100 protein-coding genes and 2 pseudogenes (2 of these 102 running past the window's edge) are annotated in these 112,199 nt (G+C 67.5%); 47 read left to right on the forward strand and 55 right to left on the reverse strand.

Annotated elements, in window-relative coordinates; all coding sequences use genetic code 11:
- The 5 genes in view from phnX to ACGLHS_RS17435 are tightly spaced (at most 49 nt apart) and all read right to left on the reverse strand, a layout consistent with a single transcriptional unit that may run on beyond the window.
- On the reverse strand, positions 1-764 hold the 5' portion of the coding sequence (phnX, locus tag ACGLHS_RS17415; protein ID WP_394481670.1) for a phosphonoacetaldehyde hydrolase. It extends 67 nt beyond the left edge of the window; only the first 764 of its 831 coding nucleotides appear in the window; it begins with the start codon at positions 762-764; the stop codon falls past the left edge of the window.
- Positions 765-813: 49 nt separating this feature from the next.
- Positions 814-1,947 carry a TIGR03364 family FAD-dependent oxidoreductase gene (locus ACGLHS_RS17420; RefSeq protein ID WP_394481672.1) on the reverse strand — a complete coding sequence of 378 codons (1,134 nt, stop codon included), beginning with the start codon at positions 1,945-1,947 and terminating at the stop codon, positions 814-816.
- On the reverse strand, positions 1,947-3,662 hold the full coding sequence (locus tag ACGLHS_RS17425; RefSeq protein ID WP_394481674.1) for a putative 2-aminoethylphosphonate ABC transporter permease subunit: 1,716 nt from the start codon (positions 3,660-3,662) through the stop codon (positions 1,947-1,949). Before ACGLHS_RS17425 ends, ACGLHS_RS17420 begins: the two co-directional genes overlap by 1 nt.
- Complete coding sequence (locus ACGLHS_RS17430) at positions 3,659-4,738, reverse strand: ABC transporter ATP-binding protein (protein WP_093245265.1); 1,080 nt, start codon at positions 4,736-4,738, stop codon at positions 3,659-3,661. The genes ACGLHS_RS17425 and ACGLHS_RS17430 overlap by 4 nt, the downstream gene beginning before the upstream one ends.
- Positions 4,739-4,766: 28 nt before the next feature.
- Entirely contained in the window at positions 4,767-5,801 is a 1,035-nt protein-coding gene (locus ACGLHS_RS17435) for a putative 2-aminoethylphosphonate ABC transporter substrate-binding protein (protein WP_394481676.1), read from the reverse strand.
- A 285-nt stretch (positions 5,802-6,086) separates the two neighbouring features.
- Between ACGLHS_RS17435 and ACGLHS_RS17440 the strand changes: the two genes are divergently transcribed.
- Positions 6,087-6,647, forward strand: a complete 561-nt coding sequence (locus ACGLHS_RS17440; protein ID WP_093245259.1) for a phosphonate degradation HD-domain oxygenase — start codon at positions 6,087-6,089, stop codon at positions 6,645-6,647.
- Between the two features lie 145 nt (positions 6,648-6,792).
- On the forward strand, positions 6,793-8,586 hold the full coding sequence (locus tag ACGLHS_RS17445; protein ID WP_394481679.1) for an ABC transporter ATP-binding protein/permease: 1,794 nt from the start codon (positions 6,793-6,795) through the stop codon (positions 8,584-8,586).
- On the opposite strand, the gene queC is transcribed toward ACGLHS_RS17445, so the two are convergent.
- The gene (gene queC / locus ACGLHS_RS17450; RefSeq protein WP_093245555.1) at positions 8,568-9,272 is read right to left on the reverse strand and encodes a 7-cyano-7-deazaguanine synthase QueC; all 705 of its coding nucleotides are present in this window, start codon (positions 9,270-9,272) and stop codon (positions 8,568-8,570) included. The genes ACGLHS_RS17445 and queC overlap by 19 nt on opposite strands.
- 80 nt (positions 9,273-9,352) lie before the next feature.
- On the opposite strand from queC, the gene ACGLHS_RS17455 reads away from it, so the two are divergent.
- From ACGLHS_RS17455 to ACGLHS_RS17470, 4 genes are all read left to right on the forward strand, one after another.
- On the forward strand, positions 9,353-9,763 hold the full coding sequence (locus tag ACGLHS_RS17455; protein WP_394481681.1) for a DUF2177 family protein: 411 nt from the start codon (positions 9,353-9,355) through the stop codon (positions 9,761-9,763).
- Positions 9,764-9,993: 230 nt separating this feature from the next.
- The gene (locus tag ACGLHS_RS17460; RefSeq protein ID WP_394481683.1) at positions 9,994-11,469 is read left to right on the forward strand and encodes an alkaline phosphatase; all 1,476 of its coding nucleotides are present in this window, start codon (positions 9,994-9,996) and stop codon (positions 11,467-11,469) included.
- A gap of 32 nt (positions 11,470-11,501) precedes the next feature.
- Positions 11,502-13,034: an alkaline phosphatase gene (locus tag ACGLHS_RS17465; RefSeq protein WP_394481685.1), complete on the forward strand. Its 1,533-nt coding sequence runs from the start codon at positions 11,502-11,504 to the stop codon at positions 13,032-13,034.
- Entirely contained in the window at positions 13,031-13,741 is a 711-nt protein-coding gene (locus ACGLHS_RS17470) for a hypothetical protein (RefSeq protein WP_394481687.1), read from the forward strand. The genes ACGLHS_RS17465 and ACGLHS_RS17470 overlap by 4 nt, the downstream gene beginning before the upstream one ends.
- Before the next feature lie 89 nt (positions 13,742-13,830).
- Here ACGLHS_RS17470 and ACGLHS_RS17475 read toward each other — a convergent pair whose 3' ends face one another.
- Entirely contained in the window at positions 13,831-14,322 is a 492-nt protein-coding gene (locus tag ACGLHS_RS17475) for a DUF1854 domain-containing protein (RefSeq protein WP_394481689.1), read from the reverse strand.
- Positions 14,319-16,610 carry an ABC transporter ATP-binding protein gene (locus ACGLHS_RS17480; protein WP_394481691.1) on the reverse strand — a complete coding sequence of 764 codons (2,292 nt, stop codon included), beginning with the start codon at positions 16,608-16,610 and terminating at the stop codon, positions 14,319-14,321. Before ACGLHS_RS17480 ends, ACGLHS_RS17475 begins: the two co-directional genes overlap by 4 nt.
- Before the next feature lie 85 nt (positions 16,611-16,695).
- Here ACGLHS_RS17480 and cphA (ACGLHS_RS17485) point away from each other — a divergent pair, with 85 nt between their 5' ends.
- The 5 genes from cphA (ACGLHS_RS17485) (at position 16,696) to ACGLHS_RS17505 (ending at position 23,141) form a co-directional block, all read left to right on the forward strand.
- Positions 16,696-19,002, forward strand: coding sequence for a cyanophycin synthetase (gene cphA, locus ACGLHS_RS17485; protein WP_394481693.1), 2,307 nt, complete (start codon positions 16,696-16,698; stop codon positions 19,000-19,002).
- A gap of 66 nt (positions 19,003-19,068) precedes the next feature.
- Positions 19,069-21,636 carry a cyanophycin synthetase gene (gene cphA, locus ACGLHS_RS17490; protein ID WP_394481695.1) on the forward strand — a complete coding sequence of 856 codons (2,568 nt, stop codon included), beginning with the start codon at positions 19,069-19,071 and terminating at the stop codon, positions 21,634-21,636.
- Between the two features lie 169 nt (positions 21,637-21,805).
- Positions 21,806-22,213 (forward strand): hypothetical protein, encoded by a 408-nt coding sequence (locus tag ACGLHS_RS17495; RefSeq protein WP_093245233.1) that lies wholly within the window; start codon positions 21,806-21,808, stop codon positions 22,211-22,213.
- A 72-nt stretch (positions 22,214-22,285) separates the two neighbouring features.
- Positions 22,286-22,711, forward strand: coding sequence for a hypothetical protein (locus ACGLHS_RS17500; protein ID WP_093245230.1), 426 nt, complete (start codon positions 22,286-22,288; stop codon positions 22,709-22,711).
- Between the two features lie 175 nt (positions 22,712-22,886).
- Complete coding sequence (locus ACGLHS_RS17505) at positions 22,887-23,141, forward strand: hypothetical protein (RefSeq protein WP_093245227.1); 255 nt, start codon at positions 22,887-22,889, stop codon at positions 23,139-23,141.
- Between the two features lie 26 nt (positions 23,142-23,167).
- Here ACGLHS_RS17505 and ACGLHS_RS17510 read toward each other — a convergent pair whose 3' ends face one another.
- Positions 23,168-23,947 carry an SDR family NAD(P)-dependent oxidoreductase gene (locus tag ACGLHS_RS17510; RefSeq protein WP_394481699.1) on the reverse strand — a complete coding sequence of 260 codons (780 nt, stop codon included), beginning with the start codon at positions 23,945-23,947 and terminating at the stop codon, positions 23,168-23,170.
- A gap of 135 nt (positions 23,948-24,082) precedes the next feature.
- Here ACGLHS_RS17510 and ACGLHS_RS17515 point away from each other — a divergent pair.
- Positions 24,083-24,946, forward strand: a pseudogene (locus tag ACGLHS_RS17515) (LysR family transcriptional regulator); the annotation flags it as partial.
- A gap of 49 nt (positions 24,947-24,995) precedes the next feature.
- Here ACGLHS_RS17515 and ACGLHS_RS17520 read toward each other — a convergent pair.
- The 10 genes from ACGLHS_RS17520 to ACGLHS_RS17565 all read right to left on the reverse strand — a co-directional run bounded on the left by ACGLHS_RS17520 (position 24,996) and on the right by ACGLHS_RS17565 (position 37,820).
- The gene (locus ACGLHS_RS17520; protein WP_394481701.1) at positions 24,996-25,913 is read right to left on the reverse strand and encodes a dihydrodipicolinate synthase family protein; all 918 of its coding nucleotides are present in this window, start codon (positions 25,911-25,913) and stop codon (positions 24,996-24,998) included.
- A gap of 19 nt (positions 25,914-25,932) precedes the next feature.
- Positions 25,933-27,681: an IlvD/Edd family dehydratase gene (locus ACGLHS_RS17525; protein ID WP_394481703.1), complete on the reverse strand. Its 1,749-nt coding sequence runs from the start codon at positions 27,679-27,681 to the stop codon at positions 25,933-25,935.
- Positions 27,682-27,711: 30 nt separating this feature from the next.
- Entirely contained in the window at positions 27,712-28,740 is a 1,029-nt protein-coding gene (yjfF, locus tag ACGLHS_RS17530; RefSeq protein ID WP_394481705.1) for a galactofuranose ABC transporter, permease protein YjfF, read from the reverse strand.
- Positions 28,737-29,771 carry an ABC transporter permease gene (locus tag ACGLHS_RS17535; protein ID WP_394481707.1) on the reverse strand — a complete coding sequence of 345 codons (1,035 nt, stop codon included), beginning with the start codon at positions 29,769-29,771 and terminating at the stop codon, positions 28,737-28,739. Before ACGLHS_RS17535 ends, yjfF begins: the two co-directional genes overlap by 4 nt.
- Before the next feature lie 145 nt (positions 29,772-29,916).
- Complete coding sequence (locus tag ACGLHS_RS17540) at positions 29,917-31,437, reverse strand: sugar ABC transporter ATP-binding protein (protein ID WP_394481709.1); 1,521 nt, start codon at positions 31,435-31,437, stop codon at positions 29,917-29,919.
- Positions 31,438-31,449: 12 nt separating this feature from the next.
- Positions 31,450-32,661, reverse strand: a complete 1,212-nt coding sequence (gene mmsB, locus ACGLHS_RS17545) for a multiple monosaccharide ABC transporter permease (protein ID WP_394481711.1) — start codon at positions 32,659-32,661, stop codon at positions 31,450-31,452.
- Positions 32,648-34,243, reverse strand: a complete 1,596-nt coding sequence (mmsA, locus tag ACGLHS_RS17550) for a multiple monosaccharide ABC transporter ATP-binding protein (RefSeq protein WP_394482484.1) — start codon at positions 34,241-34,243, stop codon at positions 32,648-32,650. Before mmsA ends, mmsB begins: the two co-directional genes overlap by 14 nt.
- An 8-nt stretch (positions 34,244-34,251) precedes the next feature.
- Positions 34,252-35,322 (reverse strand): multiple monosaccharide ABC transporter substrate-binding protein, encoded by a 1,071-nt coding sequence (gene chvE / locus ACGLHS_RS17555; RefSeq protein ID WP_093245202.1) that lies wholly within the window; start codon positions 35,320-35,322, stop codon positions 34,252-34,254.
- A 12-nt stretch (positions 35,323-35,334) separates the two neighbouring features.
- Positions 35,335-36,300, reverse strand: a complete 966-nt coding sequence (locus ACGLHS_RS17560; RefSeq protein ID WP_093245199.1) for an ABC transporter substrate-binding protein — start codon at positions 36,298-36,300, stop codon at positions 35,335-35,337.
- 65 nt (positions 36,301-36,365) lie between these two features.
- Positions 36,366-37,820: an aldehyde dehydrogenase family protein gene (locus tag ACGLHS_RS17565; RefSeq protein ID WP_394481714.1), complete on the reverse strand. Its 1,455-nt coding sequence runs from the start codon at positions 37,818-37,820 to the stop codon at positions 36,366-36,368.
- Positions 37,821-37,972: 152 nt separating this feature from the next.
- Here ACGLHS_RS17565 and ACGLHS_RS17570 point away from each other — a divergent pair, with 152 nt between their 5' ends.
- On the forward strand, positions 37,973-38,932 hold the full coding sequence (locus tag ACGLHS_RS17570) for a LysR family transcriptional regulator (protein ID WP_394481716.1): 960 nt from the start codon (positions 37,973-37,975) through the stop codon (positions 38,930-38,932).
- 19 nt (positions 38,933-38,951) lie between these two features.
- Here ACGLHS_RS17570 and ACGLHS_RS17575 read toward each other — a convergent pair whose 3' ends face one another.
- On the reverse strand, positions 38,952-39,725 hold the full coding sequence (locus ACGLHS_RS17575) for an SDR family NAD(P)-dependent oxidoreductase (RefSeq protein ID WP_394481718.1): 774 nt from the start codon (positions 39,723-39,725) through the stop codon (positions 38,952-38,954).
- A 136-nt stretch (positions 39,726-39,861) separates the two neighbouring features.
- Between ACGLHS_RS17575 and ACGLHS_RS17580 the strand changes: the two genes are divergently transcribed.
- Positions 39,862-40,806 carry an SMP-30/gluconolactonase/LRE family protein gene (locus ACGLHS_RS17580; RefSeq protein ID WP_394481720.1) on the forward strand — a complete coding sequence of 315 codons (945 nt, stop codon included), beginning with the start codon at positions 39,862-39,864 and terminating at the stop codon, positions 40,804-40,806.
- Positions 40,807-40,827: 21 nt separating this feature from the next.
- On the opposite strand, the gene ACGLHS_RS17585 is transcribed toward ACGLHS_RS17580, so the two are convergent.
- From ACGLHS_RS17585 to ACGLHS_RS17605, 5 genes are all read right to left on the reverse strand, one after another.
- Positions 40,828-41,913, reverse strand: a complete 1,086-nt coding sequence (locus tag ACGLHS_RS17585) for an aldose epimerase family protein (RefSeq protein ID WP_394481722.1) — start codon at positions 41,911-41,913, stop codon at positions 40,828-40,830.
- The gene (locus tag ACGLHS_RS17590; RefSeq protein ID WP_394481724.1) at positions 41,910-42,869 is read right to left on the reverse strand and encodes an alpha/beta hydrolase family protein; all 960 of its coding nucleotides are present in this window, start codon (positions 42,867-42,869) and stop codon (positions 41,910-41,912) included. The genes ACGLHS_RS17585 and ACGLHS_RS17590 overlap by 4 nt, the downstream gene beginning before the upstream one ends.
- A complete protein-coding gene (locus tag ACGLHS_RS17595; RefSeq protein ID WP_394481726.1) occupies positions 42,866-47,662 on the reverse strand; it encodes a CapA family protein in 4,797 nt (1,598 codons plus the stop codon). Before ACGLHS_RS17595 ends, ACGLHS_RS17590 begins: the two co-directional genes overlap by 4 nt.
- Before the next feature lie 66 nt (positions 47,663-47,728).
- On the reverse strand, positions 47,729-48,769 hold the full coding sequence (locus ACGLHS_RS17600) for an OmpA family protein (RefSeq protein ID WP_394481728.1): 1,041 nt from the start codon (positions 48,767-48,769) through the stop codon (positions 47,729-47,731).
- 214 nt (positions 48,770-48,983) lie between these two features.
- The gene (locus ACGLHS_RS17605; protein ID WP_093245173.1) at positions 48,984-49,862 is read right to left on the reverse strand and encodes a LysR family transcriptional regulator; all 879 of its coding nucleotides are present in this window, start codon (positions 49,860-49,862) and stop codon (positions 48,984-48,986) included.
- 141 nt (positions 49,863-50,003) lie between these two features.
- On the opposite strand from ACGLHS_RS17605, the gene ACGLHS_RS17610 reads away from it, so the two are divergent.
- Both ACGLHS_RS17610 and ACGLHS_RS17615 read left to right on the forward strand, forming a co-directional pair.
- Complete coding sequence (locus ACGLHS_RS17610; RefSeq protein ID WP_394481731.1) at positions 50,004-50,978, forward strand: DMT family transporter; 975 nt, start codon at positions 50,004-50,006, stop codon at positions 50,976-50,978.
- The gene (locus tag ACGLHS_RS17615) at positions 50,975-52,099 is read left to right on the forward strand and encodes an NADH:flavin oxidoreductase/NADH oxidase (RefSeq protein WP_394481733.1); all 1,125 of its coding nucleotides are present in this window, start codon (positions 50,975-50,977) and stop codon (positions 52,097-52,099) included. The genes ACGLHS_RS17610 and ACGLHS_RS17615 overlap by 4 nt, the downstream gene beginning before the upstream one ends.
- Positions 52,100-52,147: 48 nt before the next feature.
- Here the strand turns inward: ACGLHS_RS17615 and ACGLHS_RS17620 are convergent, their stop codons facing one another.
- From ACGLHS_RS17620 to ACGLHS_RS17640, 5 genes are all read right to left on the reverse strand, one after another.
- Positions 52,148-52,630: a DUF2147 domain-containing protein gene (locus tag ACGLHS_RS17620; protein WP_394481735.1), complete on the reverse strand. Its 483-nt coding sequence runs from the start codon at positions 52,628-52,630 to the stop codon at positions 52,148-52,150.
- A gap of 139 nt (positions 52,631-52,769) precedes the next feature.
- Entirely contained in the window at positions 52,770-53,561 is a 792-nt protein-coding gene (locus ACGLHS_RS17625; protein ID WP_394481737.1) for a class I SAM-dependent methyltransferase, read from the reverse strand.
- Positions 53,558-54,130: a GNAT family N-acetyltransferase gene (locus ACGLHS_RS17630; protein ID WP_093245165.1), complete on the reverse strand. Its 573-nt coding sequence runs from the start codon at positions 54,128-54,130 to the stop codon at positions 53,558-53,560. Before ACGLHS_RS17630 ends, ACGLHS_RS17625 begins: the two co-directional genes overlap by 4 nt.
- A gap of 2 nt (positions 54,131-54,132) precedes the next feature.
- Complete coding sequence (locus tag ACGLHS_RS17635) at positions 54,133-54,732, reverse strand: helix-turn-helix domain-containing protein (RefSeq protein WP_394481740.1); 600 nt, start codon at positions 54,730-54,732, stop codon at positions 54,133-54,135.
- A gap of 68 nt (positions 54,733-54,800) precedes the next feature.
- Positions 54,801-55,946: a hypothetical protein gene (locus ACGLHS_RS17640; RefSeq protein ID WP_394481742.1), complete on the reverse strand. Its 1,146-nt coding sequence runs from the start codon at positions 55,944-55,946 to the stop codon at positions 54,801-54,803.
- A gap of 182 nt (positions 55,947-56,128) precedes the next feature.
- On the opposite strand from ACGLHS_RS17640, the gene putA reads away from it, so the two are divergent.
- Entirely contained in the window at positions 56,129-59,872 is a 3,744-nt protein-coding gene (putA, locus tag ACGLHS_RS17645; RefSeq protein ID WP_394481744.1) for a trifunctional transcriptional regulator/proline dehydrogenase/L-glutamate gamma-semialdehyde dehydrogenase, read from the forward strand.
- 27 nt (positions 59,873-59,899) lie between these two features.
- Here the strand turns inward: putA and ACGLHS_RS17650 are convergent, their stop codons facing one another.
- Both ACGLHS_RS17650 and ACGLHS_RS17655 read right to left on the reverse strand, forming a co-directional pair.
- Entirely contained in the window at positions 59,900-60,292 is a 393-nt protein-coding gene (locus tag ACGLHS_RS17650; protein ID WP_394481746.1) for a carboxymuconolactone decarboxylase family protein, read from the reverse strand.
- Positions 60,293-60,348: 56 nt separating this feature from the next.
- The gene (locus tag ACGLHS_RS17655) at positions 60,349-61,299 is read right to left on the reverse strand and encodes a LysR substrate-binding domain-containing protein (protein WP_394481748.1); all 951 of its coding nucleotides are present in this window, start codon (positions 61,297-61,299) and stop codon (positions 60,349-60,351) included.
- 183 nt (positions 61,300-61,482) lie between these two features.
- Here ACGLHS_RS17655 and ACGLHS_RS17660 point away from each other — a divergent pair, with 183 nt between their 5' ends.
- The 6 genes and pseudogenes from ACGLHS_RS17660 (at position 61,483) to ACGLHS_RS17685 (ending at position 65,379) form a co-directional block, all read left to right on the forward strand.
- Positions 61,483-62,832, forward strand: a complete 1,350-nt coding sequence (locus tag ACGLHS_RS17660) for an MFS transporter (protein ID WP_394481750.1) — start codon at positions 61,483-61,485, stop codon at positions 62,830-62,832.
- 43 nt (positions 62,833-62,875) lie between these two features.
- A complete protein-coding gene (gene uraD / locus ACGLHS_RS17665; RefSeq protein WP_394481752.1) occupies positions 62,876-63,403 on the forward strand; it encodes a 2-oxo-4-hydroxy-4-carboxy-5-ureidoimidazoline decarboxylase in 528 nt (175 codons plus the stop codon).
- A 124-nt stretch (positions 63,404-63,527) separates the two neighbouring features.
- A pseudogene (locus ACGLHS_RS17670) lies at positions 63,528-64,051 on the forward strand (hydroxyisourate hydrolase).
- A gap of 57 nt (positions 64,052-64,108) precedes the next feature.
- Positions 64,109-64,444, forward strand: a complete 336-nt coding sequence (uraH, locus tag ACGLHS_RS17675) for a hydroxyisourate hydrolase (protein ID WP_394481754.1) — start codon at positions 64,109-64,111, stop codon at positions 64,442-64,444.
- 21 nt (positions 64,445-64,465) lie between these two features.
- Positions 64,466-64,945: a nucleoside deaminase gene (locus ACGLHS_RS17680; RefSeq protein WP_093245137.1), complete on the forward strand. Its 480-nt coding sequence runs from the start codon at positions 64,466-64,468 to the stop codon at positions 64,943-64,945.
- A gap of 128 nt (positions 64,946-65,073) precedes the next feature.
- A complete protein-coding gene (locus ACGLHS_RS17685; protein WP_394481757.1) occupies positions 65,074-65,379 on the forward strand; it encodes an I78 family peptidase inhibitor in 306 nt (101 codons plus the stop codon).
- 33 nt (positions 65,380-65,412) lie between these two features.
- Here ACGLHS_RS17685 and ACGLHS_RS17690 read toward each other — a convergent pair whose 3' ends face one another.
- Positions 65,413-67,125: a CocE/NonD family hydrolase gene (locus ACGLHS_RS17690; RefSeq protein ID WP_394481759.1), complete on the reverse strand. Its 1,713-nt coding sequence runs from the start codon at positions 67,123-67,125 to the stop codon at positions 65,413-65,415.
- A gap of 127 nt (positions 67,126-67,252) precedes the next feature.
- Between ACGLHS_RS17690 and ACGLHS_RS17695 the strand changes: the two genes are divergently transcribed.
- The gene (locus ACGLHS_RS17695; protein ID WP_394481761.1) at positions 67,253-67,861 is read left to right on the forward strand and encodes a TetR/AcrR family transcriptional regulator; all 609 of its coding nucleotides are present in this window, start codon (positions 67,253-67,255) and stop codon (positions 67,859-67,861) included.
- Positions 67,862-67,939: 78 nt separating this feature from the next.
- Here ACGLHS_RS17695 and ACGLHS_RS17700 read toward each other — a convergent pair whose 3' ends face one another.
- Positions 67,940-69,169: an MFS transporter gene (locus ACGLHS_RS17700; protein WP_394481763.1), complete on the reverse strand. Its 1,230-nt coding sequence runs from the start codon at positions 69,167-69,169 to the stop codon at positions 67,940-67,942.
- Between the two features lie 118 nt (positions 69,170-69,287).
- Between ACGLHS_RS17700 and ACGLHS_RS17705 the strand changes: the two genes are divergently transcribed.
- On the forward strand, positions 69,288-70,226 hold the full coding sequence (locus ACGLHS_RS17705; RefSeq protein WP_394481765.1) for a substrate binding domain-containing protein: 939 nt from the start codon (positions 69,288-69,290) through the stop codon (positions 70,224-70,226).
- An 87-nt stretch (positions 70,227-70,313) separates the two neighbouring features.
- On the opposite strand, the gene ACGLHS_RS17710 is transcribed toward ACGLHS_RS17705, so the two are convergent.
- Positions 70,314-70,610, reverse strand: a complete 297-nt coding sequence (locus tag ACGLHS_RS17710) for a hypothetical protein (RefSeq protein ID WP_394481767.1) — start codon at positions 70,608-70,610, stop codon at positions 70,314-70,316.
- A 107-nt stretch (positions 70,611-70,717) separates the two neighbouring features.
- On the reverse strand, positions 70,718-72,598 hold the full coding sequence (gene glmS, locus ACGLHS_RS17715) for a glutamine--fructose-6-phosphate transaminase (isomerizing) (RefSeq protein ID WP_394481769.1): 1,881 nt from the start codon (positions 72,596-72,598) through the stop codon (positions 70,718-70,720).
- Positions 72,599-72,735: 137 nt separating this feature from the next.
- Between glmS and ACGLHS_RS17720 the strand changes: the two genes are divergently transcribed.
- On the forward strand, positions 72,736-73,218 hold the full coding sequence (locus tag ACGLHS_RS17720; RefSeq protein WP_394481771.1) for an Lrp/AsnC family transcriptional regulator: 483 nt from the start codon (positions 72,736-72,738) through the stop codon (positions 73,216-73,218).
- 9 nt (positions 73,219-73,227) lie between these two features.
- On the opposite strand, the gene glmU is transcribed toward ACGLHS_RS17720, so the two are convergent.
- Positions 73,228-74,655: a bifunctional UDP-N-acetylglucosamine diphosphorylase/glucosamine-1-phosphate N-acetyltransferase GlmU gene (gene glmU, locus ACGLHS_RS17725; RefSeq protein WP_394481773.1), complete on the reverse strand. Its 1,428-nt coding sequence runs from the start codon at positions 74,653-74,655 to the stop codon at positions 73,228-73,230.
- Here glmU and ACGLHS_RS17730 point away from each other — a divergent pair.
- Positions 74,654-75,541, forward strand: a complete 888-nt coding sequence (locus tag ACGLHS_RS17730; RefSeq protein WP_394481775.1) for a DUF6279 family lipoprotein — start codon at positions 74,654-74,656, stop codon at positions 75,539-75,541. The genes glmU and ACGLHS_RS17730 overlap by 2 nt on opposite strands.
- Positions 75,542-75,573: 32 nt before the next feature.
- Here ACGLHS_RS17730 and ACGLHS_RS17735 read toward each other — a convergent pair whose 3' ends face one another.
- Positions 75,574-76,323, reverse strand: a complete 750-nt coding sequence (locus ACGLHS_RS17735) for a Crp/Fnr family transcriptional regulator (protein ID WP_394481777.1) — start codon at positions 76,321-76,323, stop codon at positions 75,574-75,576.
- A 113-nt stretch (positions 76,324-76,436) separates the two neighbouring features.
- Here ACGLHS_RS17735 and ACGLHS_RS17740 point away from each other — a divergent pair, with 113 nt between their 5' ends.
- On the forward strand, positions 76,437-76,844 hold the full coding sequence (locus ACGLHS_RS17740; RefSeq protein ID WP_394481781.1) for a BLUF domain-containing protein: 408 nt from the start codon (positions 76,437-76,439) through the stop codon (positions 76,842-76,844).
- Between the two features lie 55 nt (positions 76,845-76,899).
- On the opposite strand, the gene ACGLHS_RS17745 is transcribed toward ACGLHS_RS17740, so the two are convergent.
- The gene (locus ACGLHS_RS17745) at positions 76,900-77,220 is read right to left on the reverse strand and encodes a DUF2917 domain-containing protein (RefSeq protein WP_394481783.1); all 321 of its coding nucleotides are present in this window, start codon (positions 77,218-77,220) and stop codon (positions 76,900-76,902) included.
- A 174-nt stretch (positions 77,221-77,394) separates the two neighbouring features.
- Between ACGLHS_RS17745 and ACGLHS_RS17750 the strand changes: the two genes are divergently transcribed.
- A complete protein-coding gene (locus ACGLHS_RS17750; protein WP_093245108.1) occupies positions 77,395-78,378 on the forward strand; it encodes a LysR substrate-binding domain-containing protein in 984 nt (327 codons plus the stop codon).
- A 73-nt stretch (positions 78,379-78,451) separates the two neighbouring features.
- Here the strand turns inward: ACGLHS_RS17750 and ACGLHS_RS17755 are convergent, their stop codons facing one another.
- Positions 78,452-79,069 carry a 5-formyltetrahydrofolate cyclo-ligase gene (locus tag ACGLHS_RS17755; RefSeq protein ID WP_093245105.1) on the reverse strand — a complete coding sequence of 206 codons (618 nt, stop codon included), beginning with the start codon at positions 79,067-79,069 and terminating at the stop codon, positions 78,452-78,454.
- Between the two features lie 9 nt (positions 79,070-79,078).
- On the opposite strand from ACGLHS_RS17755, the gene ACGLHS_RS17760 reads away from it, so the two are divergent.
- On the forward strand, positions 79,079-81,109 hold the full coding sequence (locus tag ACGLHS_RS17760; RefSeq protein ID WP_093245103.1) for a lytic transglycosylase domain-containing protein: 2,031 nt from the start codon (positions 79,079-79,081) through the stop codon (positions 81,107-81,109).
- 197 nt (positions 81,110-81,306) lie between these two features.
- Positions 81,307-81,990 (forward strand): glutathione S-transferase family protein, encoded by a 684-nt coding sequence (locus ACGLHS_RS17765; protein ID WP_394481787.1) that lies wholly within the window; start codon positions 81,307-81,309, stop codon positions 81,988-81,990.
- Between the two features lie 37 nt (positions 81,991-82,027).
- On the opposite strand, the gene ACGLHS_RS17770 is transcribed toward ACGLHS_RS17765, so the two are convergent.
- The gene (locus ACGLHS_RS17770) at positions 82,028-82,753 is read right to left on the reverse strand and encodes an OmpW family protein (protein ID WP_093245098.1); all 726 of its coding nucleotides are present in this window, start codon (positions 82,751-82,753) and stop codon (positions 82,028-82,030) included.
- A 198-nt stretch (positions 82,754-82,951) separates the two neighbouring features.
- On the opposite strand from ACGLHS_RS17770, the gene ACGLHS_RS17775 reads away from it, so the two are divergent.
- From ACGLHS_RS17775 to otsA, 4 genes are all read left to right on the forward strand, one after another.
- A complete protein-coding gene (locus tag ACGLHS_RS17775) occupies positions 82,952-84,121 on the forward strand; it encodes a multifunctional CCA addition/repair protein (protein WP_394481790.1) in 1,170 nt (389 codons plus the stop codon).
- A 121-nt stretch (positions 84,122-84,242) separates the two neighbouring features.
- Positions 84,243-85,076 carry a trehalose-phosphatase gene (otsB, locus tag ACGLHS_RS17780; protein ID WP_394481792.1) on the forward strand — a complete coding sequence of 278 codons (834 nt, stop codon included), beginning with the start codon at positions 84,243-84,245 and terminating at the stop codon, positions 85,074-85,076.
- Positions 85,073-86,995: a glycoside hydrolase family 15 protein gene (locus ACGLHS_RS17785; protein WP_093245092.1), complete on the forward strand. Its 1,923-nt coding sequence runs from the start codon at positions 85,073-85,075 to the stop codon at positions 86,993-86,995. The genes otsB and ACGLHS_RS17785 overlap by 4 nt, the downstream gene beginning before the upstream one ends.
- Complete coding sequence (gene otsA, locus ACGLHS_RS17790) at positions 86,992-88,377, forward strand: alpha,alpha-trehalose-phosphate synthase (UDP-forming) (protein ID WP_093245090.1); 1,386 nt, start codon at positions 86,992-86,994, stop codon at positions 88,375-88,377. Before ACGLHS_RS17785 ends, otsA begins: the two co-directional genes overlap by 4 nt.
- A 7-nt stretch (positions 88,378-88,384) precedes the next feature.
- Here otsA and ACGLHS_RS17795 read toward each other — a convergent pair whose 3' ends face one another.
- Positions 88,385-89,296 (reverse strand): LysR family transcriptional regulator, encoded by a 912-nt coding sequence (locus tag ACGLHS_RS17795; RefSeq protein WP_394481795.1) that lies wholly within the window; start codon positions 89,294-89,296, stop codon positions 88,385-88,387.
- A 105-nt stretch (positions 89,297-89,401) separates the two neighbouring features.
- Here ACGLHS_RS17795 and ACGLHS_RS17800 point away from each other — a divergent pair, with 105 nt between their 5' ends.
- Positions 89,402-90,631: an MFS transporter gene (locus ACGLHS_RS17800; RefSeq protein ID WP_394481797.1), complete on the forward strand. Its 1,230-nt coding sequence runs from the start codon at positions 89,402-89,404 to the stop codon at positions 90,629-90,631.
- A gap of 7 nt (positions 90,632-90,638) precedes the next feature.
- On the opposite strand, the gene ACGLHS_RS17805 is transcribed toward ACGLHS_RS17800, so the two are convergent.
- The gene (locus ACGLHS_RS17805) at positions 90,639-90,977 is read right to left on the reverse strand and encodes a hypothetical protein (protein ID WP_093245085.1); all 339 of its coding nucleotides are present in this window, start codon (positions 90,975-90,977) and stop codon (positions 90,639-90,641) included.
- Positions 90,978-91,165: 188 nt separating this feature from the next.
- Between ACGLHS_RS17805 and ACGLHS_RS17810 the strand changes: the two genes are divergently transcribed.
- The gene (locus tag ACGLHS_RS17810; RefSeq protein WP_394481800.1) at positions 91,166-92,623 is read left to right on the forward strand and encodes a PLP-dependent aminotransferase family protein; all 1,458 of its coding nucleotides are present in this window, start codon (positions 91,166-91,168) and stop codon (positions 92,621-92,623) included.
- A 24-nt stretch (positions 92,624-92,647) separates the two neighbouring features.
- On the opposite strand, the gene ACGLHS_RS17815 is transcribed toward ACGLHS_RS17810, so the two are convergent.
- The 9 genes from ACGLHS_RS17815 to ACGLHS_RS17855 all read right to left on the reverse strand — a co-directional run bounded on the left by ACGLHS_RS17815 (position 92,648) and on the right by ACGLHS_RS17855 (position 100,333).
- Positions 92,648-93,094: a DUF1877 family protein gene (locus ACGLHS_RS17815; protein WP_394481802.1), complete on the reverse strand. Its 447-nt coding sequence runs from the start codon at positions 93,092-93,094 to the stop codon at positions 92,648-92,650.
- A complete protein-coding gene (locus ACGLHS_RS17820; protein WP_394481804.1) occupies positions 93,091-94,314 on the reverse strand; it encodes a tetratricopeptide repeat protein in 1,224 nt (407 codons plus the stop codon). Before ACGLHS_RS17820 ends, ACGLHS_RS17815 begins: the two co-directional genes overlap by 4 nt.
- A gap of 37 nt (positions 94,315-94,351) precedes the next feature.
- Positions 94,352-95,278 (reverse strand): ROK family protein, encoded by a 927-nt coding sequence (locus tag ACGLHS_RS17825; protein WP_093245074.1) that lies wholly within the window; start codon positions 95,276-95,278, stop codon positions 94,352-94,354.
- Between the two features lie 36 nt (positions 95,279-95,314).
- A complete protein-coding gene (locus ACGLHS_RS17830) occupies positions 95,315-95,509 on the reverse strand; it encodes a DUF2905 domain-containing protein (RefSeq protein ID WP_093245072.1) in 195 nt (64 codons plus the stop codon).
- Positions 95,510-95,519: 10 nt separating this feature from the next.
- Positions 95,520-96,296, reverse strand: coding sequence for a histidinol-phosphatase (gene hisN / locus ACGLHS_RS17835; RefSeq protein ID WP_093245069.1), 777 nt, complete (start codon positions 96,294-96,296; stop codon positions 95,520-95,522).
- Positions 96,297-96,467: 171 nt separating this feature from the next.
- Positions 96,468-97,337 carry an ABC transporter permease gene (locus ACGLHS_RS17840; RefSeq protein ID WP_394481808.1) on the reverse strand — a complete coding sequence of 290 codons (870 nt, stop codon included), beginning with the start codon at positions 97,335-97,337 and terminating at the stop codon, positions 96,468-96,470.
- A 121-nt stretch (positions 97,338-97,458) separates the two neighbouring features.
- On the reverse strand, positions 97,459-98,322 hold the full coding sequence (locus ACGLHS_RS17845) for an ABC transporter ATP-binding protein (RefSeq protein ID WP_394481810.1): 864 nt from the start codon (positions 98,320-98,322) through the stop codon (positions 97,459-97,461).
- 59 nt (positions 98,323-98,381) lie between these two features.
- Positions 98,382-99,401: an ABC transporter substrate-binding protein gene (locus tag ACGLHS_RS17850; protein WP_394481812.1), complete on the reverse strand. Its 1,020-nt coding sequence runs from the start codon at positions 99,399-99,401 to the stop codon at positions 98,382-98,384.
- A gap of 35 nt (positions 99,402-99,436) precedes the next feature.
- Positions 99,437-100,333 carry a TauD/TfdA dioxygenase family protein gene (locus tag ACGLHS_RS17855; RefSeq protein ID WP_394481814.1) on the reverse strand — a complete coding sequence of 299 codons (897 nt, stop codon included), beginning with the start codon at positions 100,331-100,333 and terminating at the stop codon, positions 99,437-99,439.
- Between the two features lie 522 nt (positions 100,334-100,855).
- Between ACGLHS_RS17855 and ACGLHS_RS17860 the strand changes: the two genes are divergently transcribed.
- Entirely contained in the window at positions 100,856-101,059 is a 204-nt protein-coding gene (locus ACGLHS_RS17860) for a hypothetical protein (protein ID WP_394481816.1), read from the forward strand.
- Between the two features lie 209 nt (positions 101,060-101,268).
- Here the strand turns inward: ACGLHS_RS17860 and ACGLHS_RS17865 are convergent, their stop codons facing one another.
- On the reverse strand, positions 101,269-102,381 hold the full coding sequence (locus ACGLHS_RS17865; RefSeq protein WP_394481818.1) for a class I SAM-dependent methyltransferase: 1,113 nt from the start codon (positions 102,379-102,381) through the stop codon (positions 101,269-101,271).
- Positions 102,382-102,405: 24 nt separating this feature from the next.
- Here ACGLHS_RS17865 and ACGLHS_RS17870 point away from each other — a divergent pair, with 24 nt between their 5' ends.
- From ACGLHS_RS17870 to ACGLHS_RS17910, 9 genes are all read left to right on the forward strand, one after another.
- Entirely contained in the window at positions 102,406-103,182 is a 777-nt protein-coding gene (locus ACGLHS_RS17870; protein ID WP_394481820.1) for an SDR family oxidoreductase, read from the forward strand.
- Positions 103,183-103,193: 11 nt separating this feature from the next.
- The gene (locus ACGLHS_RS17875; RefSeq protein WP_093245539.1) at positions 103,194-103,574 is read left to right on the forward strand and encodes a dihydroneopterin aldolase; all 381 of its coding nucleotides are present in this window, start codon (positions 103,194-103,196) and stop codon (positions 103,572-103,574) included.
- A gap of 52 nt (positions 103,575-103,626) precedes the next feature.
- Positions 103,627-104,559 (forward strand): tRNA 2-thiocytidine(32) synthetase TtcA, encoded by a 933-nt coding sequence (ttcA, locus tag ACGLHS_RS17880; RefSeq protein ID WP_093245051.1) that lies wholly within the window; start codon positions 103,627-103,629, stop codon positions 104,557-104,559.
- A 132-nt stretch (positions 104,560-104,691) separates the two neighbouring features.
- Positions 104,692-105,240: a DUF4136 domain-containing protein gene (locus tag ACGLHS_RS17885; protein ID WP_394481823.1), complete on the forward strand. Its 549-nt coding sequence runs from the start codon at positions 104,692-104,694 to the stop codon at positions 105,238-105,240.
- Between the two features lie 31 nt (positions 105,241-105,271).
- A complete protein-coding gene (locus ACGLHS_RS17890; protein WP_394481826.1) occupies positions 105,272-105,916 on the forward strand; it encodes a histidine phosphatase family protein in 645 nt (214 codons plus the stop codon).
- Between the two features lie 211 nt (positions 105,917-106,127).
- On the forward strand, positions 106,128-106,838 hold the full coding sequence (locus ACGLHS_RS17895) for a Crp/Fnr family transcriptional regulator (protein ID WP_093245043.1): 711 nt from the start codon (positions 106,128-106,130) through the stop codon (positions 106,836-106,838).
- Positions 106,839-106,911: 73 nt separating this feature from the next.
- Entirely contained in the window at positions 106,912-107,658 is a 747-nt protein-coding gene (locus ACGLHS_RS17900; protein ID WP_394481829.1) for a 2OG-Fe(II) oxygenase, read from the forward strand.
- A gap of 19 nt (positions 107,659-107,677) precedes the next feature.
- The gene (locus ACGLHS_RS17905; protein ID WP_394481831.1) at positions 107,678-108,388 is read left to right on the forward strand and encodes an AzlC family ABC transporter permease; all 711 of its coding nucleotides are present in this window, start codon (positions 107,678-107,680) and stop codon (positions 108,386-108,388) included.
- A complete protein-coding gene (locus tag ACGLHS_RS17910) occupies positions 108,385-108,660 on the forward strand; it encodes a hypothetical protein (RefSeq protein WP_093245036.1) in 276 nt (91 codons plus the stop codon). The genes ACGLHS_RS17905 and ACGLHS_RS17910 overlap by 4 nt, the downstream gene beginning before the upstream one ends.
- A gap of 84 nt (positions 108,661-108,744) precedes the next feature.
- On the opposite strand, the gene ACGLHS_RS17915 is transcribed toward ACGLHS_RS17910, so the two are convergent.
- Both ACGLHS_RS17915 and ACGLHS_RS17920 read right to left on the reverse strand, forming a co-directional pair.
- Positions 108,745-111,912: an efflux RND transporter permease subunit gene (locus tag ACGLHS_RS17915; RefSeq protein ID WP_093245033.1), complete on the reverse strand. Its 3,168-nt coding sequence runs from the start codon at positions 111,910-111,912 to the stop codon at positions 108,745-108,747.
- Positions 111,909-112,199, reverse strand: the 3' portion of a protein-coding gene (locus ACGLHS_RS17920) for an efflux RND transporter periplasmic adaptor subunit (RefSeq protein WP_394482487.1). Its footprint extends 864 nt past the window's final position; only the last 291 of its 1,155 coding nucleotides appear in the window; its start codon lies off the right edge, out of view; the stop codon is at positions 111,909-111,911. The genes ACGLHS_RS17915 and ACGLHS_RS17920 overlap by 4 nt, the downstream gene beginning before the upstream one ends.

A 112,199-nucleotide genomic window follows, 5' to 3' on the forward strand; every position in this document is an offset into this window, starting at 1 on the left:
AGGTCGGCCACGCTGTCGATCACGTAGTGCGCGCCAGCGGCTTCGAGTTCGGCGGTGGCGCGCGCACGGCGCTCCTGCTGCTGGTCGGCGTCGAGTGCCTGCCATTCGGCCAGCGTGAGGCCGTTGGCATTGCCGCTGACCGACAGGCCCACGGCCCAGGTGCCGGCGTTCAGGCCTTCCTGCAGGCCCACGCCGGTGTCGTCGACCTTCACCACGGTGTGCGGCGGCCACACGCCCAGGTCGGCGAAGCAGCGGTACATCATGAGCGGCGACGGGCGGCCTTCGGCAAGGTCGCCACCGCACACGAGGTTGTCGGGCGCGTAGCCGCCGGCCGCGGCGATGGGCACGACCACTTCCATGATCGGACGGTTGTAGCCGGTGGTCGAGCCGATCTTCAGGCCGCGCTGGCGCGCCGCGTTCACCGCATCGATCGCGCCGGGAATGAAGTCGGCATGGTCGCGTGCGCTGGCCGCGTTCATGGGCGTGAACACTTCATAGAGCTTGTCGACGTCGGCGTCGTTGAAGGCGTGGCCGTGCTTGGCCTCCCACTGCGAGGCGATGCGCGGCAGCGTGCCGAGCGCCTTGATGTGGTCCCACTTGGCCATGCCCATCGGGCCGCGCGCCTCGGCGATGGTGATGTCCACGCCGAACTGTTCGAACAGCTTCACGAAGGCGCCCATGGGCGCGCAGGAGCCGAAGTCGAGGATGGTGCCGGCCCAGTCGAAGACGACGGCCTGGAGCTGGGAGTGGTTGTGGGCGTTCATGGCTGAAAAGATGAAAGGGATCGGTCGGAGGGCGAGCGCGATGCGCTTATCACCAGGCGTTGAAGACGTCGTGCGCAATGCCGAAGCCGGTGCTGGCGCCGCTGCCGCTGGTGACCAGCACCACGCGCGTGGCGTCGTCGGGCGCATCGATCACACAGGGCGTGGTCTTGGACGACGGATAGACGCCGGTCCAGCGCTCGGTGATCTGCGCGGTTTCGAGGTTGAGCGTGCTGCGCAGGTGCCGCAGGATGAGCTGGTCGACCTCTTCCATCGCGAAGGGCTCGGGCGCATCGCCGTAGTGGTGCGAGTCGCCCACCACCAGCGAGCCGTCGGCGCTTTGCACCACGATCAGGTGAATGCCGTGTTCGAGCGAGGCGGCTTCTTCCTGCTGCAGGCGCGCGCGCAGCGCGGCGGCCTCGGGCAAGGTGCTGTAGCCCTCGTAGCGCACGAGGCTCAGGTCCATCATCACGGAGCCCGGCAGATGAAAGCCGGCCTCGGGCTTCACGCGCAGCATCTGCAGGCGGCACAGCGTGAGCTTGTGCGCGGCGATGCGGTCGGCGAACAGGCCGTGCAGGTCGGTGTTGGTGCAGACCACCACGCGTTCGCCACGAAGGATGCCGCGCGAGGTGCGCACGCGCGGCGTTTCTACCTCGTGCACGGTCTCGCCGAAGCGGAACACCACGCCGTGCACCTCGGCCAGCCACTGGGCGAGCAGGCCGATGGCCGTGCGCGATTCGACGCGCAGCTCGTGCGGGCTGAACAGCACCGAGCGGGCGTCGGCCAGGCTCAGTGCCGGCGCTTTGGCCTGCGCGTCGATGGCTTCGAGCAGTTCGCAACCCTCGCCCATCGGCGTGCGCATGAAGGCTTCGAGCACCGTGTGCGCCTCGGGGCGGTAGGCCGCGAGCCGGAGGTTGCGGTGCACGATGTCGATGCCCGCCTGCGGCGCCACCGCCTGCCACACCTCGCGCGCATGCATCGCCCGGCGCCAGGTGTCGCCGGGCGCCTGGCCGGTGATGGTGATGAAGCCGAAGTTGCGGATCGAGGCGCCGATGGCCGCGGCATCGCGCTCGACCACGCAGACCTTGAGGCCGCGCTGCGCGGCGGTGTACGCATGGGCCAGGCCGACGATGCCGGCGCCGACCACGATCAGGTCGAAGTTGTCTTGGTGATGGGCGCCGGGCATCAGCGGGTTCTCCAGGCTTGCGTACGCTTGAGCGCCCAGTGCCCGGCCAGCGCGAACAGGCCACGGCCGATGGCAGCGGTGAGCATGATCAGCGAGGCCATGGCGGCGGCGGGCGCCACGTCGCCGGCGTCGTCCATGTTGAGCACGGCGATGGCCGCCAGCGTGGTCTGCGGCGAATAAAGGAACACGACGGCCGACACGGTCGTCATCGCGTTGACGAAGAAATAGCCGCCCACGTTGAGCACGGTCGGCAGCGCCACCGGCAGGTGCACGCGCCACAGCGTGTGCCAGAAGGGCACGCCCATCGACTCCGACACCAGCTCGTACTCGCGGTCGAGCTGGCGCAGCGCAGTGAGCGACGTGAGGTGCGCCACCGAGAAGAAGTGCGCCACCGTGCAGACCACAAGGATCGTCATGCTGCCGTAGATGGCGCGCAGCGGGTTCGACGGCGAGATGAAGAAGAAGATGTAGCCCACGCCCAGCACCAGCCCCGGCACCGCCAGCGGCAGGTTGGCCAGCAGGTTCAGCAGCTCGCGCAGCAGGCCGAAGTGGCGCGGCTTCTCAACCAGGTAGGCCGAGATGAAGGTGATGAACGCGCCCGCCACCGCGGCGCACACGGCCAGCCGCAGCGAGTTGAAGTAGCTGTCCCAGCCACCGCCGTCCATGTTGCTGAAGTCGTAGTTCTTGAACGACGGCGCGAGCTGGTAGGGCCAGTAGGTGGCCAGCGATGCAAACACCGCCATGCCGATCATCACGAGGATGGCGCAGGCCGTGAGCGCGCAGAATACCAGCAGCGCGCGGTCGCGCACCTTCACCGGCTCGGGCTGGTAGGGCGTGGCGCGCGCCGACAGCGCCGCGGCCTGCTTGCTGCGCACGCGGCGCTCGACCAGGAAAGACAGCACGGCAGGAATGAGCAGCACGAGGCCGACCACCGCGCCCATCTGGAAGTTCTGCTGCCCCACCACCTGCTTGTAGATGTCGGTGGCCAGCACGCCGGTCTGGCCGCCCACCACCTTCGGCACGCCGAAGTCGGTGATGACCAGCACGAACACCACCATCGCGGCCACGATCAGCCCGTAGCGTGAAGACGGCAGCGTGACGGTGCGGAAGATGCGCCAGCGCGAGGCGCCCAGCGTCTGCGCGGCTTCGTACAGGCGGCCGTCGGAGGTGGCCATGGCCGTGGTGAGGATCAGCAGCGCATGCGGCAGCGTCCAGAACACCGAGCCGAGCACGATGCCCAGCGGCCCGTAGATCGACACGTCGCCCAGCAGTCCCTTGAACAGGCCCTGGTTGCCGAAGAGGTACACGAGACTGATGGCCGGCAGCAGCGAAGGCGCGAGCAGCGGCACCAGCGCCACCGCGCGCAGCAGGCCCTTGGCCGGCATGCACGAGAGCGTGAGCCCGTAGGCGTACACATAAGCGATGGCGGTGCAGATGACCGCGCTGATCGCGGCGAGCCCCAGGCTGTTGAAGGCCGACTGCACGAGCGCGGGGCTGTCGAGGTAGCGCGCGAAATTCGCGGCACCGACGAAGACGCCCGCGCGGTCGAAGAAGCTCTGGCCGACCAGCGCGCCCACGGGCAGCGCGACGATCACAACCAGCAGCAGCACGACCAGCAACACGGCGGCGCCGGTCAGCCAGCGCTCGCGGTCGAATGCACTGCCGCGCGCCACGGCCACCGGCACGATGGCGATGGCGTCGGGAGAACTGCTCATTGCGCCAGGACCGACAGCGCGTTGAGCGGCAACTGGATATGCACCATGCTGCTGGGCACCAATGGCTCGCCGCCACCGCCGCGCGCATCGGCGGGCAGCTCGGCCTCGATCTCGATGCCCAGCGGCTCGCAGGCGAGGCGAGCCGACGTGCGGTTGCCGAAGAACTCGGTGTCGAGCAGGCGTGCCGCGAAGCTGTTGGCGCCAAGCTCGGAGCCGAAGCGCTTCACCACCACATGCTCCGGCCGGATGCCTACCGTGGCCTGCGAACCCACGCTGAGGTTGCCCGGCGCGCAGAACAGTTCGCTGTCGCGCACACGCACTTTGCCGTCGGCCAGCACGGTCGCGGGCAGCATGTTCATGCGGCCGACGAAGCCGGCCACGAAACGCGTGCGCGGCTGGCGGTACAGCTCGTCGGGTGTGCCGGCCTGCTCGATGCGGCCGTTGTGCATCAGCACCACGCGGTCGGCCATCGAGAGGGCTTCTTCCTGGTCGTGCGTGACCATGATGGTGACGATGCCCAGGCGCTTCTGCAGCGCGCGGATTTCGCTGCGCAGGCTGGCGCGCACCTGCGCGTCGAGCGCCGAGAGCGGCTCGTCGAGCAGCAGCAGGCGCGGGTTGGGCGCAAGCGCGCGGGCCAGCGCAATGCGCTGCTGCTGCCCGCCCGACAGTTGCACGGGGTACTTGTCGGCATGCGCGGCAAGCCCCACCAGGTCGAGCATCTCGCGCGAGCGCTTGGCCATCTCGCGCGCCAGTGCGCCCGTGGGATGCAGGCCGTAGGCGATGTTCTGCGCCGCCGTCAGGTTGGGAAACAGCGCATACGACTGGAACACCACGCCGAAGCCGCGCGCCGCGGGCGGCAGGCCCGCGATGTCCTGGCCGCCGAGCAGGATCTGGCCGCTGTCGGCACGCTCAATGCCGCAGACGATGCGCAGCAGCGTGGTCTTGCCGCAGCCCGAGGGGCCGAGCAGGCAGACGAACTCGCCGGGCTCGATGTCCAGGTCGATGCCGTCGAGCACGCGGGTGGCGCCAAAGGACTTGCCGATGCCGCGAAGGGAGAGAAAGCTGCTGCTCGTCATGGCCGGATACCGCTTGGCTTCAGTGCAATCAGAGTGGCTTCTTTTCCGACTTGGACTCGTAGCGCTTGGACCACTCCGTCAGGATGCGGTCGCGGTTGGCTGCAGCCCAGTTGAAGTCGTTCTTGGCGAGCAGCTTCTCGACGTCGCCCGGCACGAATTCGAGCTTTTCCTGGATGCCCGGCAGCGCGAGCACGGCGAAGTTCTTCGCGTACAGCTCGTTGGCCTGCTTGGTGACGGCCCAGTCGGCGAGCGCCTTGGCGGCTTCCTGCTTCTTGCTGGTCTTGATGATGCCGGTGGCTTCCATGTCCCAGCCCAGGCCTTCCTTGGGCAGCACGATGTCGATGGGTGCGCCGTCGCGCTTGGTCTTGTTGGCGCGGTATTCGAAGGACATGCCGAGCGCGAACTCGCCGGCGCCGGCCTGGCGGCAGGGCTTGCTGCCCGACTGGCTGTAGATGCCGATGTTCTGGTGCAGCGCGTCCATGTACTTCCACGCCTTCTCTTCACCCATCATCTGGATCCAGCCCGACACCATCAGGTAGCCGGTACCCGATGCCGCGGGGTTGGGCATGGTGATCTGGCCCTTGTAGACCGGGTTGGTCAGGTCGGCCCAGCTGGTGGGCTTGGGCAGGTTCTTCTTGGTGGCTTCGGCGGTGTTGAAGCAGATGGCCGACGACCACACGTCCATGCCGACCCACTTGGGCGGGTTGGAGGCATCGCGCATGGTCGGCTTGATGGCGTCCAGGCCCTTGGGCGCGTAGGGCTGGAGCATGCCTTCCTTGTCGAGCAGCATCAGCGAGGTGGCGGCCAGGCCCCACACCACGTCGGCCTGCGGGTTGGCCTTTTCGGCCAGCAGCTTGGCGGTGACGATGCCGGTCGAGTCGCGCACGAACTTCAGCTCGATGGTCGGGTTTTCCTTTTCGAAGGCGGCCTTGTAGGCCTGCACCTGGTCGGCTTCGAGCGCGGTGTAGACCAGCAGTTCGGTGCGGCCTTGGGCCGATGCGGCAAAGGCCAGCGAGAACAGGACGGCCGGCACGATGGCGCGGCGGAGTTGACGATGCAGCATGGTGGAGATTCCCTAGGTGGAAAGAAGAAAGAAGAGCGCAATGCGGGACACACGAACAGGCAAACGAAAGTACGCAAGCCCCGTGTGGTGACGAATGCGGCGATGCTGGCAGCGGCATGTGACAGGGATTTGTCAGACGCCTCAAAAAAACACAAATCCCCAAAATGGCGCCCATGGCTGACGGTTTTTGCGGCGATTCCGTCATCCGCGTGTCACCGCCTCCCGGCAGACTTGGCGGGCTGTCACCTGTGGTTTGGCTTCGCTCGTTCGCTCCGTTTCACTTTCATGACACTCGACCTCGCCGAGATCGCTCGCCTGTTCGCCGAACGGGGCGGGGTCGCGTACGCGGGCGAGCCGGTGACGCAGCTCGAGCACGCGCTGCAATGCGCGTGGCTTGCGGAGCAGGCCGGCGCGAGCGACGCGCTGGTCACGGCCGCGCTGCTGCACGACCTGGGGCACCTGCTGATCGCCGAGCACCAGACGCTGTCGCACTCGCCCACCGAGCTGGGCATCGACGACCGCCACCAGTACATCGCCCTGCCCTTGCTGCGCGGTGCGTTCGACGTCGAGGTGCGCGAGCCGATCCGGCTGCACGTGGACGCCAAGCGCTACCTGTGCGCCACGCGGCCGGACTATTTCTCGAAGCTCTCGCCCGACTCGGTGCGCAGCCTGGCACTGCAGGGCGGCGTGATGGACGAGGAAGCCGCGGCGCGCTTTGCCGGCCACCGCTGGGCCGCCGATGCGGTGCGCCTGCGGCTGTGGGACGAGGAAGCGAAGGTCGAAGGGCTCAAGACGCCGACGCTGGCGCACTTCCTGGCGACGGCGGCGCGGATCATGCTGCACTGAGCGGGTGTACGGGCGCCCCGGGGCACTTCGGGCGCCCTGGATGCCGGGGGTTTCCCCGGCGGCATTTCAGTTCCGTTTAAGAAACATTTGTCTACGATGGGTTCCTCACGATGACCGGCGCACCCGCGCCTGCGAGGAAACCCGAATGCCTTCATCCGTCACAGCGCGCGCCAGCTCGTTCATCCAGGTCCTGCGCCGCGTCTTCACGCTCGCGGCGCCCTACTTCCGGTCAGAGGAGAAATGGCGGGCGCGCGCCATGCTGGCGGGGATCATTGCCCTCAACCTTTTCTACGTCTACGTGGCGGTGCTCGGCAACGAGTGGTACGGGCGCTTCTACGACGCGCTGCAGACCAAGGACGTGGTCGCCTTCTGGCGCGAGGTGCGGGTGTTCGGCTGGATCGCCTTCTTCAACATCGCGGTGCAGGTGCTCAAGTTCTATGTGACGCAGTTGCTGCAGCTGCGCTGGCGCACCTGGATGACGCGCAGCTACCTGTCGCGCTGGATGGCGGACCGCACCTTCTATCACCTGGAGCTGGCGCGCTACGCCGGCAAGGACGGCACCGCGCCGGACAACCCCGACCAGCGTATCCAGGAAGACATGCAGATGTTCACCAGCGCCACGATGTCGCTCTCGATGGGCCTGCTGAACGCCGTGGTCACGCTGCTGAGCTTCATCGGCCTGCTCTGGACGCTGTCGGGCAATTTCTCGTTCACGGCCGGCGGCACCACCTACCAGATCGTCGGCGCGATGGTCTGGCTGGCGCTGGGGTATTCGATCGTGGGCACCGTGGTCACGCATTTCATCGGCCGTCCGCTGATCGGGCTGAACTTCAGGCAGCAGCGCTTCGAGGCCGACTTCCGGCATCACCTGGTGCGCGTGCGCGAGTACAGCGAAGCCATCGCGCTCGACCATGGCGAGAAGGTCGAGAGCGGCCAGCTCAACCTGCGCTTCGGCGACGTGCTGCGCAACTACCTGCTGCTCATCAAGCAGCAGAAGAATCTGGTGACCTTCACCTCGTTCTTCGGCCAGGCGGCGGTGATCTTTCCGTTCATCGTCGGGGCGCAGCAGTATTTCGGCGGCTCGATCCAGCTCGGCCACCTGATGCAGATCGTCTCGGCCTTCGGCAAGGTGCAGGAGTCGCTGAGCTGGTTCGTCGACAACTACGACAGCGTGGCCGTGTGGCGCGCCACCACCGACCGCCTGACCAGCTTCGACGACGCCATGAAGGCCCACGCCACGCGCGACAACGAACTGCAGCGCGACCCGGCCACAGTCCTGCACACCGACGACCTCGGGGTGGCCCTGCCCAACGGCACGCCGCTGCTTGCCGGCGCTGCGCTGTCCGTGGCGCCCGGCGACAGCGTGCTGCTGCAGGGGCCTTCGGGCAGCGGCAAGTCGACGCTGTTCCGCTCCTTCGCGGGCATCTGGCCTTTCTCGCGCGGGCATGTGCAAGTGCCCGGCGACGCGATGTTCATGCCGCAGCGCCCCTACGTGCCCGACGGCAAGCTGCGCGATGCGTTGACGTACCCGAACGCGGCCTCGAACTACAGCGACGACCAGTTGCGCCAGGCCCTTGCCGACGCCCTGCTGCCCGAGCTTGCCAACCGCCTCGACGACAGCGACGCCTGGAGCCAGAAGCTCTCGGGCGGCGAGCAGCAGCGCCTGGCGATTGCCCGCGTGCTGCTGCGAAAACCGGCATGGCTGTTCGCCGACGAGATCACGAGCGCGCTCGATGCCGAGGCCGAAAGCGTGCTGTACAAGCGCCTCGCGGCCACGGTGCAGGCCGCGGGCGGTGCGATGGTGTCGATCGCGCACCGCGCGGCCGTGGGCGACTTTCACAACCAGCGCTGGGCGCTGGTGCCGCGCACCGGCGGCACGGCCGGCGACGGCGGTGCGCGCTACCGCCTGAACACGGCGGCTCAGCCCGCCGCGGCGTAGCGCTCCCAGCCCTTCTTGCGCAGGTCGCAGGCGGGGCATTCGCCGCAGCCGTAGCCCCAGGCCTGGCGATGCTCGCGGTCGCCGAGGTAGCAGGTGTGGGTTTCTTCCACGATCAGATCGACCAGCGGCTCGCCGCCCAGGCGGTGGGCCATCTGCCAGGTCTCGGCCTTGTCGATCCACATGAGCGGCGTCTCGATCACGAGGCGGCGCTCCAGCCCGAGCGACAACGCGAGCTGCATGGCCTTCATGGTGTCGTCGCGGCAGTCGGGGTAGCCCGAGAAGTCGGTCTCGCAGACGCCGGTGACGATCACCTGCAGCCCGCGCCGGTAGGCCAGCGCGCCGGCCAGCGTCAGGAACAGCAGGTTGCGCCCCGGCACGAAGGTGTTGGGCAGGCCGTCGGCCTGCATGGCGAAGGCGACTTCTTCAGTCAGCGAGGAGCCGCCGAGCTGGGCCAGTGCCGCGAGCGTGAGCACATGGTCTTCGCCCAGGCGCGGCGCCCAGTCGGGAAAGCGCTCGCGCATCTTCGCGAGGATGGTGCCGCGCACGTCGAGCTCGACGCGGTGGCGCTGCCCATAGTCGAAGCCCAGGGTTTCGACGCGCTGGTACTTCGAGAGCGCATCGGCCAGGCAGGTGGTCGAGTCCTGGCCGCCGGAAAAGAGAACGAGGGCGGTGGTGTGCAGGGGCATGTGCGTCAACGGCCGGGCCGTTGTAGTCCAAATGCGCGATTTTCGCAGGCGGCGCCACGGGCACGGATACGATCCCGCGGATGAGCACCAAACACTTGGCTGCATGGGCCGTCACCTTCGCGGTGCTGCTGGTGATCGACATGGCCTGGCTCGGCTTCTTCGCCAAGGGCATGTACCAGCAGGCCATGGGCGAGCTGATGTCGCCGCAGCCCAGGCTGGCCTTCGCGGCGCTGTTCTACCTGCTGTACCCGGTCGGGCTGCTGATCTTCGCGGTCGTGCCGGGCGTCGAGGCGCAGAGCCTCACGCGCGCGACGGTGCTGGGCGGCCTGTTCGGCCTGTTCTGCTATGGCACCTACGACCTGACCAACCTCGCGGTGATCCGCAACTGGCCGCTGGGCCTGACGTTCATCGACATCGGCTGGGGCGCGCTGGTGAGCGGCGTGGCGGCCGCGGCGGGCGCGGTGACGCTGCGCTGGTTCGTGTCGCGCTGAGGCGCATCGGGCCGGGTCTGGCCAGGTCGCATCAGCGCATGCCGAGCCGCACGCGCTAGCCGGCGCACATGACGCGCCGAAGACAGCCCGCGCCTTTATTTCGAAAAAAAGACAGAACTTTCATTCTGCTTTCGTCTCGTCACGGACGGGTCATTTGACGTCTTTAGATTGCATCTCCAGAAATGGTGCGCAGCGCGCGCACCGCTCGAACAACCATCCGAGGGATTTGCATGACCCAACGCTACATCGCCCCAGCCCTGCTGGGCTTTTCACTGCTGCTGACCGCTTGCGGCGGCAGCAGCCACGGCCCGACGCTCTTGCCGCTCGTCCCGCCGCCCACCACGCCGCCGCCCGCGGCGCAGGCGCCGCAGAAGAACGTCATCTTCTTCCTGGGCGATGGCATGGGCATCACCACGATGACCGCTGCACGCATCTACAAGGTCGGCGAAGACGGCGACCTGACGATGGACACGCTGCCCGAGACGGCCTTCGTCCACACCTACTCGAACGACGCCCAGGTGACCGACAGCGCGCCTTCGATGTCGGCCTACATGACCGGCGTCAAGATGAACAACGAAGTCATCTCGATGAGCCCCGAGACCAAGGCCACCGACGCCTCGGGCAAGGCCTACCACGTCAACTTCGACAGCACCTGCCCCTCGGGCAACGGCCAGGCCGTGGAAACGCTGCTGGAGCAGAGCAAGGCCAAGGGCTATGCGACCGGCGTGGTGACCACCACGCGCATCACGCACGCCACGCCGGCGGCCACGTATTCGCACGTGTGCCACCGCGATGCCGAGAACACCATCGCCGCGGCGCTGGTGCCGGGCGGCGCGGGCTACAACGCCAAGCTGGGTGACGGCATCGACGTGTTCTTCGGCGGCGGTACGGACTACTTCCTGCCCAAGGAAAAGAGCGGCAAGCGCAACGACGGCCGCGACCTGACCGCCGAACTGAAGACGGCCAAGTACAGCTACGCCACCAGCAAGACCGAATTCGACAAGCTGCCCATAGACGGCAGCACCAAGATCGCCGGCCTCTTCACCAAGAGCCACATGGCCTATGACCTCGACCGCGATCCCACCAAGGAACCCAGCATCGCCGAGATGACCGGCAAGGCCATCGACGCGCTGGCCGCGCGCAAGAAGGGCTTCTTCCTGATGGTGGAAGGCGGCCGCATCGACCATGCGCTGCACGCCACCAACGCCCGCCGCGCGCTGCAGGACACCGGCGCCTTCGACGACGCCATCAAGCTCGCGCTCGACAAGATGCAGGCCATCGACCCGGGCCTGAAGAACACGCTGGTGGTGGTCACGGCCGACCACGACCACACGCTGCAGCTCAACGGCTATGCCGCGCGCACCGGCAAGACCGAGCCGGGCAAGCCGGGCGTGCTGGGCCTGGTGAAGGACTACGTGGACAACAGCAAGACCAGCAAGGACGTGGGCGGGAAGCCGTACACCATCATCGGCTTCGGCAATGGCCCCTTCCGCAACGCACGCGACGTCCCCATCGTCGAGTCGGATCTGGACAAACCCAACTACCAGCAGGAAGCGGTGATCCCGATGGATCCGAGCAGCGACTCCGAAACCCACGGCGGCGCCGACGTGTTCCTCGGCGCGCAAGGCCTGGGCGCCGACAACTTCTCCGGCGTCATCACCAACACCGACGTGTTCGGCCTGATCAAGAAGGCGATCGGCCTGTGAAGCGCAACCCGCACACACCGACGAACACAACCATGAACACGACCATGAACCGCATCACCCGCAAAACCCGCCTGGCCGCCGCGCTCGTCTGCGCCGCCGCCGGCACCCTGGCCGGCAGCGCGCACGCCGCTGGCGAAGCCAAGAACGTCATCTTCTTCCTCGGCGATGGCATGGGCCCCGTCACCGTGACCGCCGCGCGCATCTACAAGGGCGAAAAGCAACTGGCGGCCAAGCCCGGCTCGCTGGTGAGCCCCGAGCGCGCCAACCTCGTCATGCAGTCGCTGCCCTACGCGGCGCGCGTGAAGACCTATTCGCTCGACGGCCAGACCACCGACAGCGCACCCTCGATGGCCGCCTACATGACCGGCGTGAAGATGCGCAACGAGGTGATCTCCATGTCGAGCGACACCGTCGCGGTCGACAGCACCGGCAAGCAGTACATCAACGGCGAAGACACCACCTGCGCGCCGACCAACGGCAAGGCGGCCGAAACGCTGCTCGAGCTGGCCAAGGCCAAGGGCCGCGCGGTGGGCGCCGTGTCGACCACGCGCGTGGGCCACGCCACGCCGGCCACCACCTATGCGCACATCTGCAACCGCAACGGCTACAACACCATTGCCGAGCAGAGCGTGCCGGGCCATGCCAACTACAACCCGAAGCTGCTCGACGGCGTCGACGTGCTGATGGGTGGCGGCCAGCGCAACTACCTGCCGAAGCCCGGCAACCCAAGCAGCAAGCGCACGGACGGCGTGGACCTCGTGGCCGCGATGCAGGCCAAGGGCTACGCTTATGTCGACACCGGCACCAAGCTCAAGGCCATCGACCCGGCCGCGACGGGCAAGCTGCTGGGCCTGTTCTCGCAAAGCGAGATGGCGTATGAACTGGACCGCGTCAAGCAGAACCTCGACCAACCCAGCCTGTCGGACATGACCGAGAAGGCGCTTGGCGTGCTCAGCAAGAACGACAAGGGTTTCTTCCTGATGGTGGAAGGCGGCCGCATCGACCATGCGCTGCACGGCACCAACGCCAAGCGCGCGCTGGAAGACACGCTGGCCTTCGACGCGGCCATCCAGACCGCACTCGACTACATGAACAAGAAGGACCCGGGCCTGAAGAACACGCTGGTGGTGGTCACGGCCGACCACGACCATGCGATCGCCTTCAACGGCTATCCGAAGATCGGCAACCCGATCCTCGGCCTGGTCAACGGCTATGCCGACGGCAAGCCCACGAAGGACAAGGACGGCAAGCCCTACACCACGCTGGTTTTCGGCAACGGTGGCCGGCCCAACGCGACGCCGGGTAGCGACGTCAACCCAGAAGACGGCAACAAGAAGTGGATCGCCCCCGCGCGCGGACTGGTGCGTGACGACCTGACCACGGTCGATACGACCGACGACAACTTCCTCCAGGAAGTCGGCATCAACCTCGGCACGCCCGGCTCGGAAACCCACGGCGGCGGCGACGTGATGCTCTTCGCCGGCGGCGCGGGCTCGAAGATCTTCAAGGGCACCATGGAAAACACCAAGGTGTTCAACAAGGTCAAGGAAGCGGCCGGCCTGTGACGGCATCCATGACGCTCAAGACGCTGCTGGCGGCCACGGCCCTGGTGGCCTTCCCGCTGGCGGCCAGCGCCGCGGGCGATGCCGCGGCGCCCGACCAGAACCTGCGCATCCAGCACCACATGATGTCGATCGGCAAGGACGGCGTGCAGCGCGACAGCCGCTACGCCGACCTGATGTTCCGCCGCGCCGGCTCGGTGTGGGTCGAGCGCGAGCTGCCGCCCGCGCTGCGCGAAGACCACGACCACGAAGCCCGCGAGGGCAAGGTGCACATCGGCCATGCGCACGCGGACAACACGGCCGCCCCGCTGTGGGTGCGCCGCGATGCCGCCGGCAAGGTGGAAGTGGGCATGGTGCTGCGCGAGCAGCGCAAGCTGATCGAGATCGATGCCGCCAACTACGGCAACGTCGGCTACAGCGGCTCGTGGGCCAACTCGTACTGGCTGGTCGATCCGGCCAGCCTGGCGCGCATGAAGAATCTCGGCGCGGCCGGCAAGGGCGTGCAGCGCTACGAGCTGCAGCAGGGCGCAGGCACGCTGCGCATCGATTGGGACACGGCCGGCCGCTACGCGCGCAAGATCGAGCAGCGCAATGCGCGCGGCACGTCGATCAACGTGATGACCGCTTCGGTCATCCCCGCGCCAAAGACACTGCCGTGGAAGGCCGTGGAAGGCTACGAGCGCGGCGACTACTCCGACCTGCTCGACTGACCGGGTTCAGCCCCGATTGCATGGTGTTGCGCGGTGTTTCGCGCATGGCCCCGGCCCCTGAAAAGGCTCGGGGCTTTTTTGTTGGAAGGTCAGAGAAAGCGCTCGAGCAGCTTGCGCGAGGCCCGGTCGAGCGTCTTCACATCCGGAATGCGGAACTGCACGCCGTGCGCGCTGGCGATCAGCAGCGCACCGCCTTCGAGCCGGCGGATGTCTTCCTCGGCCTTGAGCACGAACGTGGTGTCGCCACGGTCGGTGCTGATGGTCCAGGTGCTGGGCACGCCGAAGCTCGACACGCCGTGCAGGCGCAGCAGCGTGGGCGCGAAGTCGCGCACCGCCAGTTCCTGTTCGAGCAGCGCGCGCGCCGGTGCCGCAAGTAGCTCGACGCGGTCGATCCAGACCAGTTCGCGGCCATCGCTGCCGACCAGCGACAGGCCCTCGCCGGGTGCGCTGAGCGGAAAGGCGCGCACGGGCGTCACGCCGACATGGCGCTCGCCCTGCGCGTCGGTCAGCACGAGGCGGCCGAAGGCGTCGCGGTCGAGTTCGAAGGCCTGTGGGGTGTTTGTGATGGTGATGTCGGTCATGCGTCCCCCGCCGGATGGGCTGCGTGGCTGATCACCAGCGGCGCCTGCGCGCCCGCGCGCTCGTCGGCGGCGCCTTCGCTCGCATCGTCGTCGCCCTGGCGCAATTGCGCCTGGTAGAGCCGCCAATAGGCGCCCTGCTTCGCCATCAAGGCGTCGTGCGGCCCGACCTCGACCACTTCGCCGCGGTCCATGACCACGAGCCGGTCGGCCTTGCGCAGCGTCGACAGGCGGTGCGCGATGGCGATGGTGGTGCGGCCCTGCACGAGGTTGTCGAGCGCCTTCTGGATTTCTTTTTCGGTTTCGGTGTCCACGGCCGAGGTAGCCTCGTCGAGGATGAGGATGCGCGGGTCGATCAGCAGCGCGCGCGCAATGCTGATGCGCTGGCGCTCGCCGCCCGACAGGCCCTGCCCGCGCTCGCCCACCAGCGAGTCGTAGCCGTGCTGCAGCCGCAGGATGAAGTCGTGCGCATGCGCGGCGCGCGCGGCGGCCACGATCTCTTCGCGCGTGGCGTCGGGCTTGCCGTAGGCGATGTTCTGCGCGATGGTGCCGAAGAACAGGAAGGGCTCCTGCAGCACCAGCCCCACGTGGCGCCGGTAGTCGGCCACGGCGAAGCGGCGGATGTCGGTGCCGTCGACCTTGATGGCGCCGTCGGTCACGTCGTAGAAGCGGCAGATCAGGTTGACCAGCGTGCTCTTGCCCGAGCCGCTGTGGCCGACAAGGCCGATCATCTCGCCGGGCTCGATCACGAGGTCGAGGTTGTGGATCACGGCGCGCGAGCCATAGCGGAAGCCCAGCCCGCTCATCTCGATGCGGCCCTGCACGCGCTCGACCTTCACCGGGTTGGCCGGCTCGGGCACGTTGCTCACGTGGTCGAGGATGTCGAAGATGCGCTTGGCGCCGGCCGCCGCCTTCTGCGTGACCGAGACGATGCGGCTCATGGAGTCGAGCCGCGTGTAGAAGCGCCCGATGTACGCGATGAACGCGGTGAGCACACCCACGGTGATGCTGCCGCGCGCCACCTGCCAGATGCCGAAGGCCCAGACCACGAGCAGGCCGATTTCGGTCAGCAGCGACACGGTCGGCGTGAACAGCGACCACGTGCGGTTGAGCTTGTCGTTGACCTGCAGGTTGTAGGCGTTGGCGACGCGGAAGCGCTCGGCTTCGCGGCGTTCCTGCGCGAAGGCCTTCACCACGCGGATGCCGGGGATGGTGTCGGCCAGCACGTTCGTCACTTCTGACCAGACGCGGTCGATCTTTTCGAAGCCCGTGCGCAGGCGGTCGCGCACGACGTGGATCATCCAGGCGATGAAGGGCAGCGGCACCAGCGTGACCATGGCCAGCAGCGGGTTGATGGAGATCAGGATGCCGGCGGTCATCACGATCATCAGCACGTCATTGGCGAAATCGAGCGCGTGCAGCGACAGAAAGACGTTGATGCGGTCGGTTTCGGAGCCGATGCGCGCCATCAGGTCGCCGGTGCGCTTGCCGCCGAAATAGTCGAGCGGCAGGGTCAGCAGGTGCTCGTAGGTGGTGGTGCGCAGGTCGGCGCCGATGCGTTCGGACACCAGCGCCAGCAGATAGGTGCGGGCCCAGCCGAGCCCCCAGCCCAGCAGCGCGGCGCCCAGCAGGCCGCCAAGGTAGAGCCCGACGCGCCCCGAGTCGATCTGCTGCCCGTTCTGGAACGGGATCAGGATGTCGTCCATCAGCGGGATGGTCAGGTACGGCGGCACCAGCGTGGCGGCGGTCGAGATCAGGGTCAGTACAAACCCGGCGATCAATTGCTTGCGGTACGGCTTGGCAAAACGGCCAAGGCGTAACAAAACCCAGGTCGAAGGCGGGGACTGGCGTTCGGCATCGGCGGCGGCCGGGTCGTCGCCGTCCACGGTGTCGATGACCTCGGGTGTCTCCTTGGCGACACCGGCCGTGCGCTGGCCGAAAAGCTTGAGCAGGCGCAGGGCCGCCACCTGGCTGGCCAGGGTATAGCGCCAGCGCCCCAACCGGCCGGCAGGCCCCGTCAGATCGAGGGTTCCGACCCCGGAATGGTCGGAAAGGCGCAGCTCGAGGGCCGGATCGGTGAGCGGCCACTCACGCCACTCGCCACCGGGTTCGCAGGCGATCAGCCGCTGGTCAGTCAGCGCGACTAAGCCGGAAGCGAAGCGAAGTTGGTCGTCGAGGTCAACCGACAGTATTACCAGAACGTTTTCCGCGACTGCGAGCCGGTTTTTCAGAGCTTCTGAAGCCGTCTCTGTTCCGCCCTCCCGGGTGCCGACTGGATCGTGATGTTGCATTGTGTTTCTCTGACTCTTGCCCGTCGCGGGCCGCATGGACCGCGTCATGGCGCCCTTTGTCGGGCGCCGATTCTGACCGATCGCCATGGGCGCGCTTGAAGGCGCCGTGGTGCTCGGCCAAAGCACATCGAACGTTTGCATGACCCGTTTCGACGACATCCGCCTGCTGCGCATCAATTATTTGCGCGGCCCCAACCTCTGGACCTACCGTCCGGTGCTCGAAGTCTGGCTCGACCTGGGCCTGCTGGAGGATTACCCCTCCAACAAGATCGACGGCTTCACCGACCGCCTGACCGGCCTGCTGCCGGCGCTGATCGAGCACCACTGCGGCGTGGGTGAACGCGGCGGCTTCATCCAGCGCCTGACCGAAGGCACCTGGTCGGGCCACGTGCTCGAGCACGTCGTCATCGAGCTTCTGAACCTGGCCGGCATGCCGACCGGCTTCGGGCAAACCCGCAGTACCTCGGAGCACGGCGTCTACCGCATGGTGTTCCGCGCACGCGACGAGCAGGTGGCCCGGGTGGCGCTGGCCGAAGGCCACCGCCTGCTGATGGCCGCCATCAACAACGACACGTTCACCGCCGCCGACGTGCAGAAGGCGGTCGATGCGGTCAAGGCCAAGGTCGAAGACTGCTACCTCGGCCCGAGCACCGCCGCCATCGTGAGCGCCGCCACCGACCGCGGCATCCCGCACATGCGCCTGAACAGCGGCAACCTCGTGCAGCTGGGCTACGGCGCCAACCAGCAGCGCATCTGGACCGCCGAGACCGACTACACCAGCGCCATCGGCGAATCGATCGCCAGCGACAAGGAACTGACCAAGTCCCTCCTGGCCAGCTGCGGCGTGCCCGTGCCTGAAGGCCAGGTGGTGGCCAATGCCGAAGAAGCCTGGGAAGCCGCCGAAGACATCGGCCTGCCCGTGGTCGTGAAGCCATCGGACGCCAACCATGGCCGCGGCGTGTCACTCGAGCTGACCACGCGCGAGGAAGTCATCGCCGCCTTCGCGGTTGCCGAGCCCGAAGGCAGCGACGTGATGGTCGAGCGCTTCATCCGTGGTCACGAGCACCGCCTGCTGGTGGTGGGCGGCGAAGTGGTGGCGGCCGCGCGCGGCGAGATCATCACCGTGACCGGCGACGGCAAGAGCTCCGTGGCCGAGCTCATCGAAAAGCAGCTCAACAGCGACCCGCGCCGCGGCGCCGAAGAAGAATTTCCGCTCGACCTGATCGTGCTGGCCACCGACGCCAAGCTGCAGCTCGAACTCAAGCGCCAGGACCTCGACGGCGCGGCCGTGCCCGCCGCCGGCCGCGTGGTCACGATCCAGCGCAACGGCAACATGGCCAACGACTGCACCGACCAGGTCCACCCTGAAGTCGCGCACGCCGCCGTGCTGGCCGCCCGCGTGGTCGGCCTGGACATCGCCGGCATCGACATGGTGGCGCTCGACATCAGCAAGCCGCTGGGTCCGCAGGGCGGCGCGATCGTCGAAGTCAACGCCGGCCCCGGCCTGCTGATGCACCTGAAGCCGGCCGTCGGTTCGCCGCGCCCGGTGGGCCGCGCCATCTGCGACCACCTGTTCCCCAACGACGCGCCCGGCCGCATTCCCGTGGTCGGCGTGGCCGGCTCGCGCGATACCGCCGTGCTGGCGCGCCTGATCGCCTGGCTGATCAACCTGGGCGGCCGCCACACCGGCCTGGCCTGCCGCGACGGCCTCTTCCTGGAGCGCCGCCGCGTCGATGCGCGCGACAGCGCCAACTGGGACGCCGGCCATCGCCTGCTGGTGAACCGCGCCGTCGAGGCCGTGGTGATCGAGAACGGCGCCGAGACCATCCTGCGCGACGGGCTGGCCTACGACCGCTGCGAAGTCGGCGTCGTGACCGACCTCGAAGGCGCCGAAGCGCTGGCCGACTACGACATCACCGAGAGCGACCAGATGGTGAAGGTGCTGCGCACGCAGGTCGACGTGGTGCTCAGCGAAGGCACGGCCGTGCTGAACGCCGACGACGCACGCGTGGCCGGCCTTGCGCCGCTGTGCGACGGTGCCGTCATCCTGTATGGCGCCGACCCGCAGGCCGCCGCCCTGACCGCGCACCAGGCCGCCGGCGGCAAGGCCGTGCTGGTGCGGCAAGACCGCGTGGTGCTGGCCAGCGGCCACAGCGAATCCTTCCTGCCGGGCCTGGGCCGACTGACGGTCTGGCGCGCGACCCACGCCGGCGTGAGCCTCGAAAGCCTGCTGGCCGCCGTGGCCGCCGCCTGGGCCATGGGCATTCCGCTGAACCTGATCGGCGCCGGCGTCGAAGCCTTCGAGGCCGACCTGCAGGCCGCACTGGCGTCGCTGCAGCTGTCGCAGACGCAGCCGATGTCGCAGCAACCCCTTCAACACCAACTTGCATGACGCGCGCGGCCGCCTCGACCGAGGCAGCCGCCGCCCCACAGAATCCGCGAACCGAGCCGTAGCCCCATGAAAGTCACCCGCATCCGCGCCCTTCGCGGGCCCAATCTCTGGAGCCGCCATACCGCGGTCGAGGCGGTCGTCGCCTGCGAAGGCGATGAAAACGCCATCAGCAAGCTGGCCGGTTTCGAGGCCCGCCTGCGCGCCCGCTTCCCCACCATCGGCGAGCTGCACCCGATGGTGCTGGGCCAGCCGCTGGCATTGGCCCACGTGCTCGAAAACGCCGCGGTGGCACTGCAGGCCCAGGCCGGCTGCGCCATCAACTACGGCCACACCGCCCCCACGACGGACGAAGGCGTCTACCAGGTCACCGTGCAGTACAGCGAAGAGGCCGTGGGCCGCCGCGCGCTGGCGCTGGCCGAAGCGCTGATCGCCGCCGCGCAGGCCGACACCCCCTTCGACGCCGACGCCGCCATTGCCGAGCTGCGCGACCTGGACGAATCCGAGCGCCTGGGCCCGAGCACCGGCTCCATCGTCGATGCGGCCGTGGCGCGCGGCATTCCCTATCGACGCCTGACCAGCGGCAGCCTCGTGCAGTTCGGCTGGGGCTCCAAGCAGCGTCGCATCCAGGCCGCCGAAATCGACAGCACCAGCGGCGTGGCCGAGTCGATCGCGCAAGACAAGGAACTGACCAAGCAGCTGCTCAACGCCGCGGGCGTGCCGGTGCCGCTGGGCCGCCCCGTCAGCAGCGCCGAAGACGGCTGGGTCGCCGCCGAAGAAATCGGCCTGCCGGTCGTGGTCAAGCCGCAGGACGGCAACCAGGGCAAGGGTGTCACGGTCAACATCACCACGCGCGAGGCGCTGTTCGCGGCCTACGACTCGGCCGCCGTGTACGGCGAGGTGATGGTCGAGAAGTTTCTCCCGGGCTTCGACTTCCGCCTGCTGGTGGTCGGCGACCGCCTCGTGGCCGCCGCCCGGCGCGATCCGCCGCAGGTGATCGGCGACGGCAGCGCCACCGTGCGCCAGCTGGTCGACACCGTCAACCTCGATCCGCGCCGCGGCGAGGGCCACGCCACGTCGCTCACCAAGATCCGCCTGGACGACATCGCGATCGGCCGGCTCGAAGCCCAGGGCCTCACGCCCGACAGCGTGCCCGCGCGCGGCCAGCGCGTGGTGCTGCGCAACAACGCGAACCTGTCCACCGGCGGCACCGCCACCGACGTGACCGACACCGTGCACCCCGAAGTGGCCGCGCGCGCGGTCGATGCGGCGCAGATGGTCGGCCTGCACATCTGCGGCGTCGACATGGTCTGCGAGAACGTGCTGCGCCCGCTCGAAGAACAACACGGCGGCGTGGTCGAGGTCAATGCCGCGCCGGGCCTGCGCATGCACATCTCGCCCTCGTTCGGCCGTGGCCGCGCCGTGGGCGAAGCGGTGATGGACACGCTGTTCGCGCATGGCGACGACGGCCGCATCCCCGTGGTGGCCGTGACCGGCACCAACGGCAAGACCACCACCGCGCGCCTCATCAACCACCTGCTTGCCTCGAGCGGCCTGCGCACCGGCATGACCAACACCGACGGCGTGTACGTCGACGGCCGGCAGACCGACAGCGGCGACTGCAGCGGCCCCAAGAGCGCGCGCAACGTGCTGATGCACCCCGACGTCGATGCGGCCGTGTTCGAAGTCGCCCGTGGCGGCGTGCTGCGCGAAGGCCTCGGCTTCGACCGCTGCCAGGTGGCCGTGGTCACCAACATCGGCAGCGGCGACCACCTGGGCCTGAACTACATCACCACCGTCGAAGACCTCGCGGTGCTCAAGCGCGTCATCGTGCGCAACGTGGCGGCCGACGGCTACGCGGTGCTCAACGCGGCCGACGTGAATGTCGCGGCCATGGCGTCGGGCTGCCCCGGCGAGGTGATCTTCTTTACCGCCGACCGCATGCACCCGGTCATGGCCACGCACCGCGCACAAGGCAAGCGCACCGTGTATGTCGACCAGGATACGCTGGTCGCCGCCGAAGGCTCGTGGCGCGAGCGCATCGCGCTGCGCGACGTGCCGATCACGCGCAACGGCACCATCGGCTTCCAGGTCGACAACGTGATGGCCTCGGTGGCCGCGGCCTGGGCCGTGGGCCTCGACTGGGACACCATCCGCAGCGGCCTCGCAAGCTTCATGAACGACGCGGCCGGCGTGCCGGGGCGCTTCAACGTCATGGACTACCGCGGCGCCACCGTGATCGCCGACTACGGCCACAACACCGACGCCATGCGCGCGCTGGTCTCGGCCGTCGACACCATGCCGGCCAACAAGCGCTCGGTGGTCATCAGCGGCGCGGGCGACCGGCGCGACTCCGACATCCGCGACCAGACCGCCATCCTCGGCGAAGCCTTCGACGACGTGATCCTCTACCAGGACGCGGCGCAAAGGGGCCGCGCCGACGGCGAAGTCATGGCGCTGCTGCGCCAGGGCCTGCAGGGTGCGGCGCGCACGCGCTACATCGACGAGATCCACGGCGAATTCGTCGCCATCGACACCGCGCTGGCCCGCCTGCAGCCGGGCGACCTCTCGCTGATCCTGGTCGATCAGGTCGAGGAAGCGCTCGCTCACCTCGCGCAGCGCATCGCGGCAGGCTGAAGGGCGCGCGCCGCGCCCGTGCTGCGGGACGCGTCCCACACGGAACGGCGCGTACAGCCCGCGCTTTCAGTGCGGCTGTCCCACAGGCCCACCGCTCCCGGCGGCATCACACTGTGGCTCCGGTCGCGTACTTCCCACACGGAGGACGCGGCCCAACCAAGGAGTCCGCATGACAACAAGAGTTCGTTCCGTCCTGTCCGCCGCCGCCCTCATTGCGGCCGGAGGGTTCTTCGTCCTCGGGGCGCCCATGGCCAATGCCCAGGCACCCGACGCACGGATGCAGAAGGAACGCGCCAGTTGCGACGGCGTGCAGCAAGACCGGGCCTCGTGCCTGCGTGAAGCCCGCGCGGCACGCCAGGAAGCGGGCCGCAACGGCCTCACCAGCCCCAGCGCCGGGCGCGAAGACATCAACGCGCTCACGCGCTGCCACGAGCAACCGGCCGGCGACCAGGCCGGGTGCGAGGCCCGCGTCAAGGGCGGCTCGCACACCACCGTCGAAGGCAGCGTGATGGGCGGCGGCATCCTGCGCGAAACCGTCACGCCCCTGCCGGCCCAGCCCGTGCAGCCCGCACGTTGATTGAATGAACCCGGCCATGCACGGCATGTCCAACACATCCAGGTCTTTACCCGTCACTTCAAGGAGCCATCCATGACAAGCAACGCGCGTTCGATGATCTTCGCCCTGCTGGCCATCAGCGGGCTGGCGGCCACCACCATCGCCTCGGCGGCCACGCCGCGGCGCGGGGAATCCGACAGCACCTACCAGCGGGAACTCGCGGTCTGCGGCCACAACCAGCAAGACCGTGCCGCCTGCATCCGCGAAGCCGGCGCCGCCCGCCAGGCTGCCGCCCGCGGCGGCCTGACCAGCGCCCCCGACTACCGTGCCAATGCGCTGGCCCGCTGCAACCTGCAACCGCCATCGGACCGCTCCGCCTGCGAGGCCCGCGTGCTCGGCAGCATGGGCAACACCGACAGCCGGGTCGACGGCAGCGTGATGGGCGGCGGCGTGATCCGCGAATCGGTCACCACGACCATGGTGCCGGCGCCGGGCCGGGCCCCCGCGCCCATGCGCTGAAGGGGCGGGGCCGCCCGCCAGGCCGGTCCGCGAGAAAAAAAGCCGCTGCCCCCGAAACGGGCGGCGGCCAAGGGAAAACCCGCATTGATAGCCTAGATTGTCACAAGACTGTCATAAAAGGTGAGACGGTGCTAGCTATAGTTCTCGCTCACTGCCTACCGAGGAACCCTCCCCCATGAATGCCATCAAGGTCGCTCGCCGATTCATAGAAACGGACCCGGCCAACGAATCGGCCAAGATCCTGGCCCAGCTCGTGTTGGCGCTCGAATCCGAACGCAGCTTCGAGCTGATCACGCTCTACAACCTCGACTACAAGAGCTTCCAGCTCGCGATGGACATCCTGAAGGAATGGCGGCTCGACCGCTACTACGCCAGCAAGTCCAAGCTGTTCGACCTGTCCCTGCAAGTCACCGAGCTCGAGAAGAGCTGAACGCCCGTCGGGCGCGCACCGGATGTTCAGACGAACATCCCGCCCGACACCTCGATGCGCTGGGCGTTGACCCAGCCATTGCCCTCCCTGAGCAAACTCGCGATGGCGCCACCGACGTCGTCGGGCCGGCCCGCGCGACCGAGCGCGGTGAAGCCCGCGACCATCGCGTTCACTTGCGGGTTGTCGCGCACCATGCCACCGCTGAAGTCGGTTTCGATCGCACCCGGCGCAATCGTGTTCACTGCAATGCCCCGCGCGCCCAGCTCCTTGGCCAGGTAGCGCGTGAGTGTTTCCACCGCGCCCTTCATCGCGGCATAGGCGGACGCGCCGGTCATCGCGAAGCGGGTCAGCCCCGACGACAGGTTGACGATGCGCCCGCCGTCGTTGATCAGCGGCAGCAGCTTCTGCGTGAGGAAGTACGGGCCCTTGAAGTGGACGTTGAAGAGCGTGTCGAACTGCGCTTCGGTCGTGTCCTCGAAATTCACGTGCAGCCCCACGCCCGCGTTGTTCACCAGGAAGTCGAAGCGCTCGCGCTGCCATGTGGCTGCCAGCGCCGCCTTCACTGAATCCGCGAACGCGGGAAAGGTCTTGCTGTCGCCCACGTCGAGCCGCAGCGCGACGGCGCGGCGCCCCTTGGCTTCGATCTCGGACACCACCGCGTGCGCGCTGGCTTCGTTCGACACGTAGGTCAGGATCACGTCGGCACCGTCGGCGGCAAGCGCCAGCGCGGCGCTGCGGCCGAGGCCACGGCCACCGCCGGTGATGAGTGCGATGCGGGAGGGTTGGGGGGTGCTGGAAGCGGTCATTTCAAAGTCCTCGGTGGTTGATCGGTTGATCGGTCGATCGGTGAATCGATGGGTGGACTTTAAAAATTACCGAAATGCAGATAAATCCCGCGAAACGCTGCACACTGTTATTTGAAAAAATAACAATCCGCCATCATGAACGCCGATGAACTCCGCATCTTTTCCAGGGTGGCCGAACTCGCGAGCTTCAGCCGCGCCGCCGACCAGCTCGGCCTGACCCGCGCACGGGTGTCAGTGGCCGTGCAGCAGCTCGAAGAACGGCTCGGCACGCGGCTGCTTCAGCGCACCACGCGCAGCGTGCGCCTCACCGAAGACGGCGAACGCTTTCTCGACCGCTGCAAGGACTACCTGGCCGAAGGCGAACAGCTCGCCACCATGTTCCGCACGCACGCCAGCGGCCTCACGGGGCGGCTGCGCATCGACCTGCCGAACGTGGTGGCGCGCGACCTCGTCATTCCGCGCCTGCCCGAATTTCTTGCGCGGCATCCGGCACTCGAAATCGGCATCAGCACCACCGACCGCCGCGTCGACCTCGTGCACGAGGGCTTCGACTGCGTGCTGCGCGTGGGCATGCTCGGCGACTCGGACCTGGTGGCGCGGCCGCTGGGTGCCATGCAGATGGCCAACGCCGCGAGCCCCGACTATCTGCGCGCGCATGGCACGCCCCGCACGCTGGACGACCTTGCGCAGCACCGCGTCGTGCACTTCGCGCAAACGCTTTCTTCCAACGCCGGCTGGGAATACCTGGACCCCGCCGACGGCCTCTACAAGATGCATCCGGTGCGCGCCACCATCACGGTGAATGGCACCGAGGCCTACCAGGCGGCCGCGCTGGCCGGCCTGGGCCTGATCCAGGCGCCGGTCGCGGGCATGGCGAGGAGCCTCGCCTCGGGCGCGCTCGTGCGCGTGATGCCGGAGTTCGACGCACGCCCGATGCCGGTGTCGCTGCTGTACGCCAACCGCCGCCAGCTCGCGCCGCGCGTGCTGGCCGTGATGGACTGGCTGGGCGAGATCGTCGCGCCCTACTTCGTCGAGAAAGCCGGCAAGGCTAGCGGCCCCAGCGCAGCACCATCGGGTCGAGCCGCTTCGCCGTCTCGATCAGGCCGGCGCGCGTCTCGGGGTGCATCGCCGGCAGCGGATGCCGCGGCGCCTCGCAAGCGATCACGCCGCCCTCCTTCATGAGCGACTTGCAGGCCAGCAGGCCGGCCTGCCTGTTCTCGTAGTTGATGAGCGGCAGCCACTGCTGGTAGAGCGCGAAGGCCTTGTCGCGGTCGCCCGCGCGGTGCGCCTCGATGATCGGGCGGATGCCGTCCGGGTAGCCGCCACCGGTCATCGAACCGGTCGCGCCCGCATCGAGGTCGGGCATCAGCGTGATGGCCTCTTCGCCGTCCCACGGGCCTTCGATGGCATCGCCGCCCAGGCGGATCAGCTCGCGCAGCTTCGCGGCCGCGCCGGGCGTTTCGATCTTGAAGTACGCGACGTGCTCGATCTCCCTGGCCATGCGCGCAAGGAACGGCGCCGACAGCACCGTGCCGCTGGCCGGTGCGTCCTGGATCATGATGGGGATGCCCACCGCGTCCGACAGCCGCGCATAGAACTCGTAGATCTGCGGCTCGGGCACGCGGAAGGTCGCGCCGTGATATGGCGGCATCACCATCAGCATCGCCGCGCCCATGTCCTGCGCGCGTCGGCTGCGTTCGGCGCAGACCTTGGTGCTGTAGTGCGTGGTCGTCACGATCACCGGCACGCGGCCCTTCACGTGTTCGAGGATGCTGCGCGTCAGCACTTCGCGCTCGTCGTCCGACAGCACGAACTGCTCCGAGAAATTCGCGAGGATGCACAGCCCATCGGAACCCGCGTCGATCATGAAATCGACACAACGCTTCTGGCTCTCGATATCGAGCGCGCCCTGTTCGGTGAAGGTGGTCGGCACCACCGGGAAGATGCCGCGGTATCTGGGAGTCATGGCTTCGGTGAATCGATCATCAGTGGGAATGGCGGGGAACGGCCGCACCGCGGCAGCCGACGAGAAAGTCGAAGTCGCAGCCTTCGTCGGCCTGCAGCACGTGGTTGACGTACAGCTTCTGGTAGCCGCCGCCGCGCGTGCTCATGGGCTGCGCATCGCTTGCACTCAACGACGCCAGGCGTGAAGCGAGCTCTTCGTCGCTGATGTCCAGGTGCAGCCGCCCCGCACCGCAATCGAGCTCGATCCAGTCGCCATCGCGCACCGCCGCGAGCGGGCCGCCATCGGCCGCTTCGGGCGCCACGTGCAGCACCACCGTGCCATAGGCCGTGCCGCTCATGCGTGCGTCCGAGATGCGCACCATGTCTTTCACGCCCTGGCGCAGCAGCTTCGGCGGCAACCCCATGTTGCCCACCTCGGCCATGCCGGGATAGCCCTTGGGGCCGCAGTTCTTCAGCACCATCACCGAGCTGGCATCGATGTCGAGGTCTTCATCGACGATGCGTTCCTTGTAGTGCTCCAGGTTCTCGAACACCACCGCACGGCCACGGTGCTTGAGCAGCGCGGGCGTTGCGGCCGAGGGCTTGAGCACCGCGCCGCGCGGCGAAAGATTGCCGCGCAGGATGCGGATGCCGCCATCGGCTATCAGCGGGTTGTTCAGCGGGCGAATCACCTCGTCGTTCAGGCTCGGCGCCTCGCGCACGTTGTCCCAGATCGAATGGCCGTTGACGGTGAGCGCACCGGGGTGCGGCAGCAGGCCGTTCTCGCCGAGGCGGCGCAGCACGGCGGGCAACCCACCGGCGTAGTAGAACTCCTCCATCAGGAAGCGGCCCGAGGGCATCAGGTCGACGATGGTGGGTGTGTGGCTGCCGATGCGCGTCCAGTCTTCCAGCTCCAGCTCGACACCGATACGCCCCGCAATCGCCTTCAGGTGAATCACCGCATTGGTCGATCCGCCGATGGCCGCGTTCACACGAATGGCGTTCTCGAAGGCCTCGCGCGTGAGGATCTTCGACAGCGTGAGCCCTTCCTTTGCCATCTGCACCGCGCGCATGCCCGACATCTGCGCGAGCACGTAGCGCCGCGCATCCACTGCAGGAATCGCCGCGTTGTGCGGCAGCGAAGTGCCTAGCGCCTCGGCCATGCAGGCCATGGTCGAGGCCGTGCCCATGGTGTTGCAAGTGCCCGCCGAACGCGACATTCCGCCCTCGGCCGAAAGGAACTGGTGCAGGTTGATCTCGCCCGCCTTCAGCGATTCGTGCAGTTGCCACACGGCCGTGCCCGAGCCGATGTCCTTGCCGTCGAGCTTGCCGTTGAGCATCGGCCCACCCGTCACCACGATGGCCGGGATGTCGCAGCTCGCCGCGCCCATCAGCAGCGCGGGCGTGGTCTTGTCGCAGCCTGTGAGCAGCACCACCGCATCGACCGGGTTGCCGCGAATGGCTTCTTCCACGTCCATGCTCGCGAGGTTGCGCGTGAGCATCGCGGTGGGCCGCAGATTCGACTCGCCGTTCGAGAACACCGGAAACTCCACCGGGAACCCACCCGCCTCCGAGATGCCGCGCTTGACGTGCTCGGCGATCTTGCGAAAGTGCGCGTTGCACGGCGTCAGCTCCGACCAGGTGTTGCAGATGCCGATGATCGGCCGGCCATCGAACTCGTGGTCCGGAATGCCCTGGTTCTTCATCCAGCTTCGGTACATGAAGCCGTTCTTGTCGGCCGAGCCGAACCATTCGGTCGAGCGCAGTTTCTTCGGAGGGGTGTCCGGCATGCGAGGTGTCCTGGGAAAGAAAAGAGAAAGTCAGCGCCGGGGTGCGCGCGAAGTGAAGAAGCGCTGCAGCAGGCAGAACACGAACAGCAGCGCGCCGACCACGATGCGCGTCCACCACGAGCTGAGCGTGCCGTCGAAGGAGATCAGCGTCTGGATGATCCCGAGCATCAGCACGCCGAAGAGCGTGCCCGCCACATAGCCCACGCCGCCTGTGAGCAGCGTGCCGCCGATGACCACCGCCGCAATCGCATCGAGCTCCAGCCCCATCGCGTGCAGGCCGTAGCCCGAGAGCATGTAGAAGGTGAAGATCACGCCCGCCAGCGCCGAGCAGAAGCCCGACAGCGTGTACACGCCGATCAGCGTGCGGCGCACCGGCAGGCCCATCAGCATCGCCGACTGCTCGCTGCCGCCAATGGCATACACCGCGCGGCCGAAGGGCGTGCAGTGCGCGATGAACACCGCCGCGAGCAGCACCACGACGGCGATCACCGCGCTGATCGAGACCGAAGCCTCGCCCCATATCGGAATGCGGATCTGCGAGACCTCGGAATAGAACGCGTTGGTGATGCTGATCGAATCGATGCTGATGAGGTAGCACAGCCCACGCGCCAGGAACATGCCCGCCAGCGTGACGATGAAAGGCTGCAGCCGGAAGCGCTCGATGAGCAGACCCATGAACGCGCCGAAGGCCGTGCCCATGAGCAGCACCAGCGGAATCACGATGGCCGGGCTCCAGCCGTGGTTTTCGACCAGCGAGGCCGAGACCATGGTGGTCAACGCGATCACCGAGCCCACCGACAGGTCGATGCCGCCCGAGAGGATCACGAAGGTCATGCCCACGGCCACGACGATGAGGAAGGCGTTGTCGATCAGCAGGTTGAGGAACACCTGCGCCGAGAAGAAGCCGTCGTAGAAGACCGAGCCCAGCGTGGCGACCAGCACGAACAACGAGATCGTTGCCACCAGCGGCAGGTACTTCGGGTTGAGCCCCTTCCTGCTCCCTCTCCCGCGCGCGGGAGAGGGTTGAGGCGAGGGTGCCGCGTCCATCACCGCGCTCATGCCCGTCCCCCTTCATGCGCCGGCCGTTGCACCAGCGTGCGCACCTGCGCCCTGAACTCCGGCGACTGCAGCAGCATCACCGCGAACACCACGCCCGCCTTCACCACGAGGTTGATCTCCGGCGGCACGCCCAGCGAATAGATCGCATAGGTCAGCGTCTGGATGATGAGCGCGCCGATCACGCTGCCCACGAGGCTGAAGCGCCCGCCGGTCAGCGCCGTGCCGCCCAGCGTGACGGCGAGGATCGCGTCGAGCTCGATCAGTTGCCCCGCGTTGTTGCCGTCCGCGCTCTTCACGTTGGAGCTGATCAAGAGGCCCGCCACACCGGCGCAGGCGCCGCAGAAGGCATAGGCGCCCACCACCAGCCGCCGCGCCTGCACACCGGCCACGCGCGCTGCCGTCGGGTTGATGCCCACCGCCTGGATGAACAAACCGAGCGCCGTGCGCGTGATCGCGAGGTACAGCAGCACGAACACCGCCGCCACGATGAACAGCGAGAACGGCAAGCCCAGCAGGTAGCCGCTGCCGAGGAAGAAGAAGGGCTTGTAGTAGATCGTGATGATCTGCCCGTCGGCAATGAGCTGCGCAATGCCACGCCCCGCGACCATGAGGATCAGCGTCGCGATGATCGGCTGCATGCCCACCTTGGCAACCAGCAGGCCGTTCCACAGGCCGCACACCAGAGCGATGGCGATGGCGGCGACGATGGCCAGCCACATCGGGAACCGGCTCACGTCGCTCGCGACCGAGCCGCCGATCATCCATGCCGCGAGCGCTGCGGCGATTGCGACGACCGCGCCGACGGAGATGTCGATGCCGCGCGTTGCGATCACCAGCGTCATGCCCAGCGACACGAGCACCAGCGGGGCGGCGCGGTTGAGGATGTCGATCAGGCTGCCGTAGAGATGGCCTTCGCGCCATTCGAGGTGGAGGAAGCTGGCGTTGAATGCGGTGTTGACCGCGAGCAGAAGCAGCAGCGTGATGAGTGGCCACGCGAGGCGATGGCGCATGAGAGACGAAAGGCGGTTCATGTGTGCTGCCTTGCTCCTTCCCCCTTTGGGGGAAGGCTGGGATGGGGGCAAGCGGCCTTTAACGCCGCGCGATAGTGAAGGCCGCCAGCCCCCACCCCTGCCCTCCCCCAGAGGGGGAGGGAGAAACACAACGCGTCGCGAGTGTTCATGCGGCGGCAATCATTTCGTACACCTCATCCTCGGACGAGCCACCCGGCAACTCGCCCACCTTCTTCCGGTCCCGCAGCACCACGATGCGATGCGCCACGCGCACCACCTCGCTCATTTCCGATGAGATGAAGATCACCGCCATGCCCGCCTTCGCGAGCCGCAGGATCTCTTCCATGATCTCCTGCTTGGCCGCCACGTCGATGCCGCGCGTGGGCTCATCGAGGATCAGCAAACGCGGCTCGGTCGCGAGCCAGCGCGCGATCATGGCCTTCTGCTGGTTGCCACCCGAGAGCAGGCCGATGGGCGTTTCAACGCTCGCCGTCTTGATGCCGAGCGACTTGACGAAGCGCTCGGCCATCTCGGTCTGCTCGGCATGCGACAAAAACCGCCGCGTGCCCAGCCGCGCCTGCAAGGCCAGCGCGATGTTCTCGCGCACCGACAGCTCCGACACGATGCCATCGGTCTTGCGTTCCTCGGGGCACAACGCCAGCCCCTCGCGGATCGCATCCGCCGGGTTGGAGAAGCTCACGGTGCGGCCGTCCACCTTGAGCACGCCCCGGTCGGGCGACTCCAGACCGAACAGCAGGCGCGCGAGTTCCGTGCGCCCCGCACCCAGCAGCCCCGCGATGCCGACGACCTCGCCGGCACGCACGCGCAGATCGGTCGCCTGCAACTGCCCCGCCTGCCCCAACCCATCGGCCTGCAGCAATGCGGGCGCGGCTTCGTCGAAAGCCGGCAATGCGGCAGGCCGCGCCGACTGCGCCGCAAGCTCGCGCCCCAGCATCGCCGCGATCAGCGCCTGCGGCCCGAGATCGGCCGCGCGCCACTCGCCCACCCACTGGCCATTGCGCAGCACGGTGATGCGGTCCGACACCGCGTACATCTGATTGAGAAAGTGCGTCACGAAGACGATGGCCAGCCCCTCGCCGCGCAAACGCCGGAGCACCTCGAACAGCTTTTCCACCTCGTCGTCATCGAGGCTCGATGTCGGTTCGTCAAGGATCAGCACTTTCGACGACACACCGAGCGCGCGCGCGATCGCCACCATCTGCTGCACCGCCACCGAGTAGCTCGACAGCAGCCGCGTCACGTCGATGTCCAGCCCGATGCGCGCCAGCAGCTCGGCGGCGCGACGGTTCACCTCGGCCCAGTCGATGCGAAAACCCTGCGCCACGCCGCAGCGCGGATAGCGCCCGGCAAACACGTTCTCGGCCACCGAGAGGTTCGGGCACAGGTTCACCTCCTGGTAGACCGTGCTGATGCCCAGCTTCTGCGCCTCCAGCGGCGAGCCGGGGCGAATGGCCTGGCCGTCGAGAAACATTTCGCCGCCGCTCGACGGCAGCACGCCCGTCAGCACCTTGATGAGCGTCGACTTGCCCGCGCCGTTCTGCCCCATCAGCGCATGGATCTCGCCGGGGTACAGCTTCAGCTGCACGTCGTTCAGCACCGGGATGCCGCCGAACTGCTTGTGGATGCCCTTGAGCTCCAGGACGGGCGAAAGAGTGTCGTCAGCCATGCGCGACAGCCATCACTTGTTCTTGTTGTAGACGTCGATGAACACCGCCGCCAGCAGCACCAGCCCCTTGATGACCTGCTGGTAGTCGATGCCGATGCCCAGGATCGACATGCCGTTGTTCATCACGCCCATGATGAAGGCGCCGATCACCGCACCCATCACGCGGCCCACGCCACCCGAGGCCGAGGCACCGCCGATGAAGCAGGCGGCGATCACGTCCAGCTCGAAACCCAGGCCCGCCTTCGGTGTCGCGGTGTTGAGCCGTGCCGCGAACACGAGGCCGGCCAACGCGGCCAGCGCCCCCATGTTCACGAAGGTGAGGAAGGCCAGCCGCTGCGTCTTCACGCCCGACAGCCGCGCCGCCTTCTCGTTGCCGCCCAGCGCATAGATGCGCCGGCCGATGGTGGTGCGGTTGGTGACGAAGTCGTACACCACGATCAGCACCGCCATCACGATCAGCACATTGGGCAGGCCCTTGTAGGTCGACAGCAGGTAGCTGAAGAACAGGATGACCGCGGCAAAGAACAGGTTCTTCACGAGGAAGAAGGCATAGGGCTCTGTCTCCATGCCGTGCGCCGCCAGCTTGGCGCGGCCGCGCAGCTTGAAGAACACCAGCGCCGCCGCGGCCAGCGCGCCGACGACCAGCGAAGTGGTGCGCAGTGCCTCGCCACCCAGCGGATCGGGAATGAAACCCGAGCTGAGCCGCTGGAACTCGACCGGAAACGGCCCCACCGACTGGCCCGCCAGCAAGGCCAGCGTGAGCCCCTTGAACACCAGCATGCCCGCCAGCGTGACGATGAAAGACGGGATCTTTCGGAACGCCACGAACCAGCCCTGCGCCGCGCCGATGAGCGCACCCGCCGCGATGCTCACGATGGCCGTCGGCACGAAGTGCCATTCGTACTCGACCATCAGCACCGCCGCCAGCGCGCCGATGAAGCCGCAGACCGAGCCCACCGACAGGTCGATGTGGCCCGCCACGATCACCAGCAGCATGCCCAGCGCCATGATGACCACGTAGCTGTTCTGCAGCAGCAGGTTGGTGAGGTTCAGCGGCCGCAGCAGCGTGCCGTCGGTCAGCACCTGGAACAGCACCATGATCGCGACCAGCGAGATCAGCATGCCGTACTCGCGCAGGTTGTTCTTGAGGAACCCCGCGTGCAGCTTCTGCCCCTCCGACACCGGCACGGCGGCCTTCACCGCGTTGGCTTCAGGCTGCGACATGGACCGTGCTCCCTGCGCTCACGATGGCGTGCATGATGCGTTCCTGCGAGGCCTCGGCGGCGGTGAACTCGGCCACGAAGCGGCCCTCGTTCATCACGTAGATGCGGTCGCACATGCCGAGCAGTTCCGGCAGTTCCGAAGAGATCATGAGAATGCCTTTGCCCTCGCTCGCGAGCTGGTCGATGATGGTGTAGATCTCATATTTGGCGCCCACGTCGATGCCGCGCGTGGGCTCGTCAAGAATCAATAGTTCGGGTTTGGTGAAGAGCCACTTGCTCAACACCACCTTCTGCTGGTTGCCTCCCGAGAGGTTGACCAGCAGCTGCTCGACGCCCGAGCAGCGGATGTTGAGCGCCTTGCGGTACTCGTTGGCCACCTTGAACTCGCGGCCGTTGTCGATCACCATGCGCTCGGCAATCGCATCGAGGTTGGCCAGGCTGATGTTCTTGCGGATGTCCTCCTCCAGCACCAGCCCCAGGCCCTTGCGGTCTTCCGTCACGTAGGCGATGCCATGGTCGATGGCCTTGCGCACCGTGCTCACGTCCACCGGTTGGCCGTGCATCAGCACCGTACCGCTGATGCGCTGGCCGTAGGAGCGGCCGAACACGCTCATTGCCAGTTCGGTGCGGCCCGCGCCCATGAGGCCGGCAATGCCGACGATCTCGCCCTGGCGCACGTTCAGGCTCACGCCCTTGATCTGTTCGCGGTCGGCATGCAGTGCGTGGTGCACGTGCCAGTCGCGCACCTCGAACACCATCTCGCCGATCTTCGGGGTGCGCTGCGGGTAGCGGTGCTCCATGTCGCGTCCGACCATGCCGCGGATGATGCGGTCCTCGCTGATGGGCTGCGTGCGGCAGTCCATGGTCTCGACGGTGGCGCCGTCGCGCAGCACGGTGACCGAATCGGCCACCTTGGCGATCTCGTTGAGCTTGTGCGAGATGAGGATCGACGCAATGCCCTGGCGCCGCAGTTCGATCAGCAGCATCAGCAATGCGTCGCTGTCGTTCTCGTTGAGGCTGGCGGTGGGCTCGTCGAGGATCAAGAGCTTCACCTCTTTCGCCAGCGCCTTGGCAATTTCGACCAGCTGCTGCTTGCCCACGCCCAGGTCGGTCACCAGCGTGGTGGGCGGCTCTTTCAGGCCCACCTTGGCAAGCAGCTCGCGGGTTTTCGCATAGGCGGCAAACCAGTCGATCACGCCGCCGCTGGCGATCTCGTTGCCCAAAAAGATGTTCTCTGCAATCGACAGCAGCGGCACCAGCGCCAGCTCCTGGTGGATGATGATGATGCCGAGCTTCTCGCTGTCGGCGATGCCCTTGAAGCGGCGCACCTCGCCCTCGAAGTGGATGTCGCCGGTGTACGAGTCGCACGGGTAGACGCCGCTCAGCACCTTCATGAGCGTCGACTTGCCCGCGCCGTTCTCGCCGACCACCGCGTGGATCTCGCCCGCGCGCACCGCCAGGTTGACGTTGCTCAGGGCTTTCACCCCGGGAAACGTCTTGGTGATGCCGCGCATCTCCAGGATCGTGCGCGCCTTGCCACCACCGTTGTCGCTGCCGCCTTCTTTGTTGTCTTCCGCTCCCATGGCAACGCTCACTTGACCTGGCTTTCCTTGTAGTAGCCGCTGTCGATCAGCACCACCTTCCAGTTCGAGGCGTCCACGCTCACCGGCTTGAGCAGGTAGGAGGGCACGACCTTGATGCCGTTGTTGTAGGTCTTGGTGTCGTTCACCTCGGGTGTCTTGCCCGAGAGCATCGCGTCGACCATCGCCACCGTCACCTTGGCCAGCTCGCGCGTGTCCTTGAACACGGTGGAGGTCTGCTCCTTGCGCAGGATCGACTTGACCGACGGCACCTCGGCGTCCTGCCCCGACACGATGGGCATCGGCTGCGACGCCGAGCCATAGCCCACGCCCTTGAGCGACGACAGGATGCCGATGGACAGGCCGTCGTAAGGCGACAGCACCGCATCGACGCGGTCCTTGGTGTAGTAGGCCGACAGCAGGTTGTCCATGCGCGCCTGCGCCACCGCGCCGTCCCAGCGCAGCGTGCCGACCTTGTCCATGCCCATCTGCTTGCTGCGCACCACGAGCTTGCCGCTCTTGATGTAGGGGTCGAGCACCGACATCGCGCCGTTGTAGAAGAAGAAGGCGTTGTTGTCGTCGGGCGAGCCGCCGAACAGCTCGATGTTGAACGGCCCCTTGCCGCCCTTCAGGTCGAGCGCCTTCTCGATCGACTGCGCCTGCAGCACGCCGACCTGGAAGTTGTCGAAGGTGGCGTAGTAGTCGACGTTCTTCGAGCCCTTGATGAGCCGGTCGTACGCGATGACCTTCACGCCCTTGTCGGCCGCCTTCTGCAGCACGTCCGAGAGCGTGGTGCCGTCGATGGCCGCGATGACCAGCACCTTCGAGCCCTTCGTCACCATGTTCTCGATCTGCGCGAGCTGGTTCGGGATGTCGTCGTCGGCGTACTGCAGGTCGGTCTTGTAGCCCTTGTCCTTGAAGTACTTGACCATGTTCGCGCCGTCGGCGATCCAGCGCGCCGACGACTTGGTGGGCATCGAGATGGCGATCAGGCCCTTGTCCTGCGCGTAGGCCAGCGGCGCGATGCCCACCAGCACGACGGCCAGGCCGACCAGCGAGGCCTTGAGAAAGTTGCGTTTCATGTACGGGGCTCCTCAGTACTTGCGATTGGGAAATTCTTTGGCCGCGACTTCCATGGGGAAGATGCTCTCGACAGTCACGATGCGCTTGGGCAGCGTCTTGCCGTCCTTGATGTCCTTCACCGCCTGCATGAGCTGCGGCCCCAGGAGCGGGCTGCATTCGACCGACACGTTGAGCTTGCCGGCGATCATGGCTTCGAAGGCGCCCTTCACCCCGTCGATGGAGATGATGGTGATGTCCTTCGCGGGCTTCAGGCCCGCCTCTTCGATCGCCTGGATGGCGCCGATGGCCATGTCGTCGTTGTGCGCGAAGAGCACGTTGATCTTCTTGCCCTCGGCCTTCAGGAAGGCTTCCATCACCTCCTTGCCCTTGGCCCGCGTGAAGTCGCCGGTCTGCGAGCGGATGATCTTGAACTTCGGGTCGGCCTTGATGATTTCCTCGAAGCCCTTCTTGCGGTCGATGGCCGGGGCCGAGCCCACGGTGCCCTGCAGCTCGACGATGTTCACGTCGCCCTTCTGGTCCTTCATCTTCTCGACCAGCCAGCGGCCGGCCTTGCGGCCTTCCTCGATGAAGTCGGAGCCCATGAAGGTCACGTAGAGCGAGTCGTCCTTGGTGTTGACGGAGCGGTCGGTCAGCACGACCGGGATCTTGGCGGCCTTGGCTTCGCGCAGCACCGTCTCCCAGCCCGACTCGACCACGGGCGAGAAGGCGATCACATCGACCTTCTGCGCAATGTAGGAGCGGATGGCCTTGATCTGGTTTTCCTGCTTCTGCTGCGCGTCGGAGAACTTCAGCTCGATGCCGGCGTCCTTGGCCGACGACTTGATCGACTCGGTGTTGGCGGTGCGCCATTCGCTCTCGGCGCCCACCTGCGCAAAGCCCAGCACGAGCTTCTTCTGCGCGAAGACGGACACGGGCAGCATGCTGCCCAGGGCTGCGGCGGCGAGCGCGGTGTTAAGGGTGCGACGATTCATGGTCATGGGATGTCTCCTTCTTGATGTCACGAGGACTTTGCTGTTGGTGTGGTGAACGAAACCCCGTCCGGTCAGGCCAGCATGTAGCCGGTCTTCACCGTCGTGTAGAACTCCGCGGCGTGGCGCCCTTGTTCGCGCGGCCCGTAGCCCGACCCCTTGCGGCCGCCGAAGGGCACGTGGAAGTCCACCCCCGCGGTCGGCAGATTGACCATCGTCATGCCGACCACGGCATGCCGCCTGAAATGCATCGCGTGCTTCAGCGAGTTGGTGCACAGGCCCGCGCACAGGCCGAAGGGCGTGTCGTTGCACAGCGCCAGCGCTTCGTCGTAGTCGTCGGCGCGCAGCACGCAGGCCAGCGGGCCGAAGATTTCCTCGCGCGCGATGCGGTGCCCGGGCTTGGCGAGAAAGAGCGCGGGGCTCATGTAGTGCCCGGTGGTGGCGCGCTGCAGCGCTTCGCCGCCCCACACATGCTCGGCGCCTTCTTCGCGCGCGATCCCGACCCAGGCGAGGTTCTGCGCCAGCCGTTCTTCGTCGGCCACCGGACCGATGTCGACGCCGCGCTCCAGCGCATGGCCGATCTTCAGCGTCTTCAGGCGCTGGCGAAGTTTGGCGACGAAGGCGTCGTGCACGGCGGCCTCGACGATGAGCCGGCTCGACGCGGTGCAGCGCTGGCCGTTCGAAAAGTAGGCGCCCTGCACCGCGCAATCGACGGCGCGGTCGAGGTCGGCATCGGCCAGCACCACCAGCGCGTTCTTGCCGCCCATCTCCAGCTGCACCTTGGCGCGCCGCGCGGTGGCGGCCTGCAGGATGCGCTCGCCGTTGGCGGCCGAGCCGGTGAAGCTCAGCGCATCGACCAGCGCGCTGTCGACCAGCGCCTGCCCCGCTTCGCGCCCGCTGCCCATCACGAGGTTGAACACGCCGGCAGGCAAGGCCGCGCGGCTGATGATGTCGGTGAGCGCCCAGCCGCAGGCCGGCACCAGCTCGGCCGGCTTGAAGACCACGCTGTTGCCATGCGCGAGCGCTGCCGCGATCTTCGACGCCGGCACCGCGAAGGGCGTGTTCCACGGCGTGATGAGGCCCACCACGCCGACGGGCTCGCGCGTCACGTCGACCTGCACGCCCGCGCGCACCGAGGCCACGTTCTCGCCACCGCCGCCGCGCAAGGCTTCGCCGGCGAAGAACTTGAAGATCTGGCCCGCGCGCGCCGCCTCGGCCACGGCTTCGGGCAGCGTCTTGCCGACCTCGCGCGCCAGCAGCAGGCCCAGCTCGTCCTTGCGTGCCAGCAGCTCGGCGCCGATGCGGTCGAGCACGTCGGCGCGCCGCTGCGGCGTGCTGTGGCTCCAGTGCGGAAAGGCTTCGGTGGCGGCGCGGATGGCGGTCTCGACCTGGCGGCGGTCGGCACGTGCGTACTCGGCAACCACCTCGCTGGTGTCCGATGGATTGGCGCTCACACCGGTGGTCGCGCTGGTCTCCCAGCGGCCATTGATGTACTGCCGCACGTTCTGATGGATCTCGCCATGAATCACCGGGCGCCGACCTTGTCTCTTGGATGTGGGGTGCGGGCAGTCTAGGAACAGAATCGATATCGATCCAATCGTTTTTTAGACAAAATGCATATCGATCGCCGGATTCTGGAAAACCCGATCAGCCCTTGGTTTCCAAAAACAAGAGAAGAGCCATGACCAACTACAACCACTGGTTCATCCGCGCCCGCCTGAAGACCCGTCAACTGCTGCTGCTCGTGGCGCTGGCCGAAGAAGGCAACATCCACCGCGCGGGGCAGGTGCTCAACATGACGCAGCCCGCCGCCTCCAAGCTGCTGAAAGACCTCGAAGACGTGCTGGAGGTGCCGCTGTTCGACCGCCTGCCGCGCGGCATGCGGCCCACCTGGTACGGCGAGACGATGATCCGCCACGCCCGCGTGGCGCTGGCCAGCCTGAACCAGGCGCACGACGAACTCACCGCGCTCAAGGCGGGCCGCTTCGGCCACGTGAGCGTGGGCGCCATCACCGCGCCCGGCCTCACGCTGATGCCGCCGGCGGTGGCGATGATCAAGCGCGAGCAGCCCGACCTGCGCGTGTCGCTGGAGATCGAGACCAGCCCGGTGCTGATCGAGCGGCTCGAACAGGGCAAGCTCGACATCCTCGTGGCGCGGTTGTTCGCCGAGCACGACAAGTCGCAGCTGCGCTACGAGGCGCTGAGCGAAGAGCCGGTGTGCGCGCTGGTGCGCCCCGGCCATCCGCTGCTCGGCGTGAGCGGGCTCACGCTGCGCGACGTGGTGGGCGCCGGCTGGATCGTGCCGCCCGCCGGCAGCGTGCTGCGGCATCGCTTCGAGCTGATGTTCCAGGAAGAAGGCCTGGCGCCGCCGGCCAACACCATCGAAAGCTCGGCCCTGCTCTTCATCACGCGCATGCTGCAGCAGAGCGACATGGTCGCGGTGCTGGCGACCGACGTGGCGCGCTACTACGCATCGCACGGCATCGTGTCGCTGCTGCCGCTGGACATGCCCTGCCACATGGACGCCTTCGGCATCATCACGCGCACCGACCGGCTGCTGTCGCCGGCCGCGAAGGTGATGATGAAGGCGCTGAAGACGGCGAGCATGAGCGTCTACGGACGCAAACTCGAGATCGACTGACGAGCCGTCCGGCGCGTCTTCAGGTCCAGCCTGCGTCTACCGTGAACTCTTGCGCGGTGCACATCTTCGCGTCGTCCGACGCAAGGAACAGCACCATGCGCGCGATGTCTTCCGGCATCAGCTTGTCGGGCAGGCATTGGTTGCGCTTGAGCGCCTGCTCGCCTTCGTCGTCGAGCCACAGCTTGACCTGCCGCTCGGTCATCACCCAGCCGGGCGAGACGGTGTTGATGCGGATGCGGTCCTTGCCCAGGTCGACCGCGAGCCCGCGCGTGAGCCCGTTGACCGACGACTTGGCAATCGCGTAGCAGGGGTAGCCCGAGCCCTTGGTCTGCCAGCCCGTGGAGCCCAGGTTGACCACCGAGCCGAAGCCGAGGCGCCGCATGCCCGGCACCACCGACTGGATCGCGAACAGCGCGGGCCGTTCGTTGATGGCCATGCGGTTGTCGTAGTAATCGGGCGTGACCGATTCGAGCGTATGGCGGTCGTCGCTTGCCACGTTGTTGACCAGCACCGCGAAGTCGCCGAGTTCGGCGGCCGCATCGGCGATGGCCGTCTGCAGCGACGCGATGTCGCGCACGTCGCAGGCACGCCACCACGGCGCCGCATGGCCGGCCTCGACGATCTGCCGCGCGAGCGCCGCGCTGGCGCCCTCGGCAATATCGACGAAGGCCACGCGCGCGCCCTGCGTCGCAAACGCGGCGACGATGGCCGCGCCGATGCCGCTGCCGCCACCGGTGACGAACACCGTGCGACCCTGCAGGCTGGGGTGGATCGAGAGCTTCGGGGGATTCACAGAACGTCTCCAGGAAGAAGGGTCGGCATATGACATTGCAATATGAATATCAATTGATGCCGTATTGTTTAATTTCCATTATCAATATGCCTTGATACGATCCGCCGCGTCAAGAAGACATGACCAGGACAAAACAATGAACACACAAGAGACAAGCCCACCTTCCCCGCTTCCGGTCCCCGTGGTCGAGGGCGCGCCCGAATGCGTCTGGGCCGCCGGTGCCAACCTGGGCGAGGGCACGCTGTGGTCGGTGCGCGAGCAGGCGCTCTACTGGATCGACATCCTCACGCCGCGCCTGTTCTGGTTCCGGCCCGCCGACGGCGCACGCCGCGCCTGGCAGTTCGATGAAGAGATCACCGCGATCTCGGAGCGCGCGAACGCGCCGGGCCTCACCCTCACGCTGCGCCGTGGCTTCGCGCTCTTCGACACCACGCAGCTGCCGGGTGCCGGCGCCAGGCCGCGCTACCTGCACCAGCCCGAACCCGAGCGCACCGGCAACCGCTTCAACGACGGCAAGTGCGACGCCCGCGGCCGCTTCTGGGCCGGCAGCATGGACTTCGATTGCAAGGCGCCCACCGGCGCGCTGTACCGCTACGACGCCGACGGCCAGTGCACGAAGCACGACGACGGCTTCGAAGTGACCAACGGGCCGACGTGGTCGGCGGACGGCCGCACCATGTACTTCAACAACACGGTGCTCAACAACCTGTATGCCTACGACTTCGACATGGACGCGGGCACCGTCGCGAACCGGCGCGTGTGGCACCGCTTTCCCAAGGGCAACGGACTGCCCGATGGCATGACGACCGACGCGGCCGGCCGCCTGTGGATCGCGCACTGGGACGGCGCGTGCGTGACCTGCCACGACCCGGTGAGCGCGGCCGAGCTGTGCCGCATTCCGCTGCCCGCGAGCAACGTCACCGACTGCGCCTTCGGTGGCGCGGACATGCAAACGCTGTACATCACGACGGCGCGGAACAGCCTCACGGCCGAACAGCAAGAAGCCGAGCCGCTGGCGGGTGGGCTCTTCGCGGTGCGCATCGGCAGCCCCGGCGTGCCTGCCGCACTGTTCGCCGGCTAGATCGACAGCGCGTGATGCGCTTCAGCAAAGGCTGAAGCGGTGTTCGGTCGTGCTGCTGAAGACTTCGCCCGGCCGCAGCACGGTCGATGGAAAGCCCGGCTGGTTCGGCGAGTCGGGAAAGTGCTGCGTTTCCAGGCACAGGCCATCGCCCTGCCGCAGGCTCGCACCGGCCGTGCCCATAAGGCTGCCGTCGAGAAAGTTGCCGGAATAGAACTGCACGCCCGGCTCGCTGGTGTGCACTTCCATCACGCGGCCCGAGGCTTCGTGTTCGAGGCGCGCGGCAAGCGCCAGGCCATCGCGCACGTCGTGCCGATTCAGCACCCAGTTGTGGTCATAGCCGTGCGCGACCAACAGTTGCGCGTGCCCTTCGCGAATGCGCGCACCGATGCGCGTCGGCTCGCGAAAGTCGAAGGGCGTTGCCGCCACGTCGGCCAGCCCGAGCGGGATCAGCGTGGCATCCACCGGGCAGTAGCGGCTCGCGGGAATCGTCAGCCGGTGGTCCATCACCGAGCCGCTGCCCGCGAGGTTGAAGTAGTCGTGGTGGCTCAGGTTCAGCACCGTCGGCCGGTCGACCGTGGCACGGTAATCGATGCGCCATGTGTTGGCCGTTGCGCCGAGCGTGTAGCGCACCGTCAGTTGCACCTCGCCGGGGTAGCCCTCTTCGCCATCGGCGCTGGTGTAGCGCAGCTCGATGGCGATGTCGCCGCCGGCCTGTTCGGCCGTGAGCGGCTCGATCTGCCAGAAGCGCGTGCCGAAACCGTCCTTGCCGCCATGCAGCGAGTTCGCCCCGTCGTTCAGGCCCACCTGATACGCCGTGCCATCGAGCGTGAAGCGCCCCGCTGCGATCCGGTTGGCATAGCGCCCGACGATGGTGCCCAGGTGCGGATGCGGCTTCAGGTAGTCGGCCAGCGTCGGCAGCGCCAGCACGATGTTTGCGCTCTGCCCCTGCCGGTCGGGCACGTGCAGTGCGGTGACGATGCCGCCGCGGTTGATGGCGCTCAGGCGCAGGCCCCGGCCGTTGTCGAGGGTGTATTCAGTCACGGCGCGGCCATCGGGCATGCGGCCGTATTCGCGCGAGGTGATGGGGCTGCGGCTGCTGTCGTTCATTTGCGGTCCAGTGGCGGGAACAGCGCTTCGCGCGCGCACAGCGACGCGGTGCGCAGGCCGATGCCGTCCTTCAGGTCATGGAACTCGGGCGGCTCGGCCGCGTGCGTGCGTATCTCGACGTGGTGCCCGGCCTTGGCCACCGCATCGGCAAAGCGCTGCTGCAGGGCAAAGGGCGTGTTCTGGTCGTCGCGGTTGCCGATCAGCACGATGCGCCGCGTGGCATCGCGCGCGATGCCGTTCACATGGTCGAGCGGGTCGTAGAACTGCGTGCTGCCGGTAGTGTCGGTCAGGCCGTCCTTCGAGCGGCCGAGCAGGCGCGCGCGCTCCAGCAGCCCAAAGGCGCCCGAGGTCAGCACCGCGCAGGCGACGCGGGTGCGGCCCATGGTCAGCAATGCGGCGCCCGCGGTAGCGCCGCCGCTGTGGCCGACGATCACGATGCGCTGCAGCTTGTGGCGCGCCATGAGCGCATCGAGTGCCGCATCGAGCGCGTGGAACTCCACCGGCTGGCGCCGCTTGCGATGGTCGCCCGACGAGCCGTAGGTGCCGGGCCGCGCGACAAAGATCCACGGCACGCCCGCGCGGTCGCGGTTGCGTTGCGCGTCGAGCGTGCGCAGCGCTTCGGTGTTCTCGGGAATGCGCGTGGGCGCCTGGTCCATCACGCCGTCGCGGTCGCCGGAGAACTGCACGATGGCGATGCGCGCGCCTTCGATGTCGTCACTCGCGAAGTAGCGGATGCAGGCCGGCCCTTCGACGGGTTGCACCCACAGGTAGCCGGCGCGGTCGGGGCAGTTGGCGCGCACGGCCGGCTGGTTCCAGTGCAGCACGGCGTCGCCCGACGCGGCGAACGGCGCGGGCACGCCGGGGCCGGTGCGCTGCGCGCAGGCCGCCTGCGCCAGTGCAAGCAGCACCAGCGCCACACGGGCGGGCCGCCGCAGGAAGCCGCCCGTGGTGTTCATAGCTGTTGCAGCAGGCCGGGAATGCTGCCGAAGTCGGACCATTCGCGGTCGCCCTTCACCAGCACCAGGTCGCCGTCGCGCAAGAAGCCGCCCAGGTAGCCCGTGAGCTGCGCGGCGTTGTCGAAATGCGGGCCGAGCAGTTCGGCCGGCACCTCTTCGCGCAGCCAGCGCATTTCTTCGCCGTGCGTCACCACGTGCTCGATGCCCGAGGCCATCAGCGGCGCGGCCAGGCTGCGGTGCATGGCCTCGGCCTCTTCGCCGAGGTTGATGATGCGGCCCAGCACGCCGATCTTGCGCACGACCGGCCCGGCTTCCGCGCGCTGGTAGGTGCGCACGAATTCCATGGCGTTGCGCATCGACATGACCTCGGCGTTCCAGCTGTCGTCGATCAGCGTGGCCTGCACGCCCGCCTGCGTGCGCAGCGCGTGCACCTGCATCACCGAGGCGGGCAGGCGCACGTGCGGCATGCGCGCGCAGGCCGCCTCGCCGTCGAAGCCCATGGCCAGCAGCGCCGCGAAGGCGAGCGCCGAATTGTGCACCAGCCCCGCGCTTGCGATGGGGAACAGGTATTCGAAGGTGCGCCCCGCCACCGCGATGCGCACGCGGCAACCGCCGCCGGGCTCGGGCCGGGTGTCGACCACGCGCACGTTGGCGTCGTGCCCGGTGCCCACCACCCAGATCGCACCGGCCGTGCGCGCGGCCGCCTGCACCACCTGCGCCAGGCACGGGATGTGATCGGCCACGATGGCCACGCCGCCGGGCTCCAGGCCCAGGAAGATGCGCGACTTGAATTCGGCCGTGAGTTCGAGCGTCGAGGCCTGGCGGGTCTGCGACAGGCCGATCTCGGTGACGATGGCCACGTGCGGCCGCGCCACCAGAGAGATCGGGCCGCGCTCCATCCAGAGGCCGCTCTGCGCCATTTCGAGAACGCACACGTCGGCGTCGGCCGCAAGGTTGGCCAGCATGGCCGGCACGCCGACGCGCGAGTTGTAGTTGTCGATGGTGGTGCGCACGCGCGCGGCCTCGGGCAGCAGGTCGCGCAGCATGGCGATGGTGGACGACTTGCCGACCGTGCCCGTCACGCCCACCACGAAGCCCTGGTAGCGCGCCCGCGCGGCGGCGCCGAGCGCGAGCATGGCGCGGATCGGGTCGTCCACCTGCAGCAGCGGAAAGGCCGGATCGAGCCCCTCGACCGGATGCGCGACGATGGCGCCGGCCAGCGCGTGCTGCAGGCCGGGCAGGTCGAGGTGGCGGTCCCAGTTGTCGGGGCGCGGCCTGCTGTAGGCCTCGTGCACGGCCAGCGTGCGGAAGTCGGAGGCGACGAAGAGCGCGGGGCCGGGCAGCATCGCAAGATGGCTCGAACCGCGCACCACCGAGTTGACGGACCAGCCCGCCGGTGGCTCGACCAGCCAATGGCCGCCCGTCACCTCTTGCAGTTGTTCGGCCGTCCACAGCGGCGACGGGTGGGGCCCGGCACCGGGGCGCAATGCAGCGAGCACGGGTGCCGGGCGATCGGGCAAGGGCGTGGGAAAGTCGGGCACGCGCAAGCCGCACCACACGGCCAGCCGGCGCGCCGGCGGCAGATCGGGCAGGTCGCCGCGCACGCGCACTTCGAGCCGCAGCACATCGCTTTCGAGCAGGCCGGGGCGCGGCGGGCGCAGGCCGTAGCGGTCGCGGTAGATGCGGCCGGGCTCCCAGCGGCTGGTGGGCCACATCCAGTCGCAGGGGTCGTGGTCCATGCCTTCGCCCCAGGGCGGCATGGTGGTGCTGCGCGCCGGCACGGCGCGGAACTGCAGGCGCAGGTCGGCGGCCACGGGCGCATCGACGGTCCAGAAAGACTCGACCCACAGCATGCGGCGCCCGACGATCTGCCGCGGCGCGCAACGCAGGCCGAGCAGGCGCAGCGGACCCATCTGCAGCGGCGGCATCTGCGCATCGACCGGCACGGCATCGACCAGCCATTCGGGGCGCGGTGCACGCACGGGGCCGACGATGGGAGGCAGGCGGTCGGCCGGCGGCGCCGCCATCTCCTGCGCGAAGACCGGCCGCTCGGGCGGCGACAGGCGCACCGCGCAACGGCCGCCGGGCACGGGCGTCATCTCGGTGCCGAGCGCGCGGCATTGCTCGGCGAAGCGCGCGCTCGCGGCCTGCGCCTGCTCGCCTTCGAGCTGCTTCGAGAAACCGAAGCCGACGCCGACCGGCGTGAACATCACCTGCTCGACGCCGCGCAGGCCCAGCGTCAGCGAGAACACGCCGGAGGGTGCGAAGTCGTTGCGGATGGAGTCGAACAGCAGGTCGCCCGCGTCGTGCAGGATCGGCCGGCCGCGATACGTCTCGATGCCCTGCAGCACATGCGCCGAGGTGCCGAGCACCGCATCCGCACCCGCATCGACGATGGCGTGGCCCACGGCGATCTCGGCCGCGGACGGCTCGGACTCCAGGTTCGCGCCCCAGTGCACGGCCACCAGCACCACGTCGGCCTCGCGGCGCGCGGCTTCGATGCGTGGCGCAAGGGTGGCCTTCCACGCGGCCGCGTCGTCGAGCGACAGCCACGCGGCACCGGCGTGCTCGGCGCCCGCCGCGAAGTGCGGCTGCGTCGCGTCGAGCGAGAACAGCGCCACGCGCACGCCGCCCGCGCGCCGGAAGGCAGGGCGCAGCGCGGCCTCGAAGGTGCTGCCGGTGCCTGCATGGGCAATGCCCGCGGCATTCAGCAGGCCCTGCTGCTCCATGAGCGCATCGGCGCCGTAGTCGCCGCTGTGGTTGTTGGCCGTGGCGACCATGCCGATGCCCGCCTCGGTCAGCACCGCGAGCATTTCGGGGCGGGCCCGGTAGTAGTAGGGGCCGGCCTCGCCCTTCTCCGCGCCCTGCTCGCCGGTGGTGGCGACCACGCATTCGAGGTTGACGATGCGCAGGTCGGCATCGCGCAGCGCGGCGATGTCGCCCAGCATCTTGTGCGCCCCGCCCAGCTCGCGCATGCGGTAGTGCTGGCGGCGCCCGAGGTTCACGTCGCCGCCCCACGCGACCACGCCGGTGGATGCAGTAGGTGCCGCCGGTGTCGCCACCTGCGCCACCGGCAGGCTCGCCAGCTCGGCCTGCCGCGCTTCACGCGCGGTCAGCATCCGGTGGTAGGCCACGTAGCCCGAGAGGTAGTGCTCCACGTCGTCGATGCGCACGCGAAAGCTGTGGTGCTTGATGAAGAACGAGCCGGCGATGCGATCGGGGTTGCGGAAGAACATCGCCAGCTCGGGCCAGAAGTGGCCGTTGGCGAGGTAGCGCGCGCGGTACTCCAGCGCACGGTCGAACTTGTCGCGGTCGAGCTCGGCCAGCAGCGGGCGCAGCACCGGGTCGGCCTCCAGCCGCAGCACCATGTCGCGCGCGGCCATCATCAGTTCGAGCAGCGTCGGAAAGGTGGTGATGCGCTCCAGCACGAAGTCGAGGTAGCCGGCCGCGTTCTTCAGGCCGAACTGGTAGTAGCGCGTCTCGGGCCGATAGCGCGTGAGTTCGTTGACGCAGTAGCTCAGCCAGTGGTCGTGCGCGCGCCAGTGCTCGGCGGCAATGAAATGCTCGAAGGCCTTCTCGACCACCGCGAGCCAGCGCGCGTCGCGCGTGAGGCCATACAGGCGCATGAGGCCGAAGGCGGCCTCGCCGTCGTAGTAGATGACGCGGAACTTGTCCTTGACGTCGAGCCCCGGCGCATTGAGCACGTGCACGAAGCTGCCGGTCTGCGGGTCCTGCATGTGGCGGATGCCCAGCGCGATCTGCGTCATCAGCGGCAGGTAGCGCTGGTCGCCGGTCAGCTCGGTGTACTTGACGAAGGCGAGCAGGCAGACGGCGCTGCCGCCGAGCTTGATCTCGCTGCCGATGTCCAGCAGGTAGGCCGCGCGCGTGCCGTCGGGCAGGTTGGCCGGCCGGATGAGGTTGGTCGCCAGGAAGGCCAGCGAGCGGTCGATGGCGGCCTTCTGCGTTGCACTGCGCGTGAGCTCCCACGCCTCCAGCATCGCGTAGGTGGAGCTGGCATGGCGCAGCGTGTTGTAGGTGGGAATGGCGCGGTCGAAGCAGGGAAACCAGCCGTAGTGGAACTCGCCCGTGGGCTTGACCTGCTCGGCAAGGTAGTCGCTGGCGTCGTCGACCAGGCCGCGGATCAGCCGCGCGTTCCAGTCGGGCAGCGCGCGCAGGCCGGCCGCCTGCCCTTCGGCGGTGATCGGCCAGGCGCCTTCGGCGTCCACGTAGACGGCCCGGGTGGTGAAGCACCAGACGGGCGCGGCGTCGTCCACCGGAAAGTCGATCTCGCGGCCGAAGCGGCGCTGGGTGTGCAGGTGCAGGTTGCCGGTGTTGGGTTCGGCGTGGTCGACGTCGCCGTTGTAGAGGATCGCGCCGCCGTGCATTTCCTGCGCGAGCAGCGCGACGTCGAACTTCGCATCGAAGGCAATGCCCAGGTTGAAATAGTTGCGCTTGGTTTGCGCCAACTTCGCCTTGAGCGCGCCCCAGGTCATGGCCTCGACCCGATCGACCAGCTCCGCGCGCAGGCGCTGCACCGGGTATTCGGTGCGCCTGGCCAGCGCCGTGATCGCGCCGCTGGCCGCTTGCCATGCCGCCTCGATGTCCACCCCCCGGCCCGATGCCACGCGGGCCCGGCTGCCGCCTTCGCCGATGGCGAAGAAGACCACGCAACCGGCCTCTTCGGTGGCGGTCGACACAGCGGGCAATGCGGCAGGCAAAGCGCCCTGCGGGTCCGCCAGTGCCTGCCTGGCGCGGTTCAACAGATCGGAGAGGGAATGCGGATCTTGGTTCATGCAGCCGCGAATGATGACAGGCCGCCGCGTGGCCTGTCACCCCGGCAATCCATGAGTGCGCGCGCCTTACAGGCGCAGCAATTCCACGCGGCGATTCTTCGCGCGGCCGTCCTCATTGGTGTTGGGCGCGACCGGCTCCTTCGAGCCCGCGCCGCGCGAGGTGAAGCGGCGCGCATCGAGCCCCGTCTTGGCCAGCGCCGCGATGACCGACACGCTGCGCCGGCGCGACAGGTCGGCGTTGTGCGGCTCCTCGCCCTGCGCGTCGGTGTGGCCCACCACCTGCACGCGCAACTGCGGGTTGTTGCGCATCAGCTTGGCGATCTCGTCGAGCGTGGGCTGCGAGTCGGGCTTGATGCTGTCCTTGTCCAGATCGAAGTGAATGCCGTAGAGGCTGATGCGGCCGGTTTCCTGCAGGCTCTTCTGCATGGCCGATGCATCGACGAAGACGATCTTGTCGGTTTCCATCGCCTTGGTCTCGACGACGCGCACCAGCGCGAAGCTGCCGCGAAAGCTGCCTTCGGCGAACGCGATGCTGGCGTAGACCTTGCCGTTGGGCGTGTCGTTCTGGGCCAGCAGGTAGCGGCCGTCGCTTTCGAAATAGGTGCTCACGTAGGTGCGCCCGTAGCCAATCAGCGGCCACTCGGGCGTGTCGATGACGGTGGCCAGTTCCGAGACGTCGGTGTTGGGCTCGCTCCTGTCCGGGTCCTTCCTGTAGCAGCTGCCGTCCTTGGTGCCGCACGAGAACATGACCTGGAAGCCCTTGGCCTTCAGGCCCGCTTCGTAGTTGCGCTGCACTTCGAGCAGCGAGCGGCCCTCGGGCAGGTGGTAGTAGTAGAGCGAGACCTTGCCCGCCACCCGCAGCAGGTTGGGCTTGGGCTTCGGGTCGCCCCAGGTCTGGATCGGCTCGCGCAGCAGCCCGACCTCGTCGTAGTTCTTGACCTGGAAGGCGTCCATCGTCGAGCCTTCATAGCGCCCGACCAGCGGATGGTCCTTGGCGGGCTCGGCCGCCGACGCGAAGGTGGCGGCCGCGAGCAGTGCCGCGGACGCCAGGAGTTGTTGCCAGCGCCGGCCGTGGAACGACCGGAACGCGGAGATTGAATGAGCCATGTGGTTGTCCGTTTTCCATGCGAATCGCGCCCCGGATGGGGCGCGATTCAAAGGTAGCGGTGGCTCGCGGCACGGGCAATAAGCCGTTCGGCCAGCCCGTTAAGAAGAAGCGTTTAAGAACGGCGCGAAGCCCATCCGCAAGAAGGCGAGGTCACTGAATTCGCTCTGCGGAAACCACGCGTTGGCAAGCTCGCGAGGGCGTGGGCTGGCCTCGTCAGGCCCAGGTCTCCAGCACCGCGCCGCGCACGGCATCGACCGCCACGGCGCGCTTGCCACCGGCCGGTGCCACCCAGCACAGCCAGGTGTGCGAACGCCAGCCCTTCCAGATCGCCAGCTCGCCGTTGCGCTCGCCCTGCTCGGCCTGGTCCAGCCGCATCAGGCCCGCGCCCATGCCGCTGGCGACCATGCTGCGGATGGCGCTCTCGCCATCGGCCGTGCGGCCCTGCCGGTACTCGCGGCCCGCGCCCGCGAACAGCTTTTCGAGATGCACGCGCAGGATGCACGAAGGCGGCGTGCCCACCCACGGCAGGGCCGTGAGCTGGTCGAGCGACAGGTCGGGGTGCGCCTGTGCCACCGGCAGCGGCAAGGTCACGACCAGGTCGACCGCGCCCAGGCGATACAGCTCCAGGCCTTCGATCTGCTCGCCATCGCTCAGCACGTAGGCGCAATCGAGTTCGCCGCGCTGCACGGCCGACAGCGTTTCATACGACAGCCCCTGCTTCAGTTGCAGCGTGACCTGCGGATGGCGCTCCGCCAGCTTCACCAGCACGTCGCCCAGCCGCAGCGCCACCGGATCGACCACGGTACCGAAGCGCACCACGCCCTGCGCCGCACCGCGCAGCTGGTCGGCCGCCGAGCGCATGCGCGACGCCGAGGCCAGCGTGCGTTCGGCCTCTTCCAGCAGGCTGTGGCCGGCCTCGGTGGGCGACATGCCCTTGGGCGTGCGCTCGAACAGCTTCACGCCCAGCTCGTCTTCGAGTGCCTTGAGCTGCGCGCTGACGGCCGGCGCGCTGGTGAACACGCGCTCGGCGGCGCGGGTCAGGCTGCCTTCCTTCGCGATGGCAACAAAGGTCTTCAGTTGGTAGAGCTCCATGGGGCAAATTGTGAGCGCTCCGGCCGCTTTCAGCCCTTCGCTTTTTTGGAGCCCCCCGTCCAAAGAAGCGAATGGCAATCGGCGCCGCGAAACCCGATCCTTGGAGCCATCGAATCATTCATTCATCGCCAAAGGCTCACCATGTCTTCTCGTCAACGCCTGCTCGGCATCGCCGCGCTGCTGCTCGCCACCTCCGGGTGGGGCGGCATGTTCCTGGTCAGCAAGGGCGTGCTTCACCACGTCGCGCCGGTGTGGTTCACGCTCATCCGCTACAGCATGTCGGCATTGCTGTTCGTGCTGCTCATTCTTCCGCGCGGCGCGGCGCCCTGGCGCAAGCTGCGGCTGAACGCGGGCGCGCTGGCGTTGCGCGGGTACGCGGGCTTCGGCATCTTCAGCGTGATGCTGTTGCTCGGGCTCGCGCATTCGGTGCCCTCGCACGGCGCGGTGATCATGGCGACCACGCCGATGACCACGCAGCTGCTGCGCTGGGCACTCGACGGCGTGCGGCCCGCGCGCTCGACGCTGCTGACCACCGCGCTGGCACTGCTGGGCGTGGCCATCGTGTCGGGGCTGCTGTTCAGCACCGGGCCGGCCGCCGAGTCGACGCTCTTCGGCGATGCGGTGGCCTTCACCGGCACATTGGGCTGGGTCTGGTACACGCGCGGCGCGGCGCGCTTTCCGGAACTCGACGTGATCGAGTACACCGCGCTCACGGTGCTGGCCTCGTGGCCGCTGCTGCTGGCCACCGCCGCCGTCGCCACGCTGCTGGGCTGGTCGCATGCGCCGAGCATGGAGGGCCTGCGCCTCTCGTGGGAGGCACTGCTTTACGTGGGGCTGGTGTCTTCGGCGATTGCGGTGCTGGCCTTCAACTACGGCGTGCGCACGCTCGGTGCCGTCACGGGCACGGCCTTCCTGAACTTCGTGCCGGTGTCGGCGTTGCTGATGAGCGTGGCCATGGGCAAGCTGCCCACGGGGAACGAGATTGTCGGCATGGCGATGGTGGTCGGCGCGCTGCTGATCCATACCGCCATGAGCCGCAAGGCTTCTGCGGCGCCCGCACCCCGCATCGCCGACACGCCCCAGAATTACCGCACCTGTGGAGCCACATCATCATGAGCAGTCGTAGCCATCTCTTCGAGCCCTTGCGGCTCGGCAACCTTCAGACCGACAACCGCATCGTCATCGCGCCGATGTGCCAGTACTCCGCCACGGAGGGCACGCCAGGCGACTGGCACCTCATTCACCTGGGCCACCTCGCGCTCTCGGGCGCGGGGTTGCTGATCCTCGAGGCGACGGCAGTGGAGGCCGAAGGGCGCATCTCGCCCGGCGACCTCGGGCTGTATTCCGACGCGAACGAGGAAGGCCTGGCGCGGGTGCTGAAGGCCACGCGTGCCCACTCGCCCATCGCGATCGCCATGCAACTGGGGCACGCCGGGCGCAAGGCATCGAGCCGCGCACCGTGGGAAGGCGGCAAGCAGATCCGCCCCGACGAACCCGGCGGATGGAAGGCCTACGCGCCCTCGGCGGTGCCGCACTCGCCCACCGAAGACGCGCCCATCGCGCTCGATGCCGCAGGCCTTGCCCGCGTGCGCGATGCCTTCGTGGCGGCCGCACGGCGCGCCGCGCGGCTGGGCATCGACGGCATCGAGATCCATGCGGCGCACGGCTACCTGCTGCACCAGTTCCTGTCGCCCATCGCCAACCACCGCGACGACGAATACGGTGGCAGCCTGGAAAACCGCATGCGCTTTCCGCTCGAAGTGTTCGACGCGGTGCGCGCGGCCTTCCCGGCCGAACGCCCGGTGTGGGTGCGCGTCTCGGCCAGCGACTGGGTGCCCGGCGGCTGGGACCTCGACGGCACTGTCGCGTTTTCGCAGGCGCTCAAGGCACGCGGCTGCGCGGCCATCCATGTGTCGAGCGGCGGCGTCTCGCCGCAGCAGGCCATCACGCTCGGCGCCGGCTACCAGGTGCCGTTCGCGCAGCGCATCAAGGCCGAAGTCGGCCTGCCGACCATCGCCGTCGGGCTCATCACCGAGCCCCGCCATGCCGAAGCCATCATTGCCGAGGGGCAGGCCGATGCGGTGTCGCTGGCCCGCGCGATCCTGTACGACCCGCGCTGGCCGTGGCATGCGGCGGCCGAACTGGGTGCGCAGGTGAAGGCGCCGCACCAGTACTGGCGCTCGCAGCCGCGCGAGTTCAAGGACCTGTTCGAGAACGCGCAGTTCGGGGCGCGCTAGCAGGAGAGTTGAAAAACCCGAGGGGCTGCCGGCACCCTTTCCGCTCAGTCAGTTCTGTGCAACGCGCAGCCAGTGCTGCGTCTTGCCGAAGAGCGGCAGGCCGACATACGCACGCAGCAGCAACTCGCCGTCGGCATGGGTGGCGGTGCTCACCGTCATGTTGCAGCTGTAGGTCTTGCCGTTCTCGCGGTTGTAGATCTGGCCGGCCCATTCGGTGGGTGGGCGCGAAGCGTCGGCGGCATCGACCGGCTTGAAATCCTGCAGCAATGTCATGCCCAGTGCCGGCCGGGCGTCGGCGGGCTGCATGTCGCCGCCGCCAGGAGCCATCGAGCGGTTGCCGAGCACCTTGACGACCGTGCCGCACAACGCAGTGCCGCAAGGCGCGATCTCGACTTCGAGGTTGCCGTTGGCGGTGATCCAGCGGCCGCGTGGATCGGATGCGGGAGAAGGCTGGGCCTGCGCAGCGGCTGCAACAGACAACACGACAGCGGCGAACGCGCGGCCTGGACGATGGAGCGAGGGCATGGTCATGACGGGCTTCGTTTCGAGTGGATGAAGCAAGCATTCCATCGCGGCCCGCGCCTGGATGTGTTTCGAACCACGCCCTGATTCGTCGCGCACCGTATCTGGCGGGGTACCGGACAAGCTGCGATACAAAAATCTTTGCGACTCAAGCCGCCGCGGGTTTGACCGCGTCCAACCAGAACAGTTTCTGCCGCATCGTCAGCGGACCGTGGCCCTGAATGCGCAGGTGCAAGCGCTCGAGCGCGACGCGGCATCCGTCGATGGTGAACTCAGGGCACACATAAGGCACGTGCTTCAGGTACCAGGCGAACGCACCGACGTCGTCGAAGGAAAGCACTTCGGCGCCCTCTTCGCCATGCGTGACGCTCAGGCCCGAGCGCGTGACCTGATCGACGGCAGTGTCCAGTTGCCATCGCAGAGAACCGGGCATGGGCAGATCCAGCAACGCATAGCAATCGGCATTGAAGTCCGACGCGACCTGCTGCGTAACGAAGCGCCCGCCAGTGGCAAGGATGCGATGCACATCGCTCGCAACGAAAGACTCGTGGCGATTGACGACCAGATGGAACGATGCATCCGCGAACGGCAGCCGCGCTTGATCTTCTTCGCCCTGCACCTGCGCCGCGTTGTCATCGGCACCTTCAACCTCGACCACCTCCACGCCCAGAGGCGCCAGCCGCTCGCGCGCGATGCCGACATTCGGCGCCCATCCTTCGGTGGCCACGGTGCGCGGCGGCCGGAACGCAAGCCGGCTCAACCACTCGCCGCCGCCAGTGCCCATGTCCAGCATGTCGGGCGACCGGCGCGCATGGCGATCGACCTCGGCCTCGAAGTTCCACGGCGTGGCCGTGGTCGCGATGCGTCCGCTGCACGACAGATCCCATCCGACGAGGGGCGTTGCATCCGCCTCCAGCAGCAGCCGATCGAATTCGGTCACGGCGCGGCGACCGCACCCAACGCCTGAGCCCCGGCACCGAGTTCGCGATAGAAATAGGTGGTGCCGCACAGGCCGCCTTCAGGCAGCAGCGCATAGCCGGGGATTCCGCCCACCCGCTGCCAGCCGACGCGGGCATAGAGCCGCGCGGCCTCGGCGCTCGACGTGTCGAGCACCAGCAGCGTCTTGCGATGCGCGTGCGCCTCTTTCTCGGCCGCCTGCATCAGCAGCGCGCCGAGGCCCTGGCGGCGTGCCCGACGATGCACGAGCATCTTCGCCACCTCGCCGCGATGCGGCTGGTTCTCGGGCTGGGCGAGCACGAGTTGCACCGTGCCGACGATGCCCTCGTCGTCTTCGGCCACGAGCAGCACGCGCTCGCCGCGCGCCACGCCATCGGCCACGCCTCGCCAGAAGGCACAGGCGCGCTCGAACGACAGCGGCTGCATGAAGCTCACCGACGCGCCGCCCGCGACGCAATCGATGAGCACGTGGGCCAGCGCATGCACCTGCGCGTCGGTCACGGTGGGCAGCGCACGAATGTGCGGGGTATGGGTGGGTGTGTCGGTAGTCATATTCATCTCCATGAGGAAGCGGTCGAACTGGTGATCACGACCGCGTAGCGCGCGGTCTTGCGGGTGGGGTTGTGGTAGCTCATGGGGCGGTCGAGCGTGAGCGCGAGGCAGTCGCCGGCATCGAGCAGATGGCGGTCGTCGCCCACCGTGACTTCGATGCGGCCTTCGAGCACCCACACCTGCTGGTGCACCTTGGGCTCGCGCGCGCCGGTCTCGTAGGCCACGCGGGCCTTCGGTGGAAACTGCACTTCGACGATCTGGATCGGCGAGGCCGCGCTGCCCGGCGACACGTTTCTGCGCACGTAGCCCGAGTGCGGATCGCGCCACAGCAACTGGTCGGCCAGCCGCGACACGGGGCCGGGCGTGGCCACGGGCTCTTCGAACAGCGAGGCCAGCGGAACGCCCAGGCCGGTGGCGAGCTTTTCGAGCACCACGGCGGTGGGGCTGCTTTCGCCGCGCTCGATCAGCGAGATCATCGAACGGCTGACGCCGCAGTGCGTGGCCAGCGCATCGAGCGACAGCTCGCGCGCCGCGCGAAGGTCGCGCACGCGCTGGGCAATGCGGTCGTTCAGGCCGAGGGGTTTTTTTGTTGTTTCTGTCATATTGGATGAAATATCCAATATGACGGACAACCCGTCAAGTGCCCGTCAGGTGCCGAATGGCGTACGTATCAACGCGAAGGGCCGAGCAGCACGCCGCGCGCGGCCGCCGAGGGAAAGACGCACGCCACGTCATGCGCGCAGCCAGGCACCACGACGACCTCGCGGCGCTTGTCGGGTGCGAGCAGCGCCCTGTCGTACTGCGCGTAGGCCAGGCCGCGCTGCATGCGGTACGGGCCCTGCGCAGTAGCCGCACAGGATTTGTCGAGGATGCCGTAGTAGGTGCCCTTGGCATCGCTGCTGTCGAGCGCGCCTTCGAGGTAGCTGACGTCGGCGGCGGCATAGCGCTGGCGCGCCTGCGCGGCATTGCGGCCGAGGCTGGCGGGCAAGGCGTCGGTGCCGTACTTCCAGCGGTTCAGTGCAGGGCAGGCGCCGTCGGCCGCCACCGTGAAGGTCAGCGTGCAATTGCGCAGGGTGTCCGCCCCGCTGCCGCAAGCCGCCCACGCGACGGCCACGCCATCGCGCATCGGCTGCGGCCGCACGGGATCGAAGTAGAGCCACGTGCCGGGGTCGGCGACCACATAGCGCACGGCCACCGAACCCGCCTGCCGCTCCTGCGCGAAGCCGATGTAGTGCTGCACCATCTGCGCGCCGGCCGAGAAGCCGGCGATGGTGACGGTGCGCAGGCTGGGCCAACGCTGCGTGAGTTCGGTCACCAGCGCGTCCATGGCTGCGAACGATGTGACGCCGTTGCCGTTGCCATTGCCGGCACGGCCGCCTTCGAGCCACGAACCGCATGTCCACAGCAGGTCGCCCGCTTCGGCTGCCGGCACGCCTGGCGTGCTGCACTTGCCGGCCTTGTCTTGCGCGACCTGGAAGACGGGCGCCACGACCAGCGTGTCGGCCAATGCGCCGGCACCGCGCACCGCCTGCAAGGCGGCATCGAAGGTCTTGTTGGCATCGCGGGGGTGGCCATGCATCGCAATGAGCGCGCGGGTCGGGCTTGCAGGCGTGGCGACATCGGGCGACAGCGATGCGTAGTAGTGCAGCGCTCCGCCAGACTCCGGCGGCTGGAACGACCGGTAGCAAGCCGAAGACGCGGACGCGGTGCAGTCGGCACCTTGCGTGGCGCCCTGCAGGCCCTGCGTACTTTGCGCACCCGCGTGCAGGCTTGCCAGCACCAGGCATCCGGCCACGAGACAAGACCATCCGTGCATCGGTCGACTCCCTTGCATTGCTCGCCCTGGGGCGGGACATGGATTCTCGCTCCGGCCCTTGAAAGCCTGGACGGGAAGGCGTCTGATCGCCTAGTGATTTGCTCGGCGAGCAAGCCATTCTTCGAACAGACATTCACCTTGCGCGGAGAGATCATCCAACTTGTCACCAGACCGGATTCGATATGCCCGCTCCCAGCCCTTCCGCCCCGCCCTCCTTTTCATCCCCCGCCTTTGCCGATGGCCTGCCAGAGCGGCCTTCCGCGTTGCGCGAGCAGATCACGGCAGCCAGCCGGCGCGCCGAACCGGAAGCCCTGCCACCCTTGCTGGCACAGGCGCGCCTGCCGGACGGCCTTGCGCAGGAAGCCCACGCCCTGGCCCACCGAATCGCCCACCAGCTGCGCGCACGCAAGAACGCCAGCGGCCGCGCCGGCCTCGTGCAGGGTTTGCTGCAGGAGTACGCGCTGTCGTCGCAGGAAGGCGTCGCGCTGATGTGCCTGGCCGAAGCGCTGCTGCGCATTCCCGATGCCGAGACGCGCAACGCGCTGATCCGCGACAAGATCGCGCACGGCCAGTGGCAATCGCATGCGGGCCGCAGCCCTTCGGTGTTCGTCAACGCCGCAACCTGGGGCCTGCTGCTGACCGGCAAGCTGGTCGCCACGCACAGCGAAACGGGCCTGTCGACCATCCTCACGCGGCTGATCGGCAAAGGCGGCGAACCGCTGATCCGCAAGGGCGTGGACATGGCGATGCGGATGATGGGCGAGCAGTTCGTCACCGGCGAGACGATCGCGCAGGCGCTGGGCAACGCACGCGAGCTGGAGGCACAGGGCTTTCGCTATTCCTACGACATGCTCGGCGAAGCGGCGCTGACCACCGAGGATGCGAAGCGCTACCGCGTCGCGTACGAAGAGGCGATCCATGCGATCGGCCGGGCGTCGAATGGGCGCGGCGTGTACGAGGGGCCGGGCATCTCGATCAAGCTGTCGGCGCTGCACCCGCGCTACAGCCGCGCGCAGCACGCGCGCGTGATGGCCGAGCTGTACCCGGTGCTGTGCGAGCTTGCGCTGCTGGCGCAGGCCTACAACATCGGCCTGAACATTGACGCGGAAGAAGCCGACCGGCTCGAACTCTCGCTCGACCTGCTGGAGCGCCTGTGCTTCGAGCCCGCGCTCGCGGGCTGGAACGGCATCGGCTTCGTGATCCAGGCCTACCAGAAGCGCTGCCCCTTCGTGATCGACTTCGTGATCGACCTGGCGCGCCGCAGCCGGCACCGGCTGATGGTGCGGCTGGTGAAAGGCGCCTACTGGGACAGCGAGATCAAGCGCGCGCAGATCGATGGGCTCGCGGGCTACCCGGTGTACACGCGCAAGGCCTACACCGACGTGTCGTACCTTGCCTGCGCGCGCCGGCTGCTCGATGCGCCCGAACAGGTGTACCCGCAGTTCGCGACGCACAACGCCCACACGCTGGCGGCCATCTACATGATGGCCGACCCGTCGCGCTACGCGCCGGGGCAGTACGAGTTCCAGTGCCTGCACGGCATGGGCGAGCCGCTTTATGAACAGGTGGTGGGCCCGCTCGGTCGGCCTTGCCGCATCTACGCGCCGGTGGGCACGCACGAGACGCTGCTCGCCTACCTGGTGCGGCGCCTGCTGGAAAACGGCGCCAACACCTCGTTCGTCAACCGCATCGCGGACCCGACGATCTCGCTCGATGCGCTGGTCGAAGACCCGGTGGCCACGGTCGAGCACATGGCGGCGCGCGAAGGCACGCTGGGGCTGCCACATCCGTCGATCCCGCTGCCGGCGGCGCTCTATGGCGCGCCGCGTGCCAACTCGCAAGGGCTCGACCTGGCGAACGACGACAGCCTGCGCGCGCTCGGCGAGGCGCTGCAATCGAGCGCGCGCGAAGATTGGCGCGCGATGCCGATGCTCGCCGCGCCCACGCCGGGTGCCGAAGCGGCCCGCGCCGAGGCCGATGTACTGAACCCCGCGAACCATCGCGATGTCGTCGGGCGCGTGCAGGAAGCAACGATGGCCGATGTCGAATCGGCCATCGCACAGGCCGATGGCGCGGCCGCGGCATGGGCCGCCACGCCGCCCGCCGCGCGCGCCGCCCTGCTGGAACGCGCGGCCGACCTGCTCGAAACCCGCATGCCGCGCCTGATCGGCCTGCTGGCACGCGAGGCAGGAAAGACCAGCGCCAACGCCATCGCCGAAGTGCGCGAGGCGGTCGACTTCCTGCGTTACTACGCGGCGCAGGCCCGCAGCGATTTCTCGAACGACACGCACCGGGCGCTGGGCCCGATGGTCTGCATCAGTCCGTGGAATTTTCCGCTCGCGATCTTCACCGGCCAGGTGGCGGCCGCGCTCGCGGCAGGCAACCCGGTGCTGGCCAAGCCGGCCGAGCAGACGCCACTGGTTGCGGCCGAAGCGATCCGCATGCTGTGGGAGGCCGGCGTGCCCCGCGCCGCCGTGCAGTTGCTGCCCGGCCGGGGCGAGACCGTGGGCGCTGGGCTGGTCGCGGATGCGCGCGTGCAGGGCGTGATGTTCACGGGCTCGACGGAGGTGGCGCGCATCCTGCAGAAGACGCTCTCGCAGCGCCTCGGTGCGCATGGCGCGCCGGTGCCGCTCATCGCGGAGACGGGCGGGCAGAACGCGATGATCGTCGACTCGTCCGCGCTGGTGGAGCAAGTGGTCATCGACGTGATGGCCTCGGCCTTCGACAGCGCCGGCCAGCGCTGCTCGGCATTGCGCGTGCTGTGCGTGCAGGAAGAAGCGGCCGACCGCCTGATCGAGATGCTCAAGGGCGCCATGGCCGAGAGCTGCATCGGCAACCCCGCGCGGCTGGCCGTGGACGTGGGCCCGGTGATCGACGCCGAAGCGCGCGACGGCATCGAGCGCCACATCGCGACGCTGCGCGAACGCGGCCGCAAGGTCTATCGCAAGGGCCGCGAGCACGGCCACGACACACGCCATGGCACCTTCGTGATGCCCACGCTGATCGAGCTCGACAGCATCGCGGAGCTGCAGCGCGAGGTGTTCGGCCCGGTGCTGCACCTGGTGCGCTACCGCCGCCGCGACCTGCCCGCGCTGGTGAGCCAGATCAACGGCACCGGCTACGGGCTGACGCTGGGCGTGCACACCCGCATCGACGAGACGATCGCGCAGATCGTGGACCACGCGAAGGCGGGGAACATCTACGTGAACCGCAACATCGTCGGTGCGGTGGTCGGCGTGCAGCCCTTCGGCGGCGAAGGCCTGTCGGGCACGGGGCCAAAGGCGGGCGGGCCGCTGTACATGGTGCGCATGCTGTCGCAGCGGCCCGACGATGCGCTGGTGCGCGCCATGAAGCACGCGGGCCACACCGGCCACGGTGCCGCATTGCCGTTGCTGGGCCGCTGGGCCAAGGACACCGGCCGGCAGGCGCTGGCCGCGCAGTGCGAGCACTTCGCCACGGTGGCGCGCGCCGGCTGCTCACGCACGCTGACCGGACCGACGGGCGAGCGCAACGTCTACACGCTGCTGCCGCGCGACGCGGTGCTGTGCCTGGCCGGCACCGAGGCCGACCGGCTGGTGCAACTGGCGGCGGTGCTGTCGGTGGGCAGCTCGGCGATCTGGCCCGCGGATGCCGAAGCGCAGAGCCTGCGTGCGTCGCTGCCGGTCGATGTGCAGCAGTGCGTGGCCATTGCGAGCGACTGGGCCGCGCCCACCGTGGCCTTCGATGCGGCCCTGTACCACGGCGATGCCGACGGGCTTTCGGGCGTGATGCAGCGCATCGCGTCGCGGCCGGGGCCCATCGTGGGCGTGCGCGCCTTTGCCACCGGCGATGCCGGCATCCCGCTTGAAAGCCTGGTGGTCGAACGCGCGCTCAGCATCAACACGGCAGCGGCCGGCGGCAACGCGAGCCTTATGACCATCGGCTGAACGCCGCGCTATTCGTCGAGCGCCCTGCTACTTGTCGAACGCCGGATCGATCGGCACGCGGTAGCCGTTCACGAGCCGGTTGGTCTCGTTGGCCATGCCGACCACGCCCATCAGCTCGGCGAACATCGCGGGCGTCATGCCGGCTTTTTCCGCGCCGGCGTGGTGGCTCGCGATGCAGTAGCCGCAGTTGTTGGTGACGCTCACGGCAAGGTAGACCATTTCCTTCACCACCGGATCGAGCGCGCCCTGTGCCATCACCTCTTTCAGGCTGCGCCAGGTGCGCTTGAGCGTGGCGGGGTCGTTGGCGAGGTACTTCCAGAAGTTGTTGACGTCGGGCACGTTGCGCGATGTCTTGATGTCGTCGAAAACGGCGCGGACTTCGTCGGAGGCGTTGGCGTATTCGATGGGTTGGGGTTTCATGCAAGGCTCCTGGATTGAACGCTGTGGCCGGGTACGGTATCAGCCCCTGAGGGCCGTCACTCGCCCGATGCTCCCGGCGCCGCCTGCGCCAGGTGGCCGCCGACCGTCGAGAGCAGGCCGCGCAGCCAGCGGTGGGCGCCCTGGTGCTGCGAGCGCTCGTGCCACAGCTGGTAGAAGCGCATGCGCGGAAACCCTTCGGGGGCGGGCACGCTCACCACCGGCAGGCCGCGCGTGAACTGCTCGGCGAAGTGGCGCGCGGTGGTGAAGACGAGGTCGCTCTCGGCCACCAGGTAGGGCGCCATGGCGTAGTAAGGCACGAACACGCGCGCGTCGCGGGTTTGCCGCAGCCCGGCCAGGTGGCTGTCGACCACCGTGCGATGCGACTTGGCAAAGGGCGTGGGCACCACGTGGGCGGCCGCCAGGTAGCGCGGCAGCGTCATCGCGCCCGGCGCGGCCAGCGGGTTGTGCGGGCTCATCATGCAGACCAGCTCGTCTTCGATCAGCAGCGACAGGTGCATGCGCTCGGGCGGCAGCGGCCAGTTGCCGATCACGATGTCGAGCTCGCCCTGCGCCAGCGCGCGCTCGTAGTCGTAGCCGGGCGTCAGCGGATGGATCAGCAGGCGCGCCTGCGGTGCCTCGGTGCGAAAGCGCCCTACCAGCTCGGCCATGAAGCTGGCGGCCAGGTAGTCGGGCGTGGCGATGGTGAAGGTCGCGGTGCTGGCGCCGGACTCGAAGCGCTCGGGCCCGGCGAGCATGCGATCGATTTCGCCGAGCACCTCGCGTGCGCTCTCGCGCAGCTGCAGCGCGCGGGCGGTGGGCACCATGCCGCCGCGCTCGCGCACCAGGATCGGGTCGCCGAAGGCATCGCGCAGGCGCCTCAGGGCCGCGCTGATGGCCGGTTGGGTCTGGTTCATGCGCACCGCGGCGCGCGACACGCTGCGCTCGGCCACCAGCGCCGCCAGCACGCGCAGCAGGTGGATGTCGACAAGGTCCTGGCTTCTCGTCATGTGTCTAGGGGTTCGACCGGATGGCGCGCCATGGGGTGGCACGACCTATCGCGCTGGGTTATGCCGCACATTCCGCACGCCATGCGCGTGCCCGGACCATTGTGCCTACAGTGCGCTCGCAGGCGGCGTTCCCTTTGCCGGACCGGGCCGCAACGCCTCACACCAAGGACCTCGGAGACAAGCATGACAACCACCGCAGCGGCCGCATCCGTCCGGCCTTCCGCCACCCCGTCCGAGCTGGACGGGGTCTACCGCAAGATCATCTGGCGGCTCATTCCCTTCCTGATGCTGCTGTGGGTGCTGGCCTGGCTCGACCGGGTCAACATCGGCTTCATCAAGCTGACGATGCTGGACGAGCTCAAGTGGAGCGAGGCGATGTACGGCCTGGGCGCGGGCATCTTCTTCCTGGGCTACTTTTTCTTCGAGGTGCCCAGCAACCTGCTGCTGCAGCGCATCGGGGCCAAGAAGACCATCATGCGCATCACGATCGGCTGGGGCCTGACCTCGATCGCCACGATGTTCGTGAAGACGCCCGAGATGTTCTATTTCCTGCGCTTCCTGCTGGGGGTGTTCGAGGCCGGCTTCTACCCCGGCATCATCCTGTACCTGACCTACTGGTTCCCCAACGACCGGCGCGCCAAGGCCTTCGGCATGTTCATGTCGGCCTCGGCCTTCGCGGGGGTGATCGGCGGACCGCTGGCCGGCACCATCATGACCCGCATGCATGGGCTGAACGGCTGGTCGGGCTGGCAGTGGGTGCTGCTGCTCGAGGGCATTCCCTCGGTGATCGCCGGCTTCGTCACGTACTTCTATCTCACCGACCGGCCCGAGCAGGCCCACTGGCTCACGGCACGCGAGCGCCAGCTGGTGCATGAAGACCTGGAGCGCGACGGCCGCGCGCTGGGCCAGCGCGAGCACAGCATGCTGGCCTCGCTCAGGAGCGGACGCATCTGGCTGCTGATCCTGATCTTCTTCTGCGTCATCGCCGCCAACTCTTCGCTGACGTTCTACGGCCCCACGCTGGTCAAGGAAGTGGGCTTCACCAGCCCGGTGACGGTGGGCTGGATCATGGCGGTGGCCTACCTGTGCGGCGCCGCCGGCATGATCTGGAACGGCTTTCACTCCGACAAGCACCAGGAGTCGCGCTGGCACTGCGGCCTGGCCGCCGCGCTGGGAGCGGTGTCGCTGCTGGCCGTCGCGCTCTTCCTGGGGCACAGCGCGCTGGCGGTGCTGGTGGGCCTGACGCTGTCCATCGTCGGCACCATGAGTGCCATCCCGGTGTTCTGGCAAATGCCCAATCGCTTCCTGGCCGGCACCGCAGCCGCCGGCGGCGTGGCGCTGATCAACTCCATCGCCAACCTGGCTGGCTTCGGCGCGCCCTGGATGCTGGGCCTCATCAAGACGTCCACCGGCAGCCTTTCGTCGGGCCTGTACGTGGTGGCGGGCATCGAGATCTGCGCCACCGTGCTGATCCTGGCCTGCGTGCCCTCGTACCGCAAGCAGCCGGCCACCGCCGCTGCTCCCGCGCACTGAACGCGCAGCAACTGCCGTCGACACCAACGCGGAGAACCCACCGATGACCCTTACCGCCACCCGCCTGAACCTGGCCGCGCTCAATGACATGGACCGCGACGCCTTCGTCGCCGCCATCGGCCCGACCTTCGAGAACTCCCCCTGGGTCGCGCAGGCCGCCTGGTCGCGCCGGCCCTTCGCCGACGTCGGCGCATTGCACGCCGCCATGCTCGACGTGGTTCGCGAAGCGCCGCAGGAGCGTCGCCTCGCCTTTCTTTGCAGCCACCCGGAACTGGCCGGCCGCGAGGCGCAGGACGGCACGATGACGGCCGAATCCGTCGGCGAGCAACGCAGCGCCGGGCTCGACGCGCTCAGCCGCGACGAGCTGGCCGAGATGCAGTACCTGAACCGCGCCTACCGCGCGCGCCACGGCTTCCCTTTCATCATCGCCGTGCGCCGCAATACCAGGCAGCAGATCTTCGAGGCGCTGCGCACGCGTGCTGCGGCGAGCACGGAAGCAGAGCAGCGTGCCGCGCTCGACCAGATCGGGTTCATCACCCGCGGGCGCATCGACGCCCTGCTGGACGGCTGAGCCTTCGCCGCCCGCGCGCGCATCTTTCCGACGACACGTTTCCGTTCCTGCCGGCCGGCGCACCCGTGCGCCAGGCCCGGCGTTCACTCGCCCGCACAAGGGCATTCAACGACAGGAGACAACCATGGCGAATCAAGTCGTACCCCGCCCTGCGCGAAGGCAATTCGCGCTCTCGGGACTGGCCCTGGGCGCGGCGGCGCTGGCACCGCGCGGCGCACTGGCGCAGCAGCCGAATGCGAATGCAGCCCCGGCCGGCCCGGCCCAGGCCAGCGGCCCCATCGTGCTGCACGGCGTGAGTCCGCGCCTGACGGTGCATGCGCTGGACATCTTTCACGGCGCAGCCGCCACCGGCCTGCGCATCGATTTCTCCCGGCTGGAAGGCGATCACTACAAGCTGCTGCGCAGCGTGGTCGTGAACGCCAACGGCCGCTCCGACGATCCGCTGCTGATCGACGAGAGCTACCAGGCAGGCGACTACGAACTGCTGCTGCACGTGGACGACTACTTCGCCGGCAAGCAGGCCGGCTGCCCACGCCGCCGTTCCTTACCAAGCTGCCGGTGCGCATCCGCGTCGTCAACGTCGCCGAGCGCATCCACCTGCCGATCCAGTTCGGCCCGTGGAGCTACACCTATTCGCGCGGCAGCTGAACACGCATTCGTTCTTTTTGCCCACTCGATCCAATCGCACTCCCGAAAGGAAACGACATGACCGGTATCTCGACGCACGTGCTCAACATCACCACCGGACGGCCCCTGGCGGGCCTGCAGGTGGAGCTTTATGACGTGGCGACCCAGCCGCCGACGCGCCTGAACAGCACCCGCACCAACGCCGACGGCCGCACCGATGCGCCCATGCTGGCGGGCAAGGACGCGCGCACCGGCCACTTCGAGCTGCGCTTTCACGTCAGCGACCACTTCAAGGCGGCCGACGGGCTCTCGGACGTGGTGCCCGTGCGCTTTTCCATCTTCGATGCCGCGCAGCACTACCACGTGCCGATGCTGTGCGCGCCCTGGTTTTTTTCAACGTACCGCGGCAGCTGATCGCCGCAGGAGTTCCGACCGATGACGACCCACCCCGATCCCAACGCAGAAAAATACATGGTCGATGCCATCCGCCTGGCCATGCGGAACGTGCGCGAGCGCAAGACCTGGCCCTTCGGCGCCGTGCTGGTGCGCGACGGCAAGGTGCTGGCCAATGCGGTCAACGAGGTCGATGCCCTGTGCGACCCCACGGCCCACGCCGAGATGCAGGCCGTTCGCATCGCCGCCAGGACGCAGGGCGGCACCGACCTGTCGGGCAGCGTGGTGTACGCCAGCGGCTACCCGTGCCCCATGTGCCTCACGGCCATGTACCTGGCCGGCGTGAAGGAGGTCTACTACGCCTACTCCAACGAAGACGGCGAGCCGCATGACCTCTCGGCCGAGCGCGGCTACCTGGAGATCGCGCGGCCGATCGAGCAGCGCGAGATGCCCGTACGATGGCTGCCCGCGCGCGATGAGGGTGAAGACCTGTACGAAGCCTGGTCGCGCGCGACGCGCTGACGACCTGCCGGCGAGTGCCGGGGATTCGGTTGAAGCCCGGGCACCATGGTTCAATCAAGTCGGGCGCTGGTTCGCCACCCTCACCCACAGGACGCCTCGTACTTCCAATTTCCAGGAAAGGACTTGCCTTGAACTTCAACCCCCAACTGATGCCGGGCAGCGCGGTGGCACTGGCCGTTGTGTTGATCGCCGGCTGCGGCACGCAGCAGCCGGCACCCGATGCCGGCGCGCCCTCCCTCTGCCGGCAAGACGCCGCCGCGGCCCTGACGGGCAAGAACCGCATCGCCGATGCCGACGCACGGCAGGCGACCGGTGCGTCCATCGTGCGCCAGATCCAGCCGGGACAAGGCGTGACGATGGACTACCGGCGCGAGCGCGTGACGATCGAGACCGACCGGAACACCGGCAAGATCGTTCGCGCGTCTTGCGGATAGGCCGGGCAGGCCTTCGCGACTCTCGGCCGCCGTTCAGCGCGCGGCCGGGATGACGGGCAGCAGCAGCGACGACGCGTACGGGCCGCCCGTGTACAGCGTCGTCTGCCCCGCGAACCGCTCGGCCGTGCGGTCGCCCTCGTGGTCGTGCAGCAGCACGGAACAGCCACGCATTTCCTTGCCGTAGATCTGCGGATGCGGACCGGGCAGGTCGTGTTCGAAGTCCGAGCTTCCCACCGTCAGCACCAATCGGTAGCCCTTCGGAAACACGAAGCAGAGCGGCCAGATTTCGACCTGAAGCTCGTACACGCTGCCAGGCGCCAGCGGTTCGATGGTGTCGTGTGCATGCACCGGCCGGTAGGGCCTGGATGCCTGCGGGTCGAGCTTGCGATGCGACGCGCGCAGCCAGCCTTGCGCCAATGGCGCACGCGGGTCCACCGCGCCCACGACCAGATGCTCCTTGCCATCGGGGGCGAATGCACGCACGGTCACGAACAGGTCCGCATCGCTGGCCGTCGAGGCGATGTGGAGCGTCGCAGCCAGCGGGCCGGTCATTTCCACGTCGTGCTCGAAGGGCACGGTGCTGAAGCTCACCGTGCCCTTCATCCCGTCGAACACAGCATGCGATGCCGTGGATGCGGGTGCGGGTTGCAGGGCCTGCTGACCCGCATCCAGGTACAGACGCGTCCACTCGGTGCGGGCCAGGGGCCATTCGTGCTCGGCGCGCTCGACGAACTTGTCGGCATGCCGTATCTGGAGCTTCAGCGGAGGCTCGCGATCCCAGCCGTTGTCTTCGCCCTTGAGGAAGTGGTCGAAGAAGCGCTTCTGCAGCGCGACGCCGTAGTCCGTATAGAACTCGGTCCAGTGCTCCAGGCCATGCAGCTCGAGCCACTTCTGAGCCGAGCCCGCGCCCAGGTAGCCTTCGACGTTGCCGCGCAGGTGCAGGCCGTGGCCGCCCCAGTTGCCGCAAGAGAGCACCGGCACTTCGATCGCGGCCAGGTCCGCGCGGCGCCCGTCGTAGTAGCTGTCCGTGATGCGTTCCGAGCGCAGGTGCAAGGCCGAGATGTCGACGCGGTTGGCGCGCATCTCTTCGTCGCCGAGTTCCGCGGGGCCGGAGATCGGCACGCCCGTGTTGGGGTTGATGCGGCCCCGCGTGCCCAGGCCGTGCTGCACGTTTTCGACCTGTTGCGGATACCAGACCTTCATGAAGGTGTTGAGGATGCCGCCGTGCCTGCAGGCATCCCGGTAGTAATCCGAGAAGCCTTCGAAAGGACAGATCGCCGCAAGATGCGCAGGCCGCGTGGCCGCCACCATCCACTGCGTGGCGGCGTAGTACGACACGCCGGCCAGGCCGATCTTTCCGTTGCTCCAGGGCTGGCCGGCCGCCCACTCGATGCAATCGTGAAAGTCCTTTGCCTCGCGTGGAGAGAAGGGATCGATCACGCCGGGTGAACGACCGGCACCGCGTGAATCCACACGGATGCAGATGTAGCCCAGCGGCACCCAGCGTTCGGGGTCCGCTGTTTCCCAGTTCGCATAACGGCCGGAGCTTCCTTTCAGGATTTCCGGGTGCGCCGCGACCAGCGAGTGCCACTGGACTGGATAACCGTCCTGAAACGGAAGCCCTTTCGCATACGGCCCGTAGGACATGAGCACGGGGTGACGCCCTTCACCTGCCGGCCGAAAGACGTCCGCGCGAACGACCGACCCGTCGTCCATGGGGATCTCGACATCCCAATCGATTTGCATGACTGCTCCTTGCGTGATGGTCTGCGGATCATATTTAACGCAAGTCAACTTGCATTAGTGGTTTGCCCTACTAAAGCAAGTCGACATGCATTAACAGTCGATGTTCTTTTCACTACCATCGGCAACCATGAAGAAACAGCCAGAAGAAGACGTGCCGGAGCCACGCCGCCGAACCGGTGGCCGCAGCGCACGCGTGCAGGCCGCGGTGCTCGGGGCCACGATGGACGAGCTCAAGGAGCACGGTTACGACGGCTTTTCCGTCGCTGCGGTCGCCGCGCGTTCGGGCGTGCACGAGACCTCGATCTACCGCCGCTGGAAATCACGCGACGGCCTGATCCTCGAGGCCACATTCGCGCTGTTCGCGCAGGACATTCCCATTCCGGATCGAGGAAGCCTGCGCGAGGATCTGGTCAACCTGCTGTCGGGTGCCGTGCGGCAGCTCAGCAGTCCGATCGGCTGGGCCGCCACGCAATTCGCGATGGCGCTGCCGCGCGAGAGCGAAATGACGCAAGAGGTGCGGCAACAGTGGGCCAAGCGCTTCGCCTCGGTGCGCGAGGTGTTCGACCGCGCCAGCCTGCGAGGGGAATGGCCCGCCGGCAAGAACCCGCAGGACATCATCGAAAGCCTTGTCGGCGCCGTCTATCTGCGCGTCCTCCATCTGCGGGAACCGGTCACTGCCGCGCACCTGAAGCGGCTTGTGGATGCGGTGCTGCCCGTTGCTGTCGATCGCCGCTAGGAACCGGCCCGGACGGTGCCGTAGTTTCCATCCAGGACTGCGCCCCTGTTCTCTGCAGTCAATGATGGAAGGGCCCAGTCAATCCCTTGCAACCCGACGGTGACCGGGCGGAAACCCATGGCTTCGGCAATGCCACGCGATGAGCCATCCAATGCATGCCAGCGCGGCCAGGACCCACGGGAACACGGAGCTGCCCACCGTCTCCAGCAGCACGCCGCCAAGCAGCCCGCTGCTTGCGAACGACAGATTGAAGACCGTGACCAGCATCGATTGCGCAACGTCTGCGTCTTTCCCCGCCGTGTCGGCCAATGCGGTTTGCAGCAACGTCGGCGCGCCGCTGAAGCTGAACCCCCACAGCACGACGCCGACGAACATCGCAGTGGCTGACGCGCCGCAGAAGCCGAAGACCGCGCCAACCACCGCAAACACGCCCAGGGAAACAAGCAGCAGTGCGCGCGGATATCGGTCGACCAGCCAGCCGATGGCCCACAGCCCTGCCATGGTGCACAGGCCGAAAACCAGCAACACCATGTCAAGTTGCTCGGCCAGCCCGACGGAAGCGAGAAAGGGCGCGATGTAGGTGTAGAGCAGGTAGTGCGCAAGAATCCAGAGCATGACGACCAGCAGCACGGGCCGCACGCCGGGCGTCATCAAGACCTGACGAGGGTTCGCGCGCCGCCTGGTGGCCTGCCCCGGAAAATCGGGAACCGCCGCCAGGACCCAGGCCATCAGCATCAGCGCGGCCCCCGACATGCCGCCGAATATCCAGCGCCAACCGACCATGCGACCGAGCCAGGCGGCCAATGGCACGCCCAGCGACAAGGCCAACGGTACGCCGATCATGACCACCGCAAGCGCGCGTCCCTGCGACGGTGCCGGCACGAGCCGCCGCGCGTAGGTCGCCAGCTCGCTCCAGGCAAGGCCGGTGGCCAGCCCGACGACGAAGCGCACGACGAGCGTCAATGCGAAGTTGGACGAGAGCGCCGTGACGGCATTGCAGACGCAGAATCCTCCCAGCGCAAACAACAAGACCTTGCGCCTGGCCCATCCGCGCGTGAGCGCCGTGAACGGAATCGCGGCCAGCCCCGCGCCCAGTGCACAGAGCGTAGTGAACTGCCCCGCCCACCCCTGTGACACGCCGAGGCCGTGCGCGATCTGCGGCAGCAGTCCCGCGGGCACCGTCTCGTTGGCCGTCGCGACGAAGCTGGTCAACGTCAGCGCGAGCAGCGCGGCGAGGGGGAGCCGGTCGGCTCGGTCTGGTTCATGTGGACGGAATGCGCTGGGCCGGGCATCGGCAGGTTGGGTCATATGTGGCGTAGCCTCTTGTCATGAGTCCTTCGCGAGGACGACAAGCGCCAGTCTGTCGATGCGCGTCGCTTTTGAGAATTGATGTCAAACTTGAACCATCTTCAACCTTGCATGAAAGATGGCGACCGATCGTCTGGGTGACATGCGGCTCTTTGCCGAGGCTGCGTCGGCAGGCAGCCTGTCTGCGGCCGGCCGCAAACTGGGACTGTCGCCGGCAGCAGCCAGCGCGCGGCTGGCAAGGCTTGAGGCCGCGTTGCTTGCCAAGCTGTTCGATCGCACCTCGCGGCAGTTGCAACTGACGGATGAAGGGCACACCTACCTCGCGCACTGCACCGCCGCGCTGAAGATCATCGACGATGCGCAAGCCGAATTGCAGGCCGGCCAAGGCGTTGTGCGGGGCAAGCTCCGCATTTCCGCGTCGACGGACTTCGGTCGGCATCTGCTCGATCGATGGCTCGATGCCTTCATCGATGCACACCCGGAGGTCAGGGTTTCATTGACGCTGACCGACTCCCTGTCGAATCTTCATCAGGACAAGGTCGACCTGGCGATCCGCTTCGGAGAACCCGAGAACAGTGCCCTGGTTGCGCGGCGCCTGGCACCCAACTGCCGTGTGCTGTGCGCCTCGCCCGAGTATGTGGAACGCCACGGCGCGCCGAGCACGCCGGAAGACCTCGAACACCACCGCTTCATCGTGTTGGTCACGGGCTCAGGACCTCTCAACGAATTCCACTTCGCCAAAGGCGAGCAGACCTGGCAATACACGGTCCCGATGGCCGATGCATGGGAAAGCAACGATGGTGGCCTCGTGCGCACCTGGACGCTGGCAGGGCGCGGTATCGCACGCAAGACGATCTGGGATGCGGCTGAAGATGTCCGCGCCGGCAGGCTTCGAATCCTGCTGCCTGAATACGTGGCACGCGAACCGGGTGTCTACGCCATTCGGCACAACACCCGGTACATGGCGCCGCGCGTTCGGGCGTTGCTGGACTTTCTGATCGAGCAGTTTGCGCGCGAGGCGGTGGCGTTGCGGGACGTTCTGCCACACGCGGAATAGCGAGAGAAACCGGGGCGATTCGCGGAGCCCATGCCGCCGGCGAAAGCTGGCTTGATCCGCGGCGGGGTCAGTGCCCCAAAGCGCCCATCACTCGCGAACCAGTTGGACGTATCGCCAGATGCCCCAGATGGCTCCCACGGCGATGCCGATTCCCACGCTCCAGCCCGCCGAGAGACCCAATCCGAATGTCAGGAACAGCATCAGTCCGGCGCTGACCAGTGCGATGAAAGTCATCGTGATGAAGTCGAAGCGTGCGACCTCGTACGTGTCTTCGGCAACGCTGCGATCGCGGCTGCCGTGCTTGCGGCGCAGGCCCCTGAACAGCACGACATCAAGCACGAAATCGAAGAAGCCGATGAAAAGGTCGGCCAGGATGCTCCACATGCGGATGCTCCATTTGCGGTGACACCCTGGGTTGCCGACGTTCTCGTGATGGTCCGATCGGGGTGGAGCGGCGGATCATGTCTAAATGTTACCGCGCTTCCGCCGCCTCACTCCACCGTCACGCTCTTCGCAAGATTGCGCGGCTTGTCCACATCGGTCCCGCGCGCGCACGCCGTGTGATACGCCAGCAGCTGCAGTGGCACCACGTGCAGGATCGGCGAGAGCGCGCCGTAGTGCTCGGGCATGCGGATCACGTGCAGGCCTTCGCTGCTCTTGATCTTCGTGTCGCCGTCGGCCAGCACGTACAGCACGCCGCCGCGCGCGCGCACTTCCTGCAGGTTGCTCTTGAGCTTCTCGAGCAGCGCGTCGTTCGGCGCCACAGCCACCACGGGCATCTCGCTCGTGACCAGCGCGAGCGGGCCGTGCTTGAGTTCGCCGGCCGCATAAGCCTCAGCGTGGATGTAGGTCACTTCCTTGAGCTTGAGCGCGCCTTCGAGCGCGATCGGGTAGTGCAGGCCGCGGCCGAGGAACAGCGCGTTGTCCTTGCGCGCGAAGTCTTCGGCCCAGCCGATGATCTGCGGCTCGAGCGCGAGCACCGATTGCAGCGCGACGGGCAGGTGGCGCATTTCCTTCAGGTAGCGCGCTTCGTCGGCGTCGCTCAGGCGGCCCTTGGCCTGCGCGATGGCAAGCGTGAGCAGGAACAGCCCGGCCAGTTGCGTGGTGAAGGCCTTGGTCGATGCCACGCCAATCTCGACGCCGGCGCGCGTGATGTACGCCAGCTTGCACTCGCGCACCATCGCGCTGGTGGCGACGTTGCAGATGGTCAGGGTCTGCTCCATGCCGAGCGAACGCGCATGTTTGAGCGCAGCCAGCGTGTCGGCGGTTTCGCCGGACTGGCTGATGGTGACGACCAACGTCTTCGGGTCGGGCACGGAGTCGCGGTAGCGGTACTCGCTCGCGATCTCGACCTGCGTGGAAATCTTCGCGATGCCTTCGAGCCAGTACTTGGCGGTGCAGCCGCTGTAGTAGCTGGTGCCGCAGGCCAGGATGAGGATCTTGTCGATGTCCTGGAACACGCGGTGCGCGCTCGCGCCGGTCGCGCCGTCTTGCCCCACGCCGTCGAACAGCTCGGGCACGATGCCTTCCACGCCTTCGAGCGTGTCGCCGATGGCGCGCGGCTGCTCGAAGATCTCCTTTTGCATGTAGTGGCGGTACGGGCCGAGTTCGGCCGCGCCGCTGTGCGCGTGCACGGTGCGCACCTGTCGGGTGACGGGCTTGTGGCTCTTGTCGACGATCCAGTACTTGCCCGGTTGCACGTCGACCACGTCGCCTTCTTCCAGATAGATGATCTGGTCGGTCACGCCGGCCAGGGCCATCGCGTCGCTGGCCAGGAAGTTCTCTGCGCCGTCCTTGCCCGCGCCGAGGATCAGCGGCGAGCCGGCGCGCGCGCCGACCACGCGCTGCGGCTCGTCGCGGCAGATCACGGCAATGGCGTAGGCACCGTGCAGTTGCAGCACCGCGGCCTTCACGGCCTCGAACAGGTCGCCGTCGTAGAGGCTGTCGACGAGGTGGGCGATGACCTCGGTGTCGGTCTGGCTCTCGAACACGTAGCCCTTGGCCTCGAGCGCGGCGCGCAGGGTTTCGTGGTTTTCGATGATGCCGTTGTGCACGAGCGCGATGCGGCCGGGGCGTGCGCCCTGCGCATCGGCGCCGGGGCCGTGGCTGAAGTGCGGGTGCGCGTTGTGCACCGCCGGCGCGCCGTGCGTGGCCCAGCGCGTGTGGGCGATGCCGGTCAGGCCCTCGACCTTGTCGTCGCGCACCTGGGCGACGAGGTCGGCCACGCGGGAGGTGGTGCGCGCCCGCGTCAGGCCGCCGGCATGCACCGCCACGCCGCACGAGTCATAGCCGCGGTATTCGAGCCGCTGAAGGCCCTGGACCAGGACCGGAACGATGTTGCGATGGGACGCTGCCCCGACGATGCCGCACATGGTGATCTGCCTTTGAATGAAGAAGGACTCGATGGTAGGAAGGCATCAAAGAAATATGTATTCAAAATCTCAATAGATTTGGACTTTTATTCCTTGAGTTTGGTGATTTGGATTTTTCTTCCATAATTTCATTGAATATGGAATCAATATCCCTGGATTCAATCGACCTTCGGCTGCTGGACGCGCTTCAGCGCGATGCGTCACAGACCAACCAGCGCCTGGCCGCCGAGGTCGGCATTTCGCCGCCCACCTGCCTGCGCCGGGTGCAGCGCTTGCGCGAAGAAGGATTGATCGAGCGCCAGGTCGCGCTGCTCTCGCCCGGCCGGCTGGCCACGGCATTGGGTCACGGCCTGCAGGCCGTGATCGAAATCTCGCTGGACCGGCAGGACACGGGCTCGCTCGATGCCTTCGAGACCCGCGTGATCGCCGACGACGCGGTGCAGCAATGCTGGCGCGTGTCGCCGGGGCCAGACTTCGTGCTGGTGGTGGCGGCGCGCGACATGCCGGACTACGCCGCGCTCACGCAGCGCCTGTTCACGGCCGATGCGAATGTGCGCAACGTCAAGGCGTTCTTCAGCCTCAAGCGCGCCAAGTTCGAGCCCAGGCTACCGCTGGGCTGAGGCCTTTTTTCAGGCCTTGGGTTTCTTCTGCGGCCGCTTCCAGTTGGGGAAGCTCACCGGCTTGCTGCGCGCCACGGTCAGCGCACCGGGTTCGGTCGACTTGTTGATCGTCGAGCCGCCACCGATGGTGCCGCCCGCGCCGAGCGTGATCGGCGCCACCAGCACGCAGTTGCTGCCCACGTGCACGTCGGCTTCGATCACCGTGCGGTGCTTGTTGGCACCGTCGTAGTTGGCAGTGATGCTGCCCGCGCCGTAGTTGACGCGCTCGCCCACGGTGGCATCGCCCAGGTAGGCCAGGTGGTTGGCCTTGGCGCCGGCCGCGAGCGTCGAGTTCTTGACCTCGACGAAGTTGCCGATGTGCACCTCGGCGCCGAGCTGCGCACCCGGCCGCAGCCGCGCGAAGGGGCCGATGAGCGCCCCTTCGCCGACCGTCACGCCGGCCTTCTCGCCTTCGATGTGGGTGAACGGATGGATCACCGCGCCGGCCTCGATGCGCGCATTGGCAATCACGCAGTTGGCACCGACGCGCACGCCCTCGCCCAGCGACACCGTGCCTTCGAAGATGCAGTTGACGTCGATCTCCACATCGGTCGCGCATTCGAGCGTGCCGCGCAGGTCGAAGCGCGCCGGATCGGCCAGGCGCACGCCCTGCTCCATCAGCGCATTCGCCTGGCGCAATTGCCATGCGCGCTCGAGCGCCGCGAGCTGGGCCGGGCTGTTGATGCCGGCCACCTGCAGCGCATCGGTCGTGATGTGCGCCACCACCGGCACGCCATCGGCCGAAGCCAGCTTGACGACATCGGTCAGGTAGTACTCGCCCTGCGCATTGCGGTTGTCCAGCCGCGCGAGCCAGCCCTTGAGCAGCCGCGCCGGAACGGCCATCACGCCGCTGTAGATCTCGCGCACGGCGCGCTGTGCTTCGGTGGCGTCCTTGTGCTCGACGACTGCCGTCACTTCGCCTTGTCCCGCCGCGCGGATCACGCGGCCGTAGCCGGTCGGGTCGTCGAATTCGATGGTCAGCAGTGCGAGGCGCTGGCCGGCGCTGGCGGCGATCAGGGCGCGCAGCGTGTCTTCGCCGATCAGCGGCACGTCGCCGGAGAGCACGACCACCGTGCCGTCGTCCGGCAGCAGCGGCGCGGCCTGTTGCACCGCGTGACCGGTGCCGAGCTGCGGCTCCTGCCGGGCAAAGCGCAGCGTCGAACCCTCGATGCCGCCAGCCATCGCGGCCTCGACCTCGGCCGCGCCGTGGCCGGTCACCATCACCACATGGCGTGCGCCGATGCGCGCGGCGGTGGCGGCCACATGCGCCAGCAGCGCGCGGCCACCCAATCGATGCAACACTTTGGGCAGTCTGCTTTTCATGCGCGTGCCCTTGCCGGCCGCCATGATGACGACGTCGACCGGTCCCAGGTTGTCTTGTTGCGGAGTCTGATTCATGCGTTTTTCTTCCCGAATGCGTTGCGCGGAACTGGCGCGGATTATCGGCGTGCTGCTGCTGGCCGCCGCCCTCGGGGCCTGCAGCGCGATCAAGCTGGCCTACAACAACCTGCCCGAGCTGAGCTACTGGTGGCTCGACGGCTACCTCGATTTCGATGACACCCAGACACCCAAGGTGCGCGACGAGCTGGCACAGCTGCTGGCCTGGCACCGCCAGAACGAGCTGCCCCGGGTCGCGGCGCTGCTGCAGGAAGCGCAGACGCTGGCGGCCGGCGAGGTGACGCCCGCGCAGGCCTGTGCGATGGCCGACCAGATCCGCGAACGCCTGCTGGCCGTGACCGACCGTGCCGAGCAGGCCGGCACCGAGCTCGCGCTGAGCCTGACCGACGCGCAGTTGCAGCAACTGGAGCGCAAGTACGCCAAGAACAACGCCACCTACCGCAAGGAGTGGCTGGACCGCACGCCAGCCCAGGTGCAGGAAAAGCGCTACGACCAGTTCCTCGACCGCACCGAAGACTTCTATGGCCGATTGACGGCGGAGCAGCGCGACCTGTTGAAGCAGCAGGTCGCGCAATCGGTGTTCAACCCGCAACTGGCGGATACCGAGCGCCGCAAGCGCCAGCAGGAGGCGCTGGCGCTGTTGCGCAGCTTCAGCGCCAACAAGCCGTCGCCGGCCGAGGCGCGCGCCGCGCTCCATGCGTACATCCAGCGCATCGCCGATCCACCGCCCGGCCCTTGGCGCGACCAGCAGCAGGCGTTGCTTCAGGAAGGCTGCCGCAACACGGCGGCGATGCACAACGGCACCAGCGCCAGCCAGCGCGAGCAGGCGGTGCGCCGGCTGCAGGCCTACCAGAACGACCTGCGCCAGCTGATGGCCGCGCGCTGACTGGCCGGCGCCGGGCGCCAGATCAGATCAGATCAAATCAATGGCGTCGGGCGCAGGGGGCGCTCGAAGTAGTCGCCCAGCGTTTCGAGCGCATGCGGCTCCAGGATGCGCAACCAGCCTGCATCGAGCTTGTAGAGCCCCAGGCGCTGCAGCCGTCGCAGCGTCTTGTTGGTGTGCACCAGCGAAAGCCCGAGCGCATCGGCGATGTGCTGCTGGTTGAACGGAAACTCGACCCAGCCGTCGCGCACCATGCCCACGCGGTCGGCGCGCCGGTACAGGTGCATCAGCAGCATGGCCACGCGCTCGCCGGCATTGCGGCGGCCGGTGGTGACGAGGTTGTCGTCGACCATCTTTTCTTCGCGGGCGGCGAGCCAGGTGATGTCGTAGCCGAGCTTGGGCTGGGCATGGAACAGCGGCCAGAGCCGGTCGCGCGAGAAGGCGCAGAGCGAGGCGTCGGTCACCGCCTCGACGCCGTGGGTCTGGCCTTCGGCGAACTCGTCCTGCAGGCCGATGAAGTCGCCGGGCAGCAAGAAGCTCAGGATCTGCCGCCGGCCGTCGCTCAGGGTCTTGTAGCGAAAGGCCCACCCTGCATAGAGCGTGAAGAGCTGCGGGCTCGGCCGGTGCTCGTCGACGATCGACCCACCCGCCTCGACACGCCGGATGCCGGTGCGAAACGACTGGATGGTCTTGAGCTCTTCATCGGACACCGGAAGAAAGGCGTCGAGCCGGCGCAATGCGCAACCGTCGCAGGGATTGATGCCCTGCGGAGGGGACGCGGCCACGGGGTAGTCCTCGAATTTCACGCGCCACTATAGGCTTTTCGCCTGTGTCTTTTGACATTTCGCCGAGGCCCGGGGCTGCCTAGACTTCGCACCGTTTCTCCCCTCCAACACGCATGACAGAAGAATCCACGCCGCTCTACGAAGTCCTTTACTGCAGCACGCTCGCGCAGAACCTGCCGCCGACCACCGTGGGCACCATCGCCAGCCAGGCGCGGGTGCGCAACGCCGAACTGGGCATCACGGGCCTGCTGGTCTTCGACGGCATGCGTTTCTGCCAGCACCTGGAGGGCCCGCACGATGCCGTCGACCAACTGATGCAGCGCATCGCGCAAGACCCGCGGCATGTGGGCGTGCGCGTGGCCTACGAAGCCCCGCTGGCAAGCCGCCGCTACACCGGCTTCGGCATGGGCCTGGCCGAATGCGAAGGCCCCGACCTGATGGCTGGCGTGCATGCGCTGGACGGCAAGGCCGCCCTGGGCCACTTCCTGGCGCTGCTGCCCAGCTTCGACATCAACGGCTGAAAAACGAAAAAAGCGGCCGAAGCCGCTTTTTTTGCCATGGGAGGGATCCGGACGATCAGGCCTGGTCCCAGGCGTAGGTCGCGCCGTAGCCGTCCCACGCTTCCATGACGATGCGTTGGCCGGCGGCCACCGTCAGCGATTCGCCGGGTGCGAGCACCAGGTCTTCGCTGGGGTTCTTCAGGGTTGCATCGGGCGTGACCCACACCCGGCCCTGCTTGACCCGCAGTACGCTGTTCGTGCGCGCCTTCAGGCTCATCGCCTCGCCGGGCGCGATCTGCCATGCGCCGCGACGGACGGCCGGCGGAATGGCGGCGGTGGTGCGGGCGGAAACGGGCAGCGAAGCGAGCGATGGTGTGGTGCAGACGGCGGTGGACATGATGAGGACTCCTGGGCTTGACCGAAGCGCATGACAAACAGAAGGCAATGGCGCGGTTCGGGAATGAATGATCGTTTCTCTGGCGTTGGCAGTCCAATGAAAAGGAGGTAGCCTACTGATGCGGGTTCCGCATCAATTGCTCCAAATGCCAAACCGCCCCCTTTGGTCATACCCATGCAACATTCACAAACCCACCTGCGCTCCCGCCCGATCTCGGCGGGCCACCTGCGCGCCTTCGAGGCCGTGGCCCGGCACCTGAATTTCCGCGCCGCGGCCGAAGAAATGGCGCTGACCCAGTCGGCCGTCAGCCGCCAGATCCAGTCGCTCGAAGAAGAAGTGGGCGTGGGCCTGTTCCTGCGCCACACCCGGGCCGTGGAGCTGACGAGCGCAGGGGCGCAGCTGCTGCTGGCGGTGCAGCAGTCGCTGCCGCGCATCGACAACGCTGTGCGCCAGATCCGCCAGAGCGCGGGGCGCAAGAGCGTGTCGCTGACCACTTTTGCCTCTTTCGCGTCGATGTGGCTCATTCCGCGGCTGGAGGCCTTCCAGCGCGACAACCCCGAGATCGACATCCGCATCGACGCCAGCGACGTGGCGGTCGACCTCGAAGTCGCCGACGTCGACATCGCCCTGCGCTACGGCCCGCCCGAAGTCATGCCGGCCACCGCCGTGCGCCTGTTCGGCGAAACGCTGACGCCGGTGGCCAGCCCCTGGCTGCTCAAGAGCAGCCCGCCGATCAAGACGCCCGCCGACATCACCCGCTTCACGCTGATCGAGGCCGGAGACGCCCACCGCACGCACCTGGAATGGCTGACCTGGCGCCGCTGGTTCGAGGTGAACGGACTGGAGCGTGCCCAGCCCAAGCGCTGGCTCTATTTCAACTACGCCTACCAGATGGTGCAGGCTGCGCTTACCGGGCAAGGCGTGACGCTGGCACGCAGCTCGCTCATCGCCGAAAGCCTGGCCAACGGCGACCTGGTCGAGGTGCTGCCGCAGCACCGCATGGACTCGCCGATGGCCTACTGGCTCATCGCCGGACCGCGCAACGCGTTGCGGCCCGAAATCAAGGCGTTCTGGGACTGGCTGCAGGTCCAGGCCATCACCACGCGAGAGACCATCGGCGAGGTGCCCGATCCGGATACCGTCGACAACATCGACTGAGGCGCTCTGCGGCCGCCGCCGGGCCGCGCCTCCCCCTTTGGGGGGAGTTACACGAAATGAAAAGCCGGAGGGCTCAAGACGTTGGCCAGACCACGCCGTTGTCGTTGAGGATCGCGTCCAGCGGCATGTCGTGCGCTTCGGGCTCGAAGTCGTCGAGAAAGCCGTTGGTAAAGCCCAGCCCCACCGTGAACGGCCGGGGCTCCAGCGCCGCCAGCGTACGGTCGTAAAAACCGCCGCCATAGCCCAGCCGATAGCCGCCCGCGCTGTAGCCCACGCAAGGCACGAACAGCAGGGTCGGCACGATCAGCTCGGTGTCCTTGGGCTTGGGAATGCCGTAGGCGTCTTCTTCCATCTGGCAGCCCGGGTACCAGGCATGGAAGGTCAGGGTCTTGTGAACTTTGTTGATCACCGGCAGTCCGATGCGACGGCGCTGCGGTTCGTCGATGAGTTCGCCGTCTTCCTTCCAGCGATGCAGGGCAGGCAGCGGATCGAACTCGCCCTTGATCGGCCAGTAGGCGCCGATCACGGTGTCGGGCCGGTTGACCAGCCAGATCCGCATGACACGCTGCAACAGGTCGGCGCGTGTCAGCCGGTCGGGCATGGCCAGGCGTTGTTCGACCAATGCCTTGCGCAGTTGATCCTTCAGAAAACTCGCCGTTGCCGAAGTGTCGGCACCCTTTGACTTGTCCATAATCCCCCGATGCAGTTCCCAAGCATTTTGGCATCCACGCGCCGTCGCCCGCGCAGCGCAACACCCGCTTTGGTTTTTTCCGCTGTCCTGGCCCTCGCCGCGTTGCTTTCGCAGCAACCCGCCGCCGCTCAGAACAACACCAATGACGACGTGCTGGTCCAGATGAAACAGGCGTTCCAGCGCGGCGACAAGGCCCGCCTGACGGCCCTGCTGCCACAGGCACGCGGCCATGCGCTCGAACCTTGGGCCGCCTACTGGGAACTCAAGGCGCGCCTGCAAGAGGCCGACCCGAGCGAGGTGCAGAACTTCTTCGCGCGCTACCCCGGCACCTATCAGGAAGACCGCCTGCGCAACGACTGGCTGCTGCTGCTCGGCCAGCGCCGCGACTGGGACGGCTTCTCGGCCTCCATCGCGGGCTTCCGCATGGGCGACGACGCGCAGGTGCGCTGCTACGCCACGCTGGTCGACACGCTGCGCTCCGGCACGGCCACGCAAGCCCAGGCCGACGAGGTGCGCCGCAACTGGTTCAGCCAGAAAGATTCCGACGACGGCTGCCTGACCGCCGCCGACCGCATGGTCGCGGCCCGCCTGATGTCGCCCAACGATGCCTGGAAGAAGGCCCGCCTGGCCATCGAGGCCAATCGCCCGCAGGCCGCGCGTGGTGCCGTCACCATCGCCGCGCCCGACGCCTTGCCGATGTTCGAGGAGCTCAATGCCAGCTCGGCCAAGTTCCTGACCGGGCGCGCCTTCGTGGCCGCCAAGTCGCGCAAGGAACTGGTGGTGCTGGCGCTCATCAAGGTCGCCATCGCCGACCCCGAACTGGCCGCCTCGCAGCTCGACAACAAGTGGGGCCCGATGCTCTCGGCGGAAGAGCGCAACTGGATCTGGGGCACCATCGGCCGCCAGGCCGCCACCAAGCTCTGGCCGCAGGCCGGCACCTATTTCGCCAACGTCACCAAGAACAGCGACCTGTCGGACGACATGCTCGGCTGGCGCGTGCGCGCCGCGCTGCGTGCCGGCCAATGGAAAGAGGTACTGCCCGCCATCAACGCCATGAGCGAGGCCTCGCAGCAGGACCCCACCTGGGTCTACTGGAAAGCCCGTGCGCTGGCAGGTACCGGCGGCGACGAGCGCCGCGCCCAGGCCCGCGACCTCTACCAGAGCATCGCCGGCTCGCGCGGCTTCTACGAAATGCTGGCGCTCGAAGAACTGGGCCAGCGCACGGTCGCGCCCACGCGCCCCGCGCCGCTCACCCCCGAAGAAAAAGCCACCGCGCGCAGCAACCTCGCACTAAACCGCGGCCTGTACGCCATTGCGATCGGCCTGCGCTCCGAAGGCACGCGCGAGTGGAACTATGCCACCAACCTGCACGACAAGGGCGGCATGGACGACCGCGCGCTGCTGGCCGCCGCCGACTTCGCCTGCCAGCGCGAGGTGTGGGACCGCTGCATCAACACCAGCGAGCGCACCAAGGGCGTGGTCGACGTCGACCAGCGCTTTCCGATGCCCTTCCACGACACCGTGCTGCGCAAGGCGCAGGACATCGGCCTCGACCCGGCCTACGTCTATGGCCTGATCCGTCAGGAAAGCCGCTTCATCATGGACGCGCGCTCCGGCGTCGGCGCCTCGGGCCTGATGCAGGTCATGCCCGCCACCGCGCGCTGGACGGCCCGCAAGATCGGCCTGACCGACTTCTCGCCCAGCCAGATCAACGACCGCGAAACCAACATCACCATCGGCACCAACTACCTGAAGCTGGCGCTCGACGACTTCGATGGTTCCATGGCGCTGGCCGCCGCCGCCTACAACGCCGGCCCCGGCCGTCCGCGCAGCTGGCGCAACGGCCCGGTGATCGAGGCCGCCATCTGGGCCGAGAACGTGCCCTTCAGCGAAACCCGCGACTACGTGAAGAAGGTGCTGGCCAACACCACCAATTACGCGGCCATCATCAGCGGCCGTCCGCAGTCGCTGAAGGAGCGCCTCGGCCGCGTGGGCCCGCGCGATGCCGCGGAGCCGGAACCCAGCAAGGATCTGCCGTAAGAAAAGGCGGCTTGCCTTTGCGTCCTTCGCGTTGCGTGATTGGGGCGTAGTCCGGAAGCGCGGTCACATGCGCGCCGAATGGGCGCCTTCATCGAGCCATTCACGGGCATCAATTCGCGCGCGCTTCGGCATCAATGGCGACGCGCGGCCGAGCTAGCATCCAGGGCTTTGAGCCGCAACGAACCGGAGGCCCCCTGATGCGCAAGCTCTATATCGGCAACAAGAATTACTCGTCGTGGTCCATGCGCCCCTGGGTGCTCATGAAGCAGGCCGGCATCGCCTTCGAGGAAGTGATGGTGCGCTTCGACTCCTTCGAGGCCACGTCGAAGTTCAAGGGCACCATCGGCACGCTCAACCCCGTGGCCAAGGTGCCGGTGCTGGTGGATGGCGACCTGGTGATCTGGGACACGCTCGCCATCGCCGAATACCTCGCCGAGACCTTCCCCGACAAGCAGCTGTGGCCCGCGAAGGCGGCCGATCGCGCACGCGCACGCAGCGTCTGTGCCGAAATGCATTCCGGCTTCGGCGGCCTGCGCGGCCACTGCGGCATGAACATCGAGGCTTCGCTGCCCGAAGTCGGCGCAAAGCTGCTGCGCGAACAGCCCGAGGTGGGCAGCGACCTGGCGCGCATCGTGCAGATGTGGACCGACCTGCTCGACGCGCACGGCGGCCCGATGCTCTTCGGCGAATTCGGCATTGCCGACGCCTACTTCGCGCCCATCGGCACGCGCATCAAGACTTACGGATTGCCGGTGCCGGCGCCCATCACGGCCTACATCGAGCGTGTGCAGGCACTGCCGGGCATCAGGGCCTGGATCGACGGCGCACTGGCGGAAAAAGACTTCCTGCAATTCGAAGAGCCTTACCGCCACTCGCGTTGAATGCGAACGGCGGCAAGGCTTTCGGAGCAGGGCCGGATCAGAACCGGTAGGTGGCCGACACGTAGGTGACGATCGGGTTCAGCTTCAGGCTGGCTTCGCTGTTGGCGACCGGGAAGCCGGTGATCGAGGTCGTCGTCAGCTTGGCCTTGGTCTTCAGCGGGATGTACGACACCGAGAACGAGATGCCCCAGTGCTTGTCGAACTGGTAGGCCGCACCGACGTTGATCACGGGGGCGAACGAGCTGTCGAGCTTGGCGGTGGTGTTCACCGACAGCGGCGACTGGTGGAACTGGCTGGCCAGCGCACCCTGCAGGTTCGACGTCAGGTTCACGTTGCTGTACCAGACGTAGGTGGCGCCCAGGCCCACGAACGGACGGAAAGCGGCGTTGCCGTCATTGAAGAAGTACTTGCCCAGGATGGTCGGGCTCCACTGGCGGGCCTGGCCGAGTTCACCGACGCGCGCCAGCGTGCCGGTGCCGTTGAGCTTGAACTTCGGCGGCACGCCGAACACACCTTCCACCGCCCAATGGCTGTCCAGGAAATAGGTGGCGTTGAGGCCCAGGGTGTCAGAGTTGCTCACGCTGGCGCCCGAGCCGGGCAGCACGCTCTGCACCGGTGCGGTCACGGTCAGCGGCTTGCTCGAATCCTGCGGCGCCAGGTGGAACCAGCCTGCGCCGATCACCAGATCGCCGGCCTGCTGCGCAAACGCACTGCCAGACGCCAATGCGCCCAGAGCGGCCAGCGCAAACATTGTTTTCTTCATGATGTGAATGCTCCTTTGGTTGAAAATCCCGTCGACGCAGCGTGAGGCCGTGGCTGGCGCTGCGTTCGAGCAAACAGAACGAACGTTCGTTCTGTTTGCGGCCGATATTATCGAACGCTCGTTCTATTTAGCGGTTGGGGGTATCCCTATCGCTCACCCCCGGCTAATTCCTCAGCACCCCATCTCTACACTGGGGCCATGAAAATCTTTCTCGTCGGCGGCGCCGTCCGCGACCGGCTGCTCGGGCGGCCCGTATCCGACCACGACTGGCTGGTCGTCGGTGCCACGCCCGAAGAAATGGTGGCCCGGGGCTACCTGCCCGTGGGGCGCGACTTCCCCGTCTTCTTGCACCCCGTGACGCGCGAGGAGTACGCACTCGCCCGCACCGAACGCAAGAGCGCCCCCGGCTACCGCGGCTTCACCGTGCATGCTGCGCCCGATGTCACGCTCGAGCAAGACCTTGCCCGCCGCGACCTGACCGTCAATGCCATCGCACTGCCAGCCGAGCTGGTGGGTGCCGATGGCCAATTCGAACCCGACCCCGAAAAACTGGCCGACCCTTTCCATGGCCAGCGCGACCTGCAGGACAAGGTGCTGCGCCACGTGACCGACGCCTTCCGCGAAGACCCGGTGCGCATCCTGCGCGTGGCCCGCTTCGCCGCGCGCTTCGACGACTTCACGGTGGCGCCCGAGACCATGGCGCTGATGCGCGAGATGGTCGCGGCTGGCGAGGTCGATGCGCTGGTGGCCGAGCGCGTGTGGCAGGAGCTGTCGCGCGGCCTGATGGAAACGCGGCCGTCGCGCATGTTCGAGGTGCTGCGCGAATGCGGCGCGCTGGCCGTGCTGCTGCCCGAAGTCGAGGCCGGCGCGCAGCGCATGAAGATCGTCGACACGGCCGCCCGACAGCAAGCCTCGCTGGCGGTGCGCTTCGCATGCCTCGTGCACGACCTCGACGAAAGCCCCGGCGTCGTCACGCAGCTGCAGCAGGTCTGCGACCGCTGGCGCGTGCCGGTCGACATCCGCGAACTCGCCGAAGTGGTGGCCCGCGAGCATCTTCACATCCACCGCAGCGGTGAACTCGACGCGGCCTCGCTGGTGCGCCTGCTGGAGCGCTGCGATGCGTTCCGCAAGCCCGCGCGCTTTGCCGAAGCGCTGCAGGCCTGCGAATGCATCGCACGCGGCCGGCCCGGCCACGAAGAAGCGCCCTACCCGCCGCGTGCGCGATTGCTTTCGGTGCTGGCGACGGCGGCCGCGGTTCCGACCGACGTCGTCGCGCGCCAGGCGCAGCAAGCCGGCGCGACGGGTCCGAAGATCGGCGAAGCCATCCACCAGGCCCGCGTCGAGGCCGTCGCCGCATCGTCGGACTGAAGGCGCCCCCGCCGCGCGGTACGCAAGGCACGCTCGGCGTTCACCTCGCGGCACCGGCCGCGAAAGACCTTCGGCTTTGGCCGACACGCGCGCTGCGCAGCCCGTGTTAAGGTTTTTCGCAATGCCAAAGTCCTCCTCCGGCAACGCTCAGTTGCCTCCTTCACCGGGCTGGGACGCCGCCCTTTTCCTTGACTTCGACGGCACGCTGGTGGGGCTCGCGCCCACGCCAGAGGCCATCGAGATTCCGCCTGCCCTCGTCCCCCTGCTCACCGATCTGCGCGACCTGCTCGGCGGCGCGCTGGCCGTGGTGTCGGGTCGGCAGATCGATGCCATCGACCGCTTTCTCGCACCGCTGCGCCTGCCGGCGGCCGGCGAACACGGCGTGCAGCGCCGCGATGCCGAAGGCCACATGCAGGAACAGGGTGCGCCCGATCTCCTGCCCATCCTCGACATCGCCAACGAACTGGCGCGTGTGCACGAAGGCCTGCTGGTCGAGCGCAAGCACGCCGCCATCGCGCTGCATTACCGGCTCGCGCCGCAGCTCGAAGCCGTGTGCCGCGACGCCATGTCGCGCGCCATCCAGGGACACCCGGCGCTCGAACTCATGCATGGCAAGTTCGTGTTCGAGGTCAAGCCCGCGGGCGTCAACAAGGGCATCGCCATCGAGGCCTTCATGAACGAAGCGCCCTTCGCGGGCCGCACGCCGTTCTTCGCGGGCGACGACACCACCGACGAGAGCGGCTTCGCCGTCGTGCAGCCGCGCGGCGGTATCGCCATCAAGGTCGGCAGCGGGCCCAGCCTGGCGCTGCATCGCCTCGAATCGCCACGCGCGGTTTACGAATGGCTGGTGCAGGCACGCGACGTGCTGGCTGCACCTCACACCCCAACGCCCCCGATTCCCCCGATTCCCCCGACGACCCCGACCACCGAAAAATCCCCGAGGAGCCCTGGATGAGCGAACAACCACTGTCGAAGGCCCCCGAAGCGCATGCCGGCAACGCACTCGCCGGCGCGGCCGGGCCCGACGACCGCGCACCGGTCGACGTGAAGGCCGCCGCAGCCCCCGGACCGCGCGGCTTTGCGCCGCCGGCCGAGCCGTCGCTCAACGTCGGGGTGATCGGCAACTGCGCCTACAGCGCGCTCATCGATGCGCGCGGCCGTGCCGTCTGGTGCTGCCTGCCGCGCTTCGATGGCGACCCGGTGTTCAACGCGCTGCTGCATCCCGGCGAAGGCGCGGGCGCGTGGAGCATCGACATCGAGGACTTCGCCGAGGCCAAGCAGTGGTACGAGCCGAACACCGCCGTGCTGCGCACGCAGCTCTTCGACACCGCCGGCCAGGGCATCGAGATCACCGACTTCGCGCCGCGCTTCTACAGCCGCTCGCGCTACTTCCGCCCGCTGATGATGGTGCGCCGCGTGCGGCCGATCGCCGGCGCACCACGCATCCGCGTGTCGCTCGACCCGCGCTTCCAGTGGGGCGCCTCGGCACCTGTGGAGGTGACGCGCGGCAGCAACCACATCCGCTACGTCGGGCCCGACCTCACGCTGCGCCTGAACACCGACGCATCGATCTCGCACATCCTCGCGGAGCAGCCCTTCGTGATCTCGCGCGAGTACAACTTCATGTTCGGCGTGGACGAGACGCTGCTTGACGGCATCGCCGACACGGCGCGCCGCTTCGAGCAGGAGACCATCGCCTACTGGCGCACCTGGAGCAAGCGACTCGCGATTCCGTTCGAGTACCAGGACGCGGTGATCCGCGCGGCCATCACGCTCAAGCTTTCGCTGTACGAAGACACCGGCGCCATCGTGGCCGCCATGACCACCAGCATCCCCGAGGCGCCGGGCAGCCAGCGCAACTGGGACTACCGCTACTGCTGGCTGCGCGATGCCTTCTTCGTGGTGCGCGCGCTCAATTCGCTGAGCGAAGTCGGCACCATGGAAGACTACCTGCGCTGGCTCGCCAACGTGGTGATCGGCTCGCATGGCGAGCACATCCAGCCGCTGTACGGCATCGGGCTAGAACGCGAGTTGCCCGAGTCTTTTGTCGAAGGGCTCGACGGCTACCGGGGCATGGGTCCGGTGCGCGTGGGCAACCAGGCGCAGGAGCACTTCCAGCACGACGTGTACGGCAACATCGTGCTCGGCGCGGCGCAGGCCTTCCATGACCACCGCCTCCTGAGTCGCGCGGGGCTGGCGGAGTTTCCGCACCTCGAAGCGGTTGGCGAACAGGCGGTGCGCGTCTACGGCACGCCCGACGCCGGCATGTGGGAGCTGCGCACGCGTGCCCGCGTGCACACCAGCTCGGCGCTGATGAGCTGGGCCGCCTGCGACCGGCTCTCGAAGATCGCGCGCGCGCTGCAACTGCCCGATCGCGCGGCCTACTGGCATGGCCACGCCTCGCGCATGAAGGAAGAGATCCTGGCCAAGTCGTGGTGCGAAGAACGCCAGGCCTTCGCCGAAAGCTTCGGCGGCCACGAGCTCGACGCGAGCATCCTGCTGATGGTCGAGGTCGGGCTGATCGATGCACGAGACCCGCGCTTCATCTCCACCGTCGACGCCATGGAAAAGTCGCTTTGCGACGGCCCCTACATGCGCCGCTACGAAGCAGCCGACGACTTCGGCAAGCCCGAGACCGCCTTCAACATCTGCACCTTCTGGCGCATCGACGCGCTCGCCAAGATCGGCCGCAAGGCCGAGGCGCGGCAGATCTTCGAGACCATGCTGGCCGCGCGCAACCCGCTGGGCCTGCTGTCGGAAGACACGCACCCGGTCACCGGCGAGATGTGGGGCAACTTTCCGCAGACCTATTCGATGGTCGGCATCATCAACGCGGCCGTGCGCCTGTCCGCGCCATGGGATTCGTGCATATGAGCCGGCTCGTCGTCATTTCCAACCGCGTGGCCGATCCACGCAAGCCCGCAGCCGGCGGGCTGGCCGTCGCGCTGGGTGAATCGCTGCAGCAAAGCGGCGGCCTGTGGTTCGGCTGGAGCGGCCAGATCATCGAAGGCGGCCCGACGGGCGAAGGCGAGCTGCACAGGCAGCAGGCCGGCAAGGTCACGCTCGCCACCCTCGACCTGAGCCGCGAAGACCACGACAGCTACTACCTGGGCTACAGCAACGACGTGCTGTGGCCGGTGTTCCACAACCGCCTCGACCTTGCGCATTTCGACGCCGGCTTCATCGGCGGCTACCGGCGCGTGAACCAGCTGTTCGCGCGCAAGCTGCTGCCGCTGCTGAAAGACGACGACATCATCTGGATCCACGACTACCACCTGATGCCGCTGGCCGCCGAGCTGCGCGCCATGGGCTGCAGGCAGCGCATCGGTTTCTTCCTGCACATTCCGCTGCCGCCGCAGATCATCATCGCGGCCATTCCGCAGCACGAATGGCTGATGCGCTCGCTGTTCTCGTACGACCTGATCGGCTTCCAGGCCCAGCAGGACGTGCAGCACTTCGAGCACTACGTGCGCAACGAGGCCCACGGCGAGTACCTGGGCAACGACATGTACCGCGCCTATGGGCAGACGGTGCGTTGCAGCGCCTTCCCGATCGGCATCGACGTCGACGAGTTCGCGGCGCTCACACATGCGAAGGAATCGCGCGACATGTACGAGACCATGAAGCGCGAGTACTCGCAGCGCCGGCTGCTGCTGGGCATCGACCGGCTCGACTATTCCAAGGGCATCCCGCAGCGCGTGCGCGCGTTCCGCGAGCTGCTGGCGCACTACCCCGAGAACCGGCGCAGCGCCACGCTGATCCAGATCGCCTCGCCCACGCGCGAGACGGTCGATGCGTACGCCGACATCCGGCGCGAGCTTGAATCGCTGTGCGGCGCCATCAACGGCGACTACGGCGAACTCGACTGGATGCCGGTGCGCTACATCCACCGCATGGTGGCCCGCAAGCGCGTGCCGGGCCTGTGCCGCGCGGCGGCCGTGGGGCTGGTGACGCCGTTGCGCGACGGCATGAACCTGGTCGCCAAGGAGTACATCGCGGCGCAGGACCCGGCCGACCCCGGCGTGCTGGTGCTGTCGCGTTTTGCCGGCGCGGCCGAGCAGCTGAAAGAGGCGCTGCTGGTGAACCCGTACGACACGCACGGCACGGCCGAGACCGTGCAGCAGGCGCTGCAGATGCCGCTGGAAGAGCGGCGCGAGCGGCACCAGAAGCTGCTGTCGCGCATCCGCGAGCAGGACATCCACTGGTGGCGGCGCTGCTTCCTCGACGCGCTGCGCGAAGCGGCGAGCGAGCGCTAGCCGCTGGTCACTCCACGCCCTGCCAGCGGCGTGCGTCCCGGAACTCCCGGGCCACGAAGTCGATGAAGACCTTCACGCTCGACGCCACGTGCTTGCGCGCCGGGTACTGCGCGTAGACCGCGAACTCGTGCAGGCGAAGGCCCGGGAACAGTCGCACCAGCCGGCCCGAGCGGATGTCGTCCGCCAGCAGGTAGTCGGGCCCGACGCTGATGCCGGCGCCCGCCGCCACCGCCTCGCGCAAGGCCAGGCTGTTGTCGGCCTGCACGCACTTGGGTACCACCACCGTCGAGGCCGTGCCGTCCGCGGCCACGAAGCGCCACTCGCGCGCCGGCCGGCTCTTGCTGTGGACCAGGCAGCGGTGGCCGGCCAGTTCCTGCGGCGTGGCGGGAATGCCGTGCCTGGCCAGGTACTGCGGCGCGGCATAGGCAAAGTGCCGCACCGGCGCCAGGCGCCGCGACACCAGGCTCGAATCGGCCGGGTCCGAGACGCGGATCGCCACGTCGAAGCCCTGCGCCACCATGTCCACGATGCTGTCGTTCATGCGCAGGGCGATGTCGATGTCGGGATAGCGGCGGCCGAACTCCGCCAGCAACGGCGCGACATGCAGCACGCCGAACGCCACGGGCGCGGTGATGCGCAGGCGGCCGCTGGGCCGCGCCTGCGACGCTGAAATCTGCAGTTCGGCGGCGGCGATCATCTCGATGCCCGCCCTGGCCGCGTCGAGCATCTGCGCACCGGCTTCGGTCAGGCTGAGCTTGCGGGTGCTCCGGTGCAGCAGCCGCGCGCCAAGGTGCTGCTCCAGCCGGCTCACTGCCTGGCTGACGGCGGGCCTGGACAGCTGCAGCAGCTCGGCCGCGGCGCTGAAGCTGCCGCACTCGGCCACGCGAACGAACACGGCGACTTCGGGGAGATGCTTCATCACCCGATTGGAGCATCGGGGCAAACAATGTGTTTGCGCCCATGTCTTTTTCCCGCGAGGCCTGGCGGGCACGATGCCAGCCATCCCCACTCGCGAAAGACCGACATGCCATCCACGATCCGCACCGCCGCCGCCAGTTGCGAAGTGCCGCGCAGCCAGGCCACCGGATTGACGCTGCTGTTCGCGATGGCCGTGGGCATCGTGGTGCTGAGCCTTTATGCATCGCAGTCTCTGATACCGGCCATCGGCCATTCGCTCGGCCTGCAGCCCGGCACGTCGGGGCTGGTCACCACGCTGACGCTGCTGGGCTATGCCGCCGGCCTGTTCTTTCTGGTGCCGTTGACCGATGTGGTGGAAAACAAGGTACTCATCATCGGCACGCTGGCGACCGACGTGGCCGCGCTCGCGGCGGTGGCCCTGACCACGAACACGCCGCTCTTTCTGCTGGCCTGCTTCGTGTCCGGCGTGACTGCGAGCGCGATCCAGATGCTGGTGCCGGTGGCCGCCGCGCTGACACCCGAAGCACAACGCGGCCGGGTGGTCGGCAATGTCATGAGCGGGCTGATGCTCGGCATCCTGCTGTCGCGCCCTGTGGCCAGCCTCACGGCCGAAGTGGCGGGCTGGCGATGGTTCTATGGCGGCCTCGCGCTTGTCGTGGCGGTGCTTGCGCTGGTGCTCGCACGTCGGATTCCGCTGCGCCGCCCGGCGGGCACCGTGACCTATCCGCGGCTGATCTTCTCGATGTGGACCCTGCTGCGGCAAGAGCCGGTGGTGCGCCAGCGCGCGCTTTCGCAGGCGCTGTGCATGGCAGCGTTCAGCATGTTCTGGACGGCCGTTGCGCTGCGCCTGTCGCAACCGCCTTTCGGCCTGGGCAATACCGGCATCGCGGTGTTCGCGCTGGTCGGTGCGGGCGGGGCCATCGTCGCGCCCATCGCGGGCCGTGCGGGCGACCGTGGCTGGACGCGTCGGGCCACGCTGCTCGCGCACGCGGCCGTGATCGCGGCTCTTGCGTTGGCCTGGCTGGCCGGCGAAGACGGTTTCTGGCGGCCGGAAGCATCGCTGGCCGCGCTGGGCCTGGCCGGCCTGCTCCTCGACATGGGCGTGATCGCGGACCAGACCTTGGGCCGCCGCGCCATCAACCTGCTGCGGCCCGAAGCGCGGGGCCGCCTGAACGGGCTCTTCACCGGCCTCTTCTTTCTGGGTGCCGCCGCTGGCGCCAGCCTGTCGGGCCTGGCGTGGGTCGCCGGGGGCTGGCCGGCCGTCTGCGTGGGCGGTGCGGCATTCGGCGCGGTCGCCCTGGCGCTGATGGCGCTCGGGCGAACCGCCGCGCCCTGAAGAGCCGTCAGCCGGTCAGCAGGCGCATAAGCCGCATCACCGGCCGCAGTTCAGGGTCTTGCACCGGGGGCACGTGCGCCTTGTACGGCGCATGGACCCGCAGTTGCACCGGCGCATGCAGCGCCGACACCTCGATCCAGCCGCCGCGTTCCAGGCGGTGCACATCGCCTTCGGTCAGCAGCGTTTCCGACATGAACACGGTCTCGCCGAACCAGCTGGGCGGTGACAGCAGGCGCGCGCGCCCTTCGATCACCTGCAGCCAGGCGCCGGCATCGACGGCGGTGCGCAGCGACTGGCCGGGTTCCAGGGTAAGGGTGGCGGGGGCCGGGGTGACGGTGGCGATCATGGCGGGCCTTGCAGAGAGTGGCTGACAGTGGTGCGAGCCCAAATCGTAGGATTTCGAGCGCCCCGAAAACAGGCACACGCCATGGCTATTGCGACCGGAACAGCCGGGCTGAAAATGCATCTGTTATGGTCTTTTTCCCGGCCAACTGCATCTGTTTTTGATGGCCCGATGCAGGGAACATCAACCCCATGGACTCGCTACCGCTCTACCGCCAGCTCTCTGCGCACTACGTCGACGCGATCCACACCGGCTCGCTCAAGCAGGGCGACAAGCTGCCCTCGCTGCGCAGCCTGATGCGGCTGCACGACATCAGCCTGTCGACCGCGCTGCAGGTCTGCCGCGCCATGGAAAGCGACGGCTGGGTCGAGGCGCGCGACCGCTCGGGCTACTTCGTGCGCCGGCCGCAGCGCCTGGCGATCGCGCCGATGGAAGAACCGGTGGCCGACGTGCCGCCCGATCCGGCGCAGCTCGTCAGCATGCGTGCGCGCATGGCCAACTTCATGGCGCGCGGCCGGCTCACGGGCGTGAAGCTCAACTTCGCCATCGCCCGCGCCGCGCCCGAGCTGTACCCCGCCGAGGCGCTGCGCAACTCGATGACCCGCGCGCTGCGCCAGCGGCCCGAGCTGCTGACCACGGCCTCGTCGCAACGGGGCCACGAACAGTTCCGCGAGGCGCTGGCGCAGCGCAGCCTGCGCGTCGGCATGACGGTGGCGCCCGACGAGGTGCTGGTCACCAACGGCTGCATCGAGGCGCTGAACCTCGCGCTGCGCGCGATCGCCAAGCCCGGCGACACGGTGGCCGTGGAGTCGCCCACCTTCTACGGGCTGCTGCAGGTGCTCGAAAGCCTGGGACTGCGCGCGCTGGAGATTCCGACCAGCCCGCAGACCGGCATTTCCCTCGAGGCGCTCGACCTCGCCATCCACACCTACGACGACATCAAGGCCGTGGTGGTGGTGCCGCACCTGCAGAACCCCATCGGCAGCGTGATGCCCGACGCTCACAAGCAGCGGCTGGTGCACCTGTGCGAAAGCCACGGCATCGCGCTGGTCGAGGACGACACCTACAGCGACCTGGTGGAAAGCGACGCGCCGCTGCGCGCGGCCAAGTCGTGGGACCGCACGGGCAACGTGATCTATTGCGCCTCGATGCACAAGGTGCTGGCGCCGGGGCTGCGGCTGGGCTGGATCACCGCGGGGCGCTGGCACACGCAGGTGGAAATGCTCAAGTACGCGCAGACGCGCAACAACGAGGCGCTGGCGCAGATCGCCGCGGGCGAGTTCATCGCCAGCGGCGGCTACGACCGCCACCTGCGCCGCCTGCGCGAGCGCCTGCACGTGCAGCGCGACCAGACGGCCGATGCCATCGCCAGGTACTTTCCGGCGGGCACGCGGCTGAACCTGCCGCGCGGCGGGCTGCAGCTGTGGGTGGAACTGCCCGAGCAGCGGTCGTCGGTCAGCGTGTTCGACGCGGCCCTGCGCGAGCACATGCTGGTGGCACCGGGCGCGCAGTTCTCGAACTCGGGACGCTTCGACAACTACCTGCGCATCAACTGCGGCTGGCCGTACTCGAAGGCGGTCGATGCGGGCTTGCAGCGGCTGGGCGAGATCGTGTCGAAGGTGCGGCCTTCAACGCCGCTGAGCCGATAAGCAGATAGCGCGAGCGCCGCCGGTCTACGCGATGTGGAAGACCACGGCGTCGCGGCGCGCGGCAGCCTCGGCAAAGAAGCGCTGCACGCCGAGCAGAAGGCCCAGAAGCGCCTCGGCGTTTTCCTGCCAGAACGCGGCCCGGTAGAGCTTCGAGAAGCTGTCGGGGTCGCTGGCGAAATCGCGCACCACGGCCTGCACATCGAGCTGCGCGAGGCGCTCGGCGCTTCGCTCCACATGGCTGGCCGTGAGATACACGCAACCCATGCCGTCGGTGCCTTCGAGAAACTCGCCGTCCACGGCGGCGGGCAGCAGGGTGCGCATCACGTCCCACGCCTGCTCCACGGTCTGGCGGGCATGCGGCCCCTCTTCATCGGCCGGCGTGCGCAGAAAGCCCGAGACGCTGGCGGGATCGATCACCAGCCCGCGCAGCCGGTAGCGGTCGATGGCGAAGAAGGCGGCGCCGATGCTCATGCGTTGCGCTCCACGCGCGCGGCATGCGCCATGGCGTCCAGCGTGGCGCTGACCCCATCGACGTTGCGCTGTGCGTTGGCGATGTTCTTGAAATGGTCCGGCGCGCAGATCTGGTTGAGCAGCAGCGTGCGCTTGAAATGCACCAGTGCCAGGCGCAGGTCGCCCAGCTCCTGCGCGATCAGGCCGAGGTCGTTGTGCGCGTTGGCGGCCACGGTCGAGATACCCCTGCAGCTGCGCTCCTGGATGGCGAGAGAGCGCTCGTACAAGGGCCTGGCCTTGGCGAAGTCGCGCCGCGCGGCCAGCAGATCCGCGAAGTTGTTCAGCATGTTCGAGTAAAGCTCGGCGTCGCCTTCGCTCCCGGCTTCGCCGCTGCCACTGGCCGCGGCGAGCTTGTCCAGGTGAGTCATCGCCCGGGCATAGCAAAGCTCGGCCTTCTCCGGCTGCCCCGTGGTGGCATGCAGAAACGCGAGGTTGTTGAGCGCGCGAACCACCGCGTCGGTCGAGCCGCCCTTCGCCTCGGTGATCGCGAGGGCGATGGTTTTCTTGTACAGGGCCTCGGCCTCGTCGGGCCTGCCGGTCGCGGCGTAGACCAGCGCCAGGGTGTTGGTCGGGCGCAGCCGCCAGCTGTCGGGAAGGCGCAGCTGGCCAATCATCTTCATGCACTCGTCCAGCGCCGCGATGGCCCTGTCGTGGCGCTGCATCTGGCGGCGGATCTCGGCCAGGTTCACGAGGTGCGACACCACCGCTTCGCCAGGGCCGCCGCCCAGCCGGCGGGCCAGTTCGACCGCTTCGGCACACAACGCCTCGGCGCGTTGCAGGTCGCCCTGGCGGAAGGCGGCCATGTAGCGCAGCTCCTGGTTCTTGAGTTGCGCCGCGGGTGTCGCGGGCTGATGGCTCACGGCCCGCTGCGCGGACTCGGACTGCGGTATTGCAGTGACGTGCTTCGGGACGGGGTGGCCCAGGTCTTTCGCCTCCTCCACGTCCTGCGGCACATCAAGAGACTGCCGGTGCACCCAGTAGATATCGGCCAGCAGCCACAGCAGCAGGACGCCCAGGCAGAGCTTCGCGCCCAGCAGGCTGCTCATCGTGCCCACGAGCAACAGCAGTAACTGCGCCGCGCCGCTGCGGTAGCGCCCCAAGTAAAAACGATGCGCCCCCAGAAAACCGCCCACCACCAGCAGCAGGTAGGCCAACGGCTTGCGGCGGGGAGACACGCTCATGGTGGGCCTGCCAGTGTCTGTGGCGCCTGTCTGTCGTTCAGTCGAGCAGCGCCAGGGCTGCGTAGTCGCCGACCTTCTCGCCAAGGCCCGCGGGCACCAGCTGCACGCCGCGCGTGAGCGGTGGCAGCTTGCCGTCGATCTGCGCCTGCAGCCGCGGCAGCAGAAAGTCGCGGTGGTGCCAGAACACGCTGCCGCCGAGGCTGATGCGCTGCAAATCGAGCGTGATGATCAGGTTGTAGAGCATGCGCCCCATCACGCGGCACAGCGCATCGACGATCTCCAGCGCATGCGGCTCGCCGGCGGACGCGGCCGCGAGCAGGTCGGGCGCGGGTTGCCCGAAGCGGCGAGCCATCGAGTTGCCGGCCACCAGCGCCTCGACGTCGCCGAGGTTGCCGCAGCCGCACAGCGCACCGCTGGTGTCGTCGACCACAAAGCTGTGGCCCGCATGGCCGGCGTTGCCGTTCTTGCCGCGCAGCGCACGGCCGTCCACGCACAGGCCGACACCGACGCCGGTGCTCCAGGTGACGTACGCGCAGTGGTCCAGCCCTTGCAGCGCGCCCCAGTGGCGCTCGGCTTCCAGCGCCGCCACGGCGTCGTTCTCCACGCGCACGCGGCCGAAGCGCCGGGCCAGCGGCGCTTCGATCAGGGCCGTCATCCAGGTGTTGGGCAGGCCGCGCGCCGGGCCGGCGATGCCGCCGCAGATGTTGGGCGTGGCCAGCTCGACCATGCCGTCGCGCAACTCGAAGGGCCCCGCGGACGACACGCCCACGCGGTCGATGGTGGCGGCATCGATGCCCTGCTCGACGCAGACCTCGTCGATCATTCGCATGATCTGCACGGCCACCGCGTCGTTGTCGCCGGTCTTGGCGGTCGGCTCGCTGCGGCGGCCGATCAGCGGCGCGTCGCTCGAAGCGGAAAGGCTCACGGCCACCTTGGTGCCGCCGATGTCTACGCAGGCTCTCATTGCGGGGGTTCTTCTCTCAGGTCTGGGGCGCTGCCGCTACAGCAGGCGCGCGACCAGCGCCGCGATCATGCTGAGCAGCACGGTGCTCGCAATGGGCAGCTGCCAGTCGCGGCCGAAGGCGCGAAACTCGAAATCGCCAGGCAGCCGTCCGAAGCCGAAGCGGCGCAGCCAGGCGGTCAGGCCGCTCATGAGCACCAGGGCAAGGACAACGACGATCAGCCAGCGGAACATGGCTGACAGTCTAGGCCGCGAGAACGGCCATCGCTTGTCGGTGAAGTTCGGGCGTTGCGGCCGCGATCACGCGTCCGTCGGATTTCAGCCCCAACGGCTGGCCCTGCCAGTCGGTGATGACGCCGCCCGCCGCCTCGATCAAACCGGCCGGGCCGAGGTAGTCGTAGGGCTGCAGGCCGGTCTCGACCACCAGGTCGATGGTGCCGCCCGCGAGCTGGGCGTAGCCGTAGCAGTCGCCGCCGAAACGGCGCATTGCGCACTGGCGGCTGAGGCGGTCGAACGCGGTCCAGTCGGCCGGCGCGAAGATGTCGGGCGAGGTGGTGACGATGCGGGCCTTGGCCACTTCGGTGCAGTTGCTCACGCGCACCGGCTGGCCGTCGCGCGTGGCGCCCTGGCCGGCCTGGCCGATCCAGCGCTCTTTCAGCACCGGCATGTCGACCATGCCGAGCACCACGCGGCCGCCCTGCAGCACGCCGATCAGCGTGCCCCACAGCGGCGAGCCGGTGATGAAGCTGCGGGTGCCGTCGATCGGATCGAGCACCCAGACGCGGTCGGCATCGAGCCGCTCGGGGCCGTGTTCTTCGCCATAGATGCCGTCGGCCGGCACGCGGGCGCCGAGGATCTGGCGCATGGCGGTCTCGGCCGCGCGATCGGCCAGCGTGACCGGGCTCTCGTCGGCCTTGGTGATGATGTCGAGCGGCGTGCGGAAATAGTGCATCGACTGCGCGGAGGCGGCATCGGCCAGCGCTTGGGCAATCGGCGAGAGGTCGGGAGTGGAAGAGCTCATGAGAGGGGAAAACACGTGCCAAAACCTGCGATTAGACCCGAGCCGGCGCGGGTTCGACGCGAAAGGGGTGGTGGCCCTGGCGGTGGCATGTGTTGCCGTGGAACGCGAAGCAGGCCGGGGGCCGGGCGGCAGCGGCCGTAGCCACTGCGCGCTCTCCGCCCTTGCGGCTCCCTAGCGCTGCTGGCCCCAGCGCCGCACCGTGAGCCGCTCCAGCGTCTTGAAGCCCAGGCTTTCCACCAGCAGGCCGATCAGCACCACCATCGCGAGCCCCGCGAACACGCGGTCGGTGTAAAGCTCGTTGCGGTTCTGGAAGATGTACCAGCCCAACCCGCCCTTGCCCGACGAGGCACCGAACACCAGCTCGGCCGCGATCAGCGTGCGCCAGGCAAAGGCCCAGCCGATCTTCAGCCCCGAGAGAATCGACGGCAGCGCAGCCGGCACCAGGATCTGCAACACGTAGCGCAAGCCCTTCAGCCCGTAGTTGCGCCCCGCCATGCGCAGCGTCTCGGGCACGCCCTGGAAGCCGGCGTAGGTGTTGAGCGCCAGCGGCCACAGCACCGAGTGGATCAGCACGAACACCAGGCTGCCGCGCCCCAGCCCGAACCACAGCAGCGCAAGCGGCAGCAGTGCGATGGCGGGCAGCGGGTTGAACATCGACGTCAGCGTGTCCAGCAGGTCACGGCCGATCTGCGTCGACACCGCGAGCGTGGTCAGCGCAAAGGCCAGCAGCACCCCGGCAAGGTAGCCCTGCAGCAGCACGGCCAGCGAGATGCGCACCTTCTCGACCAGCTCGCCACTGGCCAACCCTTCGATCAGCGCGCGTGCCGTGGCGGTGAAGGTGGGCAGCAGCAGGTCGTTGTCTTGCCAGCGTGCGGCGAGCTCCCACAGCACGGCGATGACGACGAGGATCAGGCCCTTGCGCAGCCAGGCCTGGGACCAGATGCGCGTGCCGAGCGGCAACGTGCGTTCGACGGGGAGTTCGGTGAACGGTTGGAGCGTGCGCTCGTACTCGGGGCGAATGGGCGGTGTGAGAGTGCTCATGGTGTGTTGCTCCTTCCCCCTCTGGGGGAAGGTTGGGATGGGGGCAGGCAGAGCGCCCGATGGATGCGCCGCGAGCCCCCACCCCAACCCTCCCCCGGAAGGGGAGGGAGAAAGGCCGGGCTCATGGCGCAACGGCCACTTCAGGCTCTTCTTCGAACAGCATGTCGTGAATACGCTGCGCGGTGCTTTGGAATTCGGCGCCCCCCAGGCTCGCCAGCGAAAACCCATGGCTGTTGATCTCGGCCCGCATCCGCCCCGGATGCGGCGACAGCAACGCGATGCGATTGCCCACCACCAGCGCCTCTTCGATCGAATGCGTGACGAAGAGCAGCGTGAAGCGCACCTCGTCCCACAGCTCGAGCAGCTCCTGCTGCATCTTGCGGCGCGTGAGCGCATCGAGCGCGGCGAAGGGCTCGTCCATCAGCAGCACGCGCGGCTGCATCGCCAACGCGCGCGCAATTGCCACACGCTGCTTCATGCCACCCGAGAGCTGGTGCGGATGCACGTCGGCGAACTTCGAGAGGCCCACCTTGTCCAGGTAATGCAGCGCGCGTTCGGCCGCCTCCTTCTTGCCGAGCGTGCGCGACGCGAGCAGCGGAAACATCACGTTCTGCTTGACCGTCTTCCATGGCGGCAACTGGTCGAACTCCTGGAACACGACGATGCGGTCGGGCCCAGGCTGCGTCACGCGCTGGCCGTCGAGGCGGATCTCGCCTTCGACCGGCGGGATGAAGCCACCGACCGCCTTCAGCAGCGTGGACTTGCCGCAGCCCGAGGGACCGAGCAGCACGAAGCGGTCGGCGGCATGAACGTCGAAGCTCACGCGGTGCGTGGCACGGACGACGCGCTCGGGGGTGCGGTATTCGAGGCTGACGCCATCCACTTGCAGCAGTGGTGCGTTGGCGTCCTTCTCCCTCCCCCGCTGGGGGAGGGCTGGGGTGGGGGCAGACGGCGCCTGCTTGGCCACCGCTCTGCCTGCCCCCATCCCGACCTTCCCCCAAAGGGGGAAGGGGTCAAACCCCGAACGCACCTTCGCCGTGCTCATCAGTTCCCCGAAGCGTTCTGCGCATCGTCGAAGAAATAATCCTTCACCGAACCCGGCTTGTTCTTGATCGCCCCCACCCGGTGCATGAACTCCGCCAGCGGATAAGTGTTCTGCGGCGTGGTCTTGAACTGCACCTCGGGGTTCTTGATGATCTTCAGCAGCAGCTCGCGGTCGAGCTTCGCGTTGCTCACCTTCAGGTAGATGTCTGCCGCCTTCTCGGGGTTGGCCGTGACGAACTTCGCCGCCTCGTCGAGCGCATCGACGAATGCCTTGTACGTCTTCGGGTTCTCGTTGCGGAATTTCTCGGTGGCGTAGAGCACCGTCGCCGACGACGGCCCGCCCAGTACCTGGTACGAATTGAGCACGATGCGCGCGTTCGGATTGCCAGCCAGTTCCTGCTCCTGGAACGGCGGATTGCCGAAGTGCCCCGTGATCTCGGTGCCGCCCTTGATGATGGCCGCGGCCGCATCGGGATGCGGCACCGCCACGCTGATCTTGTCGAGCCGGTTGAACTCCTTGTCACCCCACAGCTTGGCCGAGGCGAATTGCAGCACGCGCGACTGCACCGACACGCCCACGGCGGGCAGCGCGATGCGGTCCTTGTCGGTGAAGTCCGCAATGGTCTTCACGTTCGGGTTGTTGCTCACCAGGTAGTACGGAAAGTTGCCCAGCGACGCCACGCCCTTCACGTTCTGCTTGCCCTTGGTGCGGTCCCACAGCGTGAGCAGCGGGCCCACGCCGGCACCCGCGATCTCGATGTTGCCGGAGAGCAGCGCGTCGTTGACGGCCGACCCCCCCGACAGCTTGACCCATTCGACCTTGGCATCGACGCCCGCCGCCTTCGCGTGCTTCTCGATCAGCTTCTGGTCTTGCGCGACGTTGAGCAACAGGTAGACGATGCCGAACTGCTCGGCGATGCGGATCTGTCCTTCGGCGTGCGCCAGGCTGGCAGACAGGCTGCCGGCGAGAAGGCCAAGGCCGGTGACGAGCGCGGCGGCCCTGCGGGTGAAGCGGTTCATTGAAATCGATCCGGAGAGAAGAGAAGAAGAAGGAATCAGAAAGGCGTGTCGCCGACGATGGTGGTGCGGTTGAGGCGGCGGCGCAGGTGGTCTGACGTGCCGGCCGCCAGATGCATCAGCGAGCGGTTGTCCCAGAACACGAGGTCGTGCGGCGCCCACGTGTGGCGATACACGAACTCGGGCTTGACGCTGTGCGCGAACAGCTCTGCCAGCAGCGCATCGCTTTCGTCCTGCGGCAGACCGACGATGCGTGTCGTGAAATGCTCGCTGACGAACAACGCCTTGCGGCCCGTTTCGGGGTGCGTGCGCACCACCGGCTGCACGGCGGGCGCGACCTGGTCGATCTGCGCCTGCGAGAGCTTCGGCCGCCACGGGTTCTTGGCGCGCAGCTCTTCGTACTTGGCGAGGTAGCTGTGCTCGGCCTTGAGCGGCAGGATGCGCTGCTGCAGGTCGGCCGGCAATGATTCCCACGCGAGGTGCTGGTCGGCGAAGAGCGTGTCGCCGCCTTCGCTCGGCAGTTCCTGCGCATGCAGCAGCGAGCCGAGGCTGGGGTTGGGCTTGTACGAAATGTCGGAATGCCAGTAGACGCCCGCATCGCCCAGGCCAATGGGCTCGCCGTTCTCCTTGATGTTGGAGACGATCAGAATTTCGGGGTGGTTCTTGAGCTGGAACTGGTGCAGCACATGGATCTCTAGCGGGCCGAAGCGGCGGCTGAATTCGATGTGCTCGGCGGGGGTGATCTGCTGATTGCGGAACACGACCACGTGGTGATCGAGGTGCGCGCGGTGGATGCGCGCGAAGTCTTCGGGGTTGATCGGCTTCGAGATGTCGAGGCCGATGATTTCTGCGCCGACGGGGGCGTCGAAGGGGCGGACTTCGAAATGCTGCGCTGCGGCTTGGGGGGCTTGGGCGTGGGGAGAGACGGCGGTCATGCCGCGAATGTAGGGCGTGAGGGGTGGTTTCTCAACGAACTCTTCGTTGCTAGCTTATGCCTTGCTTTTTGGGCTGGGGCCTTGTGCTTCTTGCGGAGGGCGGGGGCCGTTTTTTTGCGGATGGCGGAGGCTGGGGCTTTGCGCTTCTTGCGAAGGACAGAGGCCGGGTCTCGCCCCGGCGGGCGACCTACTTTTCTTTGCTTCGCCAAAGAAACGTAGGCAAAAGAAAGGCGACCCCGCTGTCTGCGACCCTCCGCTTCGCTACGGGCAACCTGCGGTGCTCACGTTTCGCGGGGTCTCGCCCAAACTCGCTTCGCTCAAACAAGGGCGAGCCCTGATCCGCGAAACGCTCCGCTCCTCGGCGCAGCCAGAGGGGCGTGGATACCACTCGGGCCTTTGCTTCGCTCGGCCACCAAGGCACCGATGACGCTTCGCGTCTGCGGTGCCTTGGGATGGATGTGACGATGGACGAGCCGATGGCTTTAGCCATGCTTGGCCTTGGCCTTGGCTATAGCTGTCGCCGTGGATCTATCCACGGCCGATGCCGATGCCGATGCCGATGCCGATGCCGAGGTCGAGGTCGAGGCCAGAGCAACAACGCCACCACCCCCACCGGCTGTTGGCAACTGCGATGCCGAGCGCAGCGAAGGCCCGTGCGGTATCGAAGCCCCTCTGGCTGCGCCGAGGAGCGGAGTGTTTCGCGGATCAGGGCTCGCAGCTGTTTGAGCGAAGCGAGTTCTGCGAGACCCCGCGAAACGCGAGCACCGCAGGTTGCCCCGTAGCGCAGCGAAGGGGTCGCAGACAGCGGGGTCGCCTTTTCTTTGCTTACTTTCTTTTGGCGAAGCAAAAGAAAGTGAGTCGCCCGCCGGGGCGAGACCCGGCCTCGGAACTCAAAAAAAGCAGCGATATAGCAGGCAGGCAGGCAGGCAGGCAAATCACAGCGTATGACTGCGATCCCCCTCAGCAAACCCCATCGCATCCCAAGCCTCGCCAACAGCAAACCCCACCACCTTGAACAGCTCCCCCATCTCATGCTCATGGATGAGCCGCGCCGCCATCGCCCGTTCAGCGGTAGTGCCCTGCTCCATCTTCGCCAGCAGCCCGCAGTTCAGCAGAAACCGCGCCTGGCTCGTGTAGCCCAGCACTTCCAACCCCGCGTTCTGGCCCGCCAGCGCAATGCCGGTGAAGTCCACATGCGCCGTGATGTCCTTGTAGCCCACGTCGGCCAGCGGATCGCCGTCGGCCTGGTGTGCGCGGTGGCACATCACCGTGCCCATGTGGCGCTGCGGGTGGTAGTACTCGCTCTCGGGAAAACCGTAGTCGATGAGAAAAGCCGCGCCCTTGTCGAGCCGGTCCGCCAGCGTCGCGATGAACGCCTGGGCCTGCGGATGGATTTCGGTCAGGTAGTCGTGTTCGCCGGGCACGTCGACCGGCGGACGCAGGTCGGTTGCGCGATCGGCCCAGGTCCAGCCGTCGCCCTGCGCATTGCGCACCACGCCGCGCTCGAACCACTGCCCCGCCACGCGCGCCAGCAGTTGCACCGGCATCGCATCGAGCACCTCGTTGCCAACGACCACGCCCTGCATCGATTCGGGCAGCTCGCCCAGCCATTCGACCCGGTCCGCATAGCGCACCAGCGCCTGCTGCTGCCGCTCACGCAAGGTGCCCGACAAATCGACGATGCGATAGCGCACATCGGTGCGCCCCATTTCGTCGAGCGCATGCAGCAACTGCACCGCCAGCGCGCCGGAGCCCGCGCCGAACTCCCAGACGGTGTCGGTGCCGGTTTTCTCCAGCGCCTCGGCCACCTGGGCCGCGAGCGTCTGGCCGAACATCGGCGTCAGCTCCGGTGCCGTCACGAAGTCGCTGCCCGATGACGGCATGTGGCCGAACTTGGCGGAAGTGTTGGCGTAGTAGCCGAGGCCGGGCGCATACAGGGCGAGCGCCATGAAGCGGTCGAACCCGATCCAGCCGCCGGCGCGTTCGACGGCGCGGGCGATGAGGTGGTCGAGGGCGATGGGTAAACTGTTTGGCGTCTTTGTCGTCACACCCCCGATTCTCCCTCTCCCCGCATGAGCGCCGCTTCCCCCACCCCGACCCGCCGTACCGTTCTCGTCACCGGCGCTGGCCGACGGCTGGGTCGCGAGATCGCATTGGCACTCGCCGCGGGCGGCTGGCAGGTGGCGGTGCACTACCGCAGCTCACTGGCGGATGCCCAGCAAACGGTGGCCGACTGCGCCGCGCTCTCGGGCGACTCGGCCCTGTTCGTGGCCGACCTCGAAGACGAACAGGCCACGCGCGCGCTGCTGCCCCGCGTGGTCGCCCGCTTTCGCACCGTCGATGCCGTGGTCCACAGCGCCGCACTGTTCGAACACGACGAGGCCGCGAGCTTCAGCTACGCGCTCATGGAGCGCCATGCGCGCAGCAACACCGGCGCGGCCATCCTGCTGGCGCAGGCGCTGCGCGACCACCTCGCGGCACGCGACGCACAGGGCGCGGTGGTCCATCTGCTCGACCAGAAGCTGTGGAACCCGAACCCCGATTTCCTGAGCTACACGCTGTCCAAGGCCGCGCTGGAAGCCGCCACGCCGATGCTGGCGCTGGCGCTGGCGCCGCATGTGCGCGTGGTGGGCGTGGCGCCGGGCCTCACGCTGGCCAGCCACATGCTGGACGACGACAAGTTCGCCCAGCTGCACAAGCTGTCGCCGCTGGGCCGCTCTTCCACCCCGGCCGACGTGGTCGCCACGGTGAAGTTCGCGCTGGAGAACCGCTCGATCACCGGCACCACGCTGCTGGTGGACGGCGGCCAGCACCTGATGAAATTCGAGCGCGATTTCTCGCTCATGTGAGCTCCACCACCATGCCTACCACTCCCCACACCCACGGCCGCCAGACACTCACCCTGCTGGGCCTGCGCTTCGACGCGAACCTCGGCATCCTCGACCACGAGAAGGTCGCGCCGCAGCCGATCCAGGTCGATGCCGAACTCAACCTCGGCGAGCAGCCGCTGCTGCCGAAGGACGACGACATCTTCCACGTGCTCGACTACGGCAAGGTGCGGCTCATCATCATCGACGAGTGCACCGCCGAGCACGTGAACCTGCTCGAAAGCCTGATCGGCAAGCTGGTGCAGCGCCTGCTGCAACTGCCCGGCGTGCTGGGCGTGCGCGTGAAGATCGCCAAGCTCGAAATCTTCGACGACTGCGAAGTGGCTATCCGCATGGAAGCCGGGGAATGGTGATCCAAGGCAAAATCGGGGCCCTTTCCCCCGATTTGCCTGAAGTAGCCCACCAATGAACGCCGTCTGGATCGACGAGGCGCCCGAAGCCGCCGCGACCGTCACCAACTCGCTGAAGATCGAACGCGAGACGCACAAGCTCGAAAAGCGCCTGTGCCGCGAGGTCGGCCGTGCAATCGTCGACTACAACATGATCGAAGAGGGCGACAAGGTCATGGTGTGCGTCTCGGGCGGCAAGGACAGCTACGCGCTGCTCGACATCCTGCTCAAGCTGAAGGCCCGCGCGCCCATTCACTTCGACATCGTCGCAGTCAACCTCGACCAGAAGCAGCCCGGCTTTCCCGAAGAGGTGCTGCCCAAGTACCTGAGCGACCTGGGGGTGGACTTCCACATCGAGAACCAAGACACCTACAGCATCGTCAAGCGCGTGATTCCCGAGGGCAAGACGACCTGCGGCCTCTGCAGCCGGCTGCGCCGCGGCATCCTGTACCGCGTGGCCGACGAGCTGGGCGCCACCAAGGTCGCGCTGGGCCACCACCGCGACGACATGCTGCAGACCTTCTTCCTCAACATGTTCTTCGCCGGCAAGCTGAAGAGCATGCCGCCCAAGCTGGTGAGCGACGACGGCAAGCACATCGTGATCCGCCCGCTGGCCTACGTGGCCGAAAAGGACACGGTGCGCTGGGCGCAGCACCGCGAATTCCCGATCATTCCGTGCACGCTCTGCGGCAGCCAGGAGAACCTGCAACGCAAGCAGGTCGGCGAGATGCTGCGCGAGTGGGACAAGAAGTACCCCGGCCGCGTCGAGAACATGTTCACCGCGCTGCAGAACGTGGTGCCTTCGCACCTGCTCGATGGAACGCGGCACGATTTCAAGGGTCTGAAGGCGACCGGCGTGGCCGACGACGAAGGCGACAAGGCTTTCGACACACCCTCTTTCGATCTGCTCTCCCAGGCACCCTCGGCCCTGCGCATCGTCCAGGGCTGATCCGGGCAACCCAGGGGAATTTTGGGCATCAATGCCCGGAGACCCTTTATGAAACGTGCGTTCCCCGCTCTTCTTTTAGTAGCAGTCGCGACCCTCAGCGGCTGCGCCACCTCCTGGGTGGTCGATAGTGACGTGAAGAGCTTCTCTTCGCTCGGCACCGTGGCGCCCGGCGCCACCTACCGCTTCGAGCGGCTGCCCTCGCAGCAGGCGGACACCGCCCGGCAGGATTCACTCGAAGCCATGGCTGCCGCCGCACTCGAAAAAGTCGGCCTGCGCCGCGACGACGCCAAGCCGCAGTACAGCGCGCAGATCGGCGCCCGCGTGACGGCCGGCCTCTCGCCCTGGGCCGACCCGTGGCTCTACGACGGCCCCTGGGGCTATGGCTACGGCGGCTATGGCTACTACGGCCGCCGCTGGTATGGCGGCGGGTGGTACGGCAGCCCGGTGTTCATGCCGCCGGCGGCCAACCCCTGGTACGAACGCGAAGTCAGCATCGTGCTGCGCGAGACGGGCTCCAACCGCGTGGTCTATGAGACGCGCGCCCGCAACGACGGCCCGTACAACTCGAGCGCGGCCATCCTGCCGGTGATGTTCCAGGCCGCCCTGCAGGGCTTCCCCAATCCGCCACCGGGCGAGCGCCGGGTGAATATCGACCTGTCGTCGCCGACCGCGAAGAAATAAGCCAAGCAGCCCGCTTTTAAAATCCCGGCGGATGGAAGAAATCACCCGTTTGATCGCCGTGCGCCACGGCGAAACCGCCTGGAACGTCGACACGCGCATCCAGGGGCAGCTCGACATCGGCCTCAACCCCACCGGCCTGTGGCAGGCCGAGCGCACCGGCCAGGCGCTGGCCGACGAGCCGATCCGCGTCATCTACGCCAGCGACCTTTCGCGCGCCTGGCAGACCGCCGAGGCCATCGCCAAGCCGCACGGCCTGACGGTGCAGCCCGAGCCCCGCCTGCGCGAACGCGCCTTCGGCCACCTGGAGGGCATGAGCTTCGCCGAGATCGAGGCCCAGCGGCCGGTGGACGCCAAGCGCTGGCGCGAACGCGATCCCGAGTTCGAGCCGGTCGGCGGCGAGAGCCTGCTGACCTTTCGCGACCGCATCACCACCGTGGCGTCGGAGCTGGCTGCGCGCCATCCGGGTGAACTGGTCACGCTGGTCGCGCACGGCGGCGTGATGGACGTGCTGTACCGCGCCGCCACCCGTCAGGCCCTGCAGGCGCCGCGCACGTGGCAGCTGGGCAACGCGGCCATCAACCGCATGCTGTGGACGCCCGAAGGCTTCAGCCTTGTCGGCTGGAGCGATACCGCCCACCTCACGGCGGACGATACGCTCGACGAAACGACGGCCTAGCGAGTCTTGGCACGCAGCGACCTTGCCGCGCACAGGGTCGTTGCTCGCCCGGCGAAGCTGACGCCACGCTACCCTCCGGTAGCGCCATGGCTGCGACCCGAAGGGCTCGAATGGGCCTGACTGGTTTGCGCCAGGCGCAAGGAGCGAGGGGCCGGACGCCGACTGGATCGGTGCCGACGCATCAGCAATCGATACAGAAGCAATCTTCTGAATGAAAAGAATAAATTCCGAATCCTCGGCCTATGCCAGTTGGGACGCCTCGCTGGCGCTCTCGACCCCATGGATCGAAGCCACGCATCTGGGCAACGTCGTCAGCTTGGCGGCCGGAGACGTGCTGGCCCGAGAAGGGGAGCGGCACAGTTATTTTTATCTTCTTCGCTCCGGATTCGTTCACTCGACGATCCAGCGAAGCAATGGCGCCGAATTTCTGCTCGAGATATTCGGGCCGGGCGCGATTTTTGGCGAAGGCCCGGCATTCGCCAACAGGCCCCGCCCGACCACGACGCGGGTGGTGGCGCCTGCGGTCCTCAGCCGCTATCTCCCGGCGGATATCACCCGAAAATTTTCCACCATGCCCGAGCTTGCGGCCTCGCTCATTCAACTCCTCGGCTTCAAGAATCACATGATTGTTGAAAAGCTGGCAGGCGTTGCATCGGCAGCGCCCAAAGAGCGGGTGGTCGATTTGCTTTTGCGTATTGCGCGATTGCAATCGAACAGTGAATTTCCTTCGATGCAGGAATCGGGGAATTTTCAGGTCGATCTCACGCACGAGAAAATTGCTGCAATGACCGCATTGAGCCGGGTCACCGTGACAAGAACGCTGAACCTGCTGTCGAAAGAAGGCGTCATTGAGACGCGCGCAAAGCAGGTGATCATCCACGATGCTTCTGCGCTACGCCGTTTGCATTACAAAAATAGTTGACTTCCTGTATCTCTGGATACCACGAAAACCCTAACTTGACGCCATTATCCTCTTCACAATCCAAGAGGAAATGATGGCAGAGTTGAACAGCTGGGTGGTTGAGGATATCAACCGCACAACGCCGAACCTCTCGGCGATAAAGAAATTTTCAACCGGAGACCGCGCAGGTCTGCGATTCGAGAATTTTCTACACGAATACCAAATTGACCTGATATTGCATGCCATTTCAGAAATTGGCATCGAATATTACGAGGGCGACGACAAGGCGGGCGGTGTCGTCCGCAAAGGAAAGCTCGGCCCCAATTTCTTCCGATTCAAATCGGATCAAGACGAATATTTTCGCCGGACACGAATTTTTGAAGAAATATTCGACCAGCGCATTCTCGGTCTCGTCAATTTCTTCCCGCGTGTCCAAGAGGTGGCATCGAAGATGTTCTCCCTGGGCCACGGCGTGGCCGAGCACCAGGGCAGCCGCATGATGAACTTCACGGTGCGCGTCTTGCCTGAAGCACCGATTCATCGGGACTGGATGCCGGGCGAAGACACCGGGCTTTCATTTGCGCCGCAAATCAAAGAGCAGTTTGCGTGGAACATTTATCTCAAGACACCCAAGTCCGGAGGGCAGACGCGCATTTATAAAGAGCAAGACCCTGCGCTTGTCGATGAAGAAAGCGAGCATTTCGAAGTCGCTCCCCGCGTTGGAGATTTGATCATCTTCCGCACCACGCAGGCACACGAGGTATTGCCAAGCGACGGAGATCGGCTGACCTTGTCCGGGTTTTTCGGAACGACCCCTGAAAAACTCCTGTTCTGGATATAAGCCGAACACAAGGGTTTTGATGCAAAAATCCCTGTCCGCCTCCATGGGAGTTTCGCATGGCTGGATTGCGGCGCTGCCTTTCATTCCCAAGGTATTGGTATTTGGCCTGATTGTCGGCGTCGCCAGCAAGAATGCCGATTGGTCTTTGGCTGAATTGGTTTTTGCTGCGCTGAGCGTCAATGCGGCCACTGCCCAATTGGCCGCGCTTGAATTCAATAATTCCGCGCACATTGGCGCACTGATTGCATTGACCGTCGGGCTCAATGCCAAGCATCTTATTTTTACGGCCTCGCTCTGGCCTTACCTGAAGAATTCCAGCAAGTGGCGCGTGTGGCTGGCGGCAGCCATGGTCACCGACAGCAGCTGGACCGCATGTCACATTGCCGCCCAGCGCGGCCCGATCAACGCCAACTTTGTTCTGGGAAATGCCTCTGCGCTGACCCTGGCGTGGACGGCTGGCTGCATCGCCGGATTCCAGTTCGGCGCCATCTTCACGCAGCAGATGCTGTATCGCTTCGGCATGGATGCACTGGTTCCGCTCTCGATGGCGCTGCTGCTGCCCATCGGCCTTCGAAAGAACCCTCACCAACTGACGCCGGTCGCCATCGGCGCGGTGGCCGGTTGGGCCTGCTGGTGGCGAACCGACCAGCAAGCCGCGGCGGTGCTGGTGGCGGCCCTGGCCGGCATGGCGGCCACGCTGTGGATCAACAGGAGGAAGAGTCGGGCATGAACGCCATCCTCGTCATGGCCCTGGTCACGATTGCCATCCGCCTGTCGGGCCTGGGCGCCGCCCAGTGGCTTTCGCGTTGGCCTGCGGCCGAGATTGCCTTGTCGAACGCCGGCCCCAGCCTGATGGCGGCTTATCTGTTGATCCAGATCTGCATCGCGCCCACCTTGCTCTTGCCCGTGGTCGTCACCATGGCGGTGGTGTGGCGCTTCGGAGGACTGCAGATTGCCTTTGTCGCCGGTTGGCTGGCGCTCATGGCCGTACGCCACCTTTGAAGCCCAGGGGCGCCGCCCGCGCCGCAGCCGCCTGATGGCTGCCGGGCGGACCGCCCTGAGTCACCTCAAGAAAAACGCCGCGCTTCAGGCATGCGCCGCAGCATCTCCAGCCACGCCCGCTTCACCCTTCTTCGCCTCGCCCGGCAGATCGACCATCGGCCCCGTGCCGCTGTAGCGGTCGAGCGCCAGGTAGATCGCAGGCGTGATGTACAGCGTGATCACCTGCGAGAAGATCAGCCCGCCCACCACGGCCACGCCCAGCGGCTGGCGCAGCTCGGCGCCAGCGCCCAGGCCCAAGGCAAGCGGCAGCGCGCCCATCAGCGCGGCCAGCGTGGTCATCAGGATCGGGCGGAAGCGCAGCCGGCAGGCCTCGCGGATCGCATCGACCGGCTTCATGCCCTCGGTGCGCTGCGCATCAAGCGCGAAGTCGATCAGCATGATCGCGTTCTTCTTCACGATGCCGATCAGCAGCAGGATGCCGATGGTCGCAATCAGCGTGAGGTCGAAGCCGAAGAGCTTCAGCGAAATCAGCGCCCCCACCGCCGCCGACGGCAGGCCCGCAAGAATGGTCAGCGGGTGGATGTAGCTTTCGTACAGCACGCCCAGCAGCACATAGATGACCAGCACCGCAAGCACCAGCAGCACGGCCTGGCTCGACTGCGAGCTCTGGAACACCGCCGCATCGCCGCCGTAGGTGGTGATGATCGAAGGCGGCATCTTCAGCTCGTCCTTGAAGCGGTCGATCTTCGCGGTCGCGTTGCCCAGCGGCACGTCGGGTGCGAGGTTGAACGACACCGTCACCGCCTGCAGTTGCCCCTGGTGGTTGACCGAGGTCGGCCCCACGGTGCGCTTGACGGTCGAGAAGGCCGACAGCGGCACCAGCCGGCCGGTGGTGCTGCGCACCGACAGGCGCGCGACGTCGTCCTCGAACTGGCGGTCGTCGTCGGCCGCCGAAAGAATCACCTGGTAGGTGTTGCTCGCGGCGTAGATGCTGCCGATCTGCCGGTCGCCATAGGCGTTGTAGAGCGCGGTGCGCAGGTCGCCCACGGCCACGCCGAGCACGCCGGCCTTGTCGCGGTCGATGTCGAGCGTGGCCTGCAGGCCGCGGTTCTGCGAGTCGCTGGTCACGTCGCGAAAGGCCGGATCGGCGCGCATGCGTTCCATGAGCTTCGTGGACCACGGCACCATCTCGCCGGCGTTCACGCTCTGCAGCGTGTACTGGAAGCGCGCCTTGCTCTGGCGGCCGCCCAGGCGCAGGTTCTGCACCGGCTGCATGTAGACGGCAATGCCCGGAATCTCGCGGAAACGCTGGCGCAGCGATTCGAGCACCTTCGACATCTGCGGACGTTCGCTGCGCGGCTTGAGCACCGCGAACAGGCGCCCCGAATTCTGCGTGGCGGTCGGGCCGCCCACGCCGACGAAGGAGCTGACGTAGTCCACGCTCGGGTCGGCCTGCAGCGCGTCGGACACGCGGGCCTGCAGCGCCTTCATGGCGGTGAACGAGATGTCTTCGGCGGCTTCGGTCGTGATCTGGATCTGGCCGATGTCTTCCTCGGGGAAGAAGCCCTTGGGAATGGTGACGAACAACCACCCGGTGACCACGAAGGTCAGGCCCGCCATCAACAGCATCAGGTTGCGATGCCCCAGCGTCCAGTCGAGCGAGCGCATGTAGCTGCCATGCACCGCGCGGTAGCCGCGCTCGAAGGCGCGGCCGATGGCGGTGCCCGGCTCGGGGTGTTCTTCTTCATGGTCCATCGCGCCCTCTTTCCGGGGCACGTGCTTGAGCAGCCGGCTCGCGAGCATCGGCACCAGCGTGAGCGACACGATGGCCGACACCAGCACCGCCAGTGCCACCACCACCGCGAACTCATGGAACAGGAGGCCGATCACGCCTGGCATGAAGAAGATCGGGATGAACACGGCCACCAGCGAGATGGAGATCGACACGATGGTGAAGCCCACCTCGCGCGCCCCGCGCAGCGCCGCGGCAAAAGGCTCCATGCCCTTTTCGACGTAGCGCATGATGTTTTCGAGCACCACGATCGCGTCGTCCACCACCAGGCCCACGGCCAGCGTGATGCCCAGCAGCGACACGTTGTCCAGGCTGTAGCCGAAGGCGTAGAGCAACGCCACCGCGCCGATCAGCGAGATCGGAATGGTCGCCGCCGGAATCAGCGTGGCCACCAGCCGGTGCAGGAAGAGAAAGATCACCAGCACCACCAGCGCGATGGTGCCCAGCAGCGTGAGCTGCACATCGTGCACCGCCTCGCGGATCGACAGCGAGCGGTCGTTCACCATCTGGATCTCGACCGATTGCGGCAGCTCCGCCTTGAAGCGCGGAATGAGCGCGCGCACCGCGTCCACCACCTGCACGGTGTTGGCATTGGGCTGGCGCTGCACGGCCAGCGAGATCGAGTCCTGGCCGTTGAAGCTGCTCGATGTCTTGACCGACTCGAAGCTGTCTTCGATGGTGGCCACTTCATCGAGCCGCACCGGCGCGCCGTTGCGCTGGCCGACGATCAGCTTGGCGAAATCGGCCGCCTTCACCAACTGCCGGTTGGCCTGGATGGTGAGCGTCTGGCGCGGGCCGTCGAGCGTGCCGACCGGCGTGTTGGCGTTGGCCGAATTCACGGCCTTGGCCAATTCGTCGAGCGTGATGTTGCGCGCGTTGAGCAGGTCGGCGTTGGCCTTGATGCGCACGGCAAAGGCCTTGCGGCCGTACACGCCCACCTGCGCCACGCCGTCGATGGTCGAGAGCGTGGGCGAGATCAGGTTTTCGGCGTAGTCGTTGAGCTCCGACGGGTTCATCGACGGCGAGATCAGCGCAATGAACAGCACCGGCGCATCGGCCGGGTTCACCTTGCGGTACGAGGGCAGCTGCGTCAGCTCCTGCGGCAACTGGCGCTGGGCGCGCAGCAGCGCGGCCTGCACGTCGACCGCGGCGGCGTCGATGTCGCGGCTGCTCACGAATTCGAGCGTGAGCGAGGTCACGCCCTGCGTGTTGACCGAGCTGATGGTCTGCAGGCCGGGGATGGTCGAGAACTGCTTTTCGAGCGGCAGCGCGACCGAACTCGCCATGGTGTCCGGACTGGCGCCCGGCAACTGCGCATTGACGTTGATGACGGGCGTGTTGTAGCTGGGCAGCGCCGCCACCGGGATGCTGAAGTACGCAAAGATGCCGATGACCACCACCGCGGCCGACAGCAGCACCGTCATCGCCGGACGACGGATGCAGAGCTCCGAGATGTTCATGCGCGTTCCCGCACGGGCTGGGCGTCGGACGATGCCGCGCTGCCGGGCGTGACGCCCGTGGTGCCATTCGGGGCGGCCGGTGCCGCCTTGGCGTCGACGCGAACCTTGCCGCCGGGGCGCACGTTCTGGCTGCCCTCGATCACCACCTGCTCGCCCGGCGCAACGCCGCTCACCGCGACCTTGGTGCCGAAGGTGTGCAGCGCCTTGACCTTGCGGCGCGTGGCGGTCCTGGATTCGTCGACCACATAAAGCGAGGTGCCGTCGGCCAGCATCATCAGCGCCGCGGC

Source organism: Variovorax sp. VaC1, from assembly GCF_043658315.1.
Taxonomy (GTDB): Bacteria; Pseudomonadota; Gammaproteobacteria; order Burkholderiales; family Burkholderiaceae_C; genus Variovorax.

What these genes read in the sequence shown, in the direction of transcription:
- ACGLHS_RS17420 (WP_394481672.1), bottom strand. Translation starts at nt 1,947, where the DNA reads ATGCCCGGCGCCCATCACCAAGACAACTTCGACCTGATCGTGGTCGGC.
- ACGLHS_RS17425 (WP_394481674.1), bottom strand. Translation starts at nt 3,662, where the DNA reads ATGAGCAGTTCTCCCGACGCCATCGCCATCGTGCCGGTGGCCGTGGCG.
- ACGLHS_RS17430 (WP_093245265.1), bottom strand. Translation starts at nt 4,738, where the DNA reads ATGACGAGCAGCAGCTTTCTCTCCCTTCGCGGCATCGGCAAGTCCTTT.
- ACGLHS_RS17435 (WP_394481676.1), bottom strand. Translation starts at nt 5,801, where the DNA reads ATGCTGCATCGTCAACTCCGCCGCGCCATCGTGCCGGCCGTCCTGTTC.
- ACGLHS_RS17440 (WP_093245259.1), top strand. Translation starts at nt 6,087, where the DNA reads ATGACACTCGACCTCGCCGAGATCGCTCGCCTGTTCGCCGAACGGGGC.
- ACGLHS_RS17445 (WP_394481679.1), top strand. Translation starts at nt 6,793, where the DNA reads ATGCCTTCATCCGTCACAGCGCGCGCCAGCTCGTTCATCCAGGTCCTG.
- queC (WP_093245555.1), bottom strand. Translation starts at nt 9,272, where the DNA reads ATGCCCCTGCACACCACCGCCCTCGTTCTCTTTTCCGGCGGCCAGGAC.
- ACGLHS_RS17455 (WP_394481681.1), top strand. Translation starts at nt 9,353, where the DNA reads ATGAGCACCAAACACTTGGCTGCATGGGCCGTCACCTTCGCGGTGCTG.
- ACGLHS_RS17460 (WP_394481683.1), top strand. Translation starts at nt 9,994, where the DNA reads ATGACCCAACGCTACATCGCCCCAGCCCTGCTGGGCTTTTCACTGCTG.
- ACGLHS_RS17465 (WP_394481685.1), top strand. Translation starts at nt 11,502, where the DNA reads ATGAACACGACCATGAACCGCATCACCCGCAAAACCCGCCTGGCCGCC.
- ACGLHS_RS17475 (WP_394481689.1), bottom strand. Translation starts at nt 14,322, where the DNA reads ATGACCGACATCACCATCACAAACACCCCACAGGCCTTCGAACTCGAC.
- ACGLHS_RS17480 (WP_394481691.1), bottom strand. Translation starts at nt 16,610, where the DNA reads ATGCAACATCACGATCCAGTCGGCACCCGGGAGGGCGGAACAGAGACG.
- cphA (WP_394481693.1), top strand. Translation starts at nt 16,696, where the DNA reads ATGGGCGCGCTTGAAGGCGCCGTGGTGCTCGGCCAAAGCACATCGAAC.
- cphA (WP_394481695.1), top strand. Translation starts at nt 19,069, where the DNA reads ATGAAAGTCACCCGCATCCGCGCCCTTCGCGGGCCCAATCTCTGGAGC.
- ACGLHS_RS17495 (WP_093245233.1), top strand. Translation starts at nt 21,806, where the DNA reads ATGACAACAAGAGTTCGTTCCGTCCTGTCCGCCGCCGCCCTCATTGCG.
- ACGLHS_RS17500 (WP_093245230.1), top strand. Translation starts at nt 22,286, where the DNA reads ATGACAAGCAACGCGCGTTCGATGATCTTCGCCCTGCTGGCCATCAGC.
- ACGLHS_RS17505 (WP_093245227.1), top strand. Translation starts at nt 22,887, where the DNA reads ATGAATGCCATCAAGGTCGCTCGCCGATTCATAGAAACGGACCCGGCC.
- ACGLHS_RS17510 (WP_394481699.1), bottom strand. Translation starts at nt 23,947, where the DNA reads ATGACCGCTTCCAGCACCCCCCAACCCTCCCGCATCGCACTCATCACC.
- ACGLHS_RS17520 (WP_394481701.1), bottom strand. Translation starts at nt 25,913, where the DNA reads ATGACTCCCAGATACCGCGGCATCTTCCCGGTGGTGCCGACCACCTTC.
- ACGLHS_RS17525 (WP_394481703.1), bottom strand. Translation starts at nt 27,681, where the DNA reads ATGCCGGACACCCCTCCGAAGAAACTGCGCTCGACCGAATGGTTCGGC.
- yjfF (WP_394481705.1), bottom strand. Translation starts at nt 28,740, where the DNA reads ATGAGCGCGGTGATGGACGCGGCACCCTCGCCTCAACCCTCTCCCGCG.
- ACGLHS_RS17535 (WP_394481707.1), bottom strand. Translation starts at nt 29,771, where the DNA reads ATGAACCGCCTTTCGTCTCTCATGCGCCATCGCCTCGCGTGGCCACTC.
- ACGLHS_RS17540 (WP_394481709.1), bottom strand. Translation starts at nt 31,437, where the DNA reads ATGGCTGACGACACTCTTTCGCCCGTCCTGGAGCTCAAGGGCATCCAC.
- mmsB (WP_394481711.1), bottom strand. Translation starts at nt 32,661, where the DNA reads ATGTCGCAGCCTGAAGCCAACGCGGTGAAGGCCGCCGTGCCGGTGTCG.
- mmsA (WP_394482484.1), bottom strand. Translation starts at nt 34,243, where the DNA reads ATGGGAGCGGAAGACAACAAAGAAGGCGGCAGCGACAACGGTGGTGGC.
- chvE (WP_093245202.1), bottom strand. Translation starts at nt 35,322, where the DNA reads ATGAAACGCAACTTTCTCAAGGCCTCGCTGGTCGGCCTGGCCGTCGTG.
- ACGLHS_RS17560 (WP_093245199.1), bottom strand. Translation starts at nt 36,300, where the DNA reads ATGACCATGAATCGTCGCACCCTTAACACCGCGCTCGCCGCCGCAGCC.
- ACGLHS_RS17570 (WP_394481716.1), top strand. Translation starts at nt 37,973, where the DNA reads ATGACCAACTACAACCACTGGTTCATCCGCGCCCGCCTGAAGACCCGT.
- ACGLHS_RS17580 (WP_394481720.1), top strand. Translation starts at nt 39,862, where the DNA reads ATGAACACACAAGAGACAAGCCCACCTTCCCCGCTTCCGGTCCCCGTG.
- ACGLHS_RS17585 (WP_394481722.1), bottom strand. Translation starts at nt 41,913, where the DNA reads ATGAACGACAGCAGCCGCAGCCCCATCACCTCGCGCGAATACGGCCGC.
- ACGLHS_RS17590 (WP_394481724.1), bottom strand. Translation starts at nt 42,869, where the DNA reads ATGAACACCACGGGCGGCTTCCTGCGGCGGCCCGCCCGTGTGGCGCTG.
- ACGLHS_RS17595 (WP_394481726.1), bottom strand. Translation starts at nt 47,662, where the DNA reads ATGAACCAAGATCCGCATTCCCTCTCCGATCTGTTGAACCGCGCCAGG.
- ACGLHS_RS17600 (WP_394481728.1), bottom strand. Translation starts at nt 48,769, where the DNA reads ATGGCTCATTCAATCTCCGCGTTCCGGTCGTTCCACGGCCGGCGCTGG.
- ACGLHS_RS17605 (WP_093245173.1), bottom strand. Translation starts at nt 49,862, where the DNA reads ATGGAGCTCTACCAACTGAAGACCTTTGTTGCCATCGCGAAGGAAGGC.
- ACGLHS_RS17610 (WP_394481731.1), top strand. Translation starts at nt 50,004, where the DNA reads ATGTCTTCTCGTCAACGCCTGCTCGGCATCGCCGCGCTGCTGCTCGCC.
- ACGLHS_RS17615 (WP_394481733.1), top strand. Translation starts at nt 50,975, where the DNA reads ATGAGCAGTCGTAGCCATCTCTTCGAGCCCTTGCGGCTCGGCAACCTT.
- ACGLHS_RS17620 (WP_394481735.1), bottom strand. Translation starts at nt 52,630, where the DNA reads ATGACCATGCCCTCGCTCCATCGTCCAGGCCGCGCGTTCGCCGCTGTC.
- ACGLHS_RS17630 (WP_093245165.1), bottom strand. Translation starts at nt 54,130, where the DNA reads ATGACTACCGACACACCCACCCATACCCCGCACATTCGTGCGCTGCCC.
- ACGLHS_RS17635 (WP_394481740.1), bottom strand. Translation starts at nt 54,732, where the DNA reads ATGACAGAAACAACAAAAAAACCCCTCGGCCTGAACGACCGCATTGCC.
- ACGLHS_RS17640 (WP_394481742.1), bottom strand. Translation starts at nt 55,946, where the DNA reads ATGCACGGATGGTCTTGTCTCGTGGCCGGATGCCTGGTGCTGGCAAGC.
- putA (WP_394481744.1), top strand. Translation starts at nt 56,129, where the DNA reads ATGCCCGCTCCCAGCCCTTCCGCCCCGCCCTCCTTTTCATCCCCCGCC.
- ACGLHS_RS17650 (WP_394481746.1), bottom strand. Translation starts at nt 60,292, where the DNA reads ATGAAACCCCAACCCATCGAATACGCCAACGCCTCCGACGAAGTCCGC.
- ACGLHS_RS17655 (WP_394481748.1), bottom strand. Translation starts at nt 61,299, where the DNA reads ATGACGAGAAGCCAGGACCTTGTCGACATCCACCTGCTGCGCGTGCTG.
- ACGLHS_RS17660 (WP_394481750.1), top strand. Translation starts at nt 61,483, where the DNA reads ATGACAACCACCGCAGCGGCCGCATCCGTCCGGCCTTCCGCCACCCCG.
- uraD (WP_394481752.1), top strand. Translation starts at nt 62,876, where the DNA reads ATGACCCTTACCGCCACCCGCCTGAACCTGGCCGCGCTCAATGACATG.
- uraH (WP_394481754.1), top strand. Translation starts at nt 64,109, where the DNA reads ATGACCGGTATCTCGACGCACGTGCTCAACATCACCACCGGACGGCCC.
- ACGLHS_RS17680 (WP_093245137.1), top strand. Translation starts at nt 64,466, where the DNA reads ATGACGACCCACCCCGATCCCAACGCAGAAAAATACATGGTCGATGCC.
- ACGLHS_RS17690 (WP_394481759.1), bottom strand. Translation starts at nt 67,125, where the DNA reads ATGCAAATCGATTGGGATGTCGAGATCCCCATGGACGACGGGTCGGTC.
- ACGLHS_RS17695 (WP_394481761.1), top strand. Translation starts at nt 67,253, where the DNA reads ATGAAGAAACAGCCAGAAGAAGACGTGCCGGAGCCACGCCGCCGAACC.
- ACGLHS_RS17700 (WP_394481763.1), bottom strand. Translation starts at nt 69,169, where the DNA reads ATGACCCAACCTGCCGATGCCCGGCCCAGCGCATTCCGTCCACATGAA.
- ACGLHS_RS17705 (WP_394481765.1), top strand. Translation starts at nt 69,288, where the DNA reads ATGGCGACCGATCGTCTGGGTGACATGCGGCTCTTTGCCGAGGCTGCG.
- ACGLHS_RS17710 (WP_394481767.1), bottom strand. Translation starts at nt 70,610, where the DNA reads ATGTGGAGCATCCTGGCCGACCTTTTCATCGGCTTCTTCGATTTCGTG.
- glmS (WP_394481769.1), bottom strand. Translation starts at nt 72,598, where the DNA reads ATGTGCGGCATCGTCGGGGCAGCGTCCCATCGCAACATCGTTCCGGTC.
- ACGLHS_RS17720 (WP_394481771.1), top strand. Translation starts at nt 72,736, where the DNA reads ATGGAATCAATATCCCTGGATTCAATCGACCTTCGGCTGCTGGACGCG.
- ACGLHS_RS17730 (WP_394481775.1), top strand. Translation starts at nt 74,654, where the DNA reads ATGCGTTTTTCTTCCCGAATGCGTTGCGCGGAACTGGCGCGGATTATC.
- glmU (WP_394481773.1), bottom strand. Translation starts at nt 74,655, where the DNA reads ATGAATCAGACTCCGCAACAAGACAACCTGGGACCGGTCGACGTCGTC.
- ACGLHS_RS17740 (WP_394481781.1), top strand. Translation starts at nt 76,437, where the DNA reads ATGACAGAAGAATCCACGCCGCTCTACGAAGTCCTTTACTGCAGCACG.
- ACGLHS_RS17745 (WP_394481783.1), bottom strand. Translation starts at nt 77,220, where the DNA reads ATGTCCACCGCCGTCTGCACCACACCATCGCTCGCTTCGCTGCCCGTT.
- ACGLHS_RS17750 (WP_093245108.1), top strand. Translation starts at nt 77,395, where the DNA reads ATGCAACATTCACAAACCCACCTGCGCTCCCGCCCGATCTCGGCGGGC.
- ACGLHS_RS17755 (WP_093245105.1), bottom strand. Translation starts at nt 79,069, where the DNA reads ATGGACAAGTCAAAGGGTGCCGACACTTCGGCAACGGCGAGTTTTCTG.
- ACGLHS_RS17760 (WP_093245103.1), top strand. Translation starts at nt 79,079, where the DNA reads ATGCAGTTCCCAAGCATTTTGGCATCCACGCGCCGTCGCCCGCGCAGC.
- ACGLHS_RS17765 (WP_394481787.1), top strand. Translation starts at nt 81,307, where the DNA reads ATGCGCAAGCTCTATATCGGCAACAAGAATTACTCGTCGTGGTCCATG.
- ACGLHS_RS17770 (WP_093245098.1), bottom strand. Translation starts at nt 82,753, where the DNA reads ATGAAGAAAACAATGTTTGCGCTGGCCGCTCTGGGCGCATTGGCGTCT.
- ACGLHS_RS17775 (WP_394481790.1), top strand. Translation starts at nt 82,952, where the DNA reads ATGAAAATCTTTCTCGTCGGCGGCGCCGTCCGCGACCGGCTGCTCGGG.
- otsB (WP_394481792.1), top strand. Translation starts at nt 84,243, where the DNA reads ATGCCAAAGTCCTCCTCCGGCAACGCTCAGTTGCCTCCTTCACCGGGC.
- ACGLHS_RS17785 (WP_093245092.1), top strand. Translation starts at nt 85,073, where the DNA reads ATGAGCGAACAACCACTGTCGAAGGCCCCCGAAGCGCATGCCGGCAAC.
- otsA (WP_093245090.1), top strand. Translation starts at nt 86,992, where the DNA reads ATGAGCCGGCTCGTCGTCATTTCCAACCGCGTGGCCGATCCACGCAAG.
- ACGLHS_RS17795 (WP_394481795.1), bottom strand. Translation starts at nt 89,296, where the DNA reads ATGAAGCATCTCCCCGAAGTCGCCGTGTTCGTTCGCGTGGCCGAGTGC.
- ACGLHS_RS17800 (WP_394481797.1), top strand. Translation starts at nt 89,402, where the DNA reads ATGCCATCCACGATCCGCACCGCCGCCGCCAGTTGCGAAGTGCCGCGC.
- ACGLHS_RS17805 (WP_093245085.1), bottom strand. Translation starts at nt 90,977, where the DNA reads ATGATCGCCACCGTCACCCCGGCCCCCGCCACCCTTACCCTGGAACCC.
- ACGLHS_RS17810 (WP_394481800.1), top strand. Translation starts at nt 91,166, where the DNA reads ATGGACTCGCTACCGCTCTACCGCCAGCTCTCTGCGCACTACGTCGAC.
- ACGLHS_RS17815 (WP_394481802.1), bottom strand. Translation starts at nt 93,094, where the DNA reads ATGAGCATCGGCGCCGCCTTCTTCGCCATCGACCGCTACCGGCTGCGC.
- ACGLHS_RS17820 (WP_394481804.1), bottom strand. Translation starts at nt 94,314, where the DNA reads ATGAGCGTGTCTCCCCGCCGCAAGCCGTTGGCCTACCTGCTGCTGGTG.
- ACGLHS_RS17825 (WP_093245074.1), bottom strand. Translation starts at nt 95,278, where the DNA reads ATGAGAGCCTGCGTAGACATCGGCGGCACCAAGGTGGCCGTGAGCCTT.
- ACGLHS_RS17830 (WP_093245072.1), bottom strand. Translation starts at nt 95,509, where the DNA reads ATGTTCCGCTGGCTGATCGTCGTTGTCCTTGCCCTGGTGCTCATGAGC.
- hisN (WP_093245069.1), bottom strand. Translation starts at nt 96,296, where the DNA reads ATGAGCTCTTCCACTCCCGACCTCTCGCCGATTGCCCAAGCGCTGGCC.
- ACGLHS_RS17840 (WP_394481808.1), bottom strand. Translation starts at nt 97,337, where the DNA reads ATGAGCACTCTCACACCGCCCATTCGCCCCGAGTACGAGCGCACGCTC.
- ACGLHS_RS17845 (WP_394481810.1), bottom strand. Translation starts at nt 98,322, where the DNA reads ATGGGGGCAGGCAGAGCGGTGGCCAAGCAGGCGCCGTCTGCCCCCACC.
- ACGLHS_RS17850 (WP_394481812.1), bottom strand. Translation starts at nt 99,401, where the DNA reads ATGAACCGCTTCACCCGCAGGGCCGCCGCGCTCGTCACCGGCCTTGGC.
- ACGLHS_RS17855 (WP_394481814.1), bottom strand. Translation starts at nt 100,333, where the DNA reads ATGACCGCCGTCTCTCCCCACGCCCAAGCCCCCCAAGCCGCAGCGCAG.
- ACGLHS_RS17870 (WP_394481820.1), top strand. Translation starts at nt 102,406, where the DNA reads ATGAGCGCCGCTTCCCCCACCCCGACCCGCCGTACCGTTCTCGTCACC.
- ACGLHS_RS17875 (WP_093245539.1), top strand. Translation starts at nt 103,194, where the DNA reads ATGCCTACCACTCCCCACACCCACGGCCGCCAGACACTCACCCTGCTG.
- ttcA (WP_093245051.1), top strand. Translation starts at nt 103,627, where the DNA reads ATGAACGCCGTCTGGATCGACGAGGCGCCCGAAGCCGCCGCGACCGTC.
- ACGLHS_RS17890 (WP_394481826.1), top strand. Translation starts at nt 105,272, where the DNA reads ATGGAAGAAATCACCCGTTTGATCGCCGTGCGCCACGGCGAAACCGCC.
- ACGLHS_RS17895 (WP_093245043.1), top strand. Translation starts at nt 106,128, where the DNA reads ATGAAAAGAATAAATTCCGAATCCTCGGCCTATGCCAGTTGGGACGCC.
- ACGLHS_RS17900 (WP_394481829.1), top strand. Translation starts at nt 106,912, where the DNA reads ATGGCAGAGTTGAACAGCTGGGTGGTTGAGGATATCAACCGCACAACG.
- ACGLHS_RS17905 (WP_394481831.1), top strand. Translation starts at nt 107,678, where the DNA reads ATGCAAAAATCCCTGTCCGCCTCCATGGGAGTTTCGCATGGCTGGATT.
- ACGLHS_RS17910 (WP_093245036.1), top strand. Translation starts at nt 108,385, where the DNA reads ATGAACGCCATCCTCGTCATGGCCCTGGTCACGATTGCCATCCGCCTG.
- ACGLHS_RS17915 (WP_093245033.1), bottom strand. Translation starts at nt 111,912, where the DNA reads ATGAACATCTCGGAGCTCTGCATCCGTCGTCCGGCGATGACGGTGCTG.